105 protein-coding genes, 2 pseudogenes and 1 riboswitch (2 of these 108 only partly in view) are annotated in these 111,806 nt (G+C 62.6%); of the genes and pseudogenes, 57 read left to right on the plus strand and 50 right to left on the minus strand.

From position 1 onward, the window contains the following. The 22 genes from mshM to AACQ43_RS16315 form a co-directional block, all read left to right on the plus strand. Positions 1 to 315, plus strand: the 3' end of a protein-coding gene (gene mshM / locus AACQ43_RS16210; protein WP_168967884.1) for an MSHA fimbrial biogenesis protein MshM. The gene continues 576 nt to the left of window position 1, outside the view; the window shows 315 of its 891 coding nt (coding positions 577-891); the start codon falls outside the window, past its left edge; its stop codon occupies positions 313 to 315. Further along, a complete protein-coding gene (gene mshN / locus AACQ43_RS16215; protein WP_168967885.1) occupies positions 312 to 1,409 on the plus strand; it encodes an MSHA fimbrial biogenesis protein MshN in 1,098 nt (365 codons plus the stop codon). The genes mshM and mshN overlap by 4 nt, the downstream gene beginning before the upstream one ends. A 32-nt stretch (positions 1,410 to 1,441) precedes the next feature. Then, entirely contained in the window at positions 1,442 to 3,151 is a 1,710-nt protein-coding gene (mshE, locus tag AACQ43_RS16220; RefSeq protein ID WP_011704368.1) for an MSHA fimbrial ATPase MshE, read from the plus strand. Positions 3,152 to 3,204: 53 nt separating this feature from the next. After that, complete coding sequence (gene mshG / locus AACQ43_RS16225; protein WP_168967886.1) at positions 3,205 to 4,425, plus strand: MSHA fimbrial biogenesis protein MshG; 1,221 nt, start codon at positions 3,205 to 3,207, stop codon at positions 4,423 to 4,425. A 121-nt stretch (positions 4,426 to 4,546) separates the two neighbouring features. Then, positions 4,547 to 5,008: a hypothetical protein gene (locus AACQ43_RS16230; protein ID WP_168967887.1), complete on the plus strand. Its 462-nt coding sequence runs from the start codon at positions 4,547 to 4,549 to the stop codon at positions 5,006 to 5,008. A 77-nt stretch (positions 5,009 to 5,085) separates the two neighbouring features. Then, positions 5,086 to 5,757 carry an MSHA fimbrial major subunit MshB gene (mshB, locus tag AACQ43_RS16235; RefSeq protein ID WP_017408812.1) on the plus strand — a complete coding sequence of 224 codons (672 nt, stop codon included), beginning with the start codon at positions 5,086 to 5,088 and terminating at the stop codon, positions 5,755 to 5,757. Between the two features lie 14 nt (positions 5,758 to 5,771). Then, complete coding sequence (locus tag AACQ43_RS16240) at positions 5,772 to 6,245, plus strand: prepilin-type N-terminal cleavage/methylation domain-containing protein (RefSeq protein ID WP_168967888.1); 474 nt, start codon at positions 5,772 to 5,774, stop codon at positions 6,243 to 6,245. 59 nt (positions 6,246 to 6,304) lie between these two features. Then, positions 6,305 to 6,805: a prepilin-type N-terminal cleavage/methylation domain-containing protein gene (locus AACQ43_RS16245; RefSeq protein WP_168967889.1), complete on the plus strand. Its 501-nt coding sequence runs from the start codon at positions 6,305 to 6,307 to the stop codon at positions 6,803 to 6,805. Continuing rightward, the gene (locus AACQ43_RS16250) at positions 6,792 to 7,352 is read left to right on the plus strand and encodes a type IV pilus modification PilV family protein (RefSeq protein WP_168967890.1); all 561 of its coding nucleotides are present in this window, start codon (positions 6,792 to 6,794) and stop codon (positions 7,350 to 7,352) included. Before AACQ43_RS16245 ends, AACQ43_RS16250 begins: the two co-directional genes overlap by 14 nt. Further along, positions 7,352 to 8,173, plus strand: a complete 822-nt coding sequence (gene mshO / locus AACQ43_RS16255; RefSeq protein WP_168967891.1) for an MSHA fimbrial biogenesis protein MshO — start codon at positions 7,352 to 7,354, stop codon at positions 8,171 to 8,173. Before AACQ43_RS16250 ends, mshO begins: the two co-directional genes overlap by 1 nt. Continuing rightward, positions 8,163 to 8,624: an MSHA biogenesis protein MshP gene (locus AACQ43_RS16260; protein WP_076361682.1), complete on the plus strand. Its 462-nt coding sequence runs from the start codon at positions 8,163 to 8,165 to the stop codon at positions 8,622 to 8,624. Before mshO ends, AACQ43_RS16260 begins: the two co-directional genes overlap by 11 nt. After that, on the plus strand, positions 8,624 to 12,304 hold the full coding sequence (locus AACQ43_RS16265) for a DUF6701 domain-containing protein (protein WP_282434313.1): 3,681 nt from the start codon (positions 8,624 to 8,626) through the stop codon (positions 12,302 to 12,304). Before AACQ43_RS16260 ends, AACQ43_RS16265 begins: the two co-directional genes overlap by 1 nt. A gap of 204 nt (positions 12,305 to 12,508) precedes the next feature. Then, the gene (locus tag AACQ43_RS16270; RefSeq protein WP_005308111.1) at positions 12,509 to 13,549 is read left to right on the plus strand and encodes a rod shape-determining protein; all 1,041 of its coding nucleotides are present in this window, start codon (positions 12,509 to 12,511) and stop codon (positions 13,547 to 13,549) included. 42 nt (positions 13,550 to 13,591) lie between these two features. Next, on the plus strand, positions 13,592 to 14,497 hold the full coding sequence (gene mreC, locus AACQ43_RS16275) for a rod shape-determining protein MreC (protein WP_011704376.1): 906 nt from the start codon (positions 13,592 to 13,594) through the stop codon (positions 14,495 to 14,497). Beyond that, positions 14,497 to 14,982 carry a rod shape-determining protein MreD gene (gene mreD, locus AACQ43_RS16280; protein ID WP_005308115.1) on the plus strand — a complete coding sequence of 162 codons (486 nt, stop codon included), beginning with the start codon at positions 14,497 to 14,499 and terminating at the stop codon, positions 14,980 to 14,982. Before mreC ends, mreD begins: the two co-directional genes overlap by 1 nt. Before the next feature lie 51 nt (positions 14,983 to 15,033). Continuing rightward, the gene (locus AACQ43_RS16285; protein WP_045790829.1) at positions 15,034 to 15,621 is read left to right on the plus strand and encodes a Maf family protein; all 588 of its coding nucleotides are present in this window, start codon (positions 15,034 to 15,036) and stop codon (positions 15,619 to 15,621) included. A gap of 186 nt (positions 15,622 to 15,807) precedes the next feature. Then, positions 15,808 to 17,277: a ribonuclease G gene (gene rng / locus AACQ43_RS16290; RefSeq protein WP_011704378.1), complete on the plus strand. Its 1,470-nt coding sequence runs from the start codon at positions 15,808 to 15,810 to the stop codon at positions 17,275 to 17,277. Further along, on the plus strand, positions 17,278 to 21,177 hold the full coding sequence (locus tag AACQ43_RS16295; protein ID WP_168967892.1) for a YhdP family protein: 3,900 nt from the start codon (positions 17,278 to 17,280) through the stop codon (positions 21,175 to 21,177). Positions 21,178 to 21,211: 34 nt separating this feature from the next. Then, positions 21,212 to 21,532 (plus strand): Dabb family protein, encoded by a 321-nt coding sequence (locus AACQ43_RS16300; RefSeq protein ID WP_019839987.1) that lies wholly within the window; start codon positions 21,212 to 21,214, stop codon positions 21,530 to 21,532. Positions 21,533 to 21,560: 28 nt separating this feature from the next. Further along, positions 21,561 to 22,367 carry a carbon-nitrogen hydrolase family protein gene (locus tag AACQ43_RS16305; protein ID WP_168967893.1) on the plus strand — a complete coding sequence of 269 codons (807 nt, stop codon included), beginning with the start codon at positions 21,561 to 21,563 and terminating at the stop codon, positions 22,365 to 22,367. A gap of 150 nt (positions 22,368 to 22,517) precedes the next feature. Beyond that, positions 22,518 to 23,966 carry a metalloprotease TldD gene (tldD, locus tag AACQ43_RS16310; RefSeq protein WP_168967894.1) on the plus strand — a complete coding sequence of 483 codons (1,449 nt, stop codon included), beginning with the start codon at positions 22,518 to 22,520 and terminating at the stop codon, positions 23,964 to 23,966. 32 nt (positions 23,967 to 23,998) lie between these two features. Then, the gene (locus AACQ43_RS16315) at positions 23,999 to 24,859 is read left to right on the plus strand and encodes an SIS domain-containing protein (RefSeq protein ID WP_011704383.1); all 861 of its coding nucleotides are present in this window, start codon (positions 23,999 to 24,001) and stop codon (positions 24,857 to 24,859) included. A gap of 88 nt (positions 24,860 to 24,947) precedes the next feature. Here AACQ43_RS16315 and AACQ43_RS16320 read toward each other — a convergent pair whose 3' ends face one another. The 8 genes from AACQ43_RS16320 to AACQ43_RS16355 all read right to left on the minus strand — a co-directional run bounded on the left by AACQ43_RS16320 (position 24,948) and on the right by AACQ43_RS16355 (position 32,396). Then, positions 24,948 to 25,553 (minus strand): DUF2057 family protein, encoded by a 606-nt coding sequence (locus AACQ43_RS16320; protein WP_168967895.1) that lies wholly within the window; start codon positions 25,551 to 25,553, stop codon positions 24,948 to 24,950. Between the two features lie 48 nt (positions 25,554 to 25,601). Beyond that, positions 25,602 to 26,675, minus strand: a complete 1,074-nt coding sequence (locus AACQ43_RS16325) for a porin (protein WP_168967896.1) — start codon at positions 26,673 to 26,675, stop codon at positions 25,602 to 25,604. Between the two features lie 100 nt (positions 26,676 to 26,775). Further along, positions 26,776 to 28,230 (minus strand): PTS N-acetylmuramic acid transporter subunit IIBC, encoded by a 1,455-nt coding sequence (murP, locus tag AACQ43_RS16330; protein WP_168967897.1) that lies wholly within the window; start codon positions 28,228 to 28,230, stop codon positions 26,776 to 26,778. A 99-nt stretch (positions 28,231 to 28,329) separates the two neighbouring features. Continuing rightward, the gene (gene murQ, locus AACQ43_RS16335; RefSeq protein ID WP_011704387.1) at positions 28,330 to 29,226 is read right to left on the minus strand and encodes an N-acetylmuramic acid 6-phosphate etherase; all 897 of its coding nucleotides are present in this window, start codon (positions 29,224 to 29,226) and stop codon (positions 28,330 to 28,332) included. Positions 29,227 to 29,493: 267 nt separating this feature from the next. Further along, positions 29,494 to 29,697, minus strand: a complete 204-nt coding sequence (locus AACQ43_RS16340) for a hypothetical protein (RefSeq protein WP_168967898.1) — start codon at positions 29,695 to 29,697, stop codon at positions 29,494 to 29,496. Between the two features lie 166 nt (positions 29,698 to 29,863). Beyond that, entirely contained in the window at positions 29,864 to 30,067 is a 204-nt protein-coding gene (locus AACQ43_RS16345; protein ID WP_005308127.1) for a hypothetical protein, read from the minus strand. Positions 30,068 to 30,227: 160 nt separating this feature from the next. Beyond that, the gene (locus AACQ43_RS16350; RefSeq protein ID WP_162516719.1) at positions 30,228 to 30,944 is read right to left on the minus strand and encodes a MarC family NAAT transporter; all 717 of its coding nucleotides are present in this window, start codon (positions 30,942 to 30,944) and stop codon (positions 30,228 to 30,230) included. A 135-nt stretch (positions 30,945 to 31,079) separates the two neighbouring features. Further along, the gene (locus AACQ43_RS16355) at positions 31,080 to 32,396 is read right to left on the minus strand and encodes an MFS transporter (RefSeq protein ID WP_016349180.1); all 1,317 of its coding nucleotides are present in this window, start codon (positions 32,394 to 32,396) and stop codon (positions 31,080 to 31,082) included. 245 nt (positions 32,397 to 32,641) lie between these two features. Here AACQ43_RS16355 and AACQ43_RS16360 point away from each other — a divergent pair, with 245 nt between their 5' ends. Continuing rightward, on the plus strand, positions 32,642 to 33,316 hold the full coding sequence (locus AACQ43_RS16360) for an adenine nucleotide alpha hydrolase (RefSeq protein WP_168967899.1): 675 nt from the start codon (positions 32,642 to 32,644) through the stop codon (positions 33,314 to 33,316). Here the strand turns inward: AACQ43_RS16360 and AACQ43_RS16365 are convergent. The 5 genes from AACQ43_RS16365 to AACQ43_RS16385 are packed head-to-tail and all read right to left on the minus strand — an operon-like array spanning position 33,313 to position 39,801. Further along, positions 33,313 to 34,443, minus strand: coding sequence for an HD-GYP domain-containing protein (locus tag AACQ43_RS16365; protein ID WP_065480043.1), 1,131 nt, complete (start codon positions 34,441 to 34,443; stop codon positions 33,313 to 33,315). The two genes, AACQ43_RS16360 and AACQ43_RS16365, sit on opposite strands and share 4 nt — an antisense overlap. 9 nt (positions 34,444 to 34,452) lie before the next feature. Further along, the gene (locus tag AACQ43_RS16370; protein WP_168967900.1) at positions 34,453 to 37,119 is read right to left on the minus strand and encodes a response regulator; all 2,667 of its coding nucleotides are present in this window, start codon (positions 37,117 to 37,119) and stop codon (positions 34,453 to 34,455) included. Next, complete coding sequence (locus AACQ43_RS16375; RefSeq protein WP_168968081.1) at positions 37,120 to 38,190, minus strand: ATP-binding SpoIIE family protein phosphatase; 1,071 nt, start codon at positions 38,188 to 38,190, stop codon at positions 37,120 to 37,122. 6 nt (positions 38,191 to 38,196) lie between these two features. Beyond that, entirely contained in the window at positions 38,197 to 38,571 is a 375-nt protein-coding gene (locus AACQ43_RS16380; protein ID WP_168967901.1) for an anti-anti-sigma factor, read from the minus strand. A 9-nt stretch (positions 38,572 to 38,580) separates the two neighbouring features. Next, positions 38,581 to 39,801 carry a PAS domain S-box protein gene (locus AACQ43_RS16385; protein WP_168967902.1) on the minus strand — a complete coding sequence of 407 codons (1,221 nt, stop codon included), beginning with the start codon at positions 39,799 to 39,801 and terminating at the stop codon, positions 38,581 to 38,583. 141 nt (positions 39,802 to 39,942) lie between these two features. On the opposite strand from AACQ43_RS16385, the gene AACQ43_RS16390 reads away from it, so the two are divergent. Beyond that, a complete protein-coding gene (locus AACQ43_RS16390) occupies positions 39,943 to 40,638 on the plus strand; it encodes an AraC family transcriptional regulator (RefSeq protein WP_168967903.1) in 696 nt (231 codons plus the stop codon). Here AACQ43_RS16390 and AACQ43_RS16395 read toward each other — a convergent pair. Beyond that, positions 40,604 to 41,023, minus strand: a complete 420-nt coding sequence (locus tag AACQ43_RS16395; RefSeq protein ID WP_168967904.1) for a nuclear transport factor 2 family protein — start codon at positions 41,021 to 41,023, stop codon at positions 40,604 to 40,606. The two genes, AACQ43_RS16390 and AACQ43_RS16395, sit on opposite strands and share 35 nt — an antisense overlap. Positions 41,024 to 41,238: 215 nt before the next feature. Here AACQ43_RS16395 and aphA point away from each other — a divergent pair, with 215 nt between their 5' ends. Continuing rightward, the gene (aphA, locus tag AACQ43_RS16400) at positions 41,239 to 41,949 is read left to right on the plus strand and encodes an acid phosphatase AphA (RefSeq protein ID WP_168967905.1); all 711 of its coding nucleotides are present in this window, start codon (positions 41,239 to 41,241) and stop codon (positions 41,947 to 41,949) included. Between the two features lie 61 nt (positions 41,950 to 42,010). Here aphA and ypfJ read toward each other — a convergent pair whose 3' ends face one another. Together ypfJ and AACQ43_RS16410 are read right to left on the minus strand one after the other, a co-directional pair. Continuing rightward, entirely contained in the window at positions 42,011 to 42,856 is an 846-nt protein-coding gene (ypfJ, locus tag AACQ43_RS16405) for a KPN_02809 family neutral zinc metallopeptidase (RefSeq protein WP_029301797.1), read from the minus strand. Between the two features lie 101 nt (positions 42,857 to 42,957). Continuing rightward, on the minus strand, positions 42,958 to 43,221 hold the full coding sequence (locus tag AACQ43_RS16410) for a hypothetical protein (protein WP_005308154.1): 264 nt from the start codon (positions 43,219 to 43,221) through the stop codon (positions 42,958 to 42,960). A gap of 172 nt (positions 43,222 to 43,393) precedes the next feature. Here AACQ43_RS16410 and AACQ43_RS16415 point away from each other — a divergent pair, with 172 nt between their 5' ends. Together AACQ43_RS16415 and AACQ43_RS16420 are read left to right on the plus strand one after the other, a co-directional pair. After that, positions 43,394 to 44,215 carry an HDOD domain-containing protein gene (locus AACQ43_RS16415; protein WP_168967906.1) on the plus strand — a complete coding sequence of 274 codons (822 nt, stop codon included), beginning with the start codon at positions 43,394 to 43,396 and terminating at the stop codon, positions 44,213 to 44,215. Positions 44,216 to 44,332: 117 nt separating this feature from the next. After that, on the plus strand, positions 44,333 to 44,854 hold the full coding sequence (locus tag AACQ43_RS16420; RefSeq protein WP_146062017.1) for a GNAT family N-acetyltransferase: 522 nt from the start codon (positions 44,333 to 44,335) through the stop codon (positions 44,852 to 44,854). A 126-nt stretch (positions 44,855 to 44,980) separates the two neighbouring features. Here AACQ43_RS16420 and AACQ43_RS16425 read toward each other — a convergent pair whose 3' ends face one another. Together AACQ43_RS16425 and AACQ43_RS16430 are read right to left on the minus strand one after the other, a co-directional pair. Further along, positions 44,981 to 45,157: a hypothetical protein gene (locus tag AACQ43_RS16425; RefSeq protein ID WP_005340085.1), complete on the minus strand. Its 177-nt coding sequence runs from the start codon at positions 45,155 to 45,157 to the stop codon at positions 44,981 to 44,983. Positions 45,158 to 45,613: 456 nt separating this feature from the next. Next, a complete protein-coding gene (locus AACQ43_RS16430; RefSeq protein ID WP_076361663.1) occupies positions 45,614 to 46,891 on the minus strand; it encodes a cation:proton antiporter in 1,278 nt (425 codons plus the stop codon). Between the two features lie 203 nt (positions 46,892 to 47,094). Between AACQ43_RS16430 and metH the strand changes: the two genes are divergently transcribed. From metH to brnQ, 3 genes are all read left to right on the plus strand, one after another. Further along, on the plus strand, positions 47,095 to 50,778 hold the full coding sequence (gene metH / locus AACQ43_RS16435; RefSeq protein WP_168967907.1) for a methionine synthase: 3,684 nt from the start codon (positions 47,095 to 47,097) through the stop codon (positions 50,776 to 50,778). A 239-nt stretch (positions 50,779 to 51,017) separates the two neighbouring features. Beyond that, positions 51,018 to 51,914, plus strand: a complete 897-nt coding sequence (gene rimK / locus AACQ43_RS16440; RefSeq protein ID WP_016349212.1) for a 30S ribosomal protein S6--L-glutamate ligase — start codon at positions 51,018 to 51,020, stop codon at positions 51,912 to 51,914. Positions 51,915 to 52,309: 395 nt separating this feature from the next. Further along, on the plus strand, positions 52,310 to 53,644 hold the full coding sequence (brnQ, locus tag AACQ43_RS16445) for a branched-chain amino acid transport system II carrier protein (protein WP_168967908.1): 1,335 nt from the start codon (positions 52,310 to 52,312) through the stop codon (positions 53,642 to 53,644). Positions 53,645 to 53,717: 73 nt separating this feature from the next. Here brnQ and AACQ43_RS16450 read toward each other — a convergent pair whose 3' ends face one another. Continuing rightward, positions 53,718 to 54,929 (minus strand): sensor histidine kinase, encoded by a 1,212-nt coding sequence (locus tag AACQ43_RS16450; RefSeq protein WP_168967909.1) that lies wholly within the window; start codon positions 54,927 to 54,929, stop codon positions 53,718 to 53,720. Positions 54,930 to 54,972: 43 nt separating this feature from the next. Next, positions 54,973 to 55,641 (minus strand): response regulator transcription factor, encoded by a 669-nt coding sequence (locus tag AACQ43_RS16455; protein ID WP_016349215.1) that lies wholly within the window; start codon positions 55,639 to 55,641, stop codon positions 54,973 to 54,975. Positions 55,642 to 55,731: 90 nt separating this feature from the next. Here AACQ43_RS16455 and AACQ43_RS16460 point away from each other — a divergent pair, with 90 nt between their 5' ends. Together AACQ43_RS16460 and AACQ43_RS16465 are read left to right on the plus strand one after the other, a co-directional pair. Continuing rightward, entirely contained in the window at positions 55,732 to 56,148 is a 417-nt protein-coding gene (locus tag AACQ43_RS16460) for a hypothetical protein (RefSeq protein ID WP_168967910.1), read from the plus strand. A gap of 85 nt (positions 56,149 to 56,233) precedes the next feature. Continuing rightward, on the plus strand, positions 56,234 to 56,707 hold the full coding sequence (locus tag AACQ43_RS16465; RefSeq protein WP_045528837.1) for a hypothetical protein: 474 nt from the start codon (positions 56,234 to 56,236) through the stop codon (positions 56,705 to 56,707). 32 nt (positions 56,708 to 56,739) lie between these two features. On the opposite strand, the gene AACQ43_RS16470 is transcribed toward AACQ43_RS16465, so the two are convergent. Continuing rightward, on the minus strand, positions 56,740 to 58,269 hold the full coding sequence (locus AACQ43_RS16470) for an aryl-sulfate sulfotransferase (protein ID WP_168967911.1): 1,530 nt from the start codon (positions 58,267 to 58,269) through the stop codon (positions 56,740 to 56,742). A gap of 632 nt (positions 58,270 to 58,901) precedes the next feature. Here AACQ43_RS16470 and aerA point away from each other — a divergent pair. The 8 genes and pseudogenes from aerA (at position 58,902) to thiH (ending at position 67,551) form a co-directional block, all read left to right on the plus strand. Beyond that, on the plus strand, positions 58,902 to 60,383 hold the full coding sequence (aerA, locus tag AACQ43_RS16475) for a beta-barrel pore-forming toxin aerolysin (protein WP_168967912.1): 1,482 nt from the start codon (positions 58,902 to 58,904) through the stop codon (positions 60,381 to 60,383). Then, positions 60,332 to 60,526, plus strand: a pseudogene (locus AACQ43_RS22245) (hypothetical protein); the annotation flags it as partial. The gene aerA and the pseudogene AACQ43_RS22245, both read left to right, overlap by 52 nt. Further along, a riboswitch (TPP riboswitch) is annotated at positions 60,489 to 60,602 on the plus strand. (Overlaps the previous pseudogene by 38 nt.) A 263-nt stretch (positions 60,603 to 60,865) precedes the next feature. Then, the gene (gene thiC / locus AACQ43_RS16480; protein ID WP_168967913.1) at positions 60,866 to 62,857 is read left to right on the plus strand and encodes a phosphomethylpyrimidine synthase ThiC; all 1,992 of its coding nucleotides are present in this window, start codon (positions 60,866 to 60,868) and stop codon (positions 62,855 to 62,857) included. After that, the gene (thiE, locus tag AACQ43_RS16485) at positions 62,854 to 64,461 is read left to right on the plus strand and encodes a thiamine phosphate synthase (protein ID WP_168967914.1); all 1,608 of its coding nucleotides are present in this window, start codon (positions 62,854 to 62,856) and stop codon (positions 64,459 to 64,461) included. Before thiC ends, thiE begins: the two co-directional genes overlap by 4 nt. After that, positions 64,451 to 65,245 (plus strand): HesA/MoeB/ThiF family protein, encoded by a 795-nt coding sequence (locus tag AACQ43_RS16490; protein WP_168967915.1) that lies wholly within the window; start codon positions 64,451 to 64,453, stop codon positions 65,243 to 65,245. The genes thiE and AACQ43_RS16490 overlap by 11 nt, the downstream gene beginning before the upstream one ends. Further along, positions 65,242 to 65,448: a sulfur carrier protein ThiS gene (gene thiS, locus AACQ43_RS16495; protein ID WP_168967916.1), complete on the plus strand. Its 207-nt coding sequence runs from the start codon at positions 65,242 to 65,244 to the stop codon at positions 65,446 to 65,448. The genes AACQ43_RS16490 and thiS overlap by 4 nt, the downstream gene beginning before the upstream one ends. An 88-nt stretch (positions 65,449 to 65,536) precedes the next feature. Beyond that, positions 65,537 to 66,304 (plus strand): thiazole synthase, encoded by a 768-nt coding sequence (locus AACQ43_RS16500; RefSeq protein ID WP_168967917.1) that lies wholly within the window; start codon positions 65,537 to 65,539, stop codon positions 66,302 to 66,304. Between the two features lie 20 nt (positions 66,305 to 66,324). Next, positions 66,325 to 67,551 carry a 2-iminoacetate synthase ThiH gene (gene thiH / locus AACQ43_RS16505; protein ID WP_168967918.1) on the plus strand — a complete coding sequence of 409 codons (1,227 nt, stop codon included), beginning with the start codon at positions 66,325 to 66,327 and terminating at the stop codon, positions 67,549 to 67,551. 553 nt (positions 67,552 to 68,104) lie between these two features. On the opposite strand, the gene AACQ43_RS16510 is transcribed toward thiH, so the two are convergent. The 3 genes and pseudogenes from AACQ43_RS16510 to AACQ43_RS16520 form a co-directional block, all read right to left on the minus strand. Further along, positions 68,105 to 69,007, minus strand: a complete 903-nt coding sequence (locus AACQ43_RS16510; RefSeq protein ID WP_168967919.1) for an SIR2 family protein — start codon at positions 69,005 to 69,007, stop codon at positions 68,105 to 68,107. Positions 69,008 to 69,010: 3 nt separating this feature from the next. Then, positions 69,011 to 70,093: a ParA family protein gene (locus tag AACQ43_RS16515; RefSeq protein WP_211162584.1), complete on the minus strand. Its 1,083-nt coding sequence runs from the start codon at positions 70,091 to 70,093 to the stop codon at positions 69,011 to 69,013. Positions 70,094 to 70,358: 265 nt separating this feature from the next. Continuing rightward, a pseudogene (locus tag AACQ43_RS16520) lies at positions 70,359 to 70,802 on the minus strand (GNAT family N-acetyltransferase). Between the two features lie 277 nt (positions 70,803 to 71,079). Between AACQ43_RS16520 and AACQ43_RS16525 the strand changes: the two are divergent. Continuing rightward, a complete protein-coding gene (locus AACQ43_RS16525; RefSeq protein ID WP_168967921.1) occupies positions 71,080 to 71,661 on the plus strand; it encodes a penicillin-binding protein activator LpoB in 582 nt (193 codons plus the stop codon). 33 nt (positions 71,662 to 71,694) lie between these two features. Here the strand turns inward: AACQ43_RS16525 and AACQ43_RS16530 are convergent, their stop codons facing one another. The 3 genes from AACQ43_RS16530 to AACQ43_RS16540 form a co-directional block, all read right to left on the minus strand. Next, complete coding sequence (locus AACQ43_RS16530; protein ID WP_168967922.1) at positions 71,695 to 72,216, minus strand: hypothetical protein; 522 nt, start codon at positions 72,214 to 72,216, stop codon at positions 71,695 to 71,697. Next, the gene (locus tag AACQ43_RS16535; RefSeq protein ID WP_117405468.1) at positions 72,213 to 72,626 is read right to left on the minus strand and encodes a GNAT family N-acetyltransferase; all 414 of its coding nucleotides are present in this window, start codon (positions 72,624 to 72,626) and stop codon (positions 72,213 to 72,215) included. The genes AACQ43_RS16530 and AACQ43_RS16535 overlap by 4 nt, the downstream gene beginning before the upstream one ends. Positions 72,627 to 72,737: 111 nt before the next feature. Further along, a complete protein-coding gene (locus tag AACQ43_RS16540) occupies positions 72,738 to 73,055 on the minus strand; it encodes a DUF6968 family protein (protein ID WP_077095753.1) in 318 nt (105 codons plus the stop codon). Between the two features lie 334 nt (positions 73,056 to 73,389). Between AACQ43_RS16540 and AACQ43_RS16545 the strand changes: the two genes are divergently transcribed. Together AACQ43_RS16545 and AACQ43_RS16550 are read left to right on the plus strand one after the other, a co-directional pair. Beyond that, positions 73,390 to 74,295 (plus strand): GGDEF domain-containing protein, encoded by a 906-nt coding sequence (locus AACQ43_RS16545; RefSeq protein WP_168967923.1) that lies wholly within the window; start codon positions 73,390 to 73,392, stop codon positions 74,293 to 74,295. 458 nt (positions 74,296 to 74,753) lie between these two features. Then, entirely contained in the window at positions 74,754 to 76,028 is a 1,275-nt protein-coding gene (locus AACQ43_RS16550) for an amino acid permease (protein ID WP_045790796.1), read from the plus strand. Positions 76,029 to 76,091: 63 nt separating this feature from the next. On the opposite strand, the gene AACQ43_RS16555 is transcribed toward AACQ43_RS16550, so the two are convergent. Further along, entirely contained in the window at positions 76,092 to 76,730 is a 639-nt protein-coding gene (locus AACQ43_RS16555) for an exopolysaccharide biosynthesis protein (RefSeq protein ID WP_016349228.1), read from the minus strand. 214 nt (positions 76,731 to 76,944) lie between these two features. Between AACQ43_RS16555 and AACQ43_RS16560 the strand changes: the two genes are divergently transcribed. Beyond that, positions 76,945 to 77,565, plus strand: coding sequence for an outer membrane beta-barrel protein (locus AACQ43_RS16560; protein ID WP_168967924.1), 621 nt, complete (start codon positions 76,945 to 76,947; stop codon positions 77,563 to 77,565). 5 nt (positions 77,566 to 77,570) lie between these two features. After that, a complete protein-coding gene (locus tag AACQ43_RS16565; protein WP_168968082.1) occupies positions 77,571 to 78,113 on the plus strand; it encodes a GNAT family N-acetyltransferase in 543 nt (180 codons plus the stop codon). Here AACQ43_RS16565 and AACQ43_RS16570 read toward each other — a convergent pair. Then, positions 78,094 to 78,399: a monooxygenase gene (locus AACQ43_RS16570; protein WP_168967925.1), complete on the minus strand. Its 306-nt coding sequence runs from the start codon at positions 78,397 to 78,399 to the stop codon at positions 78,094 to 78,096. The two genes, AACQ43_RS16565 and AACQ43_RS16570, sit on opposite strands and share 20 nt — an antisense overlap. Before the next feature lie 121 nt (positions 78,400 to 78,520). Between AACQ43_RS16570 and AACQ43_RS16575 the strand changes: the two genes are divergently transcribed. Then, the gene (locus tag AACQ43_RS16575; RefSeq protein WP_168967926.1) at positions 78,521 to 78,886 is read left to right on the plus strand and encodes a winged helix-turn-helix transcriptional regulator; all 366 of its coding nucleotides are present in this window, start codon (positions 78,521 to 78,523) and stop codon (positions 78,884 to 78,886) included. Here the strand turns inward: AACQ43_RS16575 and AACQ43_RS16580 are convergent. From AACQ43_RS16580 to AACQ43_RS16610, 7 genes are all read right to left on the minus strand, one after another. Further along, the gene (locus tag AACQ43_RS16580) at positions 78,883 to 79,317 is read right to left on the minus strand and encodes an N-acetyltransferase (protein WP_168967927.1); all 435 of its coding nucleotides are present in this window, start codon (positions 79,315 to 79,317) and stop codon (positions 78,883 to 78,885) included. The two genes, AACQ43_RS16575 and AACQ43_RS16580, sit on opposite strands and share 4 nt — an antisense overlap. 125 nt (positions 79,318 to 79,442) lie before the next feature. Beyond that, complete coding sequence (locus AACQ43_RS16585) at positions 79,443 to 80,015, minus strand: hypothetical protein (RefSeq protein WP_168967928.1); 573 nt, start codon at positions 80,013 to 80,015, stop codon at positions 79,443 to 79,445. A 129-nt stretch (positions 80,016 to 80,144) separates the two neighbouring features. Next, on the minus strand, positions 80,145 to 81,182 hold the full coding sequence (locus AACQ43_RS16590; protein ID WP_168967929.1) for an acyltransferase: 1,038 nt from the start codon (positions 81,180 to 81,182) through the stop codon (positions 80,145 to 80,147). 176 nt (positions 81,183 to 81,358) lie between these two features. Beyond that, the gene (locus AACQ43_RS16595; RefSeq protein ID WP_168967930.1) at positions 81,359 to 81,979 is read right to left on the minus strand and encodes a PepSY-associated TM helix domain-containing protein; all 621 of its coding nucleotides are present in this window, start codon (positions 81,977 to 81,979) and stop codon (positions 81,359 to 81,361) included. 65 nt (positions 81,980 to 82,044) lie between these two features. Beyond that, positions 82,045 to 84,087 (minus strand): TonB-dependent receptor, encoded by a 2,043-nt coding sequence (locus tag AACQ43_RS16600; RefSeq protein WP_168967931.1) that lies wholly within the window; start codon positions 84,085 to 84,087, stop codon positions 82,045 to 82,047. Positions 84,088 to 84,315: 228 nt separating this feature from the next. Further along, positions 84,316 to 85,227, minus strand: a complete 912-nt coding sequence (locus tag AACQ43_RS16605; RefSeq protein WP_146061963.1) for an ABC transporter substrate-binding protein — start codon at positions 85,225 to 85,227, stop codon at positions 84,316 to 84,318. Between the two features lie 117 nt (positions 85,228 to 85,344). After that, positions 85,345 to 86,409 (minus strand): porin, encoded by a 1,065-nt coding sequence (locus tag AACQ43_RS16610; protein ID WP_168967932.1) that lies wholly within the window; start codon positions 86,407 to 86,409, stop codon positions 85,345 to 85,347. Positions 86,410 to 86,628: 219 nt separating this feature from the next. Between AACQ43_RS16610 and glpX the strand changes: the two genes are divergently transcribed. Together glpX and AACQ43_RS16620 are read left to right on the plus strand one after the other, a co-directional pair. Further along, the gene (gene glpX / locus AACQ43_RS16615; protein WP_016349240.1) at positions 86,629 to 87,639 is read left to right on the plus strand and encodes a class II fructose-bisphosphatase; all 1,011 of its coding nucleotides are present in this window, start codon (positions 86,629 to 86,631) and stop codon (positions 87,637 to 87,639) included. 168 nt (positions 87,640 to 87,807) lie between these two features. Beyond that, positions 87,808 to 88,059, plus strand: a complete 252-nt coding sequence (locus AACQ43_RS16620; RefSeq protein ID WP_011704438.1) for a YkgJ family cysteine cluster protein — start codon at positions 87,808 to 87,810, stop codon at positions 88,057 to 88,059. Between the two features lie 155 nt (positions 88,060 to 88,214). Here AACQ43_RS16620 and AACQ43_RS16625 read toward each other — a convergent pair whose 3' ends face one another. From AACQ43_RS16625 to hemC, 4 genes are read right to left on the minus strand one after another with little or no spacing between them, the layout of a single operon-like run. Then, positions 88,215 to 89,378, minus strand: a complete 1,164-nt coding sequence (locus AACQ43_RS16625) for a heme biosynthesis HemY N-terminal domain-containing protein (RefSeq protein WP_168967933.1) — start codon at positions 89,376 to 89,378, stop codon at positions 88,215 to 88,217. A gap of 10 nt (positions 89,379 to 89,388) precedes the next feature. After that, on the minus strand, positions 89,389 to 90,462 hold the full coding sequence (locus tag AACQ43_RS16630; RefSeq protein WP_024946056.1) for a uroporphyrinogen-III C-methyltransferase: 1,074 nt from the start codon (positions 90,460 to 90,462) through the stop codon (positions 89,389 to 89,391). Further along, complete coding sequence (locus AACQ43_RS16635; protein WP_168967934.1) at positions 90,459 to 91,193, minus strand: uroporphyrinogen-III synthase; 735 nt, start codon at positions 91,191 to 91,193, stop codon at positions 90,459 to 90,461. The genes AACQ43_RS16630 and AACQ43_RS16635 overlap by 4 nt, the downstream gene beginning before the upstream one ends. Next, entirely contained in the window at positions 91,190 to 92,119 is a 930-nt protein-coding gene (gene hemC / locus AACQ43_RS16640) for a hydroxymethylbilane synthase (RefSeq protein WP_168967935.1), read from the minus strand. Before hemC ends, AACQ43_RS16635 begins: the two co-directional genes overlap by 4 nt. Before the next feature lie 323 nt (positions 92,120 to 92,442). Between hemC and AACQ43_RS16645 the strand changes: the two genes are divergently transcribed. After that, the gene (locus tag AACQ43_RS16645; RefSeq protein ID WP_168967936.1) at positions 92,443 to 94,977 is read left to right on the plus strand and encodes a class I adenylate cyclase; all 2,535 of its coding nucleotides are present in this window, start codon (positions 92,443 to 92,445) and stop codon (positions 94,975 to 94,977) included. A gap of 123 nt (positions 94,978 to 95,100) precedes the next feature. On the opposite strand, the gene AACQ43_RS16650 is transcribed toward AACQ43_RS16645, so the two are convergent. Together AACQ43_RS16650 and cyaY are read right to left on the minus strand one after the other, a co-directional pair. Further along, positions 95,101 to 95,754 (minus strand): alpha/beta hydrolase, encoded by a 654-nt coding sequence (locus tag AACQ43_RS16650; protein ID WP_168967937.1) that lies wholly within the window; start codon positions 95,752 to 95,754, stop codon positions 95,101 to 95,103. 14 nt (positions 95,755 to 95,768) lie between these two features. After that, on the minus strand, positions 95,769 to 96,083 hold the full coding sequence (gene cyaY / locus AACQ43_RS16655) for an iron donor protein CyaY (RefSeq protein ID WP_043125653.1): 315 nt from the start codon (positions 96,081 to 96,083) through the stop codon (positions 95,769 to 95,771). Between the two features lie 73 nt (positions 96,084 to 96,156). Here cyaY and lptM point away from each other — a divergent pair, with 73 nt between their 5' ends. From lptM to AACQ43_RS16685, 6 genes are all read left to right on the plus strand, one after another. Next, positions 96,157 to 96,333, plus strand: coding sequence for an LPS translocon maturation chaperone LptM (gene lptM / locus AACQ43_RS16660; protein ID WP_017408874.1), 177 nt, complete (start codon positions 96,157 to 96,159; stop codon positions 96,331 to 96,333). 20 nt (positions 96,334 to 96,353) lie between these two features. Further along, positions 96,354 to 97,604 (plus strand): diaminopimelate decarboxylase, encoded by a 1,251-nt coding sequence (gene lysA / locus AACQ43_RS16665; RefSeq protein WP_016349249.1) that lies wholly within the window; start codon positions 96,354 to 96,356, stop codon positions 97,602 to 97,604. 65 nt (positions 97,605 to 97,669) lie between these two features. Next, on the plus strand, positions 97,670 to 98,500 hold the full coding sequence (gene dapF, locus AACQ43_RS16670) for a diaminopimelate epimerase (RefSeq protein ID WP_011704447.1): 831 nt from the start codon (positions 97,670 to 97,672) through the stop codon (positions 98,498 to 98,500). A gap of 80 nt (positions 98,501 to 98,580) precedes the next feature. Further along, complete coding sequence (locus tag AACQ43_RS16675; protein ID WP_016349251.1) at positions 98,581 to 99,261, plus strand: DUF484 family protein; 681 nt, start codon at positions 98,581 to 98,583, stop codon at positions 99,259 to 99,261. Beyond that, complete coding sequence (xerC, locus tag AACQ43_RS16680; protein ID WP_106553490.1) at positions 99,254 to 100,231, plus strand: tyrosine recombinase XerC; 978 nt, start codon at positions 99,254 to 99,256, stop codon at positions 100,229 to 100,231. Before AACQ43_RS16675 ends, xerC begins: the two co-directional genes overlap by 8 nt. Positions 100,232 to 100,271: 40 nt before the next feature. After that, positions 100,272 to 100,982 (plus strand): HAD-IA family hydrolase, encoded by a 711-nt coding sequence (locus AACQ43_RS16685; RefSeq protein WP_168967938.1) that lies wholly within the window; start codon positions 100,272 to 100,274, stop codon positions 100,980 to 100,982. A 99-nt stretch (positions 100,983 to 101,081) separates the two neighbouring features. On the opposite strand, the gene AACQ43_RS16690 is transcribed toward AACQ43_RS16685, so the two are convergent. Beyond that, the gene (locus AACQ43_RS16690; RefSeq protein ID WP_168967939.1) at positions 101,082 to 101,483 is read right to left on the minus strand and encodes an STY0301 family protein; all 402 of its coding nucleotides are present in this window, start codon (positions 101,481 to 101,483) and stop codon (positions 101,082 to 101,084) included. A gap of 41 nt (positions 101,484 to 101,524) precedes the next feature. Continuing rightward, complete coding sequence (locus AACQ43_RS16695) at positions 101,525 to 103,051, minus strand: mechanosensitive ion channel family protein (RefSeq protein WP_118882025.1); 1,527 nt, start codon at positions 103,049 to 103,051, stop codon at positions 101,525 to 101,527. 133 nt (positions 103,052 to 103,184) lie between these two features. Here AACQ43_RS16695 and AACQ43_RS16700 point away from each other — a divergent pair, with 133 nt between their 5' ends. Beyond that, entirely contained in the window at positions 103,185 to 103,580 is a 396-nt protein-coding gene (locus AACQ43_RS16700; RefSeq protein ID WP_168968083.1) for a hypothetical protein, read from the plus strand. Positions 103,581 to 103,589: 9 nt separating this feature from the next. Here AACQ43_RS16700 and AACQ43_RS16705 read toward each other — a convergent pair whose 3' ends face one another. The 5 genes from AACQ43_RS16705 to AACQ43_RS16725 form a co-directional block, all read right to left on the minus strand. Then, positions 103,590 to 104,360 (minus strand): gamma-glutamyl-gamma-aminobutyrate hydrolase family protein, encoded by a 771-nt coding sequence (locus AACQ43_RS16705; protein ID WP_076361628.1) that lies wholly within the window; start codon positions 104,358 to 104,360, stop codon positions 103,590 to 103,592. A 362-nt stretch (positions 104,361 to 104,722) separates the two neighbouring features. Next, positions 104,723 to 105,532, minus strand: coding sequence for a sugar-phosphatase (yidA, locus tag AACQ43_RS16710; RefSeq protein ID WP_168967940.1), 810 nt, complete (start codon positions 105,530 to 105,532; stop codon positions 104,723 to 104,725). 115 nt (positions 105,533 to 105,647) lie between these two features. Continuing rightward, positions 105,648 to 107,318 (minus strand): DUF342 domain-containing protein, encoded by a 1,671-nt coding sequence (locus AACQ43_RS16715; RefSeq protein WP_339354094.1) that lies wholly within the window; start codon positions 107,316 to 107,318, stop codon positions 105,648 to 105,650. Positions 107,319 to 107,788: 470 nt separating this feature from the next. Then, the gene (locus AACQ43_RS16720; protein ID WP_168967941.1) at positions 107,789 to 108,946 is read right to left on the minus strand and encodes a competence/damage-inducible protein A; all 1,158 of its coding nucleotides are present in this window, start codon (positions 108,944 to 108,946) and stop codon (positions 107,789 to 107,791) included. Positions 108,947 to 109,004: 58 nt separating this feature from the next. Then, positions 109,005 to 110,243 (minus strand): HD-GYP domain-containing protein, encoded by a 1,239-nt coding sequence (locus AACQ43_RS16725; protein WP_168967942.1) that lies wholly within the window; start codon positions 110,241 to 110,243, stop codon positions 109,005 to 109,007. Positions 110,244 to 110,388: 145 nt separating this feature from the next. Here AACQ43_RS16725 and metA point away from each other — a divergent pair, with 145 nt between their 5' ends. Further along, positions 110,389 to 111,342, plus strand: a complete 954-nt coding sequence (metA, locus tag AACQ43_RS16730; protein ID WP_011704462.1) for a homoserine O-acetyltransferase MetA — start codon at positions 110,389 to 110,391, stop codon at positions 111,340 to 111,342. Between the two features lie 8 nt (positions 111,343 to 111,350). On the opposite strand, the gene AACQ43_RS16735 is transcribed toward metA, so the two are convergent. After that, positions 111,351 to 111,806: the 3' portion of a cyclin-dependent kinase inhibitor 3 family protein gene (locus AACQ43_RS16735; protein ID WP_168967943.1), read on the minus strand. It continues 63 nt past the right edge of the window; the window shows 456 of its 519 coding nt (coding positions 64-519); its start codon lies off the right edge, out of view — the gene reads right to left on this strand; its stop codon occupies positions 111,351 to 111,353.

Consider the following 111,806-nt stretch of genomic DNA (forward strand, 5'->3'; position numbering starts at 1 on the left):
TCGCTGCGTTTCGATGAAACCCGGGCCTACCTGGAGCACAGATTGCAGATTTCCGGTTATCGCGGGGCCCCGCTGTTTGGCGGCCGGGCGCTGCGCCAGCTGTGGCGCGCCTCGCGCGGCATTCCGCGACTCATCAACATACTGGCGCAGAAGTGCCTGATGCTGGCCTATGGCCAGGGGGCGCGCCAGATTGATAGCCGGCTGGTGCGGCTGGCTGTGCGCGACACCGACGATGCCCGCCGCTTCGTGCCGCGGCGCTGGTGGCCACTCGTGCTGCTGCTGGGTTGTGCCCTCGCCTATGGAGTCTGGCAATGAGCGTGATCAATCAGATGCTCAAGGATCTGGAACAGCGCCAGCAGGGGGGCGAGGGGGCCGTCTATGTGCCGCCCGTGCGCCAGCAGGGCTGGTGGATGCTGCTGCTGACCCTGATCTGCGGGCTGGCCCTTGGCATTCTGGGCTGGCGTACCTGGATCTACTGGCAGCAGAGCCAGCAGGTCGCCGAGGCCCGCCAGCTGCAGGCGGCCGGCGAGCCCAAACCGGACGCCATCGCCCGTGCGGTTCCCGTAGCGGTGCCGGCCAGTGCAGAACAGGAGCCGGTGGATCAGGTGGTGGCGTTGCCGACCCCGCGCCACCTTGCTGCCCCGCCTGCCGCCGAGCCGCAGGAGGCGCAGGAGAGTGCAGCCGATGACGCCGAGGTGGCCGCCATCGATGAGGAGGGGCCGAGCGACGAGGAGCTGCAACCCGATCTCTATGCCGAGCTCGCGGCGGAGCAGGAGGCCCCCGCGGCCGCGCCGCGCAAGCCCGGCGTGCTCAAGATAGAGACGGTCAACCTCTCCGAGGCCGAACTGGCCACCCTGGCCGAGCGCAAGGCCACCACCGCCATGGCCAAGGGGCAGCTGCGCGATGCCCAGGACAACTACTATCAGGTGCTGGCCCACGATCCCCGCAATCAGGGAGCGCGCGAGCAGCTGGCGGGTCTGCTCTACGGCGAGGGTCGGCTGAGCGAGGCAAGCCAGTTGCTGGAAGAGGGGCTCAGATTCGATCCCGAACAGGCCGATTTCCGGCTGCTGCTGGCGCGGCTCGCCATCAGTAGTGGCGATCAGCTCAAGGCGCTCGGCTGGCTGACCGGCCATCGACCGGATCTGGCCAGCAATCTGGATTATTACGCCACCTGGGCCGGGCTGAGCCAGGAGCTGGGTCAGCATGCCGAGGCGGCGGATCTTTACGTGAAATTGTTGCGCCAGCAGCCGGATCAGGGCCGCTGGTGGCTCGGGCTCGGGGTGGCCGAAGATGGCCAGGGCCACAGCCAGCGGGCGCTGGATGCCTATCGCAATGCCCAGTTGCACGGCAACCTGGGCGAGGCGTCGACCAGCTGGCTCGAACAGCGGATTGCCCAGCTCGCCCCCTGACGGGCGGCCGGGATCACTTTTTTGGAGTTTGCATGGCACAACCCAGACTGAAAATGCGCCTCGGCGACCTGCTGGTACAAGAGCAGATCATCTCGGATGATCAGCTGCAGCTCGCCCTGCAGCAGCAGCGTCAGACCGGCCGCAAGCTGGGCACCACCTTGATCGATCTCGGCTTCATCAGCGAGGTGCAACTGCTGCAGTTCCTCGCCCGTCAGCTGGATGTACCCTTCTTCGATCTCAACAACCTCACCATAGATGCGTCGGCGGTGCCGCTGCTGCCGGAAGTGCAGGCGCGCCGCTACCGTGCGCTGGCGGTCAACCTCACCGACAACAAGGTGACGGTAGCCATGTCGGATCCGGCCGATTTGAGCGCCCTCGACGCCATCGCGGCGCTGCTGCGCCCGCGGGAGATGGGGCTGGCGGTGGCGCGGGAAGGCCAGCTGCTGGAGTATTTCGACCGCCTCTATCGCCGCACCCGCGAAATAGAGAGCTTCGCCGAACAGCTGCACGAGGAGTATCAGGACGCCGGCTTCGAGCTGGGTTCCAGCAATCTGGGGGCAGGTGATGAGGGGGAGGCGACGGTGGCCAAGCTGCTGCGCTCCCTGTTCGAGGATGCGGTGCAGGTGGGGGCTTCCGATATCCACATCGAGCCGGACGAGAAGGTGCTGCGCATTCGCCAGCGTATCGACGGCATCCTGCACGAGAACATCCTGAGCGAGGTGCGTATCGCCCAGGCGCTGGTACTGCGCCTCAAGCTGGTGGCCGGCCTCGATATCTCCGAGAAGCGGCTGCCGCAGGATGGCCGCTTCAACATGAAGGTGCGCGGCCGCGACGTGGATGTGCGGATGTCGACCATGCCGGTGCAGTACGGCGAATCCGTGGTGATGCGGCTGCTGGACCAATCTTCCGGCATCCTGTCGCTGACCGAGACCGGCATGCCGCCGGAGATCCTGACCCGCTTCCGGCGTCAGCTCAAGCGACCCCACGGCATGATCCTGGTGACAGGGCCGACCGGCAGCGGCAAGACTACCACCCTCTATGGCGCCCTCTCCGAGCTCAACCAGGCCAGCCAGAAGATCATCACGGTGGAAGATCCGGTGGAATACCGGCTGCCCAGGGTCAATCAGGTACAGGTCAATCCCAAGATCGGACTTACCTTCTCCCACGTGCTGCGCTCTACTTTGCGTCAGGACCCGGACATCCTGCTGGTGGGCGAGATGCGGGACAACGAAACGGTGGAGATCGGCCTGCGCGGCGCCATCACCGGTCACCTGGTGCTGACCACGCTGCACACCAACGATGCGGTTACCAGCGCCCTGCGTCTCATCGACATGGGGGCCCCGGGCTATCTGGTGGCGAGCGCGCTGCGGGCCGTGGTGGCCCAGCGGCTGGTGCGGCGGGTGTGCGAGCACTGCGTCGAGGAGAAGGCGCCGGATGAAGGCCAGGCCACCTGGCTGACCGTGCTCTCCGGCGAAGCGCCGGGCCAGCACGTCTATCACAAGGGGCGCGGCTGCCAGAGCTGCAACTTTACCGGCTATGCCGGCCGGATCGGGGTGTACGAGCTGCTGGAGCTGGATCAGCCCATGATGGACTCCCTGCGTCGCAACGACGCCGAAGGGTTTGCCAAGGCGGCCCGCCAGCACCCACACTACCGGCCGCTGGCGCTGACCGCGCTCGATTACGCTCGCCAGGGGATCACCTCGGTGGATGAGGTACTGCGGCTGGCGGAGGACCTGGGGTAAGTGATGACCAACTTCATCGGCAATGAACACGGCCGGTTGGCGCGAGGCGCACCATGAGCAGCTTTGCCTACAAGGGGCGCGACAGCCAGGGCAATGCCGTCAGCGGCGTGGTGGACGCGGCCACCGAGATGGCTGCGGCCGAGCAGCTGATGCGCCGCGGCGTGATGCCGACCGAGTTGAAGCCCGGCAAGGCGAAGGCGGCCGCCCTCGACTGGTCCCTCTTGCTGGAGCGGGGCGTGCGGCTGGACGAGCTGGTAGTGTTCAGCCGCCAGATGTATGCCCTGACCCGGGCCGGCATCCCCATCCTGCGCGCCATCGCCGGGCTGGAGGAGAGCGCCCACAGCAAGCCGCTCAAGCGGGCGCTGCACGCGCTGGGAGAGGATCTGGGCAACGGCCGGCCGCTGTCGAGCTCGATGCAGGCCCACCCAAGGGTGTTCAGCAGCCTGTTCGTGGCCATCATCCACGTGGGGGAGAACACGGGTCAGCTGGAAGAGGCGTTCTTGCAGCTTGCCAACTATTTCGAGCTGGAGCTGGAAACCCGCAAGCGGATCAAGACCGCCATGCGCTACCCCAGCTTCGTGCTGATTGCCATCGGCATCGCCATGGTGATCCTCAACATCATGGTGATCCCGGTCTTTGCCGGCATGTTTGCCAAATTTGGCGTCGAGCTGCCGCTGGCTACCCGGATCCTGCTCGCCACCTCTCACTTCTTCGTGCACTACTGGTGGGTGATGCTCGGTGTGTTGCTGGCCATGGTGTTCGGCTGGCGGCGCTGGGTGAGCACGGTCAAGGGCAAGCTGACCTGGCACAGATGGCAGCTCAAGTTGCCGATCGTCGGCTCCATCATTGAGCGCTCTCTGCTGGCCCGCTTCGCCCGCAGCTTCTCCATGATGCTCAAGGCCGGGGTGCCGCTCAACACGGCGCTGAGCCTGGTGGCCGATGCGGTGGACAACGCCTGGATGGCGGGTCGGATCCGCGACATGCGGGCCGGCATCGAGCGGGGCGAGAGCCTGCTGCGCACCGCTGGCAGCAGCGGCCTGTTCACCCCGCTGGTGATGCAGATGATCGCGGTGGGGGAAGAGACCGGCCAGGTCGATGATCTGCTGCACGAGGCGGCCGAGTATTACGAGCGGGAGGTGGATTATGACCTCAAGAGCCTTACCGCCCGGATCGAGCCGATCCTGATCGGGATCGTGGCGGTCATGGTATTGATCCTGGCGCTGGGCATCTTTACGCCGATGTGGGACATGATGCGTGCGGTGCGTGGCAAGTAAGCCGGGATCTTTACCGTCACTGAGGTGGGGCATGATGCGTGCGGTGCGTGGCAAGTAAGCCGGTATCTTTACCGTCACTGAGGCGGGGAGTGGATAGGCTGCAGAGCGTGGAGCGAGATGGGTGAGTCGACAGTCACAACAGGATGATCACTGGCTGGGGAGCTATCGGCGGCTGGCCGTGGGGATCCTGTTGCTGATCATGGTGGCGACCCTGGCTCGGAGCTATCTTGTCCACCGGGAGGAGGCGCTGGCCGTTAGCCTGACCCTGCTGGGGGAGCAATTTGCCGAACGCGCACAAAGGCTGCATGGGCTCTGGCTCGATCAGCGGCGTCCCGCCGTGCTGCATGCCGATGGGATGGCCTGGCAGTTTGATGAGCGTGGCTGGCCACTGGGTGCCGGTACAGCGATGACGCCGTCGGAAAACTGCCGCTGGTTGTGGGAGCAACTCATCGGTACCACGGCGTCGACCCAGCCGCCGGTGCAGGCCCTGGCGAGCCTGGATGGCGAAGGGTGCCAGTTCGGCTGGGAGAATAATTGGCTGATTTATCAATTTTCTGACGGCAGAGTGCAGCAAAAGCCCTGAATGAGGCTTATTTTGCGATTCAGTTAAATGATTTTTTTATATCTGCATGAAATAATGCGGGTTATTACGGAGGGTCCATGACAACAACGCGACTGGTACCAAGATATTCCGGTGTGGCGAGTCCCCATCGGGCAGCGGGTTTCTCGTTGATCGAGCTGGTGATCGTCATCGTCATCCTGGGGATCCTGGCGGTCACCGCCTTGCCCCGCTTTCTCGATGTCACGGACGAAGCCAAGAAAGCCAGCGTGGAGGGGGTCTCCGGCGGGTTTGCCACCGGCGTGTCGCTGGTGCGGGCTCAATGGGAGGCCGAAGGGCGCGCCAAGCAGGACAGCCTCAACACCGTGCTGTATGACGGTTCACGCTTCTATCTGACCACGCCGACCGACACCCAGGTCAGCAACGGCGAGCTATCCCCCGGCTATCCCATGGATACCTCGGCCGGTGGCGGCATCGACGTGGATCCGGCCAACCTGACGGCCCCGCGCTGTCTCAAGATTTGGGAGGGTCTGCTGCAGAATCCGCCCAAGGCTACCGCCAGCTTCAGTGAGGTGCGTGGTAGCGGCAATGACCTGAAATACTATGTCAGTGTGACCAATAACGGCCTGGACTCGGTCTGCCGCTACTATCTGGTCAATAGTTTGAGTAAGGGTAGTGATGGCAAGTATCAGGATCCGCAAGGCAGTACTGATGCATTCATGAGTTTTAGTTACCGTCCGGCTTCCGGTCAGGTGACCACCAATATCAATTGACAGAGGAAAGCAATATGAAAAAACAGGCGGGTTTTACCCTGATCGAACTGGTCATCGTGATCATCATTCTGGGTATCCTGGCAGTGACCGCTGCTCCCAAGTTCCTGAATCTGCAGGATGACGCCAAGACTGCAGCTGCAAGTGGTGTGTTAGCGGCAGTACAGAGCTCCTCTCAGCTGGTGTACAGCAAAGCCGCTCTGAATGGTGTTGAAACTGCACCATCTGCATCCATTTCCAGCTCTGATGGTACCGACATCAATGTCGTATATGGTTACCCAGACGCTTCCACCAATGGTATTGCTAAAGCCGTCACTATTGATGGTTCTTGGCAAGGTGTCTCTGGTGCAAGCAAGACTTTCCGCTTTGCTCCGACAGATGCAAAAGAAAAGTCTGATTGTGTCCTGTATACCGAAGCTACTGCATCAACACCGGCGACAGCTGCTCTTGGCAAGTTGAATGCAAGCAAAGAGTGTACTCCCAATACCTGATAGCTCTAATGAATGCGGGGGGAGTGTCCCCCGCATTTTTTGACCAGTATGAAGAGGCTATGTCGTCAGCAACCAAGGGCTTTACCCTGATTGAACTGGTTATCGTGATCCTGTTGCTGGGGATTCTGGCCGCCTTTGCCGTGCCCAAATTGCTGGGCAAAGGCGGCTTTGAAACCCAAACCCTTCGTGATGAACTGCTGACCAGGCTACGGCTGGTGCAGACCATCAACATGCATGAACCCGCCGATCGCTGTACCCAGCTGGTGGTGCAGGCTTCCCGTTTTGCCCATATCACGCTGGCGGCGACCGGCACTGGCTGTCCAGCCCCCGACCCCATGGCTGGCTGGAGCGACAATCAGCGCACCCGTGGCCGCCTTGTGACCCCTTCCGCCGGTATGGCGGTTTCCCTCAATAACGCCAGCAGTTTCGTGATCCGTTTTGATCAGATGGGAAGACCGCTCGGCAGTTGTGCCACGGGTTGTACCCTGCAGGTGAGCGATGGCCGCGAAACCGGCCGCATCAAGATAGAGTCCGAGGGCTATATCCATGAGAGCCCCTGAGCGCGGTTTTACCCTGATTGAGCTGATCGTCGGCATAGTGCTGCTGGCGGTGGCACTGACCGGCATCCTGGGGCTGTTGATCAATCAGGCTCCCCAGGCGGTGGACCCGGTGCAGCAGGTGCGTGGTGCCCAGCTGGCCCAGCGCCTGGCGGGCGAGATCCAGCAAACATCGTTCGATGAGCTGTCGGATCACAATGGCGGCCGCTATCGCTGCGGTGAGACGGTGGCTGGCGTCACCATCCCCGCCTGCTCGACCCACTATGGTCCAGACGGTGAAGCCACCCCCTACATGTTCAACGACGTGGACGATTTCGATACTGCCGGCAGCTGGAAAGCTGCCAGCTTCTACACCCAGAGCGACGGCATCATCGCCAGTGACGAGTATCGCAACTATCAAGTCAGGATTACGGTGAGCCCGGTGGATTTCAGCGATGGCAACTTCAAGAACTGTGCGTCGCCCTGTTCGGTGGGCAAGCGCATCGATCTGCAGGTGCGGCTGCCTGACGAGAGCGTGCTCGACTTCTCCTTCTATCGGGGCAACTACTGATGCGGACGCCGGGCGGTTTTACCCTGATCGAACTGGTAATGGTGATCCTGCTGCTGGGGATCATGGCCACCTTCGCCAGCCAGTTCATCGGCATAGGTACCCAGATCTACGGCGATGCCAGTAGCCGAGAACAGCTGATGAGCGATGCCCGCTTCGCCATGGAGCGGCTCAACCGCGAGGTGCGCGATGCGCTGCCGGGTTCAGAGCGGATTGAAACCCTGGATGGCAGCTGGGATGACAGCGGTCCCTGCCTGCGTTTCTGGCCCATCAGCACCTCCAGCCGCTATCTTGCTCTCAACCGAGCCCAGTCCGGCAGTACATCTACCCTGGAACTGGTGATGGCGACTCCTGCCTCGGCCGTCGATCCCATGAGTCAGGATGCTAATGCGGTCAAGGTAGGGGACCTGATGGTGGTCTTCCCGCTGCCGACGTCAGCAGCCGGCTCGCTGGTCAATGGCTGTGAATATGGCCGCTGTGTCGCCAGAGTCACCGAGGTACTGGCGCCGGTATCGGGGGCGCAGACCGTTCGCTATATCAGTGGTGAGACCCTGGCCGGGATCTCGCCCGGCAGCCGGGTTTATTTTGCCAATCAACAGGTACGCTACTGCGTGGAAGGCAGCACGATGACGCGAGCCAGTGCCGCGATCGGGGCCCCTGTTGCAACGGGTGTGCTGATGGCCGAGTCGCTTCGTGCCGGCAACTTCTATCGAGAGGTCTCGGCCTTCAATGCTGAAGGGGCCTTCGGCGTGCGGCTGGTGTTCGAACGAAAGGGCGAAGCGGTCACCTTCAACCACAAGCTGGGGGTCTTCAATGTTCCCTGAGCGGCGTCAGAGCAAGAAGATGGGGGGCAGTGCCCTGATGATCGCTCTGTTCGTGATCGTGGTGATGGCCATGTTGGCGGCAGCCATGGGGCGCTTTTTGCTCGACAGCAGCGAGAAGAATACGGTGGAGGTGCGTAGCGTGCGTGCCTTGTTAGCGGCCCAGAGCGGGCTGGAAGTGGCGCTCTATCGACTGTTCCCAAATCGACAGGCAGCCCAGCCACCTGCGATGTGCGAGCTCAGCAAGACGATCAGCTTCACCGGCAATCCGGGGCTGGTCGACTGCCAGGCGGTGGTGCAGTGCCGCACCGTGACCACTACCTACAACGGCGTGACGAGCACCGGCTACCGGCTCGAGAGCGTTGGTAGCTGTGGCGACGACAATCTAGATGGCGCCAGTCCAGACTTCAGGGTGAGCCGTACCCTGATGGTCGAAGCGTATGACGGAGGCTGATGATGAAATGGTTGTGGGCGCTGGCCCTCTTCACTAGCCAGGTCTGGGCGTTCGATCCCATCGATACCGGCTCGCTCTTCCCGGCCGTGGTGCAGGGCCACCATGGTGACAGCAGTACTGCCTGCTACCAAATAAACGGCTACCAACTGGGCCAACTCAACAACGCCAAGATCAATGGCAGCGGCGGGCTGCCACTCAACTTCTGCTCCATCCAGCCGGATCAGAACAACACGCGGCGCTGCGACGACGGCGCGGGTGGCTACAAGGTCTGTACCGTCACCGGCAGCGACGTTCGCGGACTTACCTTGAGCAGCAGCAACAATAAATTTCCGACGATCACTACCAACAATGATTTGACTTGTACTTCTGGCTCGCAGACTGGATCTGGCGCCTCTTACCGTACTGTGTTGTTAGATAACTGCACCCTGACATTCCCTAGTCGTAGCGAAACCCAGATAAAGACGCTCACCCTGCGTAACAAAGCAACATTGATATTGGGCAGTGGCGACTATTTTATCGACAAACTGAATATCGACAACGTCACCATTCGCTTGTCTGGTAGCGGCATTACTCGAATTTTCGTCAATCAGGACGTTACCTTTTTCAATACGGTCAGCGTCAACAGCAATAACCAAGGCAGCCTGATCTGGGTTAATTACGGCAATATGGTGCTGGATAATGGCACCACGTTTTACGGTTATCTCTATAGCGACAATAAATTGACCATGAATAACTATGCCGCTGTTTATGGTCGTGTCACGGCCCGTTACTTGAGCATGGATGCCCAGTCCAGCATCAACGAGGCAGTGTTGCCGCCCATGCTGACCTGTTTTGCCGATGGTTTTGACAGCGCCCAGATCAACCCGGACAGCTGGGTGGTGGCCCAGCGCAACAACAGCACCCTGCCATCGGTACAGAACGGCCGTCTGCGCCTCACCCAGAACATTACCGATCAGGCCACTTCGGCCACCTTCCAGCGCCTCTTCCCGGGGGCCGGCAACCTGGTGACGGTCGAATTCGATCAATACGCCTACAAGACTTCCGGCACGAGCGGGGCGGACGGCATGGCGGTGGTGCTCTCGGATGCCACCCTGACGCCGCAACCGGGGGCCTTTGGTGGCCCGCTGGGCTACGGCTACAAGCCCGGGAGCAGCGGCTTTGCCGGCGGCTGGCTCGGGGTGGGGCTCGACGAGTACGGCAACTATGCCAACGAGGGAGGGAGCAACAGCCCGGGCTCCCGGCCGCAGGCGGTCTCCATCCGTGGTTCGGGGTCGGGCACCTCGGGTTATCGTTATCTGACGGGGACGGCCAGCAACCTGAACCCGCCCGTCGACAGCGGTACCAACAGCAATCGTCCCCATCGCTATCGCATCACGGTCGACTCCCGCTCCGCAGGCAACTCGCTGGCCACCGTCGAGCGGGATACCGGCGCGGGCTACAGCACCCTGGTCGGCCCCATCAACATGACGAGCCAGATCGGTCAAGCGGCGGTGCCGGCCAATTTCCTGCTCTCCCTGACCGGCTCCACCGGTTCAGTGACCAACTTCCACGAGATAGACAACGTGCGGATCTGCGCCCTGCGCTCCAACCCGGTGGGGGTGCAGATCGACCACTTCCAGCTCGATCACTCGGGTCAGGCGCTGACCTGCAATCCGGAGACGGTGACGATCAATGCCTGTGCCGATGCCGCTTGTACCACACTTATCAAAGATCCGGTGACCGCGACCCTGAGTCTTACCCCTACTTCTGTCAGCAATGGTTGGATTGGCGGCAATACGGTGACCTTCAGTGGTGGTTCTACGACCGTTCAACTGCGCAACAACACCGCCACTGCGGTCACCATAGGGGTATCCGGTTCGGTCCCGACTACCAAGCCGTTCAGCACCACCTTGTGCAAGGCTGGCGCCGGGATGCCCAGTGCGGCTGCCTGCACCCTGAGTTTTGCCGATAGCGGCTTCTTCTTTGATGTGCCAGACACCTACTCGAACCAGCCGCAAACGGTGGCCATCAAGGCGGTCAAGAAGAGCGATTTGACCAAGCTGTGTGTGCCGGGGTTTGCCAATCAGAGCAAGAGCGTCAAGTTCTGGAGCAGCTATGTTTCGCCGGTCAGCAATAGCTTCAACAGCGGAATGAGCGTCAACAACACCCTGATCGGCTCCAGCCAGGGTAATGCCACCGCGTTTTCCCTCAACTTCGATGCCCAGGGACAGTCGAGCATCACGGTCAAGTATCCGGATGCCGGCAAGGTCCAGCTGGATGCTCGCTACGACGGCACGGGCAATGAAGCGGGGCTGGTGATGCTCGGTTCGGATCAGTTTGTGGCGCGTCCGGTCGGCTTGTGCATTACACCCCTGCAAGGCGTCTGCGCGGCAGGGGACAGCAGTTGCCCGGTGTTCAAGAAGGCGGGAGACACCTTCCAGGTAGATATCAAGGCGATGGCTTGGGAATCGGCCAACGATAGTGATATCTGTGCCGGAAATCAGACCACGCCCAACTTTGTCCTGCCCAAGATTGCCCTGGGCAGCACCCTGGTTGCGCCAAACCCCGGTACCAATGCCGCGGTGGGAACGGCTACCTATAGCCATGTTCCCGCGAGCAACAGCCTCAACAGCGTCACCCAGACGGTGAGCGAGGTGGGGGTGTTCAGGATGACGGCGACGCCACCGGTGGCAACGCCGCCAGAGGGAAGCACTGTATCTACGGGTTATTTCGGCTACACCATCCCTCCCGCCAGCAGCGCGCCAGTGGGACGCTTCGTACCCTGGGACTTTAATCTGGTCAGCGGAGACATAGTGCCGGCCTGCAATGTCTTCTCCTATATGGGCCAGCCCTTCGGGGTTGCGCTGGATGTGCTGGCCCGCAACGTGGCGGGTGGCCAGACCCAGAACTATACGGGTTCGTTTGCCAAGGGTAGTGCCTATCTCTCGGTTGCCAACAACAAGGATGGCAAGTCTCTTTCTAACCGGTTGCGCAGCCTGCCGTCGCTGCCATGGCTCAATGGCCGGGCGGCGTTGGCGGCCGGCAGCAGCGAATTTGTTCGCCTCTCCGATACCCAGCCGGATGGCCCCTACAAGTCGCTGCTGTTTGGCCTCTATATGCGGGACAACGATGGCGACAGAACCTTGATTGCCAGCCCCGACTTCAACGATGCGGTGGCCGGCAATTGTAGCGGCGGCAGCTGTAATGCCCGGCTGATCGACAGCGTGCCGATGCAGGTCTATTTCGGTCGCCTTCTGGCGGGGACGGGGGCGGGTCTTGCCTCTGCGCCGCTGGCCGTGCCTTTCCAGCTGCAGTATTACGAGGCGGGCAACTGGCAGTTGAACAAGCTGGACCAGTGCACCCAGTTCTCTCTGGCCAATCAGGGCTTCACTTTCCTCAATCCGAGCCATGTCTTTGATGCGGCCAGCCGCGACCTGAGTCTGGGGAATAATCGCAAGATCCGGCTGGGGTTGGGGAGTTCGGCACCGGGCGGGGCTTCTGCACAGGCAACAGATGGCGAGATCCTGTTCCAGTTCGCTAGGCCAGATATCTCGGTGCGCATTCCCTACCGGGTCGATTTGAGCAAACAGCCGTCACAATCGCTCTGGTTGTCTGATCCGGCCACCCTGCAAGGTGAGGCCATCTTCGGCTCCAGCCGGGGTAATGACAGAATTATTTATCGGCGCGAAGTGATGCACTGAGCGGGGAGTTGGGGCGGATCAGTCAACTTCGCCCCCCTATCCCCTTGTTTATTAGCGTTTGTCGGCTTGTGCGGGTGAGTGATGACTCGCATTTTTGTCGCGCCCGATGGGTTGGCGACAGTTTGAGCGCTTGCCGATTGGGGTGGGCATTGGTAAAGTTAGCCGGTTTTCTGCACCTCCAAATTCTTAGGATTTCCCGTAGCCATGTTCAAAAAGCTCAGAGGCGTCTTTTCCAACGATCTGTCGATCGACTTGGGAACTGCCAACACCCTGATCTATGTAAAAGATCAAGGGATCGTCCTTAACGAACCCTCAGTTGTCGCCATTCGCCAAGAGCGCGGGAACGCCAAATCGGTCGCTGCCGTCGGCCATGCCGCCAAGCAGATGCTGGGTCGTACCCCTGGTAACATCTCCGCCATTCGCCCGATGAAAGACGGCGTGATCGCCGATTTCTACGTGACCGAGAAGATGCTGCAGCACTTCATCAAGCAGGTTCACGACAACAACTATTTCCGCCCCAGCCCGCGTGTGCTGGTGTGTGTACCGTGTGGCTCCACTCAGGTTGAGCGTCGCGCCATCAAGGAATCCGCTCTGGGTGCCGGTGCCCGCGAGGTCTACCTGATCGACGAGCCTATGGCTGCCGCCATCGGTGCCGGCCTGCCGGTCTCCGAAGCGACCGGTTCCATGGTGGTTGATATCGGTGGTGGTACTACCGAAGTGGCCATCATCTCCCTGAACGGTGTGGTTTACTCCCAGTCCGTCCGTATCGGCGGCGACAAGTTCGATGAAGCCATCATCAGCTACGTGCGTCGCAACTACGGCAGCCTGATCGGTGAAGCTACTGCCGAGCGCATCAAGCACGAGATCGGCTCCGCTTACCCGGGCGAAGAGGTGCGCGAGATCGAAGTGCGTGGTCGCAACCTGGCTGAAGGTGTGCCGCGCAGCTTCACCCTCAACTCCAACGAGATCCTGGAAGCGCTGCAAGAGCCGCTGTCCGGTATCGTCTCCGCCGTGATGGTGGCGCTGGAGCAATCTCCGCCCGAGCTGGCCTCCGACATCTCCGAGCGCGGCATGGTGCTGACCGGTGGTGGTGCCCTGCTGAAAGATATCGACCGTCTGCTGATGGAAGAGACCGGCATCCCGGTGGTGGTTGCCGAAGATCCGCTGACTTGCGTGGCCCGTGGTGGCGGCAAGGCACTGGAGCTGATCGATATGCACGGTGGCGATCTGTTCCACTACGAATAAGACCCAAAGCCGGCCAGCGTGCCGGCTCTTTTTTGACGACCCATGAAACCCATTTTTGGTAGAGGCCCTTCGCTTCAGTTACGGTTGTTTCTCGCCGTCATCATCTCCATTGCTGCCATCGTAGCGGACTCCCGCTTCGGTGTGTTCAGCCACGTCCGCGTCTACCTCAGTTCGCTCGTCAGTCCGCTGCAATACATGGCCAATGCGCCGGGTATCATGCTCGATACCATGTCGACCCAGGTGCAGACCCGGGCCGGCCTCATCGAGCAGACCAAGCAGCAGGAACAACAGCTGTTCACCCTGCGCTCGCGTCTGCTCAAGATGGATCATCTGGAGCACGAGAACCAGCGCCTGCGCGAGCTGCTGGGGTCGCCGGTGCACAAGGAGTCCCGCAAGATGGTGGCCGAGCTGCTGTCGGTGGATTCCGACCCCTTCAGCCATCAGGTGCTGATCAACAAGGGGGCGCTGGACGGTGTCTACAACGGCCAGCCGGTGATCAACGATCAGGGGGTGATCGGTCAGGTGCTGCACGTGGGTTCCACCACCAGCCGCGTCCTGCTGATCACCGACTCCAGCCACGGCATCCCGGTGCGGGTGCTGCGCAACGACTTGCGCGCCATTGCCTCCGGCAGCGGCGAGCTCGACAAGCTGGAGCTGCGCAACCTGCCGCGCAATACCGACGTGCAGGTCGGCGATCTGCTGGTTACCTCGGGCCTGGGCGGCCGCTTCCCGGAAGGTTATCCGGTGGCGACCGTGACCCGCTCCGACTACGTGGAGGGCAAGCCCTTCGCCCAGGTCGAGGCCAAGCCGTTGGTGGCGCTGGACCGCTTGCGCTATCTGCTGCTGCTGTGGACCGACAAGAAACCGGAAGTGCATGACGATGAAGAGGCGCCGACCCCTGCGGCAGCCCCGGCTGCGGCGCCTTCGGCTGCGGGAGCGACGCGCTGATGTTGCAACCCGCCAGCGGCAGGATCTGGATCTGGATCTCGATCCTGCTGGCCCTTAGTCTGTCGATCCTGCCGCTTCCTTTCCAACTTGAACCCTTCCGGCCGGACTGGCTCGCCATGGTGCTCATCTACTGGGCGCTAGCGTTGCCACACCGGACCAACGTCGGCACCGCCTGGGTGGCGGGCCTGCTGCTGGATGTGCTGCTCGGCAGCACCCTCGGCGTGCGGGCCATGGCGATGGCCATCACCACCTATCTGGCGGCGTTCCAGTTCCAGAAGATCCGCAACTTCTCCCTCTGGCAACAGGCGCTGATCATCGGCTGCCTCTCGCTGGTGGGCAAGGTGACCATCTTCTGGGCCGAGCACCTGTTCAGCCGCGCCAGCCTCAATTTCGCCTACTTTTGGTCGACCCTGAGCACGATGCTAATATGGCCCTGGGTTTTCCTGGTCTTGCGCAAGGTGCGCCGGCGCTTCAATATCAAGTGAATATGAGTAAAAACAACGTATTGTAACCGTACCCTGGCTCGCGAAATGATTATGAACAAGCACAACGAACTGCAACTCTATCTCGCCTCGGGCTCACCCCGCCGTCATGAACTGCTGACCCAGCTGGGCTATCGCTTCGAGGTGCTCAAGCTGGATGTGCCGGAACAACGGGAAGAGGGCGAGAAGCCCCAGGACTATGTCTGCCGGCTGGCCCGTGACAAGGCCATGGCAGGTGTGGCCGCTGCCCCCACGGCACTGCCGGTGCTGGGCGCCGACACCATAGTGGTGCTGGGGGAGCGGGTGCTGGAGAAACCGTCCGACCTGCTCGACGCCAAGGACATGCTGGAGGCGCTCTCCGGCAAGGTGCATCAGGTGATGACGGCGGTGGCGCTGGCCACCCCGGAGCGCTGCGACGTGCGACTGGTCACTACCAACGTGGCGTTTCGCAAGCTGGACGAGGCCGAAATCGAGGCTTACTGGCGCACGGGTGAGCCCTGTGACAAGGCCGGTGCCTATGCGATTCAAGGCATTGCCGGCAAGTTCGTCAGCCGCATCGAGGGGAGCTACAGCGCCGTGGTCGGCCTGCCCCTGCTGGAAACCGACCTGCTGATCAAGCATCATCTGGAACAGTCCCGGTAATCCAACCGCTGCCTTGTTGCGCAGGGCCGGTTCCGCGAACCGCTCGCAGCAAGGCGATCAGAATTTGAAGCCATCACAGGCAAGGCATAGGTCGGTGACATGCACCGGCTGTTTCTTACTGCGTTACTCACCGGGCACGTGCCGGTTTGGCTGCCAGAATTTAAAACTAGAAAGGCAAGGTAACTTATGTCGGTAGAACTGCTGGTAAACGTCACCCCCTCCGAAACCCGGGTTGCCCTGGTCGAGAACGGTCTGCTGCAGGAAGTGCACGTGGAGCGTCAGGCCAAGCGCGGCATCGTGGGCAACATCTACAAAGGCAAGATCAGCCGGGTGCTGCCCGGCATGCAGGCGGCTTTCGTCGATATCGGCATGGACAAGGCGGCCTTCCTGCACGCCTCCGACATAGTGCCGCACACCGAGTGCGTGGCGGTGAAGGAGAAGGAGCAGTTCCAGGCCGGCAACATCGCCGAGCTGGTGCGCCAGGGGCAGGACATCATGGTGCAGGTGGTGAAAGACCCGCTGGGCACCAAGGGCGCCCGCCTCACCACCGACATCACCCTGCCGTCCCGCTATCTGGTGTTCATGCCTGGCAGTGCCCACGTCGGCGTCTCCCAGCGCATCGAATCCGAGGCGGAGCGCGAGCGCCTCAAGCGCACCGTGGCCGGCTATGTGGACGAGCTGGGTGGCTACATCATCCGCACCGCCGCCGAAGGGGTGGGTGAGCAGGAGCTGGAGCAGGATGCCGCTTTCTTGAAGCGCCTGTGGCGCAAGATCCTGGAGCGCAAGCAAAAGTACCCGCCCTGCAAGATCCTCTACGAGGATCCCAGCCTGGCCTTTCGGGTGGTGCGCGACTTCGTCGGGGCCGAGCTCGACAAGATCCGGGTCGACTCGCGCCAGAGCTTCGATCAGCTCAAGCGCTTCACCGAGGAGTACGTGCCTGAGCTGGCCAACAAGCTGGAGTACTACTCCGGCGAGTCGCCGATCTTCGATCTCTACGACGTGGAGAACGAGATCCAGCGGGCGTTGGAGCGCAAGGTGGAGCTCAAATCCGGCGGCTATCTCATCATCGACCAGACCGAAGCCATGACCACGGTGGACATCAACACCGGGGCCTTCGTCGGCCATCGCAACCTGGAAGAGACCATCTTCAACACCAACGTCGAGGCGACGGCGGCCATCGCCCGTCACCTGCGCCTGCGCAACCTCGGCGGCATCATCATCATCGACTTCATCGACATGCAGTCCGAGGATCACCGCCGGCGGGTGCTGCACAGTCTGGAGCAGGCGCTGTCGAAGGACCGCGCCAAGACCAACGTCAACGGCTTCTCCCAGCTCGGCCTGGTGGAGATGACCCGCAAGCGCACCCGCGAGAGCCTGGAGCACGTGCTCTGCTCCGAGTGTCCCGAGTGCAAGGGGCGCGGTCGGGTCAAGACGGTGGAGTCGGTCTGCTTCGAGATCCTGCGGGAGATCATCCGGGTCAACCGGGCCTACGACGCGGATCAGTTCACCGTCTACGCCGCCCCGGCGGTGGCCGACTACCTGCGGGGCGAGGAGTCCCACAGCCTGGCCGAACTGGAAGTGTTCATCGGCAAGCAGGTCAGGGTGGTCAGCGAGCCCCTCTGCGGGCAGGAGCAATTCGACGTGGTGATGATGTAATTGGTCTATCGCTGGCTGAGTCGGGGCTGGTTGGCCCTCGGGGTCTTCTTCGTGCTGCTGGCCATCCTGGTCAGCCTGGTGCGCTTTGGCGGTCCCTTGCTCAATCAGCACCGTCAGGCGCTGCTCAATACCCTGCTGGCCGACAGCAAGCTGGAGGCCAGCGTCGATCGCATCGGGCTGGACTGGACCCAGCGCGGCCCGGCCCTCGAGCTGCAGCAACTGGTGATCGCGCCGAACTCGGGCCGCTTCGCCCTGCGTCTTGGCAAGGTGTGGGCCCACCTCGACTTCTGGCGCTCCCTCAACGAACTCAAGCCGGTATTTGGCCAGCTGATCCTGAGCGATGGCGACATAGCGCTGGATCTGGGCCAGCCCGCGGAGCCGGAAACCGGCAACGGCAGCGACCAGCAGCAGGCCCTGCTGCGCTTTCTGCTGACCCAGCTCTCCACCTTCGATATTCACGACACCCGCCTCAGCCTCACCACGGCGCTGGGGGAGGTGCGTGCCCTCGACATCGCCCAGCTGCGCTGGCAGAACCGTGGCAAGCGCCATCAGGGGGTCGGCAAGGCCTATCTCATCAACGGGGTGGGCGAGAGCACCCTAGACCTCATCGTCGACGTAGATGCCCCCCAAGTGCGGCTCGATCGGCTCAAGGGTCAGCTCTATCTGGGGGCCCGCCAGCTCGACATCAGCCCCATGCTGGCCCGTACCCATTCAGGGGAGCCCAAGGTGAGCGGCCAGCTCGACTTTCAGCTCTGGAGCGAGTTCAAGGCCGGTCAGCTGGGGGATTCGTTGCTGGCGTTCGGCGACAACTATCTGATCTGGCAGGATGAAAAACAGGGTGACCTGCACCGGCTCGGGCTGCAGGGGGGCAAGATCCAGCTGCGCCGGGACGGCAAGGAGTGGCAGTTTGCCAGCCACGACGTCACCTTCAAGCTCGACGGCAAGCCCTGGCTGCACAGCCGGTTGCAGCTCGAGCGGGTCGGCGATCGCATCCAGGGTTATGTACCGGCCATCGATCTGGACCAGATCGCCAACCTGAGCCAGCTGGTGTCGGGGATCTATCCCGAGCTGACCGAGACCCTCAAGCGCACCCGCCCGACCGGCAAGATCCAGGATCTGATCCTGCAGGCGGATGCCGGCTGGCAGGGGCTCTCCGTCAGCGGCCAGCTGTCCCACATCCGGGTCAACGCCTGGCACGACGTGCCCGGCGTGCGCGACCTCAACGGTGAGTTCTGGCTCACCCCGACCGGCGGCAGCGCCCGGCTGCAACTGGCAAACGATGCCATAGACCCGGCCCGCCACTTCAAGGAGCCGATCCCCATAGATCGCTTCTCGGCGCGGCTCGACTGGTGGCAGGTGTCGCAGGGCTGGGTGCTCTATGGCCAGGATCTGGTGCTGGACAACCCGGACTTGAGCCTCGCCAGCCGCTTTCGGCTCGATCTGTTCGAGCACCCCTTCCTCGCCCTGACTGGCCGCATCGACGTCAAGAATGCGGCCAACGCCGATCGCTACTATCCGCTGCAGGTGATGGACAAGAGCCTGGTGGATTACCTGAGCGGGGCCATCAAGGGGGGCAAGGCCAAGGGGGCTGACCTGCTCTGGTACGGCGAGTTCCGCGACTTCCCCTACCGCAAGGGCGAGGGCATCTTCCAGGTGGCGGTGCCGCTGCAGCAGGCCTCCTACGAATTCTTCCCCGGTTGGCAACCGCTCACCGACCTGCAGATCGATCTGTTGTTCCAGAACGCCAGCCTCGACATGAACAGCCGCGCTACCCAGCTCGGCAAGGCCAGCTCCGACTCGGTGCACGCCTGGATCCCGGACCTCTATCCGGGGGCCCACCTCTACGTCGATGCCAAGGTTGAGGGTGAGGGCAAGGCCATCAGCGACTACCTGCAGGACTCGCCGCTCGGCGGCTCAGTTGGTCAGGCGCTGCGGGAGGTGGAGATCCGCGGCCCCATGAAGGGCTCGGTGAAGCTGGATATTCCGCTGGATGGCGAGAGCGAGGTCAAGGCAAGCGGCGACGCTCTGTTCAGCAACAACAAGGTGCGGGTGACCAGCCTGGATCTGCCGCTGGAGCAGGTGCAGGGGCGGCTCGAGTATGACAACGAGCAGACCCGCTTCAGCAACCTCAAGGCGAGCCTGTGGAACCAGCCGCTCACCCTCGACTATCAGGGTCGCCAGCAGCCCAATCGCTATCAGGTCGATCTCAAGTTCAAGGGACTGTGGGACAGCCGCCGCCAGCGTCAGGACATCCCGGCGCTGGACATCCTCAAGGGACGCGGCAACTGGGCCGGCAGCCTGGGGCTGACCCTGCCAAGCGATCAGCCGTTCAGCTTCCAGCTGGCGCTCGACTCCAACCTGCAGGGCATGGGGCTGGATCTGCCAGCTCCGCTTGCCAAGGCGGCCGGCAGCCGGCTGCCGCTCAAGGTGACCGCCCGTGGCCGCGATGGCAGTGCCGACATCCGCGCCGTGCTCGGGGCCGACGTGGATATGCAGAGCCGGCTGGTGTACGGCGACGGCGTGCCCTACCTCAGCCGGGTGCGGGTGGACGTGGGGCAGCCCGGCGCCCGGGTGCTGCGCGACCGGCCCATGCTGCTTGCCATCAACCAGCAGCAGGCCGACGTGGCCGGCTGGCTGGCCCGTCTCAAGCAGTGGCTGCCGGCCAGCACGGCGCCGAGCGGCAATGCGGTGGTGGGGCCCTCTTTCTTGCCGCAGGAGTGGTGGGTGGACGGCCGCCTGGCCCGCGCCGACATCGGCAGCGCCAACCTCAAGGCGGTGCACTTCACCGTGGGGCCGGTCAATCAGGCCACCGAGGTGATGATCGACAGCCCTGACGTGATGGGGGTGGTGCGCCTGCCGGTGTCCGAGCGTCAGCCCATCGACGCCAAATTTGCCCGCATCCACTGGTCCGGCAAGAGTTCGGATCTGAGCCCGGATCCCGATGCCAGACAGGACAGAGCCATCATGGATGCCATCCCCTGGCTCACCTTCAGCTGCGTGGATTGCCGCTTCGGCGAGTTGCCGCTGGGCGAGGTGAAGGGGGAGTTGATCCCGGGAGCCGACAAGCTGAGCCTCAAGGGGCTGGAGATGCGGCTGGCGGGCAGCCAGCTGAACGGCAGCGCCGAGTGGCTGGCCGGGGCGGACGGTATGCAGACCCGCGCCCGCGCCCACATCAGCAGCAACAACAGCGAGCTGCTGCTCAAGCGGCTCGGCTACACCTCGCCCATCGGCGATGCGCCCGGCAAGATGGCGCTGGATCTGAGCTGGCGCGATGTGCCCTACCGGCCGAACGTGCCGACCCTGACCGGCACCGCTGACTATCAGCTGGAAGGCGGCACCCTGCGCGAAGTCAACGACAAGGGGGCGCGACTGCTCTCCCTGCTCAGCCTGGATTCATTGCTGCGCAAGCTGCGCCTCGATTTTCGCGACGTGTTCGACAAGGGCTTCTACTTCGAGTCCATGTCGGCCTCCGCCAAGATCAAGCAGGGGGTGGTGGACAACCGCGACTTCTACATGAAGGGGGCGGCCGGCAACCTGCGCGGCGAGGGCATCGCCGATCTGGTGCGCTGGCGGCTCGACTACGAGCTGAGCTTCTCCCCCAACCTGGGCGGCACCCTGCCGGTGGTGGCCGCCTTCTCGCTGACCCCGATCACCGGGCTCTACGTGCTGGCGCTCTCCAAACTGCTGGAGCCGGTGGTGGACGTGGTCACCCGCATCGATTTCCGGGTTTCCGGCCCGCTCGACGATCCCAAGCTGATCGAGGCGGGACGGGATCGGGCCCGCATCAAGCTCAATCAGCAGCAGAAGGAGGCGGTCGATGCGGTGGCCCCCAACCTGCCGACGCAGGAGGTGACCCCCTTCCTGCTGACCCCCAAACACGCGGGGCCCGCCCAGCGCTGAACGAGCGGCCCGGCACCATCACAAGGAGTGAGCCATGATCCGACATATCCTGCTGATCGCCTTCAAGCCGGGCACCCAGCCCGAACAGATAGACGCGGTGCGCGCAGCCTTTCTCGCCATCCCCCATCAGGTCAGCGGCGTGCTGGCGGTGGAGTGGGGGCGGGATGACAGCCCGGAGGGGCGGGCCGAGGGCTTCACCCACAGCGTGTTGATGACCTTTGCCGACGAGGCCGCCCGCCAGCGCTATCTGCCCCACCCGGATCACGATGCCCTCAAGGCCATCTTCCGCCCAGTGTTGGAACGTATCATAGTGCTGGATTACACCCTGCAGGCCGGCGATGCGGTCAGCATCTGACGGTGGCAACAACGACAAGGAGCGTCTCATGTGGTTAGCCGCAATACAGCTGGTATCGGGCCGCAATTGGCAGGACAACCGGGAGCAGATCGCCGCCGAGCTGGCCCTGCTGCCGAGTGAGCGGCCATTGCTGGTGCTGCTGCCGGAGAATTTCGCCCTGTTTGGCGAGCGGCAGGGTTATCTGGACGGTGCCGAGACCATCGGTGAGGGCCCGATCCAGCAGCAACTGGCCGAATGGGCTCGTGACTATGGCATCTGGCTGGTGGCGGGGGCCATGCCGACCACCATCGCCGGTGCCGACCATATCCACACCAGTACCCTGGTGTTCGACCCCAGCGGCGAGCGCAAGGGCCACTACCACAAGATCCACCTGTTCGATGTGGACGTGGCGGACAATCACGGCCGCTACCGGGAGTCGGAAACCTTCAGCCCCGGCGAGGAGCCTGTGCTGGTGGACTCACCGTTTGGTCCCCTCGGCCTCTCGATCTGTTATGATCTGCGCTTTCCCGAGCTGTACCGCCGGCTGGCCCGCGCCGGCGCCCGTGTGCTGCTGGTGCCTGCCGCCTTCACCGCCGTGACAGGCGAGGCGCACTGGGAGCCGCTGCTGCGGGCCCGCGCCATCGAGAACCAGTGTTACCTGGTGGCCGCCAATCAGGGCGGCACCCACGAGACGGGGCGCCAGACCTGGGGTCACAGCATGGTGATCGACCCCTGGGGTCGGGTGCTGGCCAGCCTGGACAGCGGGCGCGGCACCGTGCTGGCGCCGCTGGACCCCGGTCTTATGGACGAACTGCAACGCACCATGCCGGTGCTGAGCCATGCCCGTCTGCTATGAAGATGTGCAGGTTCGATTCGCCCTGTGGCGGGGGAGTCGGACGCTTGCAAACCCGATGGTGGGTTGGACGTCCGCTGACGTTTCGCCAAGCGAACCCACGGTCTGGGATTTAACCGTTACGACATCTCGCATCGAGAGTGGAGAGAAAGATTGAGTCTATTGAGCCAGGTTAGTGCTTCCCTGTTGGCCCCCCACGACCTCGACGAAGGGCGACTGCAGCAGTTGCTCGGCAACCTGATGAGCCATCAGGTGGAGTTCGGCGACCTCTATTTCCAGCGCAGCTGGCACGAGTCCTGGATGCTGGAGGACGGCATCGTCAAGGATGGCAGCTACAACATCGATCAGGGTGTCGGGGTGCGCGCCGTCAGCGGCGAGAAGACCGGCTTCGCCTACTCTGACGAGCTGAGCCTGCTGGCGCTGCAGCAGTCGGTGACCGCCGCCCGTGGCATCGCGGCCGCCGGTGCGCAGGGCAAGGTGAAGGCGTGGGCTCGCACCGAAGCAAACCTGCTCTACCCGGCGCTGGATCCGCTGCAGACCCTCGACAAGCAGCAGAAGATCGCCCTGCTGGAGCAGATGGACAAGTTTGCCAGAAGTCTGGATCCCGCCATCAATCAGGTGATGGCCTCCATCAGCGGCGTCTATGAAGAGGTGCTGGTGGCCGCCACCGACGGCACCCTGGCCGCCGACGTGCGTCCGCTGGTGCGCCTGTCGGTGACCGTCATCGCCGAGAAGGGCGATCGTCGCGAACGCGGCAGTGCCGGTGGTGGTGGCCGCTTCGGCTACGACTACTTCCTCGAGCTGGACGGACTGGAGAACCGGGCGTTTGGCTATGTGCGCGAAGCTGTGCGCCAGGCGCTGGTGAACCTCGACGCCATCGACGCCCCGGCCGGCACCATGCCGGTGGTGCTCGGTGCCGGCTGGCCCGGTGTGCTGCTGCATGAGGCGGTGGGCCACGGTCTGGAAGGGGACTTCAACCGCAAGGGCTCCTCTGCCTTTGCCGGTCGCATCGGCGAGCAGGTGGCCTCCAAGCACTGCACCATCGTCGATGATGGCACTCTGCCAGGTCGGCGTGGCTCCGTCTCCATCGACGACGAGGGAACACCAGGCGGCTACAACGTGCTGATCGAGAACGGCATCCTCAAGGGTTACCTGCAGGACAAGCAGAATGCCCGTCTGATGGGCGTGCCGCTCACCGGCAATGGCCGCCGTGAATCCTACGCCGCCCTGCCGATGCCGCGCATGACCAACACCTACATGCTGGCGGGTCAGTATGATCCGGCCGAGATCATCGCCTCGGTGAAGAAGGGGATCTATGCCCCCAACTTCGGCGGCGGTCAGGTGGACATCACCTCCGGCAAGTTCGTCTTCTCCGCCTCCGAGGCCTACCTCATCGAGGATGGCAAGATCACCGCACCCATCAAGGGGGCGACCCTGATCGGCAACGGCCCCGAGGCGATGAGCCAGGTTTCCATGGTGGGCAAGGATCTCGCGCTGGATCGCGGGGTCGGGGTCTGTGGCAAGGAGGGGCAGAGCGTGCCGGTCGGTGTCGGCCAGCCCACCCTCAAGCTGGATCAGCTCACCGTGGGCGGCACCCAGTAAGGGCGCCGCAGAACAAGCAGCAGAGAGAACCCATGCTTACCCTGTCGAAAATTTCCAATATCCGCAGTCAGCTCTCCCCCAGCGAGCTCAAGATCGCCGATTACATCCTGGCTTGCCCGGAGCAGGTGACCCACTTCTCCTCCCAGGAGTTGGCGCAGCAGGCTGACGTCAGCCAGTCGAGCATAGTGAAGTTCACCCAGAAGATCGGGTTCAAGGGCTTCACTGCCTTCAAGCTGGCGGTCAGCGAGGATCTGGGGCGCAAGCACGCCATCAAGACCGACAACGTAGGGGATCTCTACAACGGCATCGGCCGCGACGACGATCTGGAGACCATGGCCAAGAAGCTGGCCCAGGAGAAGATCAACTCCATCGTGGAGACCACCCAGGCCCTCGACAATGCCACTTTGGCGCGGGTGCTGGACGTCATCAACCAGGCTGGCCGGGTCCAGCTGGTGGGGATCGGTGGCTCGGCGCTGACCGCCAAGGATCTCTGGTACAAGCTGCTCAAGATCGGGGTCACCACTCTGTTCGCCCAGGACAGCCACGTGCAGATCTCCATCGCCCAGACCTTGGGCCCGGGGGACGTGCAGCTGGTGGTCTCCTATTCCGGCGCCAGCCGGGACGTGCTGGCGGCGGCCGAGCTGGCCAAGCGCAACGGCGCCACCCTGATCGCGGTCACCTCGTTTCGCAACACCCCTCTGCGGCAGATGGCCGACATGGTGCTGGACACGGTGGCCGACGAGAACGAGCTGCGCATCTCCTCCATCTCGTCGCGTACCGCCCAGAACACCATCACCGATATCCTGTTCCTCGGCCTGGTGCAGCGCCGCGACGAGGCCTGGGCGCTGATCGACGGCACCCGGGGTGCCATCGACCGGCTCAACAAGGAGTGAAGCAGGGCTGGCTGCAATAGACGCCGAGACCTGCCGAGAAAGAAAAACCACCCGCCTGCGGGTGGTTTTTTTATGGGCCAGTGCCGGTTCAGAGGGCGAGGGCCCAGCGCAGGAAGGCCTTGCGCTGGGCCTCGTCGGCGGCGAGGTAGCGCCGTTGCAGTTCGGGGTCGACGGGCACGGCGCCCGGGGTGGCTTCGTGCAGCACGGGTGTGACGGTTGGCAGGGAGGTGGCTGCGCTGGCTGCCCCGTCGTAACGGGCCAGCAGCGCCTGATAGTCGGTCAGCAGACTGTCCTGGCTGCGCGGGAGCGCAGTGGTCAGCAAGGGGCGGGTGCCGTCAGCGGTCGCCAGTTGCAGAGCCGGGCTGGTTGCAAAGCGGCGAATGGCCTGCGGGGTGGGCAGTGGCGGGGTGACCAGCCGCAGGGTGCCGTTGGCCGGCAGGGTCAGTGTCAGCAGCAGCGGGGCGGAGCGGGCGCGCCCCTGGCTCTCGTTGGTGGAGCCGGGATCGAGCGGGCTGTCGAAGCGTACCAGCAGCCGGGTCTCACCGGCGGGCAGCGTGAGGGCGCGCTCGAAGGGGGAGGCCTTGCCCCGGGATGAAGCGAGCAGGGTGAGGTTGTCTGCCAGCTCCAGCCGGGCGGCCTGGGTTGGCAGGGCCAGCAACAGCAGCAGGGTGGTGAGCAGTGGGAGGCGGATCATGGGGGGCTCCAGCAGAAAGCAAAAGCCGGCCGACTGGCCGGCAGGGGATCAGAACTCGTAGCGCAGGCCGAGGTGGTAGAAATCCTCGCTGTTGCTGCTGCCGCCAAAACTGGTGACCGTGCTGCCGCTCAACCCGTCTTCACCGCCCCGGAACACGTAGGCGCTGTAGAGGGAGGAGCGTGGAGTGAGCTTGTACTGCAGCTCCAGGGTGGTATCGCGCAGGCTCATGCCGTCCCCCCCGTCGTTGTCGAGGTGGCGGTAGCCGGCGCGAGCGGCCCACTTCTGGTTGATGTCGTAGACGGCGGTCAGCTCCCACACCTTGTCTTCGCTGTCCACCTGGCCGTTGCGATAGCTCACCTGATCCTTGGCATAGAGAGCGCCCAGCATCAGCGGGCCCAGGGTGTAGCGGGTGCCGATGCCGCTGAAGCGGTACTCGTCGGCGTTGGGGTCGACCTTGCTGGCACCGGTCTGGGCCGCCTTGCTCTGCTGGTAGGCGATGACCGGCGCCAGCTTGCCCGCCGCACCGAGATCGAAGGTGTAGCGCAGGGCGCCGTTGTAGCCGTAGTCGAGATCCGAGGTGCCGTTGCCGAGGATGTAGGCCAGCGACAAGTCCAGATTGCCGAGGGTGTTCTGGTATTGCAGGGTGCCATCCTGACGGAACACCTGTACCGCGGTGGAGTCCACCTTGCTGGCCTGGCGCGCCATGGAGACATCGGAGGCGGCAAACACGTCGCCGATGTCGGTGAACATGATGAGTCCGGAGGAGACCCGGCCACCGGTCAGCTTGCCCCACTGGCCGCCATCGAGCCCGGCCCAGACGTAACGGGCGGTGAGATCGCTGCTGTTCTTCTGCACGTTGTTGGCGTATTCGGCGGCGTTGACCTGGTACTGGGCCATGCCGATCACGGCTACCTGCTCGTTGACAGTCTGGCGGGCGGTGAAGCCGATGCGGCCGTCGAAGTCGCCCTGATCGTTGCCGCTCTTCTTGTCCGAGATGTTGAAGCCGAGGCGACCGTAGAGATCGACGTTGGAGCCGTCATCGGCCTGATAGATGACGGCGGCCTGCGCCGTACCGACGGCAAGCAGGGCAGGAATGGCCAGGGCAAGCATGGACTGTTTCATTGTTGTCTTTCCTGTGTGGGCTCTGTGCCAGAGCCGGGGTGAGTTTGGCCGTGACCCCGATTGCTCGGGGCCAGACCTTGGCGATGAATCCGGAGGGGGATTAACTCAGATCGACGTTCTTGCAGCCGAACATCAGGGTGATGAGGTAGCCGCCGAGGTAGGCGACGGCGAGGCCGGCGGCGTAGACCAGCATGCCGGGGAAGATCCCCTGGGCCGAGGTCATCAGCGGCAGCGCGACGATGCCGGAGGGGCCGAACACGGTATTGAGACCGACCGGCAGGCCCAGCCAGGAGATGAGGCCGACCAGGAAGCCGCCGAGGGCGCCGCCGCAGCAGGCGGTGATGAAGGGTTTGACCCGCGGCAGGGTGACGCCGTAGATGAGCGGCTCGCCGACTCCCAGGATGCCGGGAATGATGGTGCCCTTGACCTGGGTGCGCAGCAGGGAGTCTTTGCCGGCGCGGCTGTAGAGCGCCAGGGCGGCGCCGACCTGGCCGGCGCCCGCCAGCGCCAGGATGGGGAACAGGGAGTTGAAGCCCTGGGCATCCATCAGCGCGAAGTAGACGGGCACGAACCCCTGGTGGATGCCGAACATCACCGAGATGAGGAACAGGCCGGCCAGGATTGCGGTGCCGAACGGATTGCCGTTGAGGTGGATGAAGAGCCAGGACATGCCGTTGTAGAGCTGCACGCCGAGGGGCATGATCAGGACGAAGGTGACGGCTCCCATGATCAGCAAGGTGATGCCGGAGGTGAGGATCATGTCGAGGCTGTCGGGTATGAAGCGGCGTACCTGACGCTCCACCGAGGCGCCGATGATGCAGGCGATCAGCACCCCGATGATGTTGCCGCGCGGATCTATCTGGTGGCCGAAGAAGTCGCTGACCCCGGCATAGATGCCGCTGGTGGCCTGCGGGTCATAGCCCATCACGAACAGCGAGGCGAGGATGGCGCCATTGACCCCGGAGCCGCCGAACGCCTTCTGGGCGTTGTAGCCGATGAGGATGCTGAGGAAGCTGAACAAGCCCTTGCTGAACAGCTTCATGTAGCCGACGAACTCGGCCAGCATGCCGCCCGCCTGCTGGCCTTCCTGCAGCAGGGTCTGCTCGATCAGGGTGGCGAAGCCGAGCAGCAGGCCGGCGGCGATGAAGCCGGGGATCAGCGGAGTGAAGATGGTGGCAAACTTGGCCAGGAAGCGGTGGGCCGCACTGGTCTGTTTCTGCTTCAGCGCCTGTTTCTTGGCGGCGGCGATCTCGCCTAGATCGGCGGATTGTGCGGTTGGCGCCTCCAGTGCGCCGAGCCCTGCGCTCAACATGCCGTTCATCAGCTCGCAGGCGGTCTGGGCCTTGCCCGGCCCCAGCACGATCTGGAACTGGTCGTCGCTCTCGATGACTCCCATCACCCCGGCGATGCGTTTGATGGTATCCCGGTCGGCATGCAGGCTGTCGGCCAGGCTCAGCCGCAGCCGGGTCATGCAGTGGCCGCAGTGGGTGATGTTGTCGCGGCCACCGATGGCCTGGATGAGCTGGCCAACCATGGTGTCAGTTATTTTTGCCATAAAGAACCCAGTCAGTCTGTTGTGTCATGAGGGTGCCTGGGCACCCCGTTCTTGTTTTGGTATTGCCGTCCCTGGCCCGGCCAATGTGCGGTTGGCCGCTCAGTGGGTGCACTGGCTGATGAAGCCGTTGCTGCTTTGCAGGCGGGTGCGGGCTTCGTCGGCCGTGAGTCCGGCCAGGATCATCACGATGGCGGTCTTGCAGTGGTTGTCCGCCTGTGCCAGCGCCCGCTCCGCCACGGCGCGCTCGCAGTCGGTGGCCTCCATCACGATGCGTTTTTGCCGCTCCACCAGCTTGGCGTTGGTGGCTTCCACGTCCACCATCAGGTTGCCGTAGACCTTGCCGGTGCGGATCATGGCGCCGGTGGATAGCATGTTGAGGATCAGCTTCTGCGCGGTGCCCGCCTTCATGCGGGAGGAGCCGGTGACGATCTCGGGGCCGACCACCGCCACCATGCTGATGTCGGCCGCCTGGGCCAGCGGACTGCCGGGGTTGCAGCTGATGCTGCAGACCGTGGCGCCTACCGCTCTGGCGTGGGCCATGGCGCCCAGTACGTAGGGGGTTCTGCCGCTGGCGGCGATGCCCACCAGCACGTCGTTGGCACAGAACTGGATGTTTTTCAGATCCTGGGCACCGAGTTCGGCGTCATCTTCGGCGTTCTCGACCGCCTGCAAGATGGCCTTGTGGCCGCCGGCAATCAGGCCGACCACCTGCTCGGCAGAGACGCCGTAGGTCGGCGGGCATTCGCTGGCATCCAGGATGCCGAGCCGGCCCGAGGTGCCGGCGCCGATATAGACCAGCCGGCCTCCCTTGCCGAACGCTGCCGCGATGGCATCGACCGCCCGGGTGATCTCGGGCAGCAACTGGCTGACCGCCAGCGCGACCTGCTGATCCTCCTGATTGATGACGCGCAGCATCTCCAGGGTCGGCAACTGGTCGATCTCGACGCTGGCCGGGTTGCGGGTCTCGGTAATCATGCTTGATAGGTCAATGGTCATCGTTTCCTCTGCTTAAGGTCATCGCCACTCCCGGCGTAAAACATCCCTCTTGATGGCAGGCATGATTATCGATTTTTGATTTCTATGATGAGATCAATGTCGCATAATTAATTATTCCATTTATTTTTGTTTTTAAGTTATGAAAATTCCTACACGGTGACATCCAGGCGAGGGAGCTGGGTGGTGCTGATTGCGCCGAGGAGGGGGTGAGCGCCAGCCAATAAAAAGCCCCGGTGTTGGCCGGGGCTGTATGCGGAGCTGACTGGATCAATTGACCGAGATGGCGCGGGCGTTGATGTAGTAGCGAGCCTTACCCTGAGGATCGATCAGGATCCTGGCGACCAGCTTCTCTTGCCGCCGGTGCTCCCACCGTTGCTCTATCCTGGCCAGTACCGGGCCGGGAATGCCGATCATGTTCAGGTACTCTTGAAACAGGCTGTGGCTGCCAATTTCGGTCAGCATCTTGGTCATCTGCATGCTCTTCATGAAGTGGGGGGGATTCGCCGACAAGATAGCCGTCGGCGACTGAATGTCAGCTGTATGAAAAGTGAACATCCTGGTGGGGCTGGATGGCGGGGCGGTATGACCGGCAACAAAAAGCCCCGGCAAGTGCCGGGGCTGCAGATACGGGGCTCGGTCAGTTGACCGAAATGGCGCGGGCGTCGATGAAGAAGCGCGCGTTGCCTTGTTGATCGACTCTGATCTGGGCAACCAGACGATCGCTCTGCTTGTACTCCCACCGGCTTTTGATCCGGGTCAGAGCGGGGCTGGCGGCACCGACCACGTTCAGATATTCATGAAACAGGCTGTAGCTTCCAATCTCGGTCAGCATCTTTTCCATTTGCACATCTCCTGAAGTGAGTGGGTGTCCATCCATAAACCTACCAAGCACTCTCTGAATCGAATCTGTATGAAAAACACACTAACTCATTTATGTGTCAACAACATGATCAGGCGCAAGATCAGCGACGATTCCTGCGCTTTTATGACACCGTTTTCAGTCAGGGCTGGCGCGGGTCCGGCAATTGATCAAGGGCGCCGGATACGTGTGGCAATGCGGGAGCCGTTTGTGCCGCCGGCGCACCGTGGAACACCGGATCCTGCGCCACTTCCTTGATGCCGTTGATGCAGAACTGCATACCCATGCAGACCAGCAAGAAGCCCATGATCCGGGTCATGGCATCGATGCCAGTGGCGCCGAGGATCTTGCAGACCGGATCCGCCAGTTTGAGCACCCCCCAGCTGAGCAGGCTCATCAGTGCGAAGGCGGTGACCATGGCGGCATAGATGGTGAAGCGGCTGTATTCGTCCGGCAGCTCGGCGATCTGGGCGGCGCCGCTGATCACCAGTGCCATGGTGCCCGGTCCGCACATGCTGGGCATGGTGAGCGGCACGAAGGCGATGCTCTGGTTGATGTCGACCCCGGCCGCCTGGCTCGGTGCCGGGAACAGCATGCGAAAGCCGATGAAGGCGATGATGAGGCCGCCGGCCAGGCGCAGGCCGGGAATGGAGATCCCGAACAGATCCAGGATGGAGGAGCCGATGAAGAAGCTGACGCAGAGGGTGCAGAACAGATAGATGGCGGCCAGGTTGATCTGGCGGCGCACGTGCTCGCGCGACATGCCCTTGCTCAGCCCCAGCAACAGGGTGGCCGTGGTGGGCGGGTTGACCATGGGCAGCAGCGCCAGCAAGGCGAGAAATACGACCTGAAAGAACATCATGAACCTCGAATGACTAGGGTGGAGGAGTGTCCCGGGCCGTCGATGGGCCCGAGAGGGAGGCTATCTTATGTCGACCTGGCTGAACACCAGCCATATGAAAAAAGCCCCGCACTGGGCGGGGCTCGGAATGGTTCAGGCCGCCTGCGGCGCGCTCTGGCGCTGGCTGCGTTGTTGCAGCCAGAGCAGCAGGCCGAGCACAAAGCCGAGCGCAGCCAGACTGACCACGTAGTGGGAGGGGGCCAGCACGTCCTCCTTCATCCAGAGCGTGACCAGCATGGGCGTCAGGCCGCCGAAGATGGCGTAGGCCACGTTGTAGGAGAACGACAGCCCGGAGAAGCGCACCACCGCCGGGAAGGCGTTGACCATGACGTAGGGCACGGCACCGACGATTCCTACCGAGAAACCGGCCAGCGCATAGAGCGGCACCAGCTGGCTGGTGTCGGTCGCCAGCCCGTGATAGAAGGCGTAGCTTGCGCCGGCCAGCAGCAATGAGCCCAGCATGAAGGTGGGGCCGCTGCCGAGGGCGTCGATCAGCCGGCCATAGACGATGCAGCCGAAGGTCAGTGCCAGAATGGCCAGCGAGTTGGCGGTGAGCGCATCGGCCGGGCTGATGCCGTGGACCTTCTGCAGGTAGGTGGGGGTCATCAGGATCACCACCACTATGCCGGCGGAGAGCAGCCAGGTGAGCAGCATGGAGACCACGACACTGCTCTTGTGGCTGCGCAGTACTGTCTTGAGCGGCAGCTCTTCCGCCAGCGCCTTGTTGGCCTGCATTTCGGCAAAGACCGGGGTCTCGTGCAGCCAGCGGCGCAGGTACATGGCGACAATGCCGAATGCTCCGCCGAGCACGAAGGCCAGCCGCCAGCCCCAGTCGCTCACCTCGCCCGGGCTCATGCCGCGGTTGATGGCAGTGGCCACCAGGGAGCCGAGCAGGATGCCGGCCGTCAACCCTGCGGTGAGGGTGCCGCAGGCGACACCGACCCGGCGGGCGGGCACGTGTTCTGCCACGAATACCCAGGCTCCGGGCACTTCCCCGCCGATGGCAGCCCCTTGCAGGATCCGCAACAGCAGCAACAGCAGGGGTGCGGCGATGCCGAGGGTGGCGTAGGTGGGCAGCAGGCCGATCAGCAGGGTCGGCAGTGCCATCAGCAGTATGCTGAGGGTGAACATCCGCTTGCGACCGATGAGATCGCCGAAGTGGGCCATGATGATGCCGCCCAGCGGGCGGGCCAGATAGCCGGCGGCGAAGATGCCGAAGGTCTGGAACTGGCGCAGCCACTCGGGAATGTCGGCCGGGAAGAACAGCTCGCCGATCACCACGGCGAAGAAGACGAAGATGATAAAGTCGTAAAACTCGAGGGCTCCGCCGAGGGCGGCCAGGCTCAGGGTCTTGTAATCCTGTCGGTTGAGGGGACGGCTGTGGTCGTAAGCTGGTGTGACTGTCGTCATATCCTTATGTTTCCCATCGTTTTTTTAGTTATTGTTCCCCCATCCTCGCAGGGGACACGCTCATTACCGAGGTTATGCTTTTGCATCCCGTGATGTAAATCGCACAATTCGCAACACTGTCTTGCAGCTTTTTGGTGCAGCGAGACGGAGCGACACGATCAAGCGCCGGGCTCCTCGCCCGGGTGAACAATCAGGATGATGGCCGGCGCCTTGCCGGCTCCGAACTCAAGATAGCGGGAGAAATCATGATGAAGACCAAGGTGCTGCTCTCCTGGAGCAGCGGCAAGGACTGTGCCTGGGCGCTGCACGCATTGCGGCAGGATCCGGCCATCGAGGTGGTGGGGCTGTTCACCACCCTCAACCAGGCGTTCGAACGGGTGGCCATGCACGGAGTGCGCAAGCAGTTGTTGTTGGCGCAGGCTGAGTGCGTGGGCTTGCCGCTGACCACCATCGACCTGCCCTGGCCCTGCAGCAATGAAGATTACGCCCGCATCATGACCGACTTCATCGCGGACGTGGTGGCGCAGGGAATCCGCCACATGGCGTTTGGCGATCTCTTTCTCGAGGACGTGCGCGCCTATCGGGAGCAGCAGCTGGCGGGGACGGGGATCACGCCCTTGTTTCCGCTGTGGGGCAGCAAGACCGACGAGCTGGCTGGCGAGATGATGGCGGCAGGGCTCAGGGCCAGGATCAGCACACTGGATCCGCGCAAGCTGCCTGCCACCCTCGGCGGGCATGAGTTTGACGCGGCCCTGCTGGCGGCCCTGCCTGACGGAGTGGACCCCTGCGGCGAAAACGGCGAGTTTCATACCCTGGCCTGGGACGGTCCCATGTTCCAGCGGCCGCTGGCCATCCGGGTGGGGGAGACGGTGGCGCGGGACGGCTTCGTCTTTACCGACCTGCTGCCCGCCACCATCTAGTCGCGGTTGGACTCTCGCTCGCCCTTGTCGTCGTTGTAGCGCAGGGCTATCTCGTGGAACTGCTGGTGGATGCGGGCAAAGGCATCCGTGATGTCGGGGTCGAAGTGATTGCCCCGCCCCGCCAGTATGATCGGCACCACCTCCTGATGGGACATGGCGGCCTTGTAGCAGCGCTTGCTGATGAGGGCGTCGTACACGTCGGCCAGCGCCATCAAGCGGGCCGAGAGGGGGATCTCGTCACCGATCAGGCCATAGGGATAGCCGGTGCCGTCCCACTTCTCGTGGTGGTAGCAGGCGATCTCCTTGGCCAGTCGCAGAAACTCCACCTCTACCCCCAGCGCCTCCTCGGCATGGACGATGGCCTCCTTGCCAAGAATGGAGTGATGCTTCATCTGGGCAAACTCGTCCGCATCCAGCTTGCCGGGTTTGAGCAGGATCCGGTCTGGCACACCGACCTTGCCGATGTCGTGCAGCGGGGCCGATTTGAACAGCAGATCGATGGTCTTGGGGGTCAGCTCGGTACGAAAGCGGGGATGCTCGCAGAGGGTCTCCGCCAGCAGCCGCACATAGTGCTGGGTGCGCAGGATATGGTTGCCGGTCTCGTTGTCGCGGGTTTCGGCAAGGGAGGCGAGGGAGTGGATGGTGATGTTCTGGATCAGTTCGTTCTCCCGGGTGCGCCGCTCCACCTCCTGCTCCAGAAAGGCGTTCTGGTCGTGCAGCAGATCCCGCGCCGCTTTCAGCTCCAGGTGGTTTCTGACCCGGGCCAGCACGATGGCGGGGGTGATGGGCTTGTGGATGTAGTCGACGGCCCCCAGCGCCAGGCCGTGCGCCTCCGCACTCTCCTCCACCTTGGCGGTCAGGAAGATCACCGGGATCTCCCGTGCCTGCGGCATCTCCTGCAGCGCCTGCATCACCTGATAGCCGTCCATCTGGGGCATCACCACGTCGAGCAGGATCAGGTCCACCCGGGTGCCGGCCGAGAGGATCTCCAGCGCCCGCTGGCCGCTGATGGCGACCTTGACCCGGTAGTGGGGGCTGAGCAGGGCGCTGAGCAGAGAGAGGTTCTCCGGTGTGTCATCGACCACCAGCAGGGTGGGTTTGGTATCGGGATCCAGCAAGTTGAGCATGATGGCGCCTCACTCTTGGTTGAACAGATCGGGTCTGAGGGCCCGGACTTGTTGCAGATATGCCAGGGCATCGGCGAAGCGAAAACGGGTCATGGCATCGTGCATGGCCGGTGCTGCCTCGCCCAGCAGGGGGGCGAGCCTGGCCTGATTGCGCTGGAACAGGATGAAGGCTTCCGCATCGTCTTCCAGCAGCAGCCCGGTCAGCTGGTGCAGCAGGGGGGCCAGCTCGGCGGGGGTAGCCTCCGGCAAGCCGGAGGCGGCAGGGGCCGGCAGCAGTGTCAGCAGGCTGGCGGCCAGTTGCTGCTGTTGTTGCAGCCCCAGTTCGGCCAGCGGCAGCAGGCTGACGGCGTCGTCTCCCCGGGCGAGGGCGCTTTCCAGCCGGGCCGAGACATCCTGCAGCGACCCGGCCCCCAGCGTTGCGGCTATGCCCTTGAGGGTATGGGCCTGTCGATGCGCTTCTTCCCGGTCATTCGCCTGCAGGGCGGCAAGCAGGGTTTCCATCGGCTGACTCCCCTGGCGGGCGAAACGTTGCAGCAGATCCCGATACCACTCCCAGTTGTGCATCAATCGTTGCAGGGCTGGCTCGGCGTTGAGCCCGATCGCCTGCAGCTGTGGCAGCAAGGCAGTGGCGGGGGATGCGCGCGAGGCAGTGAGCGTGCCGTTGACCTCGCGGCTGAAGGAGGTTGCCCAGCGCTGCAGGGCAGCATACAGCCTGTCGGGGTCAATGGGCTTGGCGATGTGATCGTCCATCCCGGCAGCGATGCAGCGTTCGCGGTCACCGGCCATGACGTTGGCCGTCATCGCCAGGATCGGGGTGTGTTGTCCAACGTCTTCCCGCTCGCGCAACAGCCGGGTGGCGGCCAGGCCATCCATCACCGGCATCTGCATGTCCATCAGGATCAGGTCGTAGTGGATCTGGGCCACCATCTCCAGCGCGATGGCACCATTGCCGGCGATGCTGACATCGGCGCCGACCGCCCGCAGCAGTTCCAGCGCCACCTGCTGATTGAGCTCGTTGTCTTCCGCCAGCAGGATCCTGAGTCCGTCGAAGCGGTAGCGATGGGTCACCTGCGGTGGTTTGAAGGTGAGAGAACTTGTTTGCTGGCCAAACAGGCCGATGACGGTATCGAACAGCACGGAGGCGCATACCGGCTTGACCAGCACCCGATCAAAGCCGGCGGAATCGGCCTGGCGAAAGACCTCTTCCCGTCCGTAGCCGGTCACCATGACCCGATAGGGTCGCGGGCCCATACCACGGGCGATGAGGCGGCGACCGGTCTCGATGCCATCCAGCCCCGGCATGTGCCAGTCCAGCAATACCACTTCGTAAGGCTGCCCCTCCTGCTCGGCGCCGGCGATCATCTGCAGTGCCTGCAGGCCCGATTCGGCGGTGTCCACCACAAAGCTCATGCTGCGCAGCAGGGCGGCCATGATGGTGCGGGCGCTGGCACTGTCGTCGGCCACCAGCATGCGGCGCCCGCGCAGATCCAGGCTCGGCAGATAGCGGGATCTGCGCCTGCCCCTACCGAGTCGGGCGGTAAACCAGAAGGTGCTACCCTGGCCTGGTTCGCTCTGTACCCCCACCTCGCCGCCCATCAGCTCGGCCAGTCTGCGGGAGATGGCGAGGCCGAGGCCGGTACCGCCGTACTTGCGGGTGGTGGAGCTGTCCGCCTGCTGGAATGACTGGAACAGCCGCTGTTGCTGCTCCTGGCTCATGCCGATTCCGGTGTCCTGTACCGAGCAGTGCAGCAACACCTCCTGGGGTTGCTTCTCCAGGCAGCTGACCTTGACCAGGATCTCCCCCTGCTCGGTGAACTTGACCGCATTGTTGGCGTAATTGATCAGGATCTGGCCGAGGCGAAGGGGATCGCCATAGAGCAGGGTGTCGAGCTGGTGGTCGACCTCGAACAGCAACTCTATGCCCTTGGCTTCCGCCTTTTCGCCCACCAGGGTGGCCAGATTCTCCAGCACATGGTCGAGATCGAATTCGATCCGCTCCAGATCCAGCTTGCCGGCCTCGATCTTGGAGAAGTCGAGGATGTCGTTGATGATGCCGAGCAGATGCTGGGCCGAACGCTGGATCTTGCTGACATAGTCGAACTGCTGCGGATCGAGCCGGGTCTGCAGGGCGAGATGGGACATGCCGAGGATGGCGTTCATGGGGGTGCGGATCTCGTGGCTCATGTTGGCGAGAAAATCGCTCTTGGCCCGGGTTGCGCCCTCCGCCAACTCATAGGCTGCTTCCAGCTCCTGGTTCTTGGCCTGCATCACCGCAAACAGCTCATCCCGGGTCGGTTCTGCGAACTGCTGCTGCATCTGTTGCAGCAGCAGTCCATCGGGCCAGCGGGGCAGGCGGTAGACCAGGGCGATGGCGTTGTCCGCGTGCGCGACCAATCGGATGCCACATGAATGGCAGCCGTCCGGCTCGGGGGGGATGGGGGCGTCAGCCGAGAGCGAGAGCCACAACTCCTGTGTGCGAGGCTCCAGCCACAACTGCAGTTGCAGCGGCTCAGCGTTCACCACCAGCTGGCGTACCAGCTCGGAAGTGGCGCCCGCCAGCGGTGCCACGAAGGTGGGACTTCTATCGAGGCAGGTGAGTACCTGGATCACCTTGCGCCGGGCGGTGAGTGCCGCCGCCGGGCCTGACAGCAGGGTTTCGCCGATTAGTTGCCGCATCTAGTCCTCCTCCCCTGCCAGCACGCGCAGCACGATGCAGCTGGCATCGTCGGTGCTGCGGCCACTGTGGGCGATCACTTGGCGTGCCAGCTGGGCGGGCTCGGCGGCTAGATCCAGTGCTCCGTCGCGCAGGTTGAGGGATTCGCTGATACCGTCCGAATAGAGCATCACCACGTCCCCCGCGACGAGTGGCTGGCGCTGCAGCAAGGGGGTGGGGAAGCGCTCTCCCAGCACCCCATCGCGGGAGATGCCGCGCCAGGGACCATGACCGCGCAGGCAGATGCGGGTATTGCCGATGCCGGCATAGCTCAGCTCACCCCGTTCGCCGTTGACCAGGGCCACGCCGGCGGCGGCGCCCCGGGTACCGATGCAGTGCTGGTGCAGCAGTTGCAACAGGCGGGCCGGTTCCTGCTCGCGGGTTTGCTGCAGTGCCGCCTCCAGCACCTGTACCAGCTTGTTGGCCGAGGCGCCGTGGCCGCTCACGTCGATCAGGATCAGCGATATCCCCTCCGGCCCCGGCCGGATGAAGGCCAGATCACCGGAGACCCGTTCCGGATAGCAGGGGCGGTTCTCGCTGGCCCATGTCAGCTGTAGGCCGGCGTGCAGCTGGCCTGTGCAGGCGAGAGGAGGGATTGGTCTGGATACCAGGGGCGCCACGCCCAGCCACTTACGGGCCTGTACCAGAGTTCCCCCTTCCGGCGGGGTGCTGATGGTGAGTTCCGACATCATGCGGCGCACGCCGGGCAGGCCTAGCCCCAGGGTACCCGAGGTGCTGTAGTGATCCTGCATGGCCTGATGCACGTCCCCAATGCCGGGTCCCTGATCGCGGGCGACGATGTCGATGCAGGGACGCCCGCTGGGATGGTGGAGGGTGAGGGTGATCTCCCCCCGCTCGGCGTATTTCAGAATGTTGCTGCCAAGCTCGGAGACCACGGTGGAGAGCATGGCACGGTCCACCTCGGACAGGTTGGCGATGAAGGGGAGGCGGCGTACCGCCATCACCGTCAGGTGCAGGTCGATGTCGTGGCGCAGCGGATAGCTGGCCACTTGAACGCTCTGTTCCCGCTGCATCATGCGCTACTCCTCATCCTTGAGCGTCGTGCGAACATGGGCGAAGGCATCATCCATGTCGAGAAAGCAGCGCAGCGGCCCGGGCTCGGCATCGGCCAGCGCCAGGAAGGCGGCGATCCCCGCATTCAGCCCCACCAGCAGGCAGACGGCACCGAGCAGGCGGCACACCTCGGCCAGTTTGCGTACCTGCCTGAATTCGTGGTGATCGAGCAGCATGACCCCGGAGAAGTCGAACAGTACCGCGTGCTGGCGGCCCAGCATCAGCCGCTGGGAAAGGGCCTGCATCAGTTGCTGCATGCCCTCGTCACCGAGGTCGGGACGCATGCTGACTACGATGCAGTCGGCCACGTCGGCGATGCCCAGATCATTGTTGAGCAGCATGCATCTCTCCTAGAGGGTGGATCCGACCCGCTTGAGGGCGATCTCGAAGGCATCCCGCAGGGTCGCCGTGGTGCGGATGTCGCCGACAGAGACCCCCAGCTCCACCATGGTGCGGGCGATGGCCGGCGAGACGCCGGAGATGATGGCCTCGCACCCCATGAACTGGGTCGCCTTGGTGATCTTGATCAGCTGGTTGGCGACGCCGGTATCCACGGTGGCGACTCCGGCGATGTCCAGTACGAAGACCCGGGCACGGGTCTCGGCAATCTTGGTGAGCGATTTGTTCATCACGTCGGCGGTGCGCATGGAATCGATGATCCCCACCAGCGGCAGCAGCAGGATGCCGTCCCAGATGGGGGTGACAGGGGTCGACATCTCCTGCAGCGACTTGTGCAGCTCCTCGCGCACCCTGGCGGCCTCTTCCGCCTCCTCCATGGCGCGCTTGAGCTGGTGATGCTGCTCTACTTGGGCTGTGATGTCGGTGGCAAACTTGACGATCTTGCTGGGTTTGCCGGTGAGATCCAGCACCGGGTTGTAGGAGCCCTGGATCCAGATCTCTTCCCCCTGTTTGCCGATTCGGCAGAACTCTCCCGCCAGGTATTCACCGCGGCGCAGGGTTTCCCAGAAGGTGCGATAGTCGGCCGACTGGGCGTAGTCAGGATCGACCAGCAGCCGGTGGTGCTGGCCCTTCAGCTCCTCCAGCTGATAGCCCACCGTTTCCAGAAAGCGGGCATTGGCATCGAGGATGATGCCATCCAGTGAAAATTCCACCTTGCCCATGACCCGGCTCAGTGCATTGAGCTGCCCCTCAAAGTTGGCATTCAGCTGCTTCTGTTCGGTCAGATCCATGGTGTATTCGATGACCTGGACCAGTGCGCCCTGTTCGTCCAGCTGGGGGCTGCAACTGCCTCGCAGCCATACGTCCCGCCCCTGCCGATCCAGCCGGTGAAACTCTCCCTCCTGTGCCTGTCCCGTTCGCAGCGCCTGCCAACGGGCAACCTCGTCGGCGGATTCTTCTGCCTCCGCGGGGAGCAGCATGCTGTAGTGCTGACCCTTGAGCTCGGCCAGCTGATATCCCATGATGGCGAGAAAACGGGGGTTGGCATCCAGAATCAAGCCGTCTGGCGCGAGCTCGAGCCGTGCCATCAGCTGGTCGATGGCCTCCAGTCTGGCCTGGGGTGAAGCGGGAATGACAGTGTTCAAATGGGCAGCTGCGGTATGCACGTCCATGGCATCTCCAATAAATGGTGCAATTGATTTGAATGTCATTAGAAGGCGTACAGCAGTTATAGCCCACCGGGGCGAGAGCGGGGGGCAAGAAGTGCCGAAAGAGCCTGCTGGTGGGGGAGCCTTGGGCCTGGGGAGTTCGTCATGAATCTCTTGTATCGTGACTACCCGCAAGGCGCGCTCACCGCCCTCCACTGTCACGGTGGCTCACAGTTTTGCTATCTGCATCGGGGTGGCGGCGTGATCAGCAGTGAGGCTGCAGGCGTGCTGCTGGTGGCGGGTCAGCTCTGCCTGATCCCGGCCGGGCTTGCCCATGAGTTCAGGGTGCTGCGTCACTCCCGGCTCACTCTGATCTATCTGGATGACCTGGATGGGGGAAACGAGCTGACGACCCACCAGGTGAGCCCGCTGCTGGCCGGCCTGTTCGAGCGGCTGGCGGACATGGTGGTGCCGGGGCTCAGGGATGCCTATCTGACGGTATTGGCGGCCGAATTGCGACAGGCGCCGGTGGCGGCCGGATTCATGCTGAGCGCGGCGCTGGACGTGCGGCTGCTGCGGGTGCTGGAGCGGGTCTGCCATCGCCCTTCCATCGAATACGGGTTGGCGGAGCTGGCTGCCGATTCAGGTGCCTCGGTGCGCACCCTCAACCGGCTGTTCAGCCAGCAGCTGGGCTGCAGCTTTCGGCAATGGCGGCAACAGGTGGTGATGGGCCGGGCCCGCCAGTTGCAGCAACAGGGCCGGCCGCTGCTGTCGCGGATAGCCCTCGAACTGGGTTATGGGGATTTCAGCGCCTTTTCTCACGCCTTCAATCGCTTCTTGCGGGAACCGGCGGGGTCGTGAGGCGGGAGCCGAGATCCCGGTCGGCTGGCTCCCCCGCCAGCAGGCAGGTCAGCTCATCGGTGTGACTCAGGCGGTCGCCCTGAAAGGTAAACAGGGCGCTTACCTTGCACTCGATCCGTGCGCCGTCGTGACGCCAGGCCCGCACCCGATGCAGGGAGTGCACCCGGTTTCCCTCGGCCAGCAGCGAGACAAAGCAGATCTCGCAGCGGGCCAGGCTATGGCGCAGTGCCAGCAGGTGTTGCTCGAAGGCGACGCGATCCAGCCGCTGGTCATCCACCAGCTGGACATAGTCCGGGCAGAACCAGTGATCGAGTTCGGCCGGGGTGAAATCGGGGTCGCAGATGACCCGGTTGAGGCAGGCTTGCAGCCGTTGCTTGTAATCCATGATGAGTTCCTGAGTGGATGGGAGTGGCCAGTATGGGGCGCATCGTCGGCGCCGGCCTTGGTGCCCACGCCATCCTGTTTGGCGATTGCGCCAAGATGGGGGGTTGCCGTGGCGATGCGTGCCACTTGGCCCTGTTTTGTGGCAGGATTCACGGTTTCCGGTGCCTGCATGGGGCAGGATCGGCCCCCTGTTTCATTCATGTCACGAGCCGTATCATGTCCTTATCCCCCCGTTTTGCCCTGCTTGCCTCCCTGATTGCCGCCAGCCTGATCCTGCCCGCCGTGGCGGTCGAAGTCCCGGTCAGCCCCGCCGGTGTCACTGCGGTGACCCTGGCCCAGCAGGCCCCCATTCATTGGGTGTCGGTGACGCAGATTGCCAGGAGCCTGGATGGGTTGCCGCCGATGGCGGTAGGTTTTGACATCGACGATACCCTGCTCTTCTCCAGCCCGGGGTTCTATCGCGGCAAGCAGGAGTTCTCCCCCAACGACGAGAGCTATCTGAAGAACCCGGCCTTCTGGGAGAAGATGAACAACGGCTGGGACGCGTTCAGCGTGCCGAAAGAGGTGGGCAAGGCGCTTATCGCCATGCACCTTGAGCGCGGCGATCACATCTATTTCGTCACCGGCCGTTCGGCCACCAAGACCGAAACCGTGAGCAAGACCCTGCAGCAGACCATGAATATTCCGGCCGACCAGCTCAACCCGGTGATCTTTGCCGGCGATCAGCCGGGCCAGAACACCAAGGTGCAGTGGCTCAAGGAGAAGCAGATGAAGATCTTCTACGGCGATGCCGATGGCGACATCAAGGCGGCGCAGGAGCTCGGCATTCGCGGCATCCGGTTGCTGCGCTCGGCCAACTCCACCTACCGGCCGCTGCCGTTGGCTGGCGCGTTGGGGGAGGAGGTGATCGTCAACTCCCAGTACTGACGTTCCCCATGAATGGAAAAAGGGCCGGATCCTGTCAGGATCCGGCCCTTATTTTGGGCGTCTAGCGGGCGGCGAAGGTGTTGCAGCTGGCGGGCTTGCCGCTGTCGAATCCGCGCTTGAACCAGGCGTAGCGCTGGGCCGAACTGCCGTGGGTGAAGCTGTCCGGGATCACACGGCCCTGGCTCTGCTGCTGCAGTCGATCGTCGCCGATGGCCTGGGCGGCGTTGAGCGCCTCTTCCAGATCGCCATGCTCCAACACCTGTTCCCGCTGCATGTAGTGGCCCCAGACGCCGGCAAAGCAATCAGCCTGCAACTCGAGTTTGACCGACAGCTTGTTCTGCTCGGCCCGGCTCAACCCCTGCTGTTGCTCACGCATCTTGCGCTCGATGCCGAGCAGGTTCTGCACGTGGTGGCCCACCTCGTGTGCCACCACGTAGCCCTGGGCGAAGTCGCCGTCAGCCCCCAGCTTGTCGCGCATCTCCTGATAGAAGGAGAGATCGATGTAGACGGTGCGATCCGCCGGGCAGTAGAAGGGGCCCATCACCGACTGGCCCTGGCCGCAGCCGGTCCGGGTTGCGCCGCGATAAAGCACCAGTTTGGGGGCCTGATAGCGGCTGCCGCTCTGCTGGAAGATTTCGCCCCAGGCATCCTCGGTGGAGGCAAGCATCACCGAAGTGAACCTGGCGAGGGGATCCTTGGCTGGCTGAGACATCTCCTGACGCTGGGGCTGGCTCTGGGTGGTCGGTTCGCTGAGCAGGGGGGAGAGGTCCACCCCGTAGTAGCCGGCCACCATGACCACTACCAGCAGGATCAGACGCCCCTTGCCGCCGATGGGGATGCCGCCCCCGCCGCCCTGCTGGCGCCTGTCTTCCACATTGTTGCTCTCACGGCGATCTTGCCAGCGCATATGCTTGCTCCCCTGCTGTCCGGTGGCAGTAATGATAATGGCTGGCGGGGTGGCTTGCCTAACGGGAGCAGGCCGGCGACCGGGTCGCCGGCGGCGGGCGTTTATTCGGCCCAGGGCATCTCGGGCAGGGAGTCCAGAAACTGGCCGTAGCGCTCGAGGTTGAAGGGGCCCTGATCCGCTTCCATCGCCATCAGTTCGGCCCCCAGGGCACAGGCGATATATTGCAGCGCCTCTTCACGGGGAGTGCCCTTCATCACCAGCCGCATCAGGGTCGCCTTGACCTGCAGCGGGTGGCCGTCGCTCAGCTGGTTGTCGACCATCTCCAGCAGGGTTTGTTCGTCGAAGAACTCGGTGGGTTCGCTCATGTGCTGTGCCTCGTCATGTCATAAAGGATGCCAGTATAGCGAGATAGCTATTAACGCATTGAAATATTTCGATAAAAACATTCGGTAGGGGCGGTTTTTGTTACCCATAATTAATGTGGGTTTGCTGTCGGCAAACGACAACCATCATAAAATCGCATGGACGGATATCAATATGCCCACCATAGACTCACTGTTATCCAAGCCCCAGAACCTGCCCAACGTGCCGGAAGTCATGCGCGAACTGGTGCAGACCTTCAACGAGAAAGAGCCGGATATCCTGCTGATTGCCAAGAAGATCAACAAGGATCCGGTGATCTCCGCCAAGCTGCTGCGGCTGGCCAACTCCGCCAAGTTTGGCGGCAGTCGCCAGGTCGCCACCGTCAACGAGGCCGTGGTGCGGCTCGGGGTCGACGTGGTGCGCAACATGGTGCTCGCCTGCGGCCTGACCGGTTCCATCAATGCGGTGCCCGGCATCGATCTCAAACATTTCTGGGGCAAGGTATTCGACGTGGCCGAACTGGCCAGACGGCTGGCCAAGCTCAAGGGCATGAAGGGGGAAGAGGTATTCACCTGCGCCCTGCTCTACGACATGGGGCGGCTCATCATGCACGTGGGGCTGCCGGAGAACATGGTGAACCACATCAAGGATCTGGAGCCCAGCAAGGGGCGCGCCAAGGCCGAGGAGCTGGTGGTCGGCTTCAACTATGCCCAGACCGGGGCCGAGATGGCCAGGCGTTGGCAATTCCCCTTGAGCATCTGCCATGCGGTGGAGTATCACTACAACCCTCTGCTGGCCAAGGAGTTATCTGTCGAGGCCGCCCTCATCCATCTGGCCATCGCCCTGGCAGCGCAGTCCGACGTGGGGGAGGAGGCGCCGCCCGAGTGGCCTACTCAGGTGGCCGAACGGCTCGGTCTCTCCTGGTCCGACTGCGCGGCGGTGTTCGTGGCGCTGCGTGAGCAGGGCAATGGCTACGCCGGGCTGCTGGCGGCCTGACGCGGCTGATATCATTGACCGGGGCCGCGTTGCGGCCCTTTTTCATGGTGACGGCCTTGCCATTGGCTGGTGGCGGGGGCAGTCTTGGGGCCTGTCTCTTCTATGCGAGCCCTTGTCATGATCCTCTCCGAGCGCCTGGAACTGCGCGAACTGACCGTTGCCGATGCCCCCTTCATTGTCGAACTGCTCAACGACCCCGACTTTCACCGCTACATCGGCGATCGGGGCATCCGCACTCTGCAGGATGCCGAAAACTACATCCAGCAGGGGCCGGCGGTCAGCTATGCCCGCCACGGCCATGGTCTCTATCTGGTGGCCCGGCGCAGCGACGGCGCCAAGCTCGGCATCTGCGGGCTCATCAAGCGCGATACCCTGCCTTGTGAAGACATCGGCTACGCCTTCCTGCCCGCCTATCGCGGTCAGGGTTATGGCATCGAAGCGGCGCAGGCAGCGCTGCAGGATGGTCGGGAGCGGCTCGGCATCAAGCGGGTGGTCGCCATCGTCACCCCGGGCAACGAGCGCTCGGTGGCGCTGCTGGCCAAGCTGGGGCTGGTGCAGAGCAGGCTGGTCAAACTGGCGGAGGATGCGGATGAGTGTCTACTGCTGGAGGCGCAAGGTGCGCAGGTCTGCCGGGTCTGAGAGTATGGGGCTTGCCGGCCAAGAGTGCTGGCTAGGCGATGCCTAAAACATTTGCGGGAGTGAGACAAAGAGGCCGCCGTGAGTTGCGGCCTGTCTGCATCGGGCGCTGCCGTTGGGCAGGCAGGATCAGTTGAGGTCTTCGATGGAGAACTCGCCAGCGATACCATCACAGGAGATGGCGAAACCGCCGCTGAAGCGGGTGCTGAACTGGATCAGAAACGCATCATTGTCGTGCTCTTGCACAGGCAGGTTGATGGGTTTGCTGCGACGCAGGGGCTTGTGTGTTTGTACTGCTTTCATCATGGTATTTCTCTATATAAATTAGGTTTTTGCTCCTTGTATTGGCAAATGTCAGGTCAATGGGCGCGGTCGATTGGGTGAACGACATGCGCGCAGGAATACCCAGCCCGGTTAAGGGGCGTCTGCACTTTCAAGGAATATGCTGATGCATAAATCAAATTGGGTGGGCAGATCGGGTCTGCACCGTGAGAGCCGGGCAACGCAGGCAGACAGCCTGACGGTTCTCAAGGCGAGTAAATCAGAAGAAGGTTATGCGGGTACTGGCAGGATTCATCGTGAGGTGAAGCATTGCAGGGCAAACATAAACAGGGCTGATTAACTAGCCGACGCGCATTCTCGCCTCGACATGAGTAAAAAGCAAACAATAATTTGCAGTTTTTCTTTTTTGGCCGTTTGGTGGCCACCAAAAGGGCTCCCAAGGGAGCCCTTTTTCATCACCAGATGACGTCAACCGGCGACTCAGTAGTCGCCGCTGGCCTTCTTGGCGGCGGTGATCATCGGGGTGATGGTCATGCCTTGTACCACGATGGAGAACATCACCACCGAGTAGGTCATCACCAGGATCACTTCCCGCAGATCGACGCCGTACTCCGGCAGCATCATGACGCCGGAGGGGAGCGCCAGCGCCATGGCCATGGCCAGACCGCCACGCAGACCGCCCCAGGTGAGGATCCGCACCGAGAACTTGTTGTAGCTGCGATAGCGGCGGAAGGCCATGTAGGGCAACGACACGCTGATGAAGCGGGCGGCGAGGCAGAGCGGCACCGCGATGACCAGCAGGATCCAGTCACGCCAGGCCAGATCCAGCAGCACCAGCGCCAGACCGATCAGCAGGAACAGCAGGGCGTTGAGGAACTGGTCCATCAACTCCCAGAAGTGATCCAGGTGATGGCTGCTCTGCTCGGAGAAGCCGGAATGACGGGTCCAGTTGCCGATCATGATGCCGGTCACCACCATGGCCAGAGCGCCGGAGACACCGATCATGTTGGCGAAGGCGAAGCCGGCGGTGGGGATGCAGAGGGTCAGCAGCAGCTCCAGCGAACCGTCGTCGGTGGCGCTGATCATCACGTGGGCGATGAGACCCAGCACAGCGCCGAACAGGATGCCGCCGAGGGCCTCATGCAGGAACAGGCCGGCCACGCTGCCGAAGGTGGGCTCGACGCCGCCGAACGCCACGGCGAACACGGTGGCGAAGATCACCAGGCCGACACCGTCGTTGAACAGCGATTCCCCTTCGATCTGGATGGCGATCTGGGGCGGCGCCTTCATCTTCTTGACGATGGCCAGTACGGCGATGGGGTCGGTGGGTGAGATCAGGGCACCGAACAGCATGCAATAGACCAGCGGCAGTTCCCAGCCCAGCAGCTTGGCGATGAACCAGAAGCCGTAGCCGACCATGAAGGTGGAGAGCAGGGTCGCCACGATGGAGAGAATGGTGATCTCCCACTTCTGGCTGCGCAGGGCTTTCAGATTGATCCCGAGACCACCGGCGAACAGCAGGAAGCCCAGGATCCCCTTCAGCAGGAAATTCTGAAAGTCGATGCTCTCCATGGTCTTGACGGCCAGGGGTTCCAGATTGAACCATCCCAGCTTACCGAACAGCACCAGCAGCGCGGAGATCAGCATGGAGCCCGCGGTGATGGCGATGGTGGTCTGGATCTTCACAACATACTGATTGGCAAAGGCGATAAAGATCGCCAACGCTGCCAGGAAGCAGAGTGTGTAGTAGACGCTCATAGTTATTTTTCTCTTTAGTAAACAGCAAGCACGTATCCCTATTGAGGACGGGCATAGGGTACTCTTGGGTTACATGTTACTCATTACCCATTTGTGAGTATATAGGTCACTGATATAGACAGATAGACGGCTAGATTTCCATTTGATTTGTTTGCTGCTAGGATGCTGTTTACGCAGTTGCATGGATGTAAGAGGAACGAGCGGTGTCGAACAAAAAGTCGGATGTGACAAACAAACTGGAAGCCTGTCTGAAGGAGCGGATCCTGATCATCGATGGCGCCATGGGCACCATGATCCAGGGCTACAAGCTCGGTGAGGCCGATTATCGCGGCGCGCGCTTCGCCGACTGGCACACCGATATCAAGGGCAACAATGACCTGCTGGTGCTGACCCGTCCCGCCGTGATTCGCGAGATCCACGAGCAGTACTGCGCCGCCGGCGCCGACATCCTCGAGACCAACACCTTCAACGCCACCCGCATCGCCATGGCCGACTACGAGATGGAAGAGCTCTCGGCCGAGATCAACCGCGAGGCTGCCCGGCTGGCGCGCGCTGTGGCAGAAGAGTGGACGGCGAAAGAGCCCCACAAGCCGCGCTTCGTGGCCGGGGTGCTGGGCCCGACCAACCGCACTGCCTCCATCTCGCCGGACGTGAACGATCCCGGCAAGCGCAACGTCACCTATGACCAGCTGGTGGCTGCTTACAACGAATCGACCCACGCCCTGATCGAGGGCGGCGCCGACATCATTCTGATCGAAACCATCTTCGATACCCTCAACGCCAAGGCCGCCGCCTTCGCGGTGGAAGGGGTGTTCGAGGCGCTGGGCTACAGCCTGCCGGTGATGATCTCGGGCACCATCACGGATGCCTCCGGCCGTACCCTCTCGGGCCAGACCACCGAAGCCTTCTACCATTCGCTGCGCCACGTCAAACCGGTCTCCTTCGGTCTCAACTGCGCGCTGGGGCCGGATGAGCTGCGCCAGTACGTGGAGGAGCTGTCGCGCATCAGCGAGACCCATGTCAGCGCCCACCCCAACGCGGGCCTGCCCAACGCGTTTGGCGAGTACGACCTTGATGCCGTCGAGATGGCCGAGCATATCCGCGAGTGGGCCCAAAGCGGCTTTCTCAACCTGGTCGGCGGCTGCTGTGGCACCACCCCGACCCATATTCGCGCCATGGCCGACGCCGTGGCGGGCATCAAGCCGCGCGTCCTGCCGGATCTGCCGGTAGCCTGCCGGCTGTCGGGCCTCGAGCCCCTCATCATCACCCCCGAATCCATGTTCGTGAACGTGGGGGAGCGCACCAACGTCACCGGCTCGGCGAAGTTCAAGCGGCTGATCAAGGAGGGGCTCTACGACGAGGCCCTCGACGTCGCCAAGCAGCAGGTGGAGAGCGGCGCCCAGATCATCGACATCAACATGGATGAGGGGATGCTGGACGCGGAGGCGGCCATGGTGCGCTTCTTGAACCTGATTGCCGGCGAGCCCGACATCGCCCGGGTGCCGGTGATGATCGACTCCTCCAAGTGGGAGGTGCTGGAAGCCGGCCTCAAGTGCGTGCAGGGCAAGCCGGTGGTTAACTCCATCTCCATGAAGGAGGGGGAGGAGAAATTCATCCAGCAGGCCAAGCTGCTGCGCCGCTACGGCGCAGCCGTCATCGTGATGGCGTTCGACGAGGTGGGCCAGGCCGATACCCGTGCCCGCAAGTTCGAGATCTGCCAGCGCGCCTACCGCATTCTGGTGGACCGGGTGGGCTTCCCGCCGGAAGACATCATCTTCGACCCCAACATCTTCGCGGTGGCGACCGGCATCGACGAGCACAACAACTATGCGGTGGACTTCATCGACGCGGTGAAGGACATCAAGCAGAACCTGCCCCACGCCATGATCTCCGGCGGTGTCTCCAACGTCTCCTTCTCGTTTCGTGGCAACGAGCCGGTGCGCGAGGCGATCCACGCGGTGTTCCTCTATCACGCCATCCAGAACGGTATGGACATGGGCATCGTCAACGCCGGTCAGCTCGCCATCTACGAAGACATCCCGAGCGATCTGAAAGAGAAGGTCGAGGCGGTGGTGCTGAACCTCAATTCGGACGCCACCGAGGCGCTGCTGGCCATCGCCGAGCGTTATCGCGGTGGTGGTGCCCAGGCGGAGGACCCACGGGATCAGGCGTGGCGCAGCTGGCCGGTGGGCAAGCGGCTGGAGCACGCGCTGGTCAAGGGGATCACCGATTTCATCGAGGAGGATACCGAGGAGGCGCGCAGCCAGGCCGAGAAGCCGCTGCACGTGATCGAGGGGCCGCTGATGGACGGGATGAACGTGGTAGGCGATCTGTTCGGCGCCGGCAAGATGTTCCTGCCCCAGGTGGTGAAGTCGGCACGGGTGATGAAGCGGGCAGTCGCCTACCTGCAGCCCTATATCGAGGCCGAGAAGTCCGGTGGTTCCAGCAACGGCAAAATCGTGATGGCCACCGTGAAGGGGGACGTGCACGACATCGGCAAGAACATCGTCGGGGTGGTGCTGCAGTGCAACAACTACGAGATCGTCGATCTCGGGGTCATGGTCTCTTGCGAGACGATCCTCAAGACGGCGCGTGAGGTCAATGCCGACATCATCGGCTTGTCGGGCCTGATCACCCCGTCCCTGGACGAGATGGTACACGTGGCAAAGGAGATGGAGCGCCAGGGCTTCAAGCTGCCGCTGCTCATCGGCGGTGCCACCACCTCCAAGGCCCACACCGCGGTGAAGATCGAGCAGAACTACTCCGAACCCGTGGTCTATGTCTCCAACGCGTCGCGCGCGGTGGGGGTGGCCCAGAGTCTGCTGAGCCCGGAGCTCAAGCCCGCCTTTGTGGCCCGCATCGACAAGGAGTATGAGATTGCCCGCGAGCAGCACGCCCGCAAGCAGCCACGCTCCAAGCCGGTCAGTCTGGCCCACGCCCGTGCCAACCGCCATCAGCTGGACTGGGTCGGCTATCAGCCACCCAAGCCCCGGGAACCCGGCGTGCAGACCTTCGAGGATGTGCCGGTCTCGGTGCTGCGCCCCTACATCGACTGGACCCCGTTCTTCCTGAGCTGGGAGCTGGCGGGCAAGTTCCCCCGCATCCTGGAAGATGAGGTGGTGGGGGAGGAGGCAACACGCCTCTACGCCGACGCCAACGCCATGCTGGATCAGCTGGAACAGGATCGGAGCGTGCGCTGCGCCGGCATCATAGGCCTGTTCCCCGCCAACGCCGTGGGCGACAGCATCGAGGTCTACACCGACGAGTCGCGCAGCGAAGTGCGCAAGGTGCTGCATCATCTGCGCCAGCAGAGCGAGAAGCAGGGCTTCCCCAACTACTGTCTGGCAGACTATGTGGCGCCGAAAGAGAGCGGCAAGCCCGACTGGATCGGCGCCTTCGCGGTGACCGGCGGCATCGGCGAGGAGGCCATCGCCAAGGCCTACAAGGCGGAGCACGACGACTACAACGCCATTCTCATTCAGGCGGTGTGCGATCGCCTCGCCGAGGCCTTCGCCGAGTACCTGCACGAACAGGTGCGCAAAGTGCACTGGGGCTATGCCCCGGACGAGGCGCTCAGCAACGAAGAGCTTATTCGTGAAAATTACCAGGGGATACGTCCGGCGCCGGGCTACCCGGCCTGCCCGGAGCACACCGAGAAGGGGAGCATCTGGGAGCTGCTGGACGTGGAGCAGGCCATCGGCATGAAGCTCACCGAGTCCTACGCCATGTGGCCGGGGGCGGCGGTATCCGGCTGGTACTTCTCCCACCCCGAGAGCAAATATTTCGCCGTGGCCCAGATCCAGCAGGATCAGGTGGAAGATTATGCCCAGCGCAAGGGGATGACCCTGGCAGAAGCCGAGCGCTGGCTGGGGCCGAACCTGCATTAAAGGGGTGGCAACCGGGTCAATCCCGCTTGATCCTGGATGAACAACGGCGGCATCCTGCACTGGGGAACAGACCAGTCTGGTGCCGCCGTTTGACAATCTGGTGACAGCGGGATGGCAGCGCAGGTTTCTGTGTGGTTTGTCTTGTTGTCAGGAGAAACAATTGGCGTTGTCTTGGCGCTGTGGCACCTTATACTCTCCCGCCCCATCCTGCCCAGGCACTGCCTTCTAGCGGAATTGTCATGAAGATCGCCATTTTATCCCGTGAGCCCAACAATTACTCCACCCGCCGTCTGGTCGAGGTGGCGCAGGCGCGCGGTCATCAGGTCGAGGTGCTCGACACCCTGCGCTGTTACATGAACATCGCCTCCCACAACCCCTCCATCCACTACGAAGGACGGGAACTGGAGAGCTATGATGCGGTGATCCCGCGCATCGGGGCCAGCATCACCTTCTACGGCACCGCCGTGCTGCGCCAATTCGAGATGATGAACACCATGGCGCTCAACAGCTCGGTGGCCATCTCCCGCTCCCGCGACAAGCTGCGGGCCATGCAGCTGCTCTCCCGCCACGGCATTGGCTTGCCGGTGACCGGCTATGCCCACAGCACCCACGATGTGCCAGACCTCATCACTATGGTGGGCGGTGCGCCGCTGGTGGTGAAGCTGCTGGAGGGAACCCAGGGGATCGGCGTGGTGCTGTGCGAAACCCAGAAGGCCGCCGAGAGCGTGATCGAGGCCTTCATCCAGACCAACAACAACATCCTGGTGCAGGAGTACATCCGCGAGGCCAACGGCGCCGACATCCGCTGTCTGGTGGTCAACGGCAAGGTGGTGGCCGCCATGCGCCGCCAGGCCCAGCCGGGGGAGTTCCGCTCCAACCTGCATCGGGGCGGCACCGCCGAGGCGATCAAGATAAGCCCGGAAGAGCGGGCCACCGCGGTGCAGGCCGCCAAGATCATGGGGCTGGACGTGGCCGGGGTGGATATCCTGCGCAGTGCCCGCGGTCCGCTGGTGCTGGAGGTCAACTCCTCCCCCGGTCTGCAAGGGGTGGAAGCGGCCTCCGGCAAGGACGTGGCCGGCAAGATCATCGAGTTTCTCGAGCTCAAGGCGAGTCGCAAGCACAAGCCGGCGGAGTGACGCCGGGCTTGCCACCATTCCATCACACAGGGCGCCTTCGGGCGCCCTGTTGTTTTTGGGCTCATCGCTCGGGTGGGCGGTCAGCAGGGGGCTTGAAGCAACAGGTACGGCGAACGGCAAGGAAGGCAACAAATGACGCCGATCGTGGCATTATCATCTGTTGCAAAATTGCACCGCACCAATATCAAACACCATGGCTTAATTTTTTTCTGGATGAAATGACTGGATTGCCATGCCGCACTTGCCTCCAGGTGGCACAAACGCTCTACTTGTCGCCCTTCGCAGGCCGCGAAACATAAAAATTTAATAAAACTATCTGCGGATTTTTTGCACGAATAAACCATTTGTGCCGACTTCCGCCATGATTTGACATTGTCATAGGCAGATTACGCAGCATGAATAACCAAAAATTAACATCCAGAGACATAGTCGCGTTGGGCTTCATGACCTTCGCGCTCTTCGTCGGTGCCGGCAACATCATCTTCCCGCCCATGGTGGGGTTGCAGGCCGGCGAGCAGGTGTGGGGCGCCGCCGCCGGCTTCCTGCTGACGGCAGTCGGCCTGCCGGTGCTCACCGTGGTGGCGCTGGCCAAGGTCGGGGGCGGTGTGGATGCCCTGAGTGCGCCCATCGGCCGCAAGGCCGGGCTGCTGCTCGCCACCGTCTGCTATCTGGCCGTGGGGCCGCTGTTTGCCACCCCGCGTACGGCGACCGTCTCCTACGAGGTGGGGCTGGCGCCGCTGTTTGGCAACGACGGTTCGGCCCTGCTGATCTACAGCCTGGTCTACTTCAGCCTGGTGATCGGCATCTCCCTCTATCCGGGCCGGCTGCTCGACACCGTGGGCCACGTGCTGGCGCCGATCAAGATCCTGGCGCTGGCGGCGCTGGGCCTCGCCGTTCTGCTGTGGCCTGCGGGTTCTGCCATCCCTGCCGTCGAAAGCTTCCAGCATCAGCCTTTCTCCAACGGTTTCGTCAATGGCTACCTCACCATGGATACGCTGGGTGCCATGGTGTTTGGCATCGTCATCGTCAATGCGGCCCGCTCGCGCGGGGTGAGCAGCGCCAAGTTGCTGACCCGTTATACCGTACTGGCCGGCCTTATCGCCGGGATGGGCTTGACGCTGGTCTACCTCAGCCTGTTCCGCTTGGGCTCGGTGAGCGGTGAACTGGTGCCCCACGCCCAGAATGGCGCCGAGATCCTGCACGCCTACGTCCAGCACACCTTTGGCAGCATGGGCAGCGGCTTCCTGGCACTGCTCATCTTCATCGCCTGTCTGGTGACGGCCGTCGGCCTGACCTGTGCCTGCGCCGAGTTCTTCGCCCAGTACCTGCCGCTCTCCTACCGCACCCTGGTGTTGCTGCTGGGCGGCTTCTCCATGCTGGTTTCGAACCTGGGGCTGAGCCACCTGATCCAGCTCTCGGTGCCGGTGCTGACCGCCATCTATCCCCCCTGCATCGTGTTGGTGGTGCTGAGCTTCACCCTGCGCTGGTGGGGCAACGGCACCCGGGTGGTGGGGCCTGTCATGCTGATCAGCCTGCTGTTCGGCCTGATCGACGGGCTCAAGGCCTCGGCTCTGGCCGGCCTGCTGCCTGGCTGGAGCCTCGCCCTGCCCTTGAACGAGCAGGGGCTGGCCTGGCTGCCGCCCTCGCTGTGTGCCCTGCTGCTGGCGGCCCTCTGGGATCGCCTGCAGGGTCGTCCACAGGTGGCGTCTGTCAGCAAGAGCGCGGCCTGAATGCAAAACCGGCCTCCTGGCCGGTTTTGGTGGCGGAAACAATGAACAAGGCGCCCTCGGGCGCCTTGTTGTTTTACTCCCGCATCGCCAGTCTGGCGCTGAAGATGCCGTCCTCCAGCCGGGTCTCTATCTGCCAGCCCAGCTTCTCGCAGATGCGCTGGATGATGGTTAGGCCGCAGCCATAGCCGAGGATCTGGTCTGGCGCGGCGGCGGTAGGGTTGCTGATGGTGAGCACGGGGCCGGCCAGCTCGATGTCGATGTGCCCCTCGGCGTAGCTGAGGGCATTCTTCAGCAGGTTGCCGAGCGCAATGGCGAGCAGGGAGAGGGGGGCCAGCGCCTCGCTCTCATCGTCCAGCTGCAACCGGATATCCAGCTCCTCCCGCTGCAGCAGCGGGGCGAGGCGGGCCAGCTCCTGGCGAATGAGCGGCGCCACCTGCTGGGGCGGGCGCTCCACCGGCTCCTTGCGGCCCAGCAGCAGAAAGGTTTCGGTGAGCAGCGCCATCTCGTCGGCGGCGGCGCGGATGCGGGTGGTGGCACGGGCGGCGGGCGCGGGCAGATCGCTCACCTTGCCGAGCAGGGCGGCCGAGCCCTGGATCACCATGTTGGGGGTGCGCAGCTCGTGGCTGGCGAAGCGGCTGAACTCCTGCTCGCGGGCAAACACGGCGGCCACCTCCTGCTTGCCGGCCAGCAGCGCCAGCTCGATGTCCCTGAGCTCCTGCCAGGGGGCGTCGGGCACGAAGTCCGCCTGATCCGGGGTGAGGTGGGCGACCCGCTGCTGCAGCCGCTGCAGCGGCCGGGTGATGTGGCGCACCAGCCAGATGCCGAAGCCGATGCAGCCGAGCAGCAGGGCCAGCCCGATCAGCCGGGTCGCCAGGTGCAGCTGATCCTCGTAGGGATCCAGGTAGTCATCGGCGTCGTCGTTGAACACCAGGTAGAGCAGCCCCTCACCGGACGGGTGGGGCCGCACCAGGAAGTGCTTGTCCTCGTCCCCCAGCACGTGTTCGTAGAAGCCCGGGCTCTGATAGGGCTTGAGCCAGACCGGCAGGCGGCCGGCCTCGGTCCAGTAGCTGGAAAACTGGCGCGGGCTGGGGGCGGGGGCCGCCATGCCGAGCCGCAGCCAGTCGTCGCTGTAGCGGGTCACCTCGGCCTCCAGCCAGTGGCGCAGGCTGAGCTCCTCCATCTTGTCCTCGGCCACCACCATCAGCAGGCTGATGATAACCAGCAGCAGCAGGCCGGCGCCGCTCAGGGTGAGGATCAGGCGACGGCGCAGGCTGGGCAGGCTCATGATGGCCTCCCTGTTGGCGGAGTCAGGCTGCGCTGGCGGCTCATCATGGGGTCACCAGCCGATAGCCCTGACCGTGCAGGGTTTCCAGCATGGGAGTGGGGAAGGGCTTGTCGAGGGCGTTGCGCAGGGCATAGATGTGGCTGCGCAGGGCGTCGGAGTCGGGCTCCTCGTCGCCCCAGACGGTGTCGAGCACCTCCTGGCGGGTGACCAGGGCGGGGGCCCGGCGGGCCAGCAGGGTGAGGATCTGGAACGGGATCTTGCCGAGCTTGAGCTCGACCCCGGCCCGGGTGGCGCGGCCGCTGGCGGGATCCAGGGTCAGCTCGCCCACGCACAGCGCTCCCATGTCGCTGCGGGGACCGCGCAGGGCCAGCGCCTGCAGCCGCACTTCCAGCTCCTCCATGGCGAACGGTTTGACCAGATAGTCGTCGCCGCCGGCCTTGAAGCCCGCCAGCTTGTCATCCAGGCTGTCGCGGGCGGTGAGAAACAGCACGGGGGTCGGGATCCCCTGCTCTCGCAGGCGAGCCACCGTGCTGAGGCCGTCGAGGCGCGGCATCATGACGTCCATGATGATGACGTCGAAGCGCTGCTCGGCCAGCAGCTGCAGGGCGGCCTGGCCGTGATAGGCGCAGTCCAGCCTATGGCCCGCCAGCTCCAGATAATCCATGATGGTTTCCGCGACCTGGGGATTGTCTTCCACCACCAGTATTTTCATGCTTTGATCTCCTGGTCTTGACCGGCATTTCACGGTCATCTCACACCGGATAAGGCATCCTGTGTGGCAGTGTAACCCCGAGGATCCCCGATGAAGAAGTCTCTCTGCACTCTCCTGCTGCTGATCTTGCTGCCACTCGGCGCTGCGCAGTCGGCGGAGTTCAAATTGACCGGCCGCACCACCTGGCAGCTGGGCCAGCTGATGGTCAACGGCATCCCCTTTGTGCTCGACGAACAGACCCGCTTCAAGGACGGGCTGAGTGAGGATGATCTTGGCGGTACCTGGGTCGACCTGGAAGGGGTGGTCGAGGGCGAGCTGCGGCTTATTCGGGAGGTCGAGAAGCTGGAGGAGGATGACGAGATGGATCTGGAAGGGCCGGTGGAGCAGGGGCGGATCTGGGGTTATGTCACCTCGGACGACAGCTTGGCCCCGTTCGAAGGACGCTGGCTGGAGCTGGAGTGCAAGTTTGACGGTATGCGCCTGAGCCGCTGCCACGAGGATGACTGAGTCAGGCCGGCGTGGTGCTGACGGAAAAATGGTACAGCTGGGTCCATAGTTAAACCTCGTACGGTTTGACCATGGGCCCTTTGCTATGACACGTACTTCCCTGCTGCTGCTGACACTGCCGCTCTGCGCTCTGGCCGCCGATGGCGAGCTCTGGCTGGTGGAGCTGGAACACAACGATGGCCTGCGTTTGCAGTTTCAGGGCGCCGAACTCGAGCTCGGCAACGCCGCGCTGAGCGGGGTGGCAGGCAACGATGAGCTCAGACCCGGCATGCGTCTGGCCATCCTCAGTCGTGACGGAGTCGCCGAGCGCATTGGCATGGCCGACGCCATCGCCGGATTCTTGCCGACCAGCCAGTGGCGCCGGGCCGAAGCCTCCCTGCTGGCGGTCACGGGCCGCGCCCTGCGGCTGCAGGGGCTCGGCGTGCTGGCCTTCGATGACGACACCCGCTGGTTGAACGGCAGCCCGGCCGACCTGCAACCGGGCCGCAAGCTGGTGCTCAGTCGTAACGAACAGGGCCGCCTGACCGAGATCCTGATCGCCAATCCGGAAGATGAATAAAAAGCAGCGCCACGGGGGCGCTGCTCTGCTGTTTATTGAAAGTGGATGTTTTCGAGGGGGATCTGGATGGCGTTCCAGGAGGTGGCGCAGGGAGTCGGACTCGGATAGGTAAACTCGAACAGTTTCTGTTTATCCTTGTTGATCCCCTGAATGACAACCCTGGTTCGGTTGTCGGCTGCCGCATAGTTGATGAGAAAATCGCCTTGGGCAGCCAGCTTGTCTTCGTAAATGCTGGAGCAGATATCTGAATAGATGCCATCGTCAAAACTCCAGGCTACCTGAGCCGTCTTGTTTTGATTGTCGATCGCAAAGATAGCCGTCTGGCTGGTGGCCAGGTCTATGCCAGCCGGTGTACCGACAGGGTTGTTGAAACTTCTGCGGCCATTGTTGAACAGCATCAGCTTGCCATCTTTGGTCATGGAGACGGCATGCTGCCCTATCGGAGTCTGCCCGGAGGAGAGTGACAGCGCCAGCTTCTGTAGGGAAGGGTAGGAGTACCAGTGTTTGGTCTCGTCCCCCAGCAACCAGATCAGTTTGCCGGTGGTGTAGTCCAGTTTGACGACAAAATTCTCCCGGCTGGAGATTACCAGAGTATCGTCGGCCGGGTCATAGGTTGCGGCGTTCATGTGGAACCAGTCCACGCCATCCCTGACAAAGTTGCTGGGGTCGTCCCCCTCTTGAAACATGTATTCAGAGAATATCTTTCCTAAATCCCATTCCTTGATGACTTTGCCGTTACTGTCTATTTCACTGAGGAAGGATTCTATTTTCAATGCACCATCTGTGGTACCATCCAGCTCAATCAATATTCCCTGTTTTCCTGGGTCTATATTGTGATGGAAATATGCATCACTCCCCATTACTGATCCCTCTATGTTGAGAGAAGAACTTCTTCCATATAAGTTGATAGAGTCAATTTTTTTGTTTTTGGAATTTCCAATTAAAAATGAATTATCTATAAATGTGGATGATGCAGAGATTTTGATTATATCAGCATCCCAACGGACCTCACCATCTATATCCATGATGATGGGAGATTTTTTTGACCCCTTTAGATAAAAGTAGCTATAGGTTGGTGTTGCACTCGGCTTGATGCTGATACCTACGTCATCATAAATTCCTATGCTGTCTACATAGGCTGCCGTTGCGATTGTCTTCTTAAATGAGTAAGTACTGTTATCAGTGAATTGTATGTTTATCGTCAGCTCATTGAGGTAGTTGCTATAAAGACCAAATATAGGGATTTGTATCCTGTTACTTTTCGTATCATATAGGCTGTTGTTTGACAGGTAGTGCCAGTCATAGGTTGCGGAGACAGACTTGGCATGATTACCCTCTTTTGTTTTTATATTAAACGAGATGTTTTTTATTTTACTTGTATCCAGGCCTATCAGATCCAAGGCGGAGATAAATACGGAAGCATGAATATCATCTTCGATGACTTGTGTCGTTGGATCATAATCAAGTTGTTCCGCCAGTGTTTTGCTGCTGCCACCACTACCATTGCAACCATATAGCCCGGTGCAGACGAGGCTTAACAGAAATGCGTGTTTCATCATCATAAACATCATCCTTGTGTTAATGAACTGCATCCATTGTAGTGAAAAATCCATGGTTGGGTGGGAAGGTGGGCCTTACATGCAGGCGCCATCTTGTCGGAGAGCTAATTGTCTAGCGACTCCGGGCTGAGAGCGTCAATCCGGAAAACCTGAACCGTTACACTGGCGGCAGGCCAGAGTGGTGGGACCGGTGACACAGAAGATCTCGATGCTCTCCGTATCATCTGCACTCAAGAGCAGTTTGCCGACAAATCCCACCGATCTGTAACCGAGTTGGCACTCAGGCGTGAGGAAGCAGGTCGGGTCCTGATCGCCAATCCGAAGGATGAACTGGAATAAGGATCACTCCGTCTAATACCATTGTATCGATATTACTAATTTAGGAATATCATTTTTACGTATATTCATGGGGATGAATAAATGACGAATGAAATAGTAGAGTGAACGCTCTGATATTACTCCTGTTAATATAGGAAGTCCTCAATTTATTGTTTTGTTAATTTTATGCATGCATTGAAATGTGGCCTGGATCGCATATTGAAGCCAATGTGACTGATATTGTCGTACTCACATGTCGCCTGCTGATATATAAGCGCTGGTGAATGTATGTCAATGTTCAATATATTGGGGTTGCTATGCAAAAACTAAAAATAACTGGCTTGTCATTGATCATATCCGGCCTGCTGATGGCACAGGCTCACGCGGCAGAGCCCGTCTATCCAGACCAGTTACGCCTGTTCTCGCTGGGTCAGGAGGTCTGTGGCGACAAGTATCGCCCTATTACTCGAGAAGAAGCACAGAGCGTTAAAAGCAATATCGTCAATATGATGGGGCAGTGGCAAATAAGCGGTCTGGCCAATGGTTGGGTAATAATGGGACCGGGTTATAATGGTGAAATTAAACCTGGCTCGGCGTCCAATACCTGGTGTTACCCGAGCAATCCTGTTACCGGAGAAATACCAACCTTGTCAGCCTTGGATATTCCAGACGGTGACGAGGTGGACGTGCAGTGGCGACTGGTACACGACAGCGCGAATTTCATCAAGCCAACCAGCTATCTGGCGCATTATCTTGGTTATGCCTGGGTGGGCGGCAATCACAGCCAATATGTCGGTGAAGACATGGACGTGACCCGTGATGGCGATGGCTGGGTGATCCGTGGCAACAATGACGGCGGTTGCGAGGGTTATCGTTGTGGCGAGAAGACGGCCATCAAGGTCAGCAATTTTGCGTACAACCTGGACCCCGACAGCTTCAAACATGGTGATGTGACCCAGTCTGATCGTCAGCTGGTCAAGACGGTGGTGGGCTGGGCGATCAACGACAGCGACACCCCGCAATCCGGCTATGATGTCACCCTGCGTTACGATACCGCCACCAACTGGTCCAAGACCAATACCTATGGCTTGAGCGAGAAGGTGACCACCAAGAACAAGTTCAAGTGGCCACTGGTAGGAGAAACCGAGCTCTCCATCGAGATTGCGGCCAACCAGTCCTGGGCATCCCAGAACGGGGGCTCCACCACCACCTCCCTGTCGCAATCCGTGCGGCCGACGGTGCCAGCCCGCTCCAAGATCCCGGTGAAGATTGAACTCTACAAGGCTGATATCTCCTACCCCTATGAGTTCAAGGCCGATGTCAGCTATGACCTGACCCTGAGCGGCTTCCTGCGCTGGGGCGGCAATGCCTGGTATACCCATCCGGACAACCGCCCGAACTGGAACCACACCTTCGTCATCGGGCCGTACAAGGACAAGGCGAGCAGCATTCGTTATCAGTGGGACAAGCGTTACATCCCGGGTGAAGTGAAGTGGTGGGACTGGAACTGGACCATCCAGCAGAACGGCCTGTCTACCATGCAGAACAACCTGGCCAGAGTGCTGCGCCCGGTGCGGGCGGGGATCACCGGTGATTTCAGCGCCGAGAGCCAGTTTGCCGGCAACATCGAAATCGGTGCGCCCGTGCCCCTCGCGGCGGATGGCAAGGCTCCTCGAGCTCTCAGTGCGAGAGGGGGAGAACAGGGCTTGCGACTGGAGATCCCGCTCGATGCGCAAGAGCTCTCCGGGCTTGGCTTCAGCAATGTCAGCCTGAGCGTGACGCCAGCAGCCAATCAATAACGGCAGTGCGTTGTAGTGATGGAACCGGGCCTCTGGCCCGGTTTTCGTTTGCACTGGTCGGGCTTGTTAAAGGCTTGTGCTTTCCATTTCCCCACTTATACTGGCGCCATCTTGTCGGAGTGCTGACCGTCGAACGACGCTAAGCTGAGACCGTTAATTCGGGATCCGTGGAACCTGATCAGGTTAAGACCTGCGAAGGGAAACAAGGGTAACTTGCGGGTTACCGCGCCGGGGAAGGCACACCTTCCCGCCAGCTGGAGGTAGACCGCCTCTGGCTGGCACAGGCGCACAGGGGGAGGTTGTCCCGTCCGGTTGTCCTTAGGGCGCCGGGTTTCCAGACTAGGGAAACACCGGGACGGCAGAGCAGGGAAGATCCATGCCCGGCTCACTCCCCCGAGCACACCCCGCCGCAAGTTCATCTTCTCCTCGAACTCCAGACAAGCAAACACCCATAACTTCAACCAGTTAATGTGAGTTTTGCTATGTCTACCAATGTTTCTGATACCACCAAATCCAGCCGCCGCGAGCAGCGCTCCAGCGCCCAGACCTTTATCGACAACCTCAAGGGGATGGCTCACCCCAACTCCCGCCGCATCTTTATCCAGGGTTCTCGCCCTGACATCCGGGTGCCTTTGCGGGAAATCCAGCTGGCCGACACCTTCGTCGGCGGCACCAAGGAGGCTCCCCAGTTCGAGCCCAACGAGCCGGTGCCGGTTTACGATACCTCGGGCCCCTATGGGGAAGAGGCCGCCCCCATCGACGTGCGCCGCGGTCTGCCGCGCCTGCGCGAAGCCTGGGTGCTGGAGCGTGCTGACACCGACGCGCTGGACGGGCTGAGCTCCACCTTCACTCAGGAGCGGCTGGCCGACGAGGGGCTGGATCACCTGCGTTTCGAACATTTGCCGAGCGCCCGCCGCGCCAAGCCGGGCCGCCGGGTCACCCAGCTGCACTACGCCCGCGCTGGTATCGTCACTCCCGAGATGGAATTTATCGCCATTCGCGAGAACATGGGGCGCGAGCGGGTGCGCTCCGAACTGCTGCGCACCCAGCATCCGGGCCGCGATTTCGGTGCCCGCTTGCCCCAGAACATCACCCCCGAATTCGTGCGCGATGAGGTGGCCGCCGGTCGCGCCATCATCCCCAGCAACATCAACCACCCGGAAGCGGAGCCCATGATCATCGGCCGCAACTTCCTGGTGAAGATCAACGCCAACATCGGCAACTCGGCGGTCACTTCCAGCATCGAAGAGGAAGTGGAGAAGCTGGTCTGGTCCACCCGCTGGGGCGCCGACACCGTGATGGATCTCTCCACCGGCCGCTACATCCACGAGACCCGCGAGTGGATCCTGCGCAACAGCCCGGTGCCCATCGGTACCGTGCCCATCTATCAGGCGCTGGAGAAGACCAACGGCATCGCCGAGGATCTCACCTGGGAGCTGTTCCGCGACACCCTGCTGGAGCAGGCCGAGCAGGGGGTGGACTACTTCACCATCCACGCAGGCGTCTTGCTGCGCTTCGTGCCCATGACCGCCAAGCGCCTCACCGGCATCGTTTCGCGCGGTGGCAGCATCATGGCCAAGTGGTGCCTGTCGCACCACAAGGAGAACTTCCTCTACGAGCACTTCCGCGAGATCTGCGAGATCTGCGCCGCCTATGATGTGGCCCTGTCGCTGGGTGACGGTCTGCGCCCCGGCTCCGTCTATGACGCCAACGACGAGGCCCAGTTCGCCGAGCTGCGCACCCTGGGTGAGCTGACCAAAATCGCGTGGGAATACGACGTGCAGGTGATGATCGAGGGGCCGGGCCACGTGCCGATGCACATGATCGAACGCAACATGACCGAGCAGCTGGAGCACTGCCACGAGGCGCCGTTCTATACGCTGGGCCCGCTCACCACCGATATCGCGCCGGGTTACGATCACTTCACCTCCGGCATCGGCGCCGCGCTCATCGGCTGGTATGGCTGCGCCATGCTCTGCTACGTGACCCCCAAGGAGCATCTGGGGCTGCCCAACAAGGAAGACGTGAAGCAGGGGCTCATCACCTACAAGATCGCCGCCCACGCCGCCGATCTGGCCAAGGGGCACCCGGGGGCCCAGATCCGCGACAACGCCATGTCCAAGGCACGCTTCGAGTTTCGCTGGGAGGATCAGTTCAACCTGGCCCTGGATCCCGACACTGCCCGCGCCTATCACGACGAAACCCTGCCGCAGGAGTCCGGCAAGGTGGCTCACTTCTGCTCCATGTGCGGGCCCAAGTTCTGCTCCATGAAGATCACTCAGGACGTGCGTGACTATGCCGCCAAGCTGGAAGCGGTGGAGATCAAGCTGGTCGGTATGGATGGCCAGCAGGAGCAGGTAGTGGCTCAGGTGGAGAGCGGCATGGCCCGCATGGCTGAAACCTTCAAGGAGACTGGCGGCGAGATCTACCATCAGGCGGCGGCGCTGAAACAGGCCGCAGGGGAGGAGGCGTGAGCAGCGCAAGCGGGGCTGTCAGCCCCGTCGACCTGTCGCCCGTGACCGACTCCCGCCCAGTTGTCTGGACCATCGCCGGTTCCGACTCCGGTGGTGGCGCCGGCATTCAGGCCGACTTGCACACATTGCACGACCTCGGCGTGCACGGCTGCTCGGTCATTTCCGCCATCACTGCCCAGAACTCGGTGGCGGTGAAGATGGTCGACCCCGTACTGATGCAGACCTTCACCGCCCAGATCGACGCCCTCGGCGTCGATTTGCCGCCCGCCGCCATCAAGATCGGCCTGCTGCCAACCCGGCTCCATGTGGAGGTGCTGGCCCGCCGACTGGCAGCCACCCCGGCCCCCTTCGTGGTCTACGATCCGGTGGCCATCGCAAGCACCGGCACCCCGATGGCGGAGCCCAATATGCTGGAGGCGGTGCGCGAGCAGCTGTTGCCGCGCCTCTCCTTGATCACCCCCAACGGCCCCGAGCTGGAAGCCCTGACCGGACTGCCGGTCAGCAGCCCCGAACTGGTGCGCCTCGCCGCCCGCCGCCTGCGCAAACTCGGCGCCCGCGCCGTGCTGGTCAAGGGGGGGCATCTGGAGTGGAGCGGCGATCTCTGCCTCGATTACTACCAGGACGAGACCCGCGAGTTCTGGCTGGCGGCGCCGCGCCTGAATACCCGCCACGGCCACGGCACCGGCTGCTGTTACGCCAGCGCCATCGCCGCCGTGGTGGCGCAGGATTATCCGGTGGAGGATGCCATCACCCTGGCGCGTGCCTACCTGCAACAAGGCTTGGCGGCGGCGCAGGGGGTGGGCGCAGGCCCGGGCCCCATCGCCCATCTCGGCTGGCCTGCCGATCTGGCCCACTTCCCCCGCGCCGTGTTGGCGGGCTCAACCCTCGATCGCCGTTTCGGGCTTTATGAAGCGAGCTGCGCCCGCCTGCCGCAGGGCCCCTTTGCGCCGACCGAACACAACCTCGGCCTCTATCCGGTGGTCGATTCGGTCAAGTGGCTGCGCCGCCTGCTGGGGCAGGGGGTCAAGACCATTCAGCTGCGGATCAAGAATCTGCCCGCCGCTCAGGTGGCACCGGCCATTCGTGATGCGGTAGAGCTCGGTCGCCGCCATGGGGCGCGGCTCTTTATCAACGACTACTGGCAGCAGGCCATCGAGGCGGGCGCCTGGGGCGTGCATCTGGGGCAGGAGGATATGGAGACCGCCGATCTCGCTGCCATTCAGGCGGCCGGGCTGCGCCTTGGCATCTCCACCCACGGCTACTTCGAGCTGATGCGGGCCCGCGAGCTGGCCCCCTCCTATATCGCGCTCGGTCATATCTTCCCGACCAACACCAAGGCGATGCCTTCTCGCCCGCAGGGGCTGGTGCGGCTGCACCGCTACCGCGCCCTGATGGCTGAGTGGCCGACGGTGGCCATCGGCGGCATCAGCGAGGAGCGGGTGGCGGCGGTCAAGGCAAGCGGGGTCGGCAGTATCGCGCTAGTCTCGGCCATCACGGCCAGAGACGACTGGCAGGGGGCGACCGAGCGGCTGCTCGCGGCCTTGGGGGCAGGGGATGAGCCGCGCTCGGCCACAGCCATAAGGGAGGTGGAACATGCGCTCTGATGCCGCTTCTCTTTGTGACAAAGAGTATCTGCGATACGGCCGCCAGATGATGCTGGCGGAAGTGGGCGAGGCGGGGCAGGCGCGGCTCAAGGATAAATCGGTGCTGATCGTGGGCCTCGGCGGGCTCGGCTCGCCGCTGGCCCTCTATCTGGCCGGGGCCGGGGTGGGCACCTTGTGGCTGGCCGATGGGGATACGGTCGATTCCAGCAATCTGCCGCGCCAGATCCTGTTCGATAGCGAGGCAGTCAACCACTCCAAGGCGGAGCTGGCCCGCGAGCGCTTGGCCGCCCACAACCCGCTGGTGGAGCTAATCGCCATCAACCAGCGGCTCGATGCCGCCAGCCTGCCGGAGTTTGTGGCCGAGGTAGATCTGGTGATCGACTGCTGCGACAACCTCGCCACCCGCCAGGCCATCAACGCCGCCTGCGTGGCTCAGGGCAAGCCCTGGATCTCCGCCGCCGCAGTGGGTTGGCAGGGGCAGCTGATGGCGCGCACCAGCAGCGATCACGCCTGCTACGCCTGCCTCTATCCGCTGGATACCAAGCTCGCCCAGAGCTGCGAGACCAGCGGCGTCACCGGCCCGCTAGTCGGGGTGATGGGCTCTTTGCAGGCGCTGGAGGCGCTGAAACTGTTGTTCGGGATGCCGAGCCCGGTCGCTGGCACATTGCGCCGCTTCGATGCTTTGGCCCATCAGTGGCAGACCCTCACTCTGGCCCCGGATCCCGATTGCCCGGTCTGCGGGCAGCGCCGATGCCCGACACACGATAAGGAGATCACCCCATGACCTTGACCATTCGACTCAACGATAAAGTCCAGCCGCTGACGGCAGGGCAGAGCGTGGCCGACCTGCTGGCGGCGCAAGGGGTCAACCCCCAGGGCGTGGCGGTGGCCCTTAACGGCGCCGTGCTGCCCCGTGGCCGCTGGGCCGATACCCGTCTCAATGACGGAGACGAACTTCACCTCTTTACCGCCATCGCGGGAGGCTGACCCATGATGCTCACAGTCCCATTTTCGAGCGCCCTGCCTTGCGGCGGGGCCTCATATCTTCTTATTACTGCTGTGGCCGGAGGCTGACATGCTCAAAATTGCCGATCACACCTTCTCTTCGCGCCTCTTTACCGGCACCGGCAAGTTTGCCCGCCCGGATCTGATGGCCGCCGCCATCGAGGCGAGTGGTTCCCAACTGGTCACCATGGCCATCAAGCGGCTTGAACCGGGCAAGGCCCACGACGATATCCTGAGCCCCTTGCTGCAACTCGGGGTCAAGCTGCTGCCCAACACCTCAGGCGCCAAGACCGCCGCCGAGGCGGTGTTTGCCGCCCATCTCGCCCGCGAGGCGCTGGGGACGAACTGGCTGAAGCTGGAGATCCACCCCGATCCACGCTATCTGCTGCCCGATCCCATCGAGACGCTGAAAGCCGCCGAGCAGCTGGTGAAAGAGGGCTTTGTGGTGCTGCCCTACTGCGGGGCCGACCCCGTGCTCTGCAAACGGCTGGAAGAGGTGGGCTGCGCCGCCGTGATGCCGCTCGGCGCGCCCATCGGCTCCAATCAGGGGCTGGTGACCCGGGAGTTTCTCTCCATCATCGTCGAGCAGGCAAATGTGCCTGTGGTGGTGGATGCGGGCATAGGTGCGCCGAGCCACGCCGCCGCCGCCTTTGAACTGGGGGCCGATGCCGTGCTGGTCAACACAGCCATCGCGGTGAGCGGTGACCCGGTTGCCATGGGCCGCGCCTTTGCGCTGGCCTGCACTGCAGGGCGCAGCGCCTATGAGGCAGGCCTTGGCGCCCGCGCCCTGCAGGCACAAGCCTCCAGCCCGCTCACCGATTTTCTGGGGGAGTTATGAGTCATGAAACAGGGGCGGCCATGAATACTTCCCCTTTGCCCCAAGCACAGCCAGAGGATTGCCCCCCTCTCCCTCTGGGAGAGGGGCTGGGGGTGAGGGCTCAGGGGGAAATAGGATCAAAGATCGCCCCCTCCTTTCTCGACCGCTGGCAGGAGCTTGAGTGGGACGATATCGGCATGCAGATCCGCGCCAAAACTGCCGCCGATGTGGCCCGCGCCCTGAGCGCCCCCCGCCGTACCTTGGCCGATTTTATGGCGCTGATCTCCCCAGCCGCCGAAGCGTACCTGCCGCAGATGGCGGCCGAGGCCGAGCGGCTGACTCGCCAGCGCTTTGGCAACACCATCGGCTTCTATGTGCCGCTCTATCTGTCGAACCTGTGCGCCAACGACTGCACCTACTGTGGCTTCTCCATGAGCAACCGCCTCAAGCGCAAGACCTTGAATAGCGATGAGATTGAGCGCGAGTGTCTGGCCATCAAGGCGCGCGGCTTTGACAGCGTGCTGCTGGTGACCGGCGAGCACGAGCACAAGGTGGGGCTCGCCTATTTTCGCGAGGTGATGCCCATCATCCGCCGCCACTTCAGCACGGTGGGGATGGAGGTGCAGCCCCTCTCGCAGGCCGAATATGCCGAGCTGAAAAGCCTCGGCCTCGATGCCGTCATGGTCTATCAGGAGACCTACCACGCCCCCACCTACGCCCGCCACCACCTGCGCGGCAACAAGCGGGACATCGCATGGCGCCTCGCCACCCCGGATCGGCTCGGCCGCGCCGGTATCGACAAAATCGGGCTGGGGGCGCTGATCGGTCTATCTGCGGACTGGCGTGCCGACAGCTACTTTGTTGCCGAACACCTCGCCTGGCTTGAGCGCCATCACTGGCAGAGCCGCTATTCGCTCTCCTTCCCGCGCCTGCGCCCCTGCACCGGCGGACTGGAACCTGCCGTGGTCATGTCGGATCGCCAGCTGGCCCAGCTTATCTGCGCCTGGCGCCTCTTCTCGCCCACCCTGGAGTTGTCCCTCTCCACCCGCGAGTCGGCCACCTTTCGCAACGGCGCAGTGCGCCTTGGCATCACCCAGATGTCGGCCGAGTCGCGCACCCAGCCGGGGGGCTATGCCGAAGGGGATGCCGAGGAGCTGGAGCAGTTCGCCATCCACGACGACCGCCCGGTGGGGGAAGTGGCCGCCGCCGTGCGGCAGGCGGGGTTGCAGCCGGTGTTTAAGGACTGGGAACCCTTCCTGGGCCGATAGGGGCGGCCACGCCCTTTGCCGGCGGCATTCCGGCGTCCAGCCAGACTCCGTGCCTGTGGCGAGCAGGCACGGCTTCGCCGTGCAATCGTAGGGTCGATTAGCAGTCAGGCGTAATCGTCCGTTCCGAGGTATGGCGTTGGCGGCAGGGGCCGTTGTGTGGTGGCACGGCTTTGCCGTGCTGGATGCGAGGCCGCTGGCCTCGAAGGGGTTTCGCCCGCCCTTCGGGCCGGGGCGAGTGACTTTGGAAAGACCCAAAGTCACCAAAGGTCTTTTCCCCCGCCAACCCGGCCGCTACGCGGTTGCCCTCGGGTCAGGTGCAAGGTCGGACGGACCGCCGCAGACGGCACATCCCTGTGCCAGCTGCGTCTGCGCCATCATCCCTGATGGCGTTCCTAACCTTGCCGCTTCCCCTCGGCGGATTGGAGGGGGAACCAAAACCGTGCCCGCCATAACCTCAGGGAGTAGTCGTAGGGTGCAATAAGCGGAGCGCATTGCACCGCTATTGTGATGAGAGGTGCAATTCACTTCGTTCATTGCACCCTACGTTGTGTTATCAAGCATCTCTTGCATCAATATTTAGCTTCATTTCAGCAAGGATTTCACGTCTCTTGTCTTCGACTTGCATTCGAAGATGTTTTAGCATAATCGGAAGCTCTGCATGATTATTGTTAGATGAATATTCATAGATGTGTAACTTCTTCAGGTCTCTATAAGATACTTTTATTTGTTCAGAAATCGGTGCTGGCATGAATATATAATGTGGGCGTAAAGTTGAATATTTAAATGCACAGTCATCAACAATCATTGAGATGACTGGGTCATCCATAGAAAACCCAACAAAAAGAAGTGTATAATTGACAATCAAATTTTCAAAGAAGGCTCTGTATAATGCGCTTCCATATGCCCTTTTAATATAGTCAGATTTCGTGAAAATCAAACTATCCTCATCATCAATGCTTCCATGCATCTTTATTATATATATGTTGTTGTCACGAAATATCTTAAAAGCTTTTGCATCAATGCCTTTTAAAACAGTGGGGTAGCGGTCTTCTAGTGGAAATAAAATTCTTCGGTTTTCCTCCAGCAATCGGTCGAAATTGGTTGTCACTAATATTCGCTGATCTATTTTCAATATCTCTGTTTGCAAGTCGGAAATGTCGGCAGCCTTTGAGTATTCAGCATTTATTATTTTAGACCACTCGTCACTTCCAATCGAATTTTTTGTTATTTCACACGCTAAAAGGTAATCAGACTTTCTAATAAGCCCGTTCACAATTTCTCTAATATCAGGCGAAAGATAGTCGTTTGCGATATCAGATAGAAATGTTTCCCATGTTCTTATCTTTTTACCATCAATAGGTTTAGCGCTAGCTGATACACCTGAGCCAACAAATATTGCAACTTTCTTTATTGCAAAATCATATATTAAATCAGCATTAAATTGATAATCAGACATGCTTTAGCCTCTGACATCAATATATGAGGCAATATTTCTAATGAATTTTTGTGATAAACCAAGATATATCACTCGAGCTTTTTTTCGCAGGGTTGTATATGAACCTGTCGCAACAATACTGATCATCGGCATATGATCTGTTTGGCTTTTCGGTGCGAGACTTGCTAAGTGTCTTATTTCACCTATATTGGGTTCGAAATTGTCCGTCAAATAATAACCTTTAAGGTATTTATTTATATTTAAAGGTAATGTGACTTTAATTTTTTCATATGCTGCAACTGTTTTTGGGCTGCCTTCTTGTGACATCTCTTTATGCTGTTGCATCACATAGCCAAAAAACTTAATAGCTTTATCCATGTCATCAATATTCATTGGTATTTCTGATGGCGACTCAGCCATAGATAAACCATTCTTAAACTCCCTCTTCCATTGTTCTATAGCTGACCCAATGTTTTTTAATGCCCATGAAGAAAAAATATCAATGCTCATCGGAACAACAAAACCATCTGTGGTGAGAAGTATTGAACGGTTAATTGCACCTAGGGATGGACCCATGTCAAAGAAAATTAAGTCGTATCCATCTGCTTTAGCGATTAGATCAGAAAAAACTAGGGTTGTTCTAATGCCTCTAATACCACCGGCTTTGGCATCTCTCCAATCCTGAGCCAATAAGTCCTCTTTCAAAGCAAGCCTTGGATCACCTATTATAATGTCAATTCCAAAGTTCTCTGACTTGATAATAGGAAGGTCTTTTAGATAACCTTTTCCGATAGATAGAGGGTGTATAACACTATAGATTGTCGATATGTCGTCTCTTGTGTCATCATCATAAGTGGAGAAGAATTGATCGTCAGAGAGAACATATTGTGTCAGATTGCATTGTGGGTCAGCATCTACAACAAGTATTTTCAAATCAAAGTTTTTAGCTAAATTTGCTGCCAAGTTAGCTAATAGGGTGGTTTTCCCAACACCACCTTTGTTATTAAAAAAGCAAACGGATACAGGGGGGCTATTCTTTATTTTTTCTATAAAAGGCTGATCTTCCAGTTTTGCCTTGAACTCTAGGTTGCTTCTCGTTCTTGACACAGTCATAGTCCTTTTCACTTGTTGTGTATTTCGACTATTCTATCTTATCTTATTAGGTTAGTTCCAGCGCATTTTTGAACCAATGTCACATTGCTAATTAAAAAATAAAACTTCTTAATGGTGAGATTTATTCGGTATGGATGTTGCTGTTGGAATTATGATGTGAAATAGGTCCTAATAATAATTTTTAGGATGGGCATTTTATAAAAATTGAATGGCAGGATATGTTTTATTTATATTGAAATCATATCGTCCATATTAGTGATTACATAAAAAGCAATTTTAATAAAGCGCTAAAAAATCTGCTTTTCAGGAAGTAACTGATATGCCCCGGCGGCATATCGGGCAGCTGGCCAAAGACCTCGTAACCCTGCTTCTGGTAGAAGGGGAGGGCCTGAAAACTGGTGGTTTCCAGATGGTAGTTTCTGATGCCCTTGCTTTGGGCGTACTGCTCCATGGCGCCGAGCAAGCGGCCACCTCAGCCGTCGCGGCGGATGCTTTCGTCGATCCAGAGCCAGTCGACGTGCAGCCAGCCCCACTTGATGTCGGCGATGATGCCGCCGTGTACCTTGCCCTCTTCATCCTTGATAAAGCTGGCGATCCGCTCGTGCAGATGGGTGCCGGCGTGATCCTTGTTGTAGCCCGAGAGACCAATTCGCAGCGCTTCTATCTCATCGTCCTGAGGCGGTTGGGGTGGGGTGAGTTGCATAGTGCTTCCTGCATTAGGGGGATGATGTCCGTCGGATTGCGCAGTCGGTCTTTCGGCTGCGTTACTGTTAATGCTTTACCGGTAGAACCCTAACGGAATCGGGTGGAGCCTTGCTACCCTTTTGTGCCCTCTGCTTCGCCAGTCTCTGTCGTCCGGTGGTGGTGGGCGCATCGACCCCGCCGGGGTTTGTCTCTAGCATAAGGAGGATGCGGGGCAGGGGCTCCGCCATGCGGGTGGTGGTTGATGCCCGTTTACGGACTTTTGGCGGAGAGAAAAGATGAAGCTGCGTTCCTTGTTGATGGTGGGGGCCCTGCTGCTGGGCGGTTGTGCGGTCAATCCCTACGGTGGCACTCAGGCTCCTGTCAGTGAACCGGACCAGCCAGTGAGCCAGCCGGACAAGCCGGTGACCAAGCCGGATACCGGGGCGCCGCTGCCCAAACCGGTGGCACCGACCGGGCTGGCGCTGGCCATGGCCGATGCCTTTGTGCTGGCCCCCGAGGTGCGGGAGCTGGCGCAAACCGGCCAGCCGGTGCTGCTGCTCACCCCGCCCCAGAACGGCACCGGCGAGCCGGTGGACACCCACGCCATGTCGGCGGCCATGAGCAAGCGCATCCAGAGCAAGAGCGGTTTTCGCTTTGTCGACCCGGGTCAGGTGGCGGCCATCACCGGCCAGCTGGAGTATCAACAGGGCAGGATGAACCCGGCCTCCCTGGTGCGGCTCGGTCGCCAGACCGGCGCCGGCTACATGCTGTACGGGGATCTGGTGGCCGAGGGGAGCCGCTATCGGCTGTCGATGACCCTGATGGAGCTGCGCAGCGGCGAGCTGCTCTGGAGCGGCAGTCGCTCCGCCAGCCACTGAGGATGCCGAAGGGCTGACAGGTTTGTCAGCCCTTCACGCTTTGAGCGGGGCCAGCAGGTTGAGATAATCGAGCAGCGAGAAAGGGTGCGCAAAGCCCGTCAGCTTGGCCAGCCTGTCCAGCTCTGTCTGTCCAACTTGCTGTAACTGTGCCTGCTGAGCCGGCGTGAGCGTCGTGGATCTTGCCTTGATCAGGGTATCTAGCAAGGCGCGGTCTCCGGCGACTGCCTGATGAAACGCCTTGATCGCCAGCGCATCTACCGCTGCGGCGGTGCAGCGTTCCATGCTCTTCTCATGCAGGTAGACAAGCACCGTCACCTGTTGCTCTCTTTCCAGCGACCAGAAGCGATCCTCTTTGGGAGGCAACGCGGGTTTGTGGCGGGCCTTGCTTGCCTCACAACGCGCAAACGCCGGATCCAGATCGTGCAACGACAGGGCCATGGCGTTCTGGCTTGTGGTCAGCAACAGACACAGTGCACCCAAGGCCGGGCTGAGGTGCGTGGGTTTGGCCTTGCCCTTGCCCTTGCGCTCGGTGGTGAGTGGCGACAGCGGTCTCATACCTGCTTTTTCAGAAAATAGGTGGTATGCCCGGGTGGCATGTCCGGCAGCTCGCCAAAGACCTGGTAACCCTGCTTCTGGTAGAAGGGCAGCGCCTGGAAGCTGGTGGTTTCCAGATGAAAGTTGCTGATGCCCTTGCTGCGGGCGTACTGCTCCATGGTGGCGAGCAGGCGGCCGCCCCAGCCATCCTGGCGGATACGCTCGTCAATCCAGAGCCAGTCCACGTGCAGCCAACCCCACTTGAGGTCGGCGGTGATGCCGCCATGCACCTTGCCCGCTTCATCCTTGATAAAACTGGCGATGTGCTCGCGCAGGTGGGTGCCGGCCTGGCTGATGTTGTAACCCGACAGGCCGATGCGCAGCGCGTCGACATCCTGCTCGGCAGGGGGTTGGGGTGGGGTCAGGTGCATGGTCTCTCCAAAGCCGGGTAAAGGGCCTCTATCCATAACCGTTCAGACTCGATGTGGTCAAGTGGTTGCCCGACCTCAATGGCGATCAGCCTGCCGGGCGGGCAACCTGCGTCACAGCTGCGGGAAGTAGCAGGCGGCCATGTCGACCGGATGATCGGGGCAGCCAGGCAGGTAGAAGTGCCAGCCCGCATCGGTGAAGGCGCGCAGCTCGCTCTCCACGAACTTGAGGGCGAGGCTGAGGGCCTGCAGGGCATCGACGCCATAGATGAAGGTCTTGTTGCCAAGGCCGTCCAGCCTCACTTTGCAACGCCAGTCACCACCGGCGGACTTGGGGTCCGGCTCGGGGGCGCGAATGGCAATCTTCACGGTCAGCTGTTCTCCCTCGATGCTGATGGCATCGAAGCGGGCTTTCACTATGGCTCTCTTCATCTGGACGATCCTTTTCCGGGGGCCGGCGCCTGTCTGGCCGGTGGCTGATGGTCGGTGAGCCGGCGGTCAGTGGCAGACTCAGGAAGGTCAGCCTAATGGATGCGGGCGTCGCAGACAACGGGTGCAGCGACGGTCTGTGAGGCAGGGTGAATATCCGAGCGCCGCTGCTCTTTTGAGCGAAGAGGGGCGGGGCAAGCGCTATTTTCCCGCATTGCTTGATGCGCATCCATGAATGGCGGGATCCCTCGCTGGCTCGGCGCCATTCCCGGCACGATAATTGGGGCAGGCGCCAGCCCGGTGTGCGCCTCTCGTCCCCCGGATCCAAGGAAACCGCATGACTCTTTCGGTCAAGCAACTATATGAAGTGATGGCCCAGCTGCCCGACCCCGTCTTCATCCTGAGCGAGGATGGCCACTACATCGAATACATCGGCGGGGTGGAGCAGCAGTCCTACCAAGATGGCAACCCACTGGCGGGCAAGCGGCTGGCCGATGTGCTGCCCGCCGCCATGACCCGCTGGGTGATGGAGCAGGTGACCCTGGCGCTGGATTCGGGCCAGGTACAGGTGGTGGAGTATGAACTGGCGGCGGTGGAAGTGGAGGGGATCGACGCCTCGGTCGGGCCGCAGGGGATGCAGCACTTCGAGGGCAAGATTGCGCCGCTGCCCTCCCGCTACGACGGCAAGCGGGCGGTGGCCTGGGTGACCCGCAACATCACCCGCCAGTACGAGCTGCAGCAGCGGCTCAAGCTGCAGAGCGAAACCGACCAGCTGACCGGCCTCTACAACCGCCGCTATTTTTTCGAGCACTGCCGGCTGCGGCGGGAGGGGGAGGCGCCCTGCGCACTGGTGATGCTGGACATCGACCACTTCAAGCAGATCAATGATCGTTTCGGCCACCAGCAGGGCGACCGGGCGTTGCAGCGCTTCTGCGCTTGCGTGGCTGCCCAGCTGCGGGCGGACGATATGTTCGTGCGCAGCGGCGGCGAGGAGTTTCTGATCCTGCTGCCCGGCATGAGCGAGCCGGATCTGCTGGCGCTGGCGGAGCGGATCCGGGCGGCCGTAGCGGCATTGCCGGCAGATCCGGCGGCCTTTACCGTCAGTCTGGGCACCACCTTGGTGCAGCCGGGGGAGGAGATCAATCAGGCGCTGGCCCGCGCCGACGAGTGGCTCTATCGGGCCAAGCGGGCCGGGCGCAACCGGGTCGCCCACTGCCCGGTGGCAACCGGCGCTCAGGGGTAAAACCGGGGCCGGCGACCCTCTTATATATGGCGACCAGCCCGGCGCCGATATATCAGGCGCAGCGGGCATAGTTCATTGCATAATTAACTGATATTTATGGACTGATGCTGTTAATATTAACGGGCCACTCTCTGGCCTTATTCAAGTTGTTGAACAACTCACCGAGGTTTTGTCGTTATGTTACCAGACGGAGCTGAATTGATTATCTTGAGGCCGAAATGACACATCTTATTTCCTTTTGAAACAATCCGATTCAAACAGTCATGAATTATTAACCTTGACCTTTATGGCGATTTCAACGATGGTAGCGTGGCATCCCCGTTTCCTCTTGGTGATCATGTTGATCGCAGGCGGGCTTGTTTTTTCTACGATCCGGTCGATATGCCGCTGCATATCACCAGCCTAATTACACGGGCCAATAAAATAAAAGATGACAGATTAATAAGGTGTATATCGCAATGAGTGTTGCTATTGCTGAAAAGAGTAATCCCGCATCAAAGTTGAAATGGGAGAAAAGTGATTCGGTATGGACCATGGGCTTATATGCCACTGCGGTCGGTGCCGGTACACTGTTTCTCCCAATTACCGTTGGCAGTAATTCACCGGTTATTTTGCTGTTTATATTATTGATGGCATTTCCGCTTTCTTATTATTCCCATCGGGCATTGAGTCGTTTTGTATTATCCAGCTCCCACCGGGAAGGGGATATTACCCACGTGGTGGAGGAGCACTTCGGTGCGCGGGCGGGCAAACTGCTGATGCTGGTCTACCTGATGGCCTTCTACCCCATCATTCTGGTCTACAGCATCTCCATCACCAACGCGATCCAGAGCTTTGTGGTGCACCAGCTGGGCAATGCCGAGATCCCGCGCGGCCTGCTGGTGCTGGGGGTGATGCTGGGTCTGCATCTGGTGCTGCTGGCAGGCAAGCAGATCGTGGTGTCTGCCATCAGCGTGCTGGCACTGCCCATGGTTGCCTTCCTCATCGGCCTCTCCATCTATCTGCTGCCCCAGTGGAGCCTCTCCTACTTCAGCGAGAGTCAGGGGGTGGACTGGCGCGACCCGGCGTTCTGGAAATCCCTCTGGCTGATCGTGCCGGTGATGGTGTTCTCCTTCAGCCACGCGCCCATCATCTCCTCCTTCAGTGCGGCGCAGAAGAAGCGTTGTCAGGCGAGCGCCGACCAGCGTGCCAAACGGATCATCAAGTGCAGCAGCCTGCTGATTTGCGGCAGCGTGCTGTTCTTCGTGGTGAGCTGCGTGATGAGCCTGAGTCAGGCCGAGATGGCGCAGGCCCGCATCGACAATATCTCCGTGCTGTCGGCGCTGGCGAACAAGTTCTCCAATCCGCTGATCGCCTACGTGGGGCCGCTCATCGCCATTCTGGCCATGTCCAAATCCTTCCTCGGCACCTCCATGGGGGTGAGCGAGGGGACGGTGAGCATGGTGAACGGAGCCTGTCGGGGGCTGGGGCTGTCGCTGCGTGAAGCGACCATCGCACGGGTCTCGTCGGTCATTCTGTTCGTGGTGACCGGGATCATCACCTACCTCAACCCGAACGTGTTGGAGATCATCGAGAAGGTGAGCGGGCCGCTCATCGCAGTGATCCTGTTCCTGCTGCCGGCCTGCTCCATCTATCGTCTGCCCGCCCTCAAGCGTTATCGCGGGGCGAGTACCCTCTTCGTGCTGGTGATCGGGCTGCTGGCCATCTCGGCCCTTATCTACGATCTGCTGTGACGGCGGATCCCGCACAAGTCAAAAAGGGCGACCCATGGGTCGCCCTTTTTCTTGGTGTTGTGGTCAGCCGAGCAGGGTGGAGACGCTCTGGCCGGCCATCAGCAGGCCGATGGCCAGGGCGCTGAACCAGACCAGGGTGGCGCTCACCAGCAGGTAGCCGCTGGCGACGAACAGGCCGTCGCGCTGCAGCATGCCGATGGCCAGCAGCAGGATGGCCCAGGCCGGCATGGCGTTGGTGAAGGGGATGGCCCCGAGCGGCAGCATCAGCAGCAGGGCCGCCAGCATGATCAGCAGGCCGTTGCAGCGGTTGATGGTACTGCTGCCGGTCAGCAGCAGCAGGCGCGGGCGGATGAAGCGATCGATGCGGGCCAGCAGATCCGCCCCCTTGTGCAGGGTCGGCTTGAGCTGCTCGGCGGCGAAGCGGCGCTCCATCAGGATGGCGGGCAGCCAGGGCACCCGGTTGAGGGTGATGCCGATGCCGATGAACAGGATCAGCAGGCCAAACGGGGTGCTGACACCGGGGATGGAGACCGGCAGCAGGAAGGGCACGGTGAGCAGCACGCAAAACAGCAGCATGCCCTGCTCGCCGACCAGGGCCAGCATCTGGCGCAGGCTGATATGGCTCTCCTCGATGGCGTGGGCGGTGGCCCGCAGGGTATCGGAGAGCTTGTTCTGGGGGTCGTTGAGTTGCGCGGCAACCATTCCCTGATGTCCTTCTGGTGAGTTGAACCGGCTCACCATGAGCCGATTGCGCGCCAGCATACGTGGCAGAGGTTAATCGGGGATGAATAACGGCAGGGGCGGCGAAGTGTGATCCCCCCGATGAAAACCACTTGATACAGGTCGGGTTTAGGATGGGGGCCAGGGGGCTCTGATATGCTTGACGGGCACTGATGCAGAGCACGGAGGAGCCGTGATGAAACGAGCAGGGATCATGATGATGGGTCTGTTGTTGCCGCTGGGGCAGGCCTGGAGCGCCGAGAAGGAGGCCGCCCTCGGCTGGCAGGTGACGCCGTTCTTCGGCTACAGCTCGGCCATCGACTTCGAGGCCAATGACGAGCCCAAACCGACGCCCGTTTCCACCCGGCTGGAATCCTTGCAGGGGGAGCGTTCCGGCAGCTGGGGCCTGTTCATCAGCAAGGAGGTGGATGACCCTGGCATGATAGAACTGCTCTACAGCCATCAGTCCACCCACCTCTCCCCCGATCAGCCGGATCGCTTGACGGTGGATACGCTCCACTTCGCCGGGGCACTCACCCTGTCGGACAACCTGATGGCCCCCTACATCGGCGCCGGGATCGGCGCGACCCGCTTTGCCGCCTACGACAGCGAGGTGGCCCCCTCCATGTCGCTGGCGCTCGGGGTGCAGCCGCGCCTGACCGAGCATCTGGCACTGCGGGCCGAGGTGCGCGGCTATGGCTCGCTGGTCAACGACAACAGCCAGTTTCTCTGTAACCCGGACCAGTGCGTGTTCAAGGTGCGCGGCGAGCTGGTGACCCAGTGGCAGGCCAATATCGGCCTGACCTTGCGGTTTTGAGCCCCTTGCACTGCGGCGCTTTGCCACCCCTGCCTCGCGCACTGCCCTCGCTGTCGACCCCGCGGCTGCTACTGCGGGCATTGGATGCCGGAGACAGTGCCGATCTGTTCGCCATTTACGGGGATCCTCTGGTCATGCGTTTCGTCGGCGAGCCGCCGTTTCCCTCCCTCGCCACTGTGGCGCAGATGCTGGCGAGCGTCGAGCGGTTGCTGGCCGCCGGCAAGTCGCTGGAGTGGGGACTGGTGGCGCGCGACAGCAGCCGCCTGATCGGCACCTGCGGCCTGCACAGCTTTGCGGGGGAGGCCGGTCTGCGTCAGGCAGAGGTGGGCTGCATGCTGGCTCGCAGCCACTGGGGAGAGGGATGGATGGCAGAGGCGCTGACGGCCCTGATCGCCTATGCCCGCCAGCTCGGCCTTGCCACGCTAGTGGCGGATATCGAGCCGGACAATCTGCCCAGCCAGCGGCTGTTTCGGCGGCTGGGCTTTGTCTGGCAGCAGGCTACCTGCTACCGCTTGTCGCTTGAGAGGATCACAGCAGACCGCGAGTGAGGCGGCTGAGCGGCTCGTTGACGTCGAACAGCTTGAACTGCACCGCGCTGGCGCCCATGGCGAGCACCCGCTGCTCGTGCATGGTGGCGTAGGCGAGGGCGCTCGCCTCATCCTCGAACAGATAGATGCCGCCAGCCTCGCCGGTGCGTGGGTTCTCGGTCCAGATCTTGGAGATGAAACCCGGCTCCTTGGTGATGGACTCGGCCAGCGGCATGGCCGCGGCGGTGAGGGCCGGCCCCATCAGCTCGACGGGGAAGTTGAAATGGATCTGCAGCAGGCTGGGCATGGTGCACCTCTCGTGGGCGTTGAATGACGGAGCCCGCATCATAGGAAGCCGGCATCTTGGCTGCAAGAAGGCACATTTTCGTGGCATAATTACCGCAAAGTAACCACTCGCGAGCCATCCCTTGTCCTCACTGCCCTGTCCCGCCTATCGGGTGCTGCGCCTGCTGGCCGGCAAATGGAAACCGGCCATCCTGTTTCATCTGCGCGCGCAGACCCTGCGCTTTGGCGACCTGCGCCGCAGCCTGCCCGAGGTGAGCCAGAAGGTGCTCACCGCCCAGCTCAAGGAGCTGGAGAGCGACGGCGTCGTCATCCGCACCCTCTACCCCGACGTGCCGCCCCGGGTGGAGTACAGGCTGAGCCCGCTTGGCGTCGCCCTGCTCCCCCTGCTTCAGCAGATGCACGACTTCGCGCTGAGCCACGGCGATCTGCTGGCGCAGAGCGAAGCGGGGGCAACCCGCGACGACTCCCATCTCGGCGAGCCCGGTTAATCCTGCGCCGGCCAGACCATCACCCACTCGGCGCAGCCGGTGTGGGGATCCATGGCGTCGGCCGCCACCTGAAATCCTTGCGCGCGATAGAAGTCGCACGCGGTCCGGTTCTGCTGGTAGACCTGCAGCCGCAGGGTCGGCAACTGCTGTTTGGCGTGCTCGAGCAGGGCCTTGCCCAGCCCTTGCCCCTGCTGCGCGGTGGCCACGAAGAGGGCGGCCAGGGAGCCCTCATGCAGGGAGTAGAAGCCCAGCACCTGCTCACCCCGACAGAGCAGCTGGCTGTCGGCGGCGGGCAGATAGATCTCCCGCATCGGCGCCAGGTTGGCGTGCCAGTAGGCGGGCTCGATGAAGTGGTGGGCCTGCAGGGAGGCCTCCAGCCAGATGGCGAGGACGGCCTCGGTGTCGGCTGGGGTGAAGGGGCGGATCTGCATGGGTGTCTCGTCTGGAATCATCACAAGGGAGGCATGGTAACAGCACAGGCCCCGTCGTCACCCGGTGAGTGGCCAAAGTGGTACCTCCATAACAAAACAGGCGACCCGCAGGTCGCCTGTTGCCGTTAGCCGGCGTAGGGGAGGGAGGAGTGGTGCAGCACGATGCGTACCTTGCCGTCGTCCCCCTTCTTGAAGCCCCAGGTCTTGTCGACCGTGGTCTGCTTGTTGTCCCGGTCGGTCAGGTGCACCTTGCCCATGGTGAGGGCCATGTCGCCGTTGATGTAGACGGCGGCGTTGTCGTAGTTGTAGCTCTGCCAGTTCTTGAGGGCGAAGCCGGTGTCGGCGGGATAGGCCTGATTGTTGCCGACGAAGTAGGCCAGCGCCCCTTCCTGATTGATGCGGAAGGTCTGTTCGCCGCCGGCCAGGGTCGGTTTGAACAGCACGGGGCCATGGTGGTAGCCGTAGGCGCCGTCGAGCACGGCGGTGGCGGTGGCTCTGGCCTTGTCGATGCCGCCGCTGCGGTAGTCATCGCTGATCTGGATCAGGGCCTTGCCCCAGGCATCCTGCGCGGCCTTGATCTCGGCTTCGGTGATGTTGTTGTTGGCGATTTGGGTGGCGCTGAGGGAGCCGCTGGCGGCGAGCAGAACGAGGACAAGGCCGGATTGCTTGGTGAACAGCATCTTGGTGAGCAACTTCATACGGTCGTGACTCCTGGGTGTCGCGTTTAAGGAGTCCCGGAGTTTATCTATCCGCGATGAATAAAAATTGAACCCCCCATTCAGCCTTGAGTGGGGAGGGATCGGGTTCCCTCCCATCCTCTGTGCCCCTCAGCGGGCCCGCAGCAGCCAGCGACTGGCTGCACCCAGCGTCAGCAGCCGGTAGCCGAGCAGGGAGAGCGCCAGCAGCGCCGGTACCTTCAGCAGCTCCCACCACACCTGTTTGCCCTGCGGGCCGAAGATCATCAGCCACACCACCAGCATCATGTGCAGACAGTAGAGGCCCAGCACCTTGGGGGCCTGGCGCTCGAGCCAGCTGCCCTTGCCCCAGCTGGGGTTGGCCAGCAGCAAGCCGAACAGCCCCAGCGCCCAGGGCAGGGAGCCAAGCAGGAAGTCGTGGCGATTGAGGGGCACATCGGCAAAGTGCAGCAGCCCTGCGGCCTCCAGGGCGTAGAGCCCCATCCCCGCCATCATCAGCAGGGCGCAGCGCCTGGCATCCGGCTGCCAGGCGCGCAAGCGCAGCTCGGTGCCAAGGGCCACGAACAGCAGCGAGAAGAAGGGGCCGTTGCGGGTCAGCAGGGCCCACTCACCCCCCAGCAGCGGCGGGCCATAGGAGCCGCCGAGCAGGGCCAGCCCGTAGAGCAGGACGCCCAGCAGCAGGGCCAGCCGGGGCAGGCGGGCCAGCTGGCAGAGCGCCAGGATCAGTACCGCCAGCATCAGGGCGGGTAGGAACCAGAGGTGGATCATGCCGCCCACCCACCAGGTGTTGAGCGGATCCCCCAGCTGCATCTGCCACTGGCTTGCCATGGCCGGCAGGTAGCCCTCGCTCACCGCCGCGAGCGGGTTGAACGGTATCAGCACGTAGAGCAGGCTCCACGCCAGCCAGAGCCCCAGCAGCGGGCGGCAGTAGCGCAGCGCTACCGTCAGGGGGTGGCCTGTGGCGAGAGCGGGTTGCAGAAAGTAGCCGGCGCAGAGGAAGAACAGCGGCACCGCGAAGCGGCAGAGCTGGTTGATGACGCCCCCGAGCCAGAAGTAGAGGGTGCCGTCCCACAGGGTGGGGTCGAAGGGGTTGCTGAAGGGGGAGAGATGAATGGCCATCACCGCCATGATGGTCACTACCCGTCCGCATTCGATGCTGGAGATGCGCATGCTGCCTCTTGCCGCTTGGGTTGAGGGCGCACCCTAGCAGCCGCAGGCGATCCTCATCCAGCCGCCTGGCCGGCAACTGTGACCCCCATCGGCGGCCGGTTACCCTTTGTTACCCGAGGTGCGGGCAAGGTTACCGCCGCCGAGAGACAGATCCCGTTTTGCCGTCGGTAAACGCGCTAGAGCAGGGCCACCAGCACGGTGACCAGGGCGCCCAGCAGCAGCAGGGCGATGCCGCGCGCGGCCGGGCCGTGCAGCTTGTTCCACATCAGCAGGCTGGTGAGGGCCAGCAGCAGCATGGCCAGCGCCGCCAGATCCCCCACCAGCTGCCACGGCAGGCCGGTGCCCATGCCGCGGTGCAACCGGTTGAGGCTGGCGGCGAAGTTGGCCTGCTGCAATTCGGTGCGCACCAGCAGGGTGCCCGCCACATAGCTGGCGGCCACGCTCTGGCTGAGGGTGACGCCGCGCATCTCCCAGCGGGCCGGCAGGGTGAGCGGGCCGTCGGGGGTGGGCAGGGTCTGGGGCGGGGTGAGCTGGACGCGCCCCTCCTCGAACCCTGCTGGATAGCGTTGCTGCAGCAGGCTTTTCAGCTCATCCGGGCTGCTCAGCGGTGCGCTCAGCACTATCTCTTCGCTGGATTTCTCGGTGTGGGGGCCGGGCAGCGGCAGTATGGCCCTGTGTTGCAGCCAGAGGCCGGTGAGGCCGTAGAGTAGCATCAGGGTGAGGGTGGCAAAGCCGGCCCAGGCGTGGATGCGGCGCACCCACTTGTTGTTGTGCAGGGGGAGTTTTCTGCGTCTCATTGCTCGGTGCTTCATAAAAATCTGGCCAGCGGAAGCTGGCCAGAGGGATCGGGAAAAGGGAGGGATCAGAAGCGGTAGGCGGCGCTCAGATGCAGCTGACGGGGTGTGCCCGGCATGATCTGGGAGGCGCTGGTGGCGCTGACGAAGTAGTCGTGATCGGTCAGGTTCTCCACGCTCAGCTGGGCTTCCCACTGCTGCCAGCGGTAGCCGGCACGGGCGTCGAAGCGGGCGTAACCGGGCAGGGTGGTGGTGTTGGCGTTGTCGGCGAAGCGATCGCCCACCGCGGTCACCCCGGTCTCGCCGAACCAGCCCTGCTTGCCGCTCTGATAGCCGGCGAACAGCTCGCCGTTCTGGCGAGAGACGTTCATCGGCCGCTTGCCTTGCAGATCGGCGTCCGCCTTGACCTGCTCGGCATCCTGGATGGCGATGCCGCCGCGCAGGTAGAGCTCGTCGGTCAGCTGGGCGCGGGCGCTCAGCTCGATCCCCTCGGTGCGCTGCAGACCGGTGAGGATCACCTTGGTGGGATCCAGCGGATCCTTGCTGCGCTTGTTGTACATCTCCAGCCGGTAGAGGGAGAGGGTGGTCGCCAGCCGGCCATCCAGCCAGTCGCTCTTCACGCCGCCCTCGTATAGCCGGGTGTGCTGGGGATCCAGGTTGTTGTTTTTGTCGCCCGGGGTGATGCCGATAAGCTCGCCGCCCACCGGGGTGAAGGTCTTGCTGTAGGAGGCGTAGAAGGCGTGCTCCTCGATCGGGTTCCACACCAGGCCCAGACGCGGGCTCAGGCTGGTGACCGAGACGGTCTCCTCCTTGTTGAGGTCGTTGCGGCGGCTGGTGACGGTGAAGTCGTCGCGGCGCAGACCTGCCAGCAGGTGCCAGTCACCCAGGCTGAGCTGATCCTGCACATAGAGGCCGTAGCCACGCACCTTGTGGTTGGCGTCGCTGGAGAGCTTCATGGCGCCATCGTAGGTGGGCAGGGAGCCCGGATCATAGAGGTTGCCGGCCGGGATCGCGGTGGCGTTCTGGTAGAGCTTGGGGGTGCGCTCCTGCCAGTTCTGCTCGAAGCCTACCAGCAGACGGTGCTCGATGGGGCCGGTCTGCAGCTGGCCTTCGGCCTCGGTGTTGCTGATCAGGCTGTTGGCCTTGAGATCCTGCTGCCAGCGGGCGCGGGTCACCTGATCCCCCTTCACGCTGGTGACATAGGTGTTGTCGAACTGGCTGTCGAGGCTGGTGTAGCCCAGCTGCTGACGCAGTTGCCACTGATCGTTGATGTCCCAGGTAAGGCGGGAGCGGGTGGACTGGGCCACGTCGTCGATGAAGTCGCGGCGGGTGTCGCTGTAGACATACTCCTTCGGCACGTCGGCCGGCCGGCCGTTGACGCCGGGGATGCCGCGATCCGGGGTGCGGTCGTGCTCGTTGTGCTCGTACTGCAGCAGCCAGTTCAGCTTGTCGTTGATCTCCCAGTTGACGGAGGGGGCCAGCAGGGTGCGCTTGCTGGTCACGCCGTTGCGAAAGCTGTCTTTGTCTTCCTGAGCCAGGTTGAGGCGCACCTGCACCTGCTCACCCGCTTCGCCGTTCAGGTCGGCGGCCAGCCGGCGGCTGTCGAAGCTGCCGACCTGGGCGCTGACGCTGGACTCCAGCCCCTTCTGCGGCTTCTTGCTGACCCGGTTGACGATGCCGCCGGTGCTGCCACGGCCGTAGAGCACCGCCGCCGGCCCCTTGAGCACTTCGACCCGCTCGGTGTTGCCAAGGTCGCGGGTGTACTGCATGTCGTCGCGAAAACCGTCCAGATAGAAGTCGTTGCTGGCGCTGAAGCCGCGGATATTGACCCCGTCGAAGCGGGTATCACCGCTGGCGTTGACGCCGGGGATACCGGTCAACGCCTCGCTCAGGGTGGGCTGGCCGAAGGCGGTCAGCTCGCTCGCCTTGACGCTGTCGATGGCCTGCGGCACCAGTTTGGCCGGGGTGTTGGTGCGGGTCGCGGTGGCAACCTCTTCATGTTGGCTGCGTTTGCCGACCACTGTCATGGTCTCGTCTTCGGCGTGTGCGCCGGCGCTCAGGGCCAGCAGGGCGACACTCAGCAGAGTGCGCGGGTGGTGAGGTGTGTGCATGTTGCGTGTTGACTCTTGAAGAAGCGACCTGATGGTCTGAACTTGTTGATTTATTTGTAATTATTTTGTTTTCTCCCATCTGGGAGGATGCTAATGATATTGATTTTCATTAGCTGTGCAATAGAAACATGTTTTGGCGATGGGACTGGGTATCGGATGGCTCGCCGCCGCCGGCAGGGCGCCCTGTCGGCAAGGTGACGGGAGGAGGGAGAAAGGGGGATGGGGGGCTCAGTGGTCGGTGGCGGAGGGGGCTATCTCGGCCAGCTGCTTGCCCAGTACCAGCCGCGGCGCCGGGTCGGTCTGCAGCGGGATATCCTGCAGCGGGGTGCCCTGCAGGTTGCGGTGGATGATGTTGGCCGCCATCTGGCCGAGGGCCCGATAGCTGCTGATGGTGCCGACTGTGCAGCCGTGCTCGACATAGAGCTCGGCGCTGCAGATGGTGGGGATGCCCGCCTCGTTGAGGGCGGCCAGCAGTTCGGGGGCGATGGAGAGCAGGTAGCTGTCGGCGGCGAGAAACACGATGCTCTCTTTGGCGTCGTGCTGCAGCCGCTTGAGTTCGCTGGCCAGCCGCCGCTTGTCCGGCGCGATGCGCCAAGTAGTGAGATCCCACTGGTAGCGATGGGCTTCGCGCAGCAGCAGCTCGCCGGTCAGCAGGGTGTTCTGTTCGCGCGGGTTGAACGGCAGCAGCAACCCTTTGCCAGCGGGCAGATAGCGGCGGGCGTTGGCGAGCTGCAGCGCCATCGGCACCATGTTGCTGGTGCCGGCCACCATCTGGTTCTCCGTCTTGTCGTCGGACAGGAATCCGGCCCCGACGGGGTCGGACACTATGCTGAAAATCAACGGTTTGCGGTTGCCCACCAGGCTCTTGACCATGGCCGTGGCGGTGGTGCCGAAGCAGTAGATGTAGTCGTAGTCGGTGAGAGAGGGCAGCAGTTGCTGGCGCAGCAGGGTGGCCAGCACGGTTCTGTCCTGATTGGCGTTGAAGGTGACGAAGGTGGGGTGATGACCGAGCCGGTTCAGCTCGTCGCGAAAGCCGCGCTCGGCATCGGTCTCGCCGCGCCACAGCACCATGGCGATGGTCAGCGCCTGGGCGGGCAGGGCGCAGAGCAGACAGCAGCAGATGAGCAGGCGTAGCGGCATGATGATCTCCTCGTCGTGGTTCTGTTGAGCCTAGATCATGGGGAGCAGGGCACGCCGACGCGGATGCAAAAGAGCGCGCCGGCATCAGCCGGCGCGCGCAGTGCAGAGGGGCCCGACTTAGAAGTCGTAGCGGGCCGCCAGCTGGAAGTCATCCTTGACGTTGAGCTTGCCGCTCTCTTTGCTGTCGAGGTTGTTGATGCGGTACTCGCCGATGACGCGCAGGCTCTTGTTGAACTTGTACTGGGCGCCTAGGGTGTAGTAGTCGATGGAGTCATAGTCGGCCTTGCCGTCCTGCTCTACCTTCTGCTTGTTCCACAGCGCCATCAGGCCGAAGCCGTTCTCGAAGTTGTAGCCCAGCGCCCCTTCCCAGCCGGTGTGATCCTTGCCGGTGGCCAGGAAGTCGGTGCCGTCCGCATAGCTCAGGGCGGCGTAGACGGCCTTGTTGTCGTACTTGGCGGAGAGCAGCCACAGCTTGGCATCCTCTTCCCCGTTCTTGTCGCGGATCCCCACGTTGTAGGCGGTGCCCAGCGCCAAGTTGAACGGGAAGGTGTAGGCCACGGCGGCGCCGTAGGCGGCATCGCTGTCCTTGCTGGTGGTCTCTTCGGTGTCACCGCCGTCGAACTTGTAGCTGGTGTCTACCTGGAAGCCGTTGAACAGACCGGAGTACTTCAGCACGGAACCGGCACGGTTGGTGGCGAAAGTGTCGGTCTTGGCGCCCAGCGCGTCGTTGCCGTAACCATCGGAGAGAGACACGTCGGTCCAGTCAGCCAGGAAACCCGGGGCCCCTTTCTGGCGACCGAAGGTGATGTTGCCCCAGTCGGCGCCAACACCGGCGAACGCCAGACGGGTGCGCAGGTTGTCGGAGTTCTCGCTGATGGTCTTCTCGCTGTCGTTGATGTACATCTGCACTTCGTACTGGGCCAGCGCCTTCAGTTGGCTGTTGATCTGGCTGTCGACCTTGGCGCCGAAGCGGACGAACTGATTGGCGCCCTGCTTGTCGCTGTACTCCTGAGTGCCGTTCGGATGGGTGCTGTCGACCCCTTCCTTCTTGTCACCGAAGAACTGGCCGGCGTAGATGCGGCCGTACAGATCCAGGGTGGTGGTGTCATTCTTGTAAACTTCAACGGCGTGAGCCTGGAAGGCCGCGGTGAGAGCCAGTGCCACTACAGTCAGCTTTTTCATCTTAATCCCTTGTGTTGCAAGCTTTGTTGTAAAAGACGGGGCCATGCTAGGCAGGGGGGATGACAGCGGGGTGACACTCTCGTGAAGTGTCGGTGGCGGTTTGATGTCAAATTGGTGAAAGGGCCGTGTTTTGTGTGACGAACCGCCACTTTTGCGCGCAAAGGTTTGCCCTTGTGGTAGAATGCCGCCCGTTTTCGAGCTCCAAAGGTTGGATATGCGATGAGACGTGAACTGGCAATCGAGTTTTCCCGAGTGACGGAAGCGGCTGCACTGGCTGGCTACAAGTGGCTCGGACGTGGTGACAAGAATATCGCCGATGGGGCGGCCGTTGCGGCCATGCGCCATATCCTCAATCAGATCCAGATCGATGGTGAGATTGTGATCGGCGAGGGTGAAATTGACGAAGCCCCCATGCTCTACATCGGCGAGAAGGTGGGTACGGGTCTGGGCGACGCGGTGGACATCGCGGTCGATCCCATCGAGGGTACCCGCATGACCGCCATGGGTCAGGCCAATGCCCTGGCCGTGCTGGCCGTCGGCGACAAGGGTTCCTTCCTCAAGGCCCCCGACATGTACATGGAAAAACTGATCGTGGGTCCCAAGGCCAAGGGTGCCATCGACCTCGATCAGGCCCTCGAGCTGAACCTCAAGGCCGTGGCCAAGGCGCTCGGCAAGCCGCTCTCCCGCCTGACCGTGATCACTCTGGCCAAGCCGCGCCACGACAAGGCGATCAAGGAGATGCAGGGGCTGGGGGTGCGGGTGTTCGCCATTCCCGACGGCGACGTGGCTGCCTCCATCCTCACCTGTCTGCCGGACAGCGAAGTGGACATGCTGTATGGCATCGGCGGCGCGCCGGAAGGGGTGATCTCGGCGGCGGTGATCCGTGCGCTGGACGGTGACATGCAGGCCCGCCTGGTGCCCCGTCATCAGGTCAAGGGCGACAGCCCGGAAGTGCGTGCGCTGGGCGAGCAGGAAATTGCCCGCTGCGAGGCACTTGGCATCGACGTGAGCAAGGTGCTCAAGCTGGAAGACCTGGCCAAGAATGACAACGTCATCTTCTCGGCCACCGGCATCACCAAGGGTGATCTGCTGGACGGCATCACCAGTGACGGCGTCATGGCGACCACCGAGACCCTGCTGATCCGTGGCAAATCGCGGACCATCCGCCGCATCAAGTCGATCCACTTCCTGGATCGCAAAGACAGCGTGGTGCGCGACATCATCCTCTAATCAGGATGCGTGCGGGGCAACCCCCATGGTACCGCCTGAAAAGCCCGACACTGTCGGGCTTTTTGTTGTCTGTTGGCAAGGACACTATTTCATGGCGGGGCCGGTATAACAGTGAGGAAAATCCCCGCCCTTTGCTACACTGGTTCGCCCTGCCGAGGAAAGCATTACATGGAATGTCGTCAAGGTTGCGGTGCCTGCTGCATCGCCCCCAGTATCAGCAGTGCCATTCCCGGCATGCCCGACGGCAAACCGGCCGGCGTGCCCTGCGTGCAGCTCGATGCGCGGCTGGGCTGCAAGATCTTCGGCCAGCCCGAGCGGCCGGCGGTGTGCGGCGGTTTTCGTCCCATGCAGGACGTGTGCGGCTATCACCGGGAGGAGGCCATCTGGCTCATCGGTGAACTGGAGCGAATGACATCCTGAGTCTGACCCTCTCCCACGGGGAGAGGGTGGTAGCTGGTTCCCCCTCATCCCCGACCCTTCTCCCGCGAGGGGAGAAGGGGGAGCAGCCATTCGGAACAATCCCAATAAAAAGAGGCCGCAACTGCGGCCTCTTTTTATTTTGCGACGAACGGACGTCAGACGTCGGCCAGCTGCAATGCCTGGCGATAGTACTCGTTGGCCTTGTTGGTGAGGCGGCGCTTGTCCATCACCTGACCGAGGGCGTGGTAGACGGCGGCGCTCGGCGCTTTCGCGACCTCCTGCTCCAGCAGGCGCTGGGCGTCGTCCAGCTGACCGGCTAGCAGGTAGACCTGGGCCAGCGCCGCGTCGACGCCAGGTTGATCCTGGATCTTCTGCAGCAGGGTCAGCATCGGCTGGTAGCTGTCGAGCTTGAGCTTGGGCAGACGGGCCAGCAGCTGGGGCGAGACCTGCTTGCGCAGCGCATCCAGCCACAGCTCGGCGGCCTCGTTGTCGGCCCCCAGCTGGCGCAGGCTATCGCCATAGGCGGCCAGCAGATCCGGATCCTGGCGCAGCTTGCGCGGCAGCTCCTGCCAGATCGGGCGCAGGGTCTCGAGGGCGCCGCTGGCGGCGTCGAGGCGACCACGCCAGGCCTGCTGCAGCAGATCCTCTTCCTGTTTGGGGGTCAGCTTGCCCACCTTGTGCAGCACCGGGATGAGGTCGATGAGGGCAGCCCAGTCCTCGCGGGCCAGGTGCACCTGGCGCAGCTGGTCCAGCACCATGGGGTGGCGCGGGTTGAGAGCGTAGACGGATTCCAGCATGGCCAGCGCGGTGTCGTACTGGCCCTGCTCGATCTGCAGCTGGGTCTGGGTCAGGGTCAGTGCCAGCTCGGCCTTGGGATTCTCCTCCTGCGCCTTTTGCAGGTATTGGTCCCGGCGCACGTCATCGCCACGGGCCTGGGCCGCCTTGGCGGCACTCAGGTAGTTGAGCAGCGGGGTGTCGCTGTTGCTGGCGCCCTTGAGCATCAGCTTCTCGGCCTGGCTGTAGTGCCCTTCGGCCATGGCCAGGGTGGCGGCCACGGTCTGCTGGTTGGCCTTGCGGCGCCGGCGCGAGCCGTACCAGCCAAGCGTCTTGCGGCGCAGGCCGAATACCCGGCCCAGCAGCCACTCGACGATGAGCAGGGCACCGTAGAACAGCACCGCCAGGATCACCGCGCTGGTGACCGAAGATTCAACCGTGTAGTTGCCCAGCGAGATCAGCACATAGCCCTTGTTGCCGGAGGCCTGCGGGCCGAAGATGAGGCCGGCCACCATGGCGGCCACCAGTACAATCAGACGAATCATGGTGCCCTCCTCAGTTGCTGGCCAGAATGCGCTGCAGGCGCTCGGTCAGCACCTCTTCCAGCATGGCCTGGGTCTTGAAGCGATCCGGATAGTTGAACTGGATCTGCTCCCCCTTGAGCTTGTCCAGCTCGGACTGCATGTAGTGGGTGGCGCTGTTGTCGGTGTCGAAATACTGGGTCAGCCAGCGTTGGGCCTTGTCCAGGCTGTCGTCATAGAGGGCCTGCTGCTCACGGTAGACGGCGAGCTGGGCCTGCAGCAGCTTGGTCTTGAGGTTCTCGCGCAGGAATATCTCCTGCTGCGGGGAGAGCAGGGCCTCCACCGCGCCGTCACGACGGCGGATGGTGATGAAGTTCTCGGTGAATTTGACCCAGTTCTTCTTCAGGTTGCTTTCCCACTCGTCCGGGTTGGTGCTGACGGCCTGATCGGGCTCGCTCTTGGCTTCCGGCATGCTGACGGTGGAGAGCGGCAGCAGCTCGATCTGATCGGAGAGGGCGGCCAGTTTCAGGGTCAGCCCTTCGCGGTCGATGCGCGGCATCCCCTTGAGCTGGGCGATGTCTTCGGCCAGCGCCTTGCGGATGGGCATCAGGCTGGGATCGTTGAGCGCCTTGATGCGCTCGTCGGCATTGCCGAGCAGTGTGATGGCGGAGACGAGGTCGTGTTCCAGCCACAGCTTGCGACCAGCCATCCGCACCAGGTATTCGGATTCGGCCAGCATCCAGTCATTGGGGCGCTTGTCGTTGAGATCCAGCACCCGGGTCTGCAACCCCTTGAGCTCGTCCTGCAGCAGTTGCTGCTGCTTGCCGAGGGCGGCCAGCTGTTCGCCATCCTTGCTGTTGCTCTGGTCAAGCTTGTTCATGGCTTCGGCCAGTTGCAGCTTGAGCTGGTTCAGCTCGCCCTGCTGGGCCACGGCGCTCTTGTGGCCGTGCAGATAGAGGCCGCCGGTCAGGCCGAGGGCCAGCAGGATGGCGATGCCGCCGACCACAGCGCCCGAGCTGCCCTTCTTGTTGTTGACCTTCTGGCCGGGTTGCTTGTTGTCGGCCACGGAGGCCGCGGCACTCGGCTGGACTTCTTGCTGTTCAGTCATTCCATCTTCCTCAGTTCCAGAGCGGCCGTCAGGGCCTGGTTGGATGCACCCTGGGCAATCGTGATATGGGTAAAGCCCGCCGCCGCGGCCATCTCGGCCACCCGCGGGCTGGGCACCACCAGCAGGCGGTCGCGCAGCCAGGGCAGCTGTTGGTCCGGGACCAGTTCCAGCAGCCGTTGCAGCAGTTCACCGCTGGTGACGAGCAGGCTGTCGAGCCCGGCCGCCTGCCAGTGGCGAGTCAATGCGTCCCCGTCCAGTGCGGGGTAGTGGCGCTCATAGGCCGCACAATAGTGCACCAGTGCGCCGCGTGAGGCCAGCGTCCGGGCGATGAGATCCCGGCCGCCATTGCCGCGCAGGATCAGCACCTGCTTGCCGTTCACCTGTTGCAGGCCGGGCAGGGCCAGCAGCCCTTCGCTGCGCGGATCGTCCGGGCTGAAAGCCTGGATGCCCACCTCGGCGAAGGCATCCGCGCTGGCCTGACCGACCGCAAAGTAGTCAATATTTGGCCAGGTCTGACCAGTTTGCAACAGAAAATGATGAGTGAAATGAACCGCATGCATGCTGACGGCGATGACGATGTCAGCCTGGGGCAGCAGTTCGGGCAGGCGGTGCAGTTCGCTGCCCGCCACGGTTTCCAGCAGCGGGCAGCAGAGCGGTGCGTGGCCGTGCTGGCGCAGCAGTGTGGCCAACTCGGCGGCCTGGGCGGCCGGGCGCACCACCAGCGGGATCATGCCCGGTAGACCTCGGCCAGGATGACATCGGCACCATCGGCCAGCAGGCGCTGGGCCAGAGTGTGGCCGAGGGCTTCACCGTCGGCCAGCGGGCCGCGGATCTCGTCGCGGATGACGCGGCTGCCATCCGGGCTGCCCACCAGGCCACGCAGCCACACTTCTTCCCCCTGAACCAGGGCGTAGGCCCCGATGGGAACCTGGCACCCCCCCTGCAGGGCACGGTTCATGGCGCGCTCGGTCAGCACCCGGATCCGGGTCTCGGGGTGTTCGAGCGGTGCCAGCAGGGCGTGCAGCTCATGATCGTCGAGGCGGCACTCGATGCCGACCGCGCCCTGACCGTTGGCGGGCAGGCTCTGTTCCGGCTCGATGAAGGCGGTGATGCGGTGCGCCATCTCCAGCCGTTTCAGGCCGGCGGCGGCGAGGATGATGGCGTCGTATTCACCGGCGTCCAGCTTGGCGAGACGGGTGTTGACGTTGCCGCGCAGGTCGCGGATCACCAGATCCGGGCGTGCCGCGCGCAGCTGGCACTGACGACGCAGGCTGGAGGTGCCGACCACGGCTCCCTGCGGCAGCTCATCAATCTGGCTGAAGCGGTTGGAAACAAAGGCATCGCGCGGATCTTCGCGCTCGCAGATGGTGTGCAGGCCGAGCCCCTCGGGGAACTCCACCGGCACGTCTTTCATGGAGTGCACGGCGATGTCGGCCCGTCCCTCCAGCATGGCGGTTTCCAGCTCCTTGACGAACAACCCCTTGCCGCCCACCTTGGCGAGAGGGGTATCCAGGATCTTGTCACCCTGAGTGCTCATGGGCACCAGCTCGACCTGCAATTCGGGGTACAGGGCTTCCAGCCGGTCTTTGACGAAGTTGGCCTGCCACAGGGCCAAGGGGCTCTTGCGAGTGGCAATTTTCAGGGTTCGGGCTGCCATATCAATCAGTTGTTTCATCTTTAGAAGGAAAACGATCTTACCACCCTTTGCAGGGGCTTTCATGGCACAGCCCGCAAAAGCGGGCTCAAGCTCAAAAACGGCCGCTGAAAATGATTTTTATTAAGTCTGGCTTGCCGGTTAATTTATTGAAATTACAGATTTTTATTGCTTTCCAATGATACTGTTTAGTGACTTGTCATAAATAATCCGGCGATTGTGTGCGGGCTTGTTTACCACCGCTGTTTGCATTGTTAACATGATCACACTTTTTTGACGTCTCCCCGTTTTGGTGCGTCATTTCTTACCTCGGTATAGGCAGGGCATTGCTGGTAAAACTCGACACGCTGGTGGCGCGCTACGACGAACTCAATCGTCTCAAGACGCAACGGGCGCTAGGTCTCATGAGTCGCTACGGGCAGCAGGTTTTTCAGCTGCTACCCGTCATGCTGCACTTCAATCACCCCCTGTTGCCCGGTTATGTGGCGGGGGATGTGCCGCACGGCATCTGGAGTTTTACCGCCAATGACGCCCAGCAGGCCTTCATCGAGGACCTGTGCCAGAACGCCAACTGCCTGAACGGCCTCACCACCCATGACAAGTCGATCCAGGGGCTCTACTCCATGGGCAGCACCTCGTCCATCGGCCAGTGCTGTCACTCGGATCTCGATATCTGGGTCTGCCACGTGGCTGGTTTGTCGCAGGAGCGGCTCGAGCTGCTGGATCTCAAGTGCCACCAACTCTCCAAGTGGGCCGAGCAGCGGGGGGTCGATCTCAACTTCTTCCTGATCCCCGAGGACAAGTTCCGCCAGCGCAACGATGCCCAGATGCAGGGTGAGAGCTGCGGCAGCGCCCAGCACCTGCTGCTGCTCGACGAGTTCTACCGCAGCGCCATGCTGATCGCCGGCAAGCGGCTGCTCTGGTATCTGGTGCCTAGCGAGTATGACGATCACTACGATGACTACGTCAACGGCCTGTTCGCCCATGGCAAGCTGAGTCAGGATGACTGGCTCGATCTCGGTGGCTTCAACCGCATTCCGGCCGAGGAGTACTTCGGCTCCGCCCTCTGGCAGCTTTACAAGGGCATCGACTCCCCCTACAAGGCGGTACTCAAGTCGGTATTGATGGAGGCCTACTCCCACGAGTATCCCAACACCCGTCTGCTGTCGGTGACCAGCCGCGACTGGTTCCAGCACAACGAGGGGATGCACTACCGGCTCGACAACTACTGCCTGATGCTGGACAAGGTGACCAACTACCTCAAGTCCATCGGTGACATGCAGCGGCTCGATCTGGTGCGCCGCTGTTTCTATCTGAAGGTGTGTGACGGTCTCAGCCACCCGAAGGAGGAGCACTCCCCGGCCTGGCGCCGCGAGCAGATGACCCAGCTGGTGGCCTACTGGGGCTGGAGTCAGGAGCGGTTGCATCATCTGGATCACCGCCAGGAGTGGAAGGTCGAGGACGTCAAGGTGGCGCACGCCGAGCTGCTGGAAGCCCTGATGCAGAGCTACCGCAACCTGATCCAGTTCGCCCGGCGCAACAACATCAGCGAGTCCATCAACCCGGAAGACATCGGCATCCTGTCGCGCAAGCTCTATGCCGCGTTCGAGAGCCTGCCGGGCAAGGTGCAGCGCATCAACCTCAAGATTGCGCCGGACTTGAGCGAGCCGGATCTCAGTTTCGTGCAGGTGCCGCACGGCCGCTTGAACCGCGCCGGCTGGTATCTCTACAAACATTCGCTGGAGCCGGCAGACATCATCGGTCGGGCGCCGCTCGAATATAACGGCTACATCAGCAAGCTGGTGTCGTGGGCCTACTTCAACGGCCTGCTGACGCCGCAGTCGCGAGTGCACCTGTTCAACCAGGGCTCGGATCTGCACATCGACAACCTGCACCAGTTCTGTCGTGATCTGTCCGGCACCTTCCCGGTCAAGTATCCCCGCGCCACCAACCTGGCCCTCAGCCGGCCGTGCGAAATTCGCCAGCTCTCCATCTTCCTCAACCTGGAGACGGACCCGACCAGCCACTGGGTGGGCCAGGTGATCGAATTCGACGCCAACGCCGCCGACGTCTTCTCGTTCGGCCGCAACCAGGAGTGCCTGGTGGGTTCGGTGGACCTGGTCTATCGCAACTCCTGGAGCGAGATCCGTACCCTGCACTTCCAGGGGGACGAGGCGGTGGTGGATGCTCTCACCACCATTCTCGGCAAGATGCACCAGGATGCCGCCGCCCCCGAGATGATCGAGGTGTTCTGCTACAGCCAGCACTTCCGATCTCTGGTGCGGACCCGCTTCCAGCAGCTGGTGGCCGAGTGCATCGAGCTGCGCCTGGCCCGCGACAAGCAGCAGCTGGTCAAGACGCTCGCCCTCGGCCGCGAGAAGTACGGCATCTTCTTCGAGCGGCGCGGGGTGTCGGTCAAGAAGCTGGAGAACGCGGTCGACTTCTATCGCCATATCTCCCACAACAAGCTGGATCACCTGCCGCTGCGGCTCGACAAGACCCACAGCCAGCATCTGCCCGGCATCGTCGATGCCTACGCCAGCGAGGGGCTGGTGCAGTTCTTCTTCGATACCCGGGATGCGGGTACCAACATCTATATCCTGGACGAGGCGAACCGGGTGGAGATCTACCAGCACTTCGCTGGCAACAAGGATGAGCTGGTGCAGGGGGTGAACCGCTTCTATACCTCCAGCCACGAGCGCTTCAGCGACGCGGGCCAGTTCAGCAACTTCAACCTGCCCCAGTACTACGAGATAGTGCAGATCAATGGCGAGCTGGAAGTGATCCCCTACCGCAGCCAAGGTCAGCTGCGCGACGGTGGTCAGGGGCGCGAGCTCGGCTCCGCCGCAGGCGCGGGGTAGTGCAGGGGCCGATCCGGCGTGCGCGCAAGCGCCCCGGTCTCGGCCCCCTGCTGCACAGGATCATCGCTCATATCGAATGAAAACGGCCTGCATCTGCAGGCCGTTTGGCTATCCGCGGTTGGCTCAGCCCGCGAGGCGGGTCAGCAGCCACTGACGGATGTCGTCGAGCTGCGGGCGGCAGATCTCGTGGCGCATCGGGTACTCGTGCCACTCGGGGGAGAGCCCCGCCGCCTCCAGCCTGTTCTTGGCGTCCCAGCCCATGGAGAGGCTCACCACGTCGTCATAGATGCCGTGCATGTAGCAGATGGGCAGGCTGCGGGCAGCCTCGCTCATCTCTCCAAGCAGGGCGTCGGGCGCCGCCAGGTAGGTAGACATGCAGAGCAGGCCCGCCAGTTGCTGCGGCAGGCGCAGGGCGGTGAAGGAGGCAATCACGCCCCCCTGGGAGAAGCCGGCCAGCACTATGCGCTCGGGGGCGAAGCCCTCGGCCACCAGCTGTTCGATCAGCGCGGTGATGCGGGCCGCAGATTCCCTGACGTGGGACTCCACGGCGCGATCAGCCGGGTTGTCGAAGCTCTTGATGTCGTACCAGCCGCGCATCTTGTAGCCCATGTTGATGGTGATGGCGCGCTCCGGCGCATCGGGCAGCAGATGACGCACCGGCAGGTCGGCGGGCAGCGCCAGCGCATCCACCAGCGGCGCCAGGCCGGCGCCGGAATCCCCCAGCCCGTGCAGCCAGATCACCGCGTGACGGGCGCCTTCAGGATGCAGATCGATCATGGCGGGCTGCGTCATCATGGGAACTGGACGGGTTCGCCCGCCTGGGTGGTGCAGGCCTTGCTCAGCAGCGTCTTGAGCTCGTGACCGAAGCGGTTGTCGATCCAGGTTTCCCCTTGCAGCTCGAAGTGGAAGCCGTTCTCGCGGGTGGCGACCCAGATCTGGTGCAGGGGTTCCTGCTTGTTGATGATGACCTTGGTCTTGTTCTCGAACGACAGGGTCAAGACCCCGCCGGCACGCTCACAGTCAATATCCGGATATCCTGCGTCGACGGTGTCCTCCACATATTGGAAAAAGGCGTCGGTCAGGGCGTGATACTCGTGATCCTTCATCGGTTTATCCTGTTGCTTTTAACAATGTGAGTGCGATTATAGAGGGCCAAAAATTTTTTCGCAGCGAACCATTATGATTACCCAGCTTACCAAGTGTCTGCTTGCCACTCTTCTGTCTCTTGGTTTGGCCGCGTGTGGCCTGACGGGACCGCTCTACATGCCGCCCCCCGAGCAGCCCCAGACCCAGAGTACACCGCAAGCACAGACGCCTGCGACCGCCGAGGCTGCCCCAGAGGCCGCGCCGCAATAATTTAGGAAGGAACCGCCCCCTTGGATCACTTTAACTACGACGCCGACGGCCAGCTTCAGGCCGAACACACCTCGCTGCAACAACTTGCCGAGCAGTACGGCACCCCGCTGTACGTCTACTCCCGCGCCACCCTTGAACGCCACTGGCACGCCTTCGACAAGGCGGCGGGAGACATCCCCCATCTCATCTGTTATGCGGTCAAGGCCAACTCCAACCTGGCGCTGCTCAACCTGCTGGCGCGCCTTGGTTCAGGCTTTGACATCGTCTCCGGCGGCGAGCTGTCGCGGGTGCTGGCGGCGGGCGGCGATCCGGCCAAGGTGGTCTTCTCCGGGGTGGCCAAGAGCGAAGCCGAGATGCGCCTCGCGCTGGATAAAGAGATCCTCTGTTTCAACCTGGAGTCGGAAGCCGAGCTGGAGCGTCTGAACCGGGTGGCAGGCGGCATGGGCAAGAAGGCGCGGGTGTCGGTGCGGGTCAACCCGGACATCGACGCCGGTACCCATCCCTATATCTCCACCGGTCTCAAGCAGAACAAATTCGGCATTCCCATCGAGCAGGCGCCCGCGATCTACCGCAAGGCGGCGGCCATGGCCAACATCGAGATCGTCGGGGTGGATTGCCATATCGGCTCGCAGCTCACTGAACTCAATCCCTTCATGGAGGCGGCCGACAAACTGCTGCGGCTGATCGACGGCCTGGCGGCGGAAGGCATCCACATTCACCACCTGGACGTGGGAGGTGGCCTGGGGGTCAATTACGGCGCCGAGCAGCCACCCCATCCCAGCGAATATGCCGAGGCGCTCAAGCAGAAGCTGGCGGGCCGGGATCTGACCCTGTTGTTCGAACCGGGCCGTGCCATCGTCGCCAACGCCGGCGTGCTGCTGACCCGAGTGGAGTACCTCAAGCCGGGTGAGACCCGCAACTTCGCGCTGATCGACGCCGGCATGAACGATCTGCTGCGTCCTTCGCTCTACGGCGCCTGGATGAACATCATCGAGGTGGACAGCCGCACGGCCCACGAGCCGGCGCTGTACGACGTGGTGGGTCCGGTCTGCGAGACCGGTGACTTCCTCGGCAAGGAGCGCACCCTGGCGATCGCCGAGGGCTCCCTGCTGGCGGTGCGTTCCGCCGGTGCCTACGGCTTTACCATGTCCTCCAACTACAACACCCGTCCCCGCGCCGCCGAAGTGCTGGTGGACGGAGCGCAGTCGTTCCTCATCAGAGAGCGCGAGCAGTTGGCCGATCTCTGGCGCGGTGAGCATTTACTGCCCTGATTGTTAATGGATTTCTCTAAGCGTTCCTCCAGGTGAGAGCGTGAACAAGGGTACAGGAACGCACGATGTTGATAGATTTTTCCAAGATGCACGGGCTGGGGAACGACTTCATGGTGGTGGATGGCGTCACCCAGAAGGTGTTTTTCAGCAATGAGGTCATCAAGAAGCTGGCGGATCGCCACTTCGGCATCGGCTTCGACCAGCTGCTGCTGGTGGAGCCGCCCTATGATCCCGAGCTCGACTTCCACTACCGCATCTTCAATGCCGATGGCAGCGAGGTGGAGCAGTGCGGCAACGGTGCCCGCTGTTTCGCCCGCTTCGTGCGCCTCAAGGGGCTGATCAACCGGGATCGCATCGCGGTGAGCACGGCCCGCGGCCGCATCGTGCTGCAGCTGGAAGGGGAGAACCAGGTCACGGTCAACATGGGGGTGCCCCAGTTCGAGCCGGGCAAGATCCCGTTCCGGGCCCAGAAGGCGGAAAAAACCTACCTGCTGCGGGCCCAGGAGCATACTGTGATGTGCGGGGCTGTCTCCATGGGCAATCCTCACTGCGTCATCGAGGTGCCCTCGGTGGCTGATGCACCGGTGGCGACCCTGGGTCCCATCATGGAGCGACACGAGCGCTTTCCCGAGCGGGTCAACGTCGGCTTCATGGAGATGGTCAACGCCAGCGAGATCAAGCTGCGGGTGTTCGAACGCGGGGTGGGCGAGACCCTGGCCTGCGGCACCGGCGCCTGCGCGGCCGTGGTGGTGGGCATCAGCCAGGGCAAGCTCAAGGAGCGGGTCACCGTCACCCTGCCGGGCGGCAAACTGACCATCGCCTGGAAGGGACCGGGTCAGCCGGTCTACATGACCGGGCCGGCCGAGCACGTATTTGACGGTCAGATAGAGTTATAGGCACGGGCGGGGAGGCCCCCGCTCAGCCAAGCACTAATGTCGGGGCCTTGTGCCCCTTTTTCGGATGGACCAACCAAGTTATGAGCGAACTCAAACGGCAGGAACCACTGGTGGATGAAGCCACAGTGCTGGAGTACCTGGCCCGTTATCCCGAGTTTTTCCAGCGCCACGCGGCCATGCTGGACCGGATCCGCATTCCCCACGAACGCAAGGGCACCGTCTCCTTGGTGGAGCGCCAGCTGGACAGACAGCGCGAGCGTATCGAGCAGCTGGAGCAGGAGATCACCGAGCTGATGGGGATCGCCAGCGAGAACGAGCGGATCTTCCGGGTCTATGCCGATCTCTACGGCGAGCTGTACGGCTGTCAGAGCCTGTTCGAAGTGAGCGCCGTGATGGGCAAGGCGTTTGTGCAGCGGCTGCGGCTGACCGGCCTGCGGCTCTGGCTCAGCCCGAAAAAATTCCAGTTGAGCGGCCCCGAGCAGAAGTTCATGGCGGAGGGCAGACAGCTCGAGCAGCTGCTGGGCCAGCGACTGCCGGGTCAGGATTACTACTTCGGTCGACTCAACCAGAGCGAGAAGCAGGCACTGTTCGGCCACGACGTGCTGGTCAACTCGGTGGCGCTGATGCGGCTCGGCGATCTCGGCGTGCTGGCCTTCGCCAGCTCGGATCCGAGCCACTTCACCCCCCACAACGACACCCTGCTGCTGGGCCAGCTTGGCCGCCTGCTGCAACTGCGTCTGCCCGAGCTGGCACGTGGCTAAGACGCCGGCCAGATCCCCCGCCAAGGCGCCACCAGCCGCCGAACCATTGCCGGCTGCGCTGGCCGACGAGTTGGCGGCCTTCATCGAATACCTGCGGGTCGAGCGCCAGCTCAGCCCGCATACCCGCAGCAACTACCAGGCCCATCTGGAAGCCATGACCGCCGAGCTGGTGAAGCTCGGGGTCGACGACTGGGCCCGGCTCGAGGCGAGTCAGGTACGCAGTCTGGTGACCCGGATGCACAAGGCGGGGCTGGCGCCCCGTTCGCTGGCCACCAAGGTCTCCGCCCTGCGCAGTTTCTGCGACTGGCAGGTGCGTCAGGGCCGACTGGTGGCCAATCCGGCGCGCGGCATTGTCACCCCCAAGCAGGGGCGGCCGCTGCCCAAGAACCTGGATGTGGACGAGATGTACCAGCTGCTCAACATCACCGACGAGCAGGATCCACTGGCGGTGCGGGATCGCGCCATCATGGAGCTGATGTACTCTTCCGGCCTGCGCCTCGCCGAGCTGGTGGGGCTCAATCTGGCGGACGTGAAGCTCGACGAGCGCCAGCTCAGGGTGACCGGCAAGGGCTCGCGGGAGCGGGTGCTGCCGGTGGGGCGGATGGCGGTGGAGTGGCTGCACAAATGGCTCAAGCTGCGCCCCCTGCTGGCCGGCGATGAGCTGGAGGCGTTGTTCGTCTCCAAGCGCAAGCAGCGGCTGTCGGCCCGTTCGGTGCAGGAGCGGCTCGACGGCTGGGGCAACAAGCAGGCGCTCAACGCCCACGTCCATCCCCACAAGCTGCGCCACAGCTTCGCCACCCACATGCTGGAGTCCTCCGGCGATCTGCGGGCGGTACAGGAGCTGCTGGGTCACGCCGATCTCTCCACCACCCAGATCTACACCCACCTCGACTTCCAGCATCTGGCCAAGGTGTATGACAGTGCCCATCCAAGGGCGAAGCGGGATCCCGCCACTCCAGACGACGAATGAGGAGGGCCGAGCACGCCCGGCCTCGACAAGAGGAGATACCATGCAGTTCTATCGCCGCTGGCAGCCGGTGGCCGCCATCTCGTTTGACCTCGACGATACCCTCTATGACAACGGCCCTGCCATCGAGCGGGCCGAGCAGTGGATGCTGAGCCATCTGCGCAGCGAATACCTGGCTACCGCCATGCTGGACAAGCCGCGCTGGCAGGCGCTCAAGCACAACCTGCTGCTGGAACAGCCGGCACTGCGCCACGACGTCAGTCTGGCGCGCCGGCACGGCATTCAGGCCGCGCTGATGGCGGGGGGCATGACGCAAGGGTTGGCAGAACGTGAGGCTGCGTCGGTGTTCGCCGGTTTTCTGGCCGAGCGCTCGAAGATTGAGGTGAGTGACCAGACCCACGCCCTGCTGGCCCGGCTGGCCGAGCGCTACCCGCTGGTGGTCATCACCAACGGCAATCTGGACCTGACCCGGGCTGGTCTCGCGGATTACTTCACCCTGGTCTGCAAGGCTGGCCTCGGCAGCAGGATGAAGCCGGCGCCGGACATGTTCGTAGAGGCGCAGAGGGCCCTCAAGCTGGCGCCCGGCCAGATCCTGCATGTGGGGGATCATCCACAGACCGACGTGCTGGGAGCCCGGCTGCACGGCTTCAAGGCCGCCTGGCTCAACGAGCGCGGTCAGCCCTGGCGACAGCTGCAACTGCTGCCGGACGTGGAGCTGACGGCGCTGGGCGAGCTGGCCGAATTGCTGCTCTGATCAGACCTTCACACCCGCCGATTCGCAGCCGACATGCATCCCCTGTCGGCTGATCATTCACCGCAGGCAGCTGCCATCGTACGGGTCATGCCGGAGTGGTCACTCGTTGCGGCAGATCAGCCCGCGCAAATTGTAAGGCTCTGGCTGGTTGACCCGGCAGTAGCTGATGCCGGTGGGCAGCGCCTGCTGCAGGGTGATGGCCGTTTCCCGATAGTTGCAGACCAGGTAGAAGGGGCGGGGGTTGTGGCGATCCAGACTCCAGTAGTGCAGCGCGTCGCTGTCGCCGTTGTCCGGCTTGAGCTGGGCTCGCTCATCGGGGTCGCCGTCGAACAGGGCCAGGTTGTCCAGCCGGTGACTGAGGGGCTGGTGTTGTTCCCCTTGCTCGTTGCGGGTGGCGACCTGCCACTCCGGGCTGGCCCCCAGCTGCTGCTGGCGGGTTTCAATGGTCGCGGGGCAGTCAAATTGCAGGGTGGCGCTCAGGGCCAGTGCGGTCAACAGCATGAAATGCATCTCTGGTAGAAAGCCTGAGCCGCCATGCTACGTCATCGACCGCCAAACAGCGCCATCAGTTTGTCCAGCAGATCCCGTGGCGGGGCGATCTGCTTCATGGCTTCCGCCTCCCGCGCCAGCAGCTCCTGCTGCTCCTGCTGACGGGCGCTCAGCACCTTGTAGAGCGGCTCGAGCAGGGAGCCACGCTGGGCCACCAGCTCCTGGAACATGGCCTGATTGATGCGATAGGTTTCGACGGTCCCCAGGGCCCGCACCGTGAACGGGCTGGGCTCGCCGGTGAGCAGGCTCAGCTCGCCGAAGAAGTCGCCGGCATTGAGGGTGCCGAGCGCCAGCTCGCGCCCTTCCACCTCCACCAGCATCTGGGCATCCCCTTTCACCAGCACGAACAGCCAGCCGGAGACCTCTCCCTGGCTCAGCATCCGATCGCCGTTGACGAAGGGGGCGAACTTGACCTGATCCGCCAGCCGCAGCAGCTCCTCCTCCTGTAGCATGGCGAACAGCGGCAGGCGGCGCAGGGTATCGGTGCGCTCGGCGGTATGCCGCTTGTGGCGCTGATCCTTGTGATCCTGATCCGTGGTCATGAAGACGTTGAAGATGGGGGGCGTCAGGCGTCGGTCGTTGCGGCGCAGGGCGGCATCGATCAGGGTGCGTACCGCCGAGTCGGTGGGATCGTCCACCGCCAGATCGGTGAGCCAGTAGCGCACCGCGTAGCGGGCGATGCCGTTTTCCACGTTCATCAGCAGGCAGTCCGGCTGCGGGCTGGCGGAGACGTGGCGGATGCGGGTCTCCCGCAGAGATTGTTCCACCAGGGCGATGATCTGGGTCGGCAAGGTATCCAGAGTGATGTCGAACCAGACCCAGCGGCGCCACTGCAGGGGGGCGTTCTGCCGCCGTCCGAGCACGGTGAAGCGCTGCTTGAGCAGGTGGCTGTTGGGGATCACCACCGTCTCCCAGTTACGGGTCTCGATGGTGGTGGCACGCCAGTTGATCTCCACCACCCGGCCCTGGGTTGTCTCTACCTGCAGCCAGTCGCCGATGGCGATGGAGTTGTCGAGCTGGATCGAGACACCGGCCAGCAGATTGCCCAGGGTGTCCTGCATGGAGAAGGCGATGACGGCGGTGATGACGGCGGAGGTGGTGACGATCTCGCCGAGGGCCATGCCGGAGGCGTAGAGGCGGAACAGACACCAGCCGATGTAGCCGACCGTGATGACGATGTCGGCGATGATGCGCGGGATGCGGATCTGGCACAGGGGCAGCAGAAACTGGAACAGCAGGATCCCCCAGATCTTCACCAGCACCAGCCCGGCCAGCAGGCTGGAGATCTCCACCAGCCAGTGGTGGGGCAGCGGCAGACGAAACCAGCCCCCTTCGAACTGGATCAGCAGGATCACCACCAGGCTTATCATCACGAAGCCGAGCTCGCTCACCAGCTCCCGCCGACGAGCAGGGCTGCGCAGGAAATGGGTGAAGAGCAAGAGCAGGGTCAACAGGGTCCAGAACGGGTGTTCGCCAATCCACAGCAGGGTAGGTAGCGCAACGAGGTTATCGCTAAACATAGCAGCCCCTTATCATTGGTTATTTCCAGCATAGTTGGTTTCAACCCGCTAAATGGGTGCGGGGCGGGGGCAATTTATTTATGCTGGGCACCGGTCTGACGAGGGAGTGGTACGAGTGCACACGCTAAACAAGATGGTCTGGATTGCCGGGGCCTGGTTGCTGATGGGCTGTGATCAGCTGGCCGACAAGTATCGGGTCGAGTTTCGTGATGGCTCCTGGCGCGAGATCGCCATCACCCCCTTCGCCGACGAGGCGCGCTGGCGCGAGGGCTGCGCCACCGGCGAGGTGCTGAGCGACATGATGTTGCCGCTCAAGCGCGGCAAGACGGTCAACGGCCGCGAACAGCTTTTGATCGGCGGCGAGCTGTTCGAGTTGGACGACAGCGCCCTCTATCGCAGCAACGGCATGGTGTTTGGCCACACGCCGGATCACATCCAGCGCGGGCTGAAGGGGCTGGAGGTATGCCGAACCCTGCGCCCGGATCGCGGTGCGCTGCCCAAGCTCAAGGCGCGCGGGTTCGGTGACTAGCCGGCGGCGTCAGACGCCGGCCAGGCGGGCCCGGCAGGCGTCGCCAAAGGCCTCGAAGATCTTGATGGAGTGAGGGTTCTCGCTCGCTTTCCACTCCGGGTGCCACTGCACCGCCAGCAGGAAGGGGGAGAGGGCGGGGGCGTGGATCGCCTCGATCAGCCCGTCTTCGGCATGGGCCAGCGGCTCCAGCCCCTTGGCCAGCGTCTTGATCCCCTGGCCGTGCAGCGAGTTGACCGGGATCGACGGCTGTCCCATCAGCTCCGCCAGCCAGCTGCCCGGCACCAGCTCGACCTGATGGCTCTCGCCGTACTGTTCGTCCACCGGATCGTCAGCATCCTCCCGATGATCGTCATAACCTGGCTCGCTGTAGACCTTCTGGTGGATGTCTCCCCCCAGCGCCACGTTGATCTCCTGCATGCCGCGGCAGATCCCGAGGATCGGCAGGCCGCGATCGAGGGCGGCGCGCACCAGCGGGATGTCGAACAGATCCCTGTCTCTGTCTTGCTGCTTCTCCGGGGTGAGGTTCTCCTGGCCGTAGAGGGCGGGATCGATGTTTGAGCCGGCGCCGCTCAGATAGACGCCATCCGCCAGATCCAGATATTGTGCCAGATCCTCGGTGCCACAGCAGGTGGGCACCAGCAGCGGCACGCAGCCGCTGATCTCCACCAGCGGCTTGATGTATTTGTGGGTCATCACCTGATAGGCGTGGCCATTGCGGGGCTGGGCACCCGTGGTCATCAGTACGACGGGTTTACGCGGGGTGTGGGGGCTGCGAGTCATGATTCACCTTGGCTGTCCTTAGCGGTCCTGCGCCTTGGGCAGGCCCTTGCCGTCGTCAGCGGGGCAAGGGCATGCCTCAAGGCATGGTCGTGGGATCGGAGGTGCGTTGCACAGCCAGAATCGTCGGTCAGCCTGGGCAACGACAGCCTGGATCCTGATCCCAGTCTGCCAAGGCCGTTCAATATGTCAAACGAAATGATGCCGGTATGTTAAATATGTTCTGAGCTCGACTGGCTTGAGTCCCATTTAAAGGGGCCTGTAGCGAAGGGAAGGAGAGGAAAGGTCGTTATCGTGGTGGATATATTAAACATGCCGCACTGGCGGCCGGATAGCAAAAGGGGCCCGTGGGGCCCCTGGTCGCGTCAGGCATTCAGAATGAAACGCTCGATCACCTGGGCGACCCCGTCTTCATCATTGCGCCCCGTGGTGTGCTGGGCCAGCGCCTTGATGTCGTCGGTGGCGTTGCCCATGGCCACCCCCAGCCCGGCGTACTCGATCATGTGGTGATCGTTGCCCGCATCCCCCACCGCAATGACCTGGGAGGCATCCAGCCCCAGGTGCTCGGCCAGGGCGGCAACGCCGGTCCCCTTGTTGCTCTGCTTGTTCATGAACTCGAGGAAGTAGGGTGCGCTGCGCACCACGGTATAGCGCTGGTAGAGCTCGGCCGGCAGCTTGGCGATGGCGGAGGAGAGCAGGGGCTCGGGATCGATCATCATCACCTTGAGGATCTGCTCGTCGGCGGGCAGGGTGGCGAAGTCCAGCAGCTTGATGGGCATGTCGATGAGGCGGGATTCGTGCTCGGTGTAGGTGCTGACTCTGGGGCTGATGAGCCCCCGGCTGACCGAGAAGCCGTGCACGTTGACGCCCAGCTCGTCGGCCAGGGCGGCGATGGCGCTGGCATCGCTGCCGGTGAGCAGCTGGCTGCGGATGATGCGCTGATCGGCCACCTGCTGCACTAGGGCACCGTTATAGCAGATGACGTAGTCATCCTGACCGGTGAGGCCGAGTTCCACCAGATAGCGGCTCATCCCCTCCAGCGGCCGGCCCGAGGCCAGCACGACGGTGACGCCCTTGGCGCGGGCGGCGGCGATGGCCGCGTGGGTGCGGGGGGAAATCTGGCCCTGGGAGTTCAACAGGGTGCCATCCATATCCAATGCGATCAGCTTGTACATCTCTCACTATCCTGCGGTCTGGCTGGCCCGCCCGATGGGGCCAATGGGAGGCCGAGTGTAGCGAAAATCACCGCCCGGATCACGACTGATGGTGCCGGACAGGCTCACTCTTGCGTCACTTGTGGGGTTCGTAGGGGGTCAGTTGCAGCTGATCTTCACGGATGGCGAAGTGGATGGGGCCGTGCTCGATGTCGACCCGGTAGTGGTGGTGAGCCATCTCCACTTCGACCCCGGGGAAGGCGCGCTGGGTGGCGATGATGTCCATCTCCGCCATCAGCTTCTGCAGTTCCTCCTGGGCCGCTTCCAGCTGTTCATCCAGCAGTTTGCTCTCCTCGAGATGCTGGATCCGGATCAGTTTGATCTTCTGCAGGGTCTGGGGATTGCGCTTGTCGCTCGGCAGTTGCAGCAACTTGAGCAGCAGGTCCTGCAGCTTGTCCAGCTGCTCCCGGCACTCCTGCTTGCGTTGGCGCAGCGCCTGCTCCTGCTCCTTGTGGGTGAAGTAGCCGCCGAGGATCTGCAGCCGGGTCTGGTTGTGGGCCGAGGCCCCCAGGATCGGCGTCATGATGAGGCGGTTGGCAATGCTGATGCCCCCCAGCAGGTGGCCCTTGCGCATGCCGCTGTCACCCACCTTGAGATCCTGGCCGCTGCGGCTGTAGCAGTGGCTGAGCTGGGTCAGGATGTGGATGTTGCCACCGGCCTCCAGCTTGGCATACTGGGCGTAGCTGGCGTGGATCTCGCCCTGGGCGTTGAGGTGGCAGAGGAACTCGTCACTCTGTTCGCTCTTGCGCCCAATGATGCCGTTGCGCACCGTGATGGTGCCGCTCGATTCGATGTAGCCCCCCTCGACAAAGCCACCGATCACCACGTCGCCGCTGGTCTTTATCTTCATGCCCGGGGTGACGTCGCCCGCCACGATCAGCGCCCCTTCGAAGATGACGTGGCCGTGGCGGATATCCACCTGCTTGACGCTCAGTACGTCATCCACCTTCATGCCGTTCTTCTCCTGGCGCGGCAGGCCGGGGCGGCTGGCCAGCAGCAGATCGGGGTCATCCGGCGAGAGGAAGGTGCCCTCGCCGGCCACCATGGGGCTGTCCTTGCCATGTTTGGCAGGCAGCTCCTGGCCGGTGACGGTGAAACCCGGCACCCCCTGGGTGGCGGGGTGGCGGCGCATCAGCTGGGCGCCTGCCTTGACGGTGAGGATGGTGCCGAGGTCGCGCATGTCGACCCGGCCGTGGTCCAGCTCCTGAGGCTTGAGAATGCGCTCGGCCGGGGTCTCCACCAGTCGTTCGAAACGGGTGTCCTGACCGTTGACGGCGGCCTTGCCCTGCGCCACCGGCAGTCTGAGCAGGGTGCCCGGCGTCGCCTCCTTGGCGGCCAGTACGGCGGCGGCGATGAGCGGCGCCTGCACCCCCTGACTGATCTCGCTGCTCTGGATGGCCTGCTCCAGCTGTTCGCTGGTGAGGTATTTGCCACCCCAGTCGGCGGTGATCTGGGCGGTGGCGCTCATCCGGTCCTTCTCCACCACCAGCAGGACGCTGGCATCGTGGCGCTGGGCGATGGGCACCGGGTTGCCGGGCACAGGGGCGGTCGGGTTGCTCAGCAGGGTGTTGAGCAAGCTGATGGCCTGCTTGATCCCCTCCGTCAACGGTTGATAGCGGCGGCAGTTGGAGGCCAGCAGCAGCGTCTGGATATCGCTCTCCGAGATGGGGTTGGTCAGCCCGGGCACGATGCGCAGGCAGGCGTATTCCATATCGGCTGACAACAGTAACCACTCTTTGCTTAACACCCGGATCCCTTCCTTCGTGCGCGTCCCTATTGGAACAGCTGCTTGTTTTCAGTTAATCGGCATTTTGTTAAAAATGCGAATCATCAACATGGTGCTGGTCTGCAGTATCCAGACATTTCTCCTTTTTGGTCAATGAGCTAAGCACAAATGGGTGAGCTGGGACGAGGAAATGAAAAGTAACGGGGAGTATGCTGACGACACCATGAGCCCGTCTGCGAGCCGCTCTCGGCTACCGTCCGACGGGGAAAGGAGGTGTCCTCGGGCGGATCCGCTACCGTGAAAGGAGTGTCGACCTTGCGTCATTGTCTGCTGCCCCTGGCCGCCCATCGTTTCAAGAAGAGTCTGGATTGATGTCCCGCGAGGGGTGAGAACCTGGTTGCTGGTTGCTGGTTGCTGGTTGCTGGTTGCTGGTTGCTGGTTGCTGGTTGCTGGTTGCTGGTTGCTGGTTGCTGGTTGCTGGTTGCTGGCTGTCAGCGGCTGGCGGTGCGGGCCAGGGTGCGGTAGTCGCCGAGCACCGCCAGCCCCTGCAACTGGCGGCGCAGCATGTCGAGGGCGGCGAAGGCGAGGATCCGGCGGCCGCTGTCAGGATCCGGGTGGCTGACCTTGAGGGTCTGGCCGTGCTGTTGCCCGTCGACACAGAGCAGCAGCGGCACGCCGTCCGGACCTGGGCGGCCTATGGTCAGGCTGAGGGGGGCCGCGGGCGCCGCCAGTTGCGCCAGCTCGCTGGCCAAGGTGTGACTGAAGCTGGCCGTCAGCGCCGGATGCGGGTGGCACATGGCCAGCAGGGCGCCCCGGCTCTCCCCTTCCAGCAGCGTCAGCGGCCTATCCCCCAGCAGATCCAGGATCTGCTGCGCCGGCTCCTTATCGCCCCGTCCTACCAGCCAGGGCCGGATCGCCGCAAGCAGCCGCGCCTCAGCGGCGTCCATATCCGCCGTGCTGGCGCCGTGGCCGATCAGCTTCAGCTCGATGAGCGGCATGGAGGAGCGGTAGCCGAGCTCGATGCCGGTGGGCCAGGGAGCTGCATCCAGCATGTCGCTGAGGGCCGACTCCGAGACGCCGAAGGTATAAAAGCGGCGCAGTTCGGTGTCGGTCTGCTCGCCGGCCAGCGCCTTGAGACGCGGCATGATCTGCTCGCGCACCATCTGCTTGAATTCGAATGGCACGCCCGGGGTGAAGAAGAGCCGGCTTGGGCCCTGATGGCCTGCGTGGGTGACCACAAAGCCGCAGGCGGTACCGACCGGGTTGTCGAGGATCTCGCACCCCTGTGGCAGCCAGGCCTGCTTGGCGTTGCTGGCGGGCATGGGCCTGCCACGGCTGGCATAGCGCGCTTCTATGGTGGCGAGCCAGTTGGGAAACAGGGTGAGTGGCTGAGCGAAGGCCTCGGCTGCTGCCTGGGCGGTGAGATCGTCGGCGGTGGGGCCGAGCCCGCCGCACACCAGCACCACCTCTGCGCGACTGGCGCTCTCTGCCAGCACGGCCTTCAAGTCCTTGAGGTTGTCCCCCACGGTGACGCGGCGGCGCACCTGCCAGCCCTGCTCCAGTAGCAGGGCGCTGAGCCAGGCGGCGTTGGTGTCCACCACCAGGCCCGTCACTATTTCGTCTCCGGTGCTGATGATTTCGATGCGCATGGCGGGCTCCTTGGGGCTGACGGCTGGGCTGGGGTGGCCACCTGGGTAGCCGGGTCGATCAGGGCTTGGTGTGTTCGAAGTAGTAGCTGATGCGGGTGCGCGGGTTGAGGTACTCAAACACCGCCGGCGGCAGTCGCTTGGGATGGATCACCTTGGCGATGGAGAGCTCGGCCTGCTGCAGGTCGATGATGGCCGCTTCCTGGCGCGGGATGCGCGGATCGTACACCAGCACCGAGGGGTAAAGCAGGCGGGAGGCGTTGACCGACATCACCAGCCCCACCTGACCATTGGAGAGCTGTACCACGCTACCGGGCGGGTAGATCCCCATCAGACGGATCAGCATGCTGAGGAACTCAGGATTGAACTGTGCCTTGCGTTGCTTGTAGAGGCCGCTCAGGGCCGAGTAGGGCACCTTGGCCTGCATGTGGCAGAGGTTATCGTACTCGTTGATGAGCGAGACGATCTGGGTGAGCGGGTCGAGCTGCCCCTTCTTGAGCCCCTCCGGCCCGCTGCCGTCCAGGTATTCGTGGTGGTGCAGCACTATGCCCTTTGCCTCGGCCGGGAAGTCCTTTGCCAGATTGAGCAGATCCAGCCCGTAGCGCGGGTGCTGTGCCATCAGGTTCTGCTCTGGCTTGGTGAGCGGCTCGGTCTTGCGCAGGATCTGGCTCGGGATCTTCAGCTTGCCGATGTCGTGGAACAGCGCCCCCATGCCGACCTGGCGGATCTCGTCAGCCGACATGTTGCACTCCTTGGCCAGCAGCATGCTGAGCACGCTGACGTTGAGGGAGTGGAAGTAGAGGTTGTTGCCATCCTCGCTGTCGGAGACCAGGTGCAGCACCATCTCGTCCAGTGACAGCATCTGCTCGGTCATGGCGTTGACCAGCTCCTGCGCCTCGCCGATGGCGTTGAGGGGGCGGGACTGGATCTTGCTCATCACGCTGCGCACCTGGGCCAGCGATTGCTGGAACTGCTTCTCGCACTGCTGCAGATCGCGGCGATACTGTTGCAACTGCTCGATGCGGCGCTCTTTCTCCAGCTGCATTTCAGCCTGACGCTGGGAGGTATCCGGTGCCTCTACCGGCTGGGCCTGGATCTGGCTCAGCGGTTTGGGCGGGGCATCGCTCTTGTCGGGGATGATGGTGACGAGCTTGAGACCGAGCCGGCGAATGAGCTCGATCTCCTCTTCATTCTTGAGTTTGAAGCTGGAAAACAGGAAGGGGTGTTCGCGCCAGCCAAGTGGCAGAGAAACGTAATTGCCGACTTGCAGCCGGTCTACTGAAATCTTGATACCTGTCATTGTCTTGGATGCGAGAGACACACTGAGCCGTATGCTAGTCAAAGGTGGGGGTGAATACAAAAGGTATCTGATGACAGGTCGGGTAGCTTTGTTATAGGCTTCTGGATGTCCAGACATATTTACCGATGCAGTACAGGGAGTAAGCATGCCGATCAAGATCCCGGATCAGTTACCCGCCGCCGAAGTGCTGGGGCAGGAGAACATCTTCGTGATGACGGAATCCAGGGCCGTCACCCAGAACATCCGCCCGCTGCGGGTGTTGATCCTCAACCTGATGCCCAAGAAGATTGAAACCGAGATCCAGCTGATGCGGATGCTCTCCAACTCGCCGTTGCAGGTGGACGTGGATCTGCTGCGCATCGACGATCGGGAGTCGAAGAACACGCCCCAGGCGCACCTAGAGAACTTCTATCACGACTTCGAACAGGTGCGCGGCAACAACTACGACGGCATGATCATCACCGGGGCGCCGCTCGGGCTGGTGGAATTCGAGGAGGTGGTCTACTGGCCGCGCATCGTCGAGATCATCGAGTGGTCCCATCAGCACGTGACCTCCACCCTGTTCCTCTGCTGGGCGGTGCAGGCGGCGCTGAAAGCCCTGTACGGCATGGAGAAGCAGACTCACGGCGAGAAGCTGTCCGGGGTCTATCGCCATCACCGGCTCGACGAGCACGAACCGCTGCTGCGTGGCTTCGACGACGAGTTTGTGGCGCCTCACTCCCGCTATGCGGCGTTCGACGGGGATCTCATCCGCGCCCATACCGATCTGCAAATCTTTGCCGAATCGGCAGAGGCCGGGGTCTATCTGGCGGCCACCAAGGATTGTCGTCAGGTGTTTGTCACTGGTCATCCGGAATACGATGCGCTGACCCTGGATGGCGAATACCAGCGGGATCTGGCGGCCGGGCTTGAGCCCGTCATTCCGGTCAACTACTACCCGGACAACGACCCGACCCGGACCCCGCGCGCCAGCTGGCGCAGCCACGGTCACCTGCTGTTTTCCAACTGGCTCAACTACTACGTCTATCAGCTCACCAGCTATCGCGTCGAGGATATCGGCAAGGTGTTTACCTATCAGCAGAACTCGCCGTCGAGGTAGGGACTGGCTCAGTCGCCCTCGGCCAGCCGCGCAGCCAGCCTGTCAAGCCATTGGCGGTGGCAGGCCAGGGTGAAGGCTTTGGGCCGGTGGGCCCGGATGGCGGTCATCGCCTCCTGCTGGGGCTGGCCCAGGCTCATCAGCAGAGCTGCCGCCACCAGCCCGGTGCGGCCGCTGCCGCCCTTGCAGTGGATGACCAGGTGCTTGCCGTCCCGCAGCAATCCGACCAGGGCTGGCAGTGCCTGCCGCCAGGCGGCCTCGAAGGCGGCATCGGGAGCCTGATCGTCCTCGATGGGCAACTGGAACCAGCGCATGCCGGCGGCCTCGATCTGCTGGCCAAGCGTGCCCAGTTCGAGCCGGGCCAGTTCGACGTCGGTCATCAGGGTCAGCACGCCGTGCGCCCCGGCCAGCTTGAGCTGGCCCAGCGCCAGCGGCAGCGCCACCTGCTGGGTGCCGGGGCAGGGTGT

Source organism: Aeromonas sp. DNRA1 (assembly GCF_963888745.1).
Lineage (GTDB): Bacteria > Pseudomonadota > Gammaproteobacteria > Enterobacterales > Aeromonadaceae > Aeromonas > Aeromonas hydrophila.

Excerpts from the sequence above, each read along its gene's own strand:
- mshN (WP_168967885.1), top strand. The coding sequence starts at position 312 with ATGAGCGTGATCAATCAGATGCTCAAGGATCTGGAACAGCGCCAGCAG.
- mshE (WP_011704368.1), top strand. The coding sequence starts at position 1,442 with ATGGCACAACCCAGACTGAAAATGCGCCTCGGCGACCTGCTGGTACAA.
- mshG (WP_168967886.1), top strand. The coding sequence starts at position 3,205 with ATGAGCAGCTTTGCCTACAAGGGGCGCGACAGCCAGGGCAATGCCGTC.
- mshB (WP_017408812.1), top strand. The coding sequence starts at position 5,086 with ATGACAACAACGCGACTGGTACCAAGATATTCCGGTGTGGCGAGTCCC.
- AACQ43_RS16240 (WP_168967888.1), top strand. The coding sequence starts at position 5,772 with ATGAAAAAACAGGCGGGTTTTACCCTGATCGAACTGGTCATCGTGATC.
- AACQ43_RS16245 (WP_168967889.1), top strand. The coding sequence starts at position 6,305 with ATGTCGTCAGCAACCAAGGGCTTTACCCTGATTGAACTGGTTATCGTG.
- AACQ43_RS16250 (WP_168967890.1), top strand. The coding sequence starts at position 6,792 with ATGAGAGCCCCTGAGCGCGGTTTTACCCTGATTGAGCTGATCGTCGGC.
- mshO (WP_168967891.1), top strand. The coding sequence starts at position 7,352 with ATGCGGACGCCGGGCGGTTTTACCCTGATCGAACTGGTAATGGTGATC.
- AACQ43_RS16260 (WP_076361682.1), top strand. The coding sequence starts at position 8,163 with ATGTTCCCTGAGCGGCGTCAGAGCAAGAAGATGGGGGGCAGTGCCCTG.
- AACQ43_RS16265 (WP_282434313.1), top strand. The coding sequence starts at position 8,624 with ATGATGAAATGGTTGTGGGCGCTGGCCCTCTTCACTAGCCAGGTCTGG.
- AACQ43_RS16270 (WP_005308111.1), top strand. The coding sequence starts at position 12,509 with ATGTTCAAAAAGCTCAGAGGCGTCTTTTCCAACGATCTGTCGATCGAC.
- mreC (WP_011704376.1), top strand. The coding sequence starts at position 13,592 with ATGAAACCCATTTTTGGTAGAGGCCCTTCGCTTCAGTTACGGTTGTTT.
- mreD (WP_005308115.1), top strand. The coding sequence starts at position 14,497 with ATGTTGCAACCCGCCAGCGGCAGGATCTGGATCTGGATCTCGATCCTG.
- AACQ43_RS16285 (WP_045790829.1), top strand. The coding sequence starts at position 15,034 with ATGAACAAGCACAACGAACTGCAACTCTATCTCGCCTCGGGCTCACCC.
- rng (WP_011704378.1), top strand. The coding sequence starts at position 15,808 with ATGTCGGTAGAACTGCTGGTAAACGTCACCCCCTCCGAAACCCGGGTT.
- AACQ43_RS16300 (WP_019839987.1), top strand. The coding sequence starts at position 21,212 with ATGATCCGACATATCCTGCTGATCGCCTTCAAGCCGGGCACCCAGCCC.
- AACQ43_RS16305 (WP_168967893.1), top strand. The coding sequence starts at position 21,561 with ATGTGGTTAGCCGCAATACAGCTGGTATCGGGCCGCAATTGGCAGGAC.
- AACQ43_RS16315 (WP_011704383.1), top strand. The coding sequence starts at position 23,999 with ATGCTTACCCTGTCGAAAATTTCCAATATCCGCAGTCAGCTCTCCCCC.
- AACQ43_RS16320 (WP_168967895.1), bottom strand. The coding sequence starts at position 25,553 with ATGATCCGCCTCCCACTGCTCACCACCCTGCTGCTGTTGCTGGCCCTG.
- AACQ43_RS16325 (WP_168967896.1), bottom strand. The coding sequence starts at position 26,675 with ATGAAACAGTCCATGCTTGCCCTGGCCATTCCTGCCCTGCTTGCCGTC.
- murP (WP_168967897.1), bottom strand. The coding sequence starts at position 28,230 with ATGGCAAAAATAACTGACACCATGGTTGGCCAGCTCATCCAGGCCATC.
- murQ (WP_011704387.1), bottom strand. The coding sequence starts at position 29,226 with ATGACCATTGACCTATCAAGCATGATTACCGAGACCCGCAACCCGGCC.
- AACQ43_RS16340 (WP_168967898.1), bottom strand. The coding sequence starts at position 29,697 with ATGACCAAGATGCTGACCGAAATTGGCAGCCACAGCCTGTTTCAAGAG.
- AACQ43_RS16345 (WP_005308127.1), bottom strand. The coding sequence starts at position 30,067 with ATGGAAAAGATGCTGACCGAGATTGGAAGCTACAGCCTGTTTCATGAA.
- AACQ43_RS16350 (WP_162516719.1), bottom strand. The coding sequence starts at position 30,944 with ATGTTCTTTCAGGTCGTATTTCTCGCCTTGCTGGCGCTGCTGCCCATG.
- AACQ43_RS16355 (WP_016349180.1), bottom strand. The coding sequence starts at position 32,396 with ATGACGACAGTCACACCAGCTTACGACCACAGCCGTCCCCTCAACCGA.
- AACQ43_RS16360 (WP_168967899.1), top strand. The coding sequence starts at position 32,642 with ATGATGAAGACCAAGGTGCTGCTCTCCTGGAGCAGCGGCAAGGACTGT.
- AACQ43_RS16365 (WP_065480043.1), bottom strand. The coding sequence starts at position 34,443 with ATGCTCAACTTGCTGGATCCCGATACCAAACCCACCCTGCTGGTGGTC.
- AACQ43_RS16370 (WP_168967900.1), bottom strand. The coding sequence starts at position 37,119 with ATGCGGCAACTAATCGGCGAAACCCTGCTGTCAGGCCCGGCGGCGGCA.
- AACQ43_RS16375 (WP_168968081.1), bottom strand. The coding sequence starts at position 38,190 with ATGCAGCGGGAACAGAGCGTTCAAGTGGCCAGCTATCCGCTGCGCCAC.
- AACQ43_RS16380 (WP_168967901.1), bottom strand. The coding sequence starts at position 38,571 with ATGCTGCTCAACAATGATCTGGGCATCGCCGACGTGGCCGACTGCATC.
- AACQ43_RS16385 (WP_168967902.1), bottom strand. The coding sequence starts at position 39,801 with ATGGACGTGCATACCGCAGCTGCCCATTTGAACACTGTCATTCCCGCT.
- AACQ43_RS16390 (WP_168967903.1), top strand. The coding sequence starts at position 39,943 with ATGAATCTCTTGTATCGTGACTACCCGCAAGGCGCGCTCACCGCCCTC.
- AACQ43_RS16395 (WP_168967904.1), bottom strand. The coding sequence starts at position 41,023 with ATGGATTACAAGCAACGGCTGCAAGCCTGCCTCAACCGGGTCATCTGC.
- aphA (WP_168967905.1), top strand. The coding sequence starts at position 41,239 with ATGTCCTTATCCCCCCGTTTTGCCCTGCTTGCCTCCCTGATTGCCGCC.
- ypfJ (WP_029301797.1), bottom strand. The coding sequence starts at position 42,856 with ATGCGCTGGCAAGATCGCCGTGAGAGCAACAATGTGGAAGACAGGCGC.
- AACQ43_RS16410 (WP_005308154.1), bottom strand. The coding sequence starts at position 43,221 with ATGAGCGAACCCACCGAGTTCTTCGACGAACAAACCCTGCTGGAGATG.
- AACQ43_RS16415 (WP_168967906.1), top strand. The coding sequence starts at position 43,394 with ATGCCCACCATAGACTCACTGTTATCCAAGCCCCAGAACCTGCCCAAC.
- AACQ43_RS16420 (WP_146062017.1), top strand. The coding sequence starts at position 44,333 with ATGATCCTCTCCGAGCGCCTGGAACTGCGCGAACTGACCGTTGCCGAT.
- AACQ43_RS16425 (WP_005340085.1), bottom strand. The coding sequence starts at position 45,157 with ATGATGAAAGCAGTACAAACACACAAGCCCCTGCGTCGCAGCAAACCC.
- AACQ43_RS16430 (WP_076361663.1), bottom strand. The coding sequence starts at position 46,891 with ATGAGCGTCTACTACACACTCTGCTTCCTGGCAGCGTTGGCGATCTTT.
- rimK (WP_016349212.1), top strand. The coding sequence starts at position 51,018 with ATGAAGATCGCCATTTTATCCCGTGAGCCCAACAATTACTCCACCCGC.
- brnQ (WP_168967908.1), top strand. The coding sequence starts at position 52,310 with ATGAATAACCAAAAATTAACATCCAGAGACATAGTCGCGTTGGGCTTC.
- AACQ43_RS16450 (WP_168967909.1), bottom strand. The coding sequence starts at position 54,929 with ATGAGCCTGCCCAGCCTGCGCCGTCGCCTGATCCTCACCCTGAGCGGC.
- AACQ43_RS16455 (WP_016349215.1), bottom strand. The coding sequence starts at position 55,641 with ATGAAAATACTGGTGGTGGAAGACAATCCCCAGGTCGCGGAAACCATC.
- AACQ43_RS16460 (WP_168967910.1), top strand. The coding sequence starts at position 55,732 with ATGAAGAAGTCTCTCTGCACTCTCCTGCTGCTGATCTTGCTGCCACTC.
- AACQ43_RS16465 (WP_045528837.1), top strand. The coding sequence starts at position 56,234 with ATGACACGTACTTCCCTGCTGCTGCTGACACTGCCGCTCTGCGCTCTG.
- AACQ43_RS16470 (WP_168967911.1), bottom strand. The coding sequence starts at position 58,269 with ATGATGATGAAACACGCATTTCTGTTAAGCCTCGTCTGCACCGGGCTA.
- aerA (WP_168967912.1), top strand. The coding sequence starts at position 58,902 with ATGCAAAAACTAAAAATAACTGGCTTGTCATTGATCATATCCGGCCTG.
- thiC (WP_168967913.1), top strand. The coding sequence starts at position 60,866 with ATGTCTACCAATGTTTCTGATACCACCAAATCCAGCCGCCGCGAGCAG.
- AACQ43_RS16490 (WP_168967915.1), top strand. The coding sequence starts at position 64,451 with ATGCGCTCTGATGCCGCTTCTCTTTGTGACAAAGAGTATCTGCGATAC.
- thiS (WP_168967916.1), top strand. The coding sequence starts at position 65,242 with ATGACCTTGACCATTCGACTCAACGATAAAGTCCAGCCGCTGACGGCA.
- AACQ43_RS16500 (WP_168967917.1), top strand. The coding sequence starts at position 65,537 with ATGCTCAAAATTGCCGATCACACCTTCTCTTCGCGCCTCTTTACCGGC.
- thiH (WP_168967918.1), top strand. The coding sequence starts at position 66,325 with ATGAATACTTCCCCTTTGCCCCAAGCACAGCCAGAGGATTGCCCCCCT.
- AACQ43_RS16510 (WP_168967919.1), bottom strand. The coding sequence starts at position 69,007 with ATGTCTGATTATCAATTTAATGCTGATTTAATATATGATTTTGCAATA.
- AACQ43_RS16525 (WP_168967921.1), top strand. The coding sequence starts at position 71,080 with ATGAAGCTGCGTTCCTTGTTGATGGTGGGGGCCCTGCTGCTGGGCGGT.
- AACQ43_RS16530 (WP_168967922.1), bottom strand. The coding sequence starts at position 72,216 with ATGAGACCGCTGTCGCCACTCACCACCGAGCGCAAGGGCAAGGGCAAG.
- AACQ43_RS16535 (WP_117405468.1), bottom strand. The coding sequence starts at position 72,626 with ATGCACCTGACCCCACCCCAACCCCCTGCCGAGCAGGATGTCGACGCG.
- AACQ43_RS16540 (WP_077095753.1), bottom strand. The coding sequence starts at position 73,055 with ATGAAGAGAGCCATAGTGAAAGCCCGCTTCGATGCCATCAGCATCGAG.
- AACQ43_RS16545 (WP_168967923.1), top strand. The coding sequence starts at position 73,390 with ATGACTCTTTCGGTCAAGCAACTATATGAAGTGATGGCCCAGCTGCCC.
- AACQ43_RS16550 (WP_045790796.1), top strand. The coding sequence starts at position 74,754 with ATGAGTGTTGCTATTGCTGAAAAGAGTAATCCCGCATCAAAGTTGAAA.
- AACQ43_RS16555 (WP_016349228.1), bottom strand. The coding sequence starts at position 76,730 with ATGGTTGCCGCGCAACTCAACGACCCCCAGAACAAGCTCTCCGATACC.
- AACQ43_RS16560 (WP_168967924.1), top strand. The coding sequence starts at position 76,945 with ATGAAACGAGCAGGGATCATGATGATGGGTCTGTTGTTGCCGCTGGGG.
- AACQ43_RS16570 (WP_168967925.1), bottom strand. The coding sequence starts at position 78,399 with ATGCCCAGCCTGCTGCAGATCCATTTCAACTTCCCCGTCGAGCTGATG.
- AACQ43_RS16580 (WP_168967927.1), bottom strand. The coding sequence starts at position 79,317 with ATGCAGATCCGCCCCTTCACCCCAGCCGACACCGAGGCCGTCCTCGCC.
- AACQ43_RS16585 (WP_168967928.1), bottom strand. The coding sequence starts at position 80,015 with ATGAAGTTGCTCACCAAGATGCTGTTCACCAAGCAATCCGGCCTTGTC.
- AACQ43_RS16590 (WP_168967929.1), bottom strand. The coding sequence starts at position 81,182 with ATGCGCATCTCCAGCATCGAATGCGGACGGGTAGTGACCATCATGGCG.
- AACQ43_RS16595 (WP_168967930.1), bottom strand. The coding sequence starts at position 81,979 with ATGAGACGCAGAAAACTCCCCCTGCACAACAACAAGTGGGTGCGCCGC.
- AACQ43_RS16600 (WP_168967931.1), bottom strand. The coding sequence starts at position 84,087 with ATGCACACACCTCACCACCCGCGCACTCTGCTGAGTGTCGCCCTGCTG.
- AACQ43_RS16605 (WP_146061963.1), bottom strand. The coding sequence starts at position 85,227 with ATGCCGCTACGCCTGCTCATCTGCTGCTGTCTGCTCTGCGCCCTGCCC.
- AACQ43_RS16610 (WP_168967932.1), bottom strand. The coding sequence starts at position 86,409 with ATGAAAAAGCTGACTGTAGTGGCACTGGCTCTCACCGCGGCCTTCCAG.
- glpX (WP_016349240.1), top strand. The coding sequence starts at position 86,629 with ATGAGACGTGAACTGGCAATCGAGTTTTCCCGAGTGACGGAAGCGGCT.
- AACQ43_RS16620 (WP_011704438.1), top strand. The coding sequence starts at position 87,808 with ATGGAATGTCGTCAAGGTTGCGGTGCCTGCTGCATCGCCCCCAGTATC.
- AACQ43_RS16625 (WP_168967933.1), bottom strand. The coding sequence starts at position 89,378 with ATGATTCGTCTGATTGTACTGGTGGCCGCCATGGTGGCCGGCCTCATC.
- AACQ43_RS16630 (WP_024946056.1), bottom strand. The coding sequence starts at position 90,462 with ATGACTGAACAGCAAGAAGTCCAGCCGAGTGCCGCGGCCTCCGTGGCC.
- AACQ43_RS16635 (WP_168967934.1), bottom strand. The coding sequence starts at position 91,193 with ATGATCCCGCTGGTGGTGCGCCCGGCCGCCCAGGCCGCCGAGTTGGCC.
- hemC (WP_168967935.1), bottom strand. The coding sequence starts at position 92,119 with ATGGCAGCCCGAACCCTGAAAATTGCCACTCGCAAGAGCCCCTTGGCC.
- AACQ43_RS16650 (WP_168967937.1), bottom strand. The coding sequence starts at position 95,754 with ATGATCGATCTGCATCCTGAAGGCGCCCGTCACGCGGTGATCTGGCTG.
- cyaY (WP_043125653.1), bottom strand. The coding sequence starts at position 96,083 with ATGAAGGATCACGAGTATCACGCCCTGACCGACGCCTTTTTCCAATAT.
- lptM (WP_017408874.1), top strand. The coding sequence starts at position 96,157 with ATGATTACCCAGCTTACCAAGTGTCTGCTTGCCACTCTTCTGTCTCTT.
- dapF (WP_011704447.1), top strand. The coding sequence starts at position 97,670 with ATGTTGATAGATTTTTCCAAGATGCACGGGCTGGGGAACGACTTCATG.
- AACQ43_RS16675 (WP_016349251.1), top strand. The coding sequence starts at position 98,581 with ATGAGCGAACTCAAACGGCAGGAACCACTGGTGGATGAAGCCACAGTG.
- AACQ43_RS16685 (WP_168967938.1), top strand. The coding sequence starts at position 100,272 with ATGCAGTTCTATCGCCGCTGGCAGCCGGTGGCCGCCATCTCGTTTGAC.
- AACQ43_RS16690 (WP_168967939.1), bottom strand. The coding sequence starts at position 101,483 with ATGCTGTTGACCGCACTGGCCCTGAGCGCCACCCTGCAATTTGACTGC.
- AACQ43_RS16695 (WP_118882025.1), bottom strand. The coding sequence starts at position 103,051 with ATGTTTAGCGATAACCTCGTTGCGCTACCTACCCTGCTGTGGATTGGC.
- AACQ43_RS16700 (WP_168968083.1), top strand. The coding sequence starts at position 103,185 with ATGGTCTGGATTGCCGGGGCCTGGTTGCTGATGGGCTGTGATCAGCTG.
- AACQ43_RS16705 (WP_076361628.1), bottom strand. The coding sequence starts at position 104,360 with ATGACTCGCAGCCCCCACACCCCGCGTAAACCCGTCGTACTGATGACC.
- yidA (WP_168967940.1), bottom strand. The coding sequence starts at position 105,532 with ATGTACAAGCTGATCGCATTGGATATGGATGGCACCCTGTTGAACTCC.
- AACQ43_RS16720 (WP_168967941.1), bottom strand. The coding sequence starts at position 108,946 with ATGCGCATCGAAATCATCAGCACCGGAGACGAAATAGTGACGGGCCTG.
- AACQ43_RS16725 (WP_168967942.1), bottom strand. The coding sequence starts at position 110,243 with ATGACAGGTATCAAGATTTCAGTAGACCGGCTGCAAGTCGGCAATTAC.
- metA (WP_011704462.1), top strand. The coding sequence starts at position 110,389 with ATGCCGATCAAGATCCCGGATCAGTTACCCGCCGCCGAAGTGCTGGGG.